The 115,343-nt window shown below is 51.6% G+C and carries 94 protein-coding genes (2 of these 94 running past the window's edge); 37 read left to right on the top strand and 57 right to left on the bottom strand.

Annotated features, from left to right (window positions below; translation table 11 throughout):
• Positions 1-366, top strand: the 3' end of a protein-coding gene (locus BSPA111_RS16170) for a protein bax (protein ID WP_183272179.1). It extends 468 nt beyond the left edge of the window; 366 of the gene's 834 nt are visible here — the last part of the coding sequence; the start codon falls outside the window, past its left edge; it ends in the stop codon at positions 364-366.
• A 70-nt stretch (positions 367-436) separates the two neighbouring features.
• Here BSPA111_RS16170 and xylR read toward each other — a convergent pair whose 3' ends face one another.
• The 4 genes from xylR to xylF form a co-directional block, all read right to left on the bottom strand.
• Entirely contained in the window at positions 437-1,615 is a 1,179-nt protein-coding gene (gene xylR / locus BSPA111_RS16165) for a D-xylose utilization transcriptional activator XylR (RefSeq protein ID WP_183272178.1), read from the bottom strand.
• A gap of 167 nt (positions 1,616-1,782) precedes the next feature.
• The gene (gene xylH / locus BSPA111_RS16160; protein ID WP_183272177.1) at positions 1,783-2,964 is read right to left on the bottom strand and encodes a xylose ABC transporter permease XylH; all 1,182 of its coding nucleotides are present in this window, start codon (positions 2,962-2,964) and stop codon (positions 1,783-1,785) included.
• Positions 2,942-4,483, bottom strand: a complete 1,542-nt coding sequence (locus BSPA111_RS16155) for a xylose ABC transporter ATP-binding protein (protein WP_183272176.1) — start codon at positions 4,481-4,483, stop codon at positions 2,942-2,944. The genes xylH and BSPA111_RS16155 overlap by 23 nt, the downstream gene beginning before the upstream one ends.
• A gap of 61 nt (positions 4,484-4,544) precedes the next feature.
• Entirely contained in the window at positions 4,545-5,537 is a 993-nt protein-coding gene (gene xylF, locus BSPA111_RS16150; RefSeq protein WP_183272362.1) for a D-xylose ABC transporter substrate-binding protein, read from the bottom strand.
• Between the two features lie 376 nt (positions 5,538-5,913).
• Here xylF and xylA point away from each other — a divergent pair, with 376 nt between their 5' ends.
• Both xylA and xylB read left to right on the top strand, forming a co-directional pair.
• Positions 5,914-7,236, top strand: a complete 1,323-nt coding sequence (xylA, locus tag BSPA111_RS16145; RefSeq protein WP_183272175.1) for a xylose isomerase — start codon at positions 5,914-5,916, stop codon at positions 7,234-7,236.
• Between the two features lie 70 nt (positions 7,237-7,306).
• Positions 7,307-8,761: a xylulokinase gene (gene xylB / locus BSPA111_RS16140; RefSeq protein WP_183272174.1), complete on the top strand. Its 1,455-nt coding sequence runs from the start codon at positions 7,307-7,309 to the stop codon at positions 8,759-8,761.
• 55 nt (positions 8,762-8,816) lie between these two features.
• On the opposite strand, the gene gntU is transcribed toward xylB, so the two are convergent.
• From gntU to BSPA111_RS16115, 5 genes are all read right to left on the bottom strand, one after another.
• Positions 8,817-10,157 (bottom strand): gluconate transporter, encoded by a 1,341-nt coding sequence (gene gntU, locus BSPA111_RS16135; protein WP_183272173.1) that lies wholly within the window; start codon positions 10,155-10,157, stop codon positions 8,817-8,819.
• Complete coding sequence (gene gntK / locus BSPA111_RS16130) at positions 10,157-10,687, bottom strand: gluconokinase (RefSeq protein WP_183272172.1); 531 nt, start codon at positions 10,685-10,687, stop codon at positions 10,157-10,159. Before gntK ends, gntU begins: the two co-directional genes overlap by 1 nt.
• A 184-nt stretch (positions 10,688-10,871) precedes the next feature.
• The gene (gntR, locus tag BSPA111_RS16125; protein WP_183272171.1) at positions 10,872-11,867 is read right to left on the bottom strand and encodes a gluconate operon transcriptional repressor GntR; all 996 of its coding nucleotides are present in this window, start codon (positions 11,865-11,867) and stop codon (positions 10,872-10,874) included.
• A gap of 94 nt (positions 11,868-11,961) precedes the next feature.
• The gene (locus BSPA111_RS16120; RefSeq protein WP_183272170.1) at positions 11,962-12,657 is read right to left on the bottom strand and encodes a pirin family protein; all 696 of its coding nucleotides are present in this window, start codon (positions 12,655-12,657) and stop codon (positions 11,962-11,964) included.
• Positions 12,658-12,780: 123 nt separating this feature from the next.
• On the bottom strand, positions 12,781-13,818 hold the full coding sequence (locus BSPA111_RS16115; protein WP_183272169.1) for an oxidoreductase: 1,038 nt from the start codon (positions 13,816-13,818) through the stop codon (positions 12,781-12,783).
• A gap of 441 nt (positions 13,819-14,259) precedes the next feature.
• Between BSPA111_RS16115 and yhhY the strand changes: the two genes are divergently transcribed.
• Entirely contained in the window at positions 14,260-14,763 is a 504-nt protein-coding gene (gene yhhY / locus BSPA111_RS16110) for an N-acetyltransferase (protein ID WP_183272168.1), read from the top strand.
• Positions 14,764-14,798: 35 nt separating this feature from the next.
• Here the strand turns inward: yhhY and msrA are convergent, their stop codons facing one another.
• The 3 genes from msrA to ggt all read right to left on the bottom strand — a co-directional run bounded on the left by msrA (position 14,799) and on the right by ggt (position 18,014).
• Complete coding sequence (msrA, locus tag BSPA111_RS16105) at positions 14,799-15,515, bottom strand: peptide-methionine (S)-S-oxide reductase MsrA (protein ID WP_183272167.1); 717 nt, start codon at positions 15,513-15,515, stop codon at positions 14,799-14,801.
• A gap of 29 nt (positions 15,516-15,544) precedes the next feature.
• Positions 15,545-16,054 carry a peptide-methionine (R)-S-oxide reductase MsrB gene (gene msrB, locus BSPA111_RS16100; protein WP_183272166.1) on the bottom strand — a complete coding sequence of 170 codons (510 nt, stop codon included), beginning with the start codon at positions 16,052-16,054 and terminating at the stop codon, positions 15,545-15,547.
• Positions 16,055-16,274: 220 nt separating this feature from the next.
• Complete coding sequence (gene ggt, locus BSPA111_RS16095; protein ID WP_183272165.1) at positions 16,275-18,014, bottom strand: gamma-glutamyltransferase; 1,740 nt, start codon at positions 18,012-18,014, stop codon at positions 16,275-16,277.
• 128 nt (positions 18,015-18,142) lie between these two features.
• Between ggt and BSPA111_RS16090 the strand changes: the two genes are divergently transcribed.
• Positions 18,143-18,601 carry a DUF2756 family protein gene (locus tag BSPA111_RS16090; protein WP_183272164.1) on the top strand — a complete coding sequence of 153 codons (459 nt, stop codon included), beginning with the start codon at positions 18,143-18,145 and terminating at the stop codon, positions 18,599-18,601.
• Between the two features lie 96 nt (positions 18,602-18,697).
• On the opposite strand, the gene ugpQ is transcribed toward BSPA111_RS16090, so the two are convergent.
• From ugpQ to BSPA111_RS16055, 7 genes are all read right to left on the bottom strand, one after another.
• Positions 18,698-19,438, bottom strand: a complete 741-nt coding sequence (gene ugpQ, locus BSPA111_RS16085) for a glycerophosphodiester phosphodiesterase (RefSeq protein ID WP_183272163.1) — start codon at positions 19,436-19,438, stop codon at positions 18,698-18,700.
• On the bottom strand, positions 19,435-20,505 hold the full coding sequence (locus BSPA111_RS16080; protein ID WP_183272162.1) for a sn-glycerol-3-phosphate import ATP-binding protein UgpC: 1,071 nt from the start codon (positions 20,503-20,505) through the stop codon (positions 19,435-19,437). The genes ugpQ and BSPA111_RS16080 overlap by 4 nt, the downstream gene beginning before the upstream one ends.
• A 10-nt stretch (positions 20,506-20,515) precedes the next feature.
• On the bottom strand, positions 20,516-21,361 hold the full coding sequence (ugpE, locus tag BSPA111_RS16075; protein ID WP_183272161.1) for a sn-glycerol-3-phosphate ABC transporter permease UgpE: 846 nt from the start codon (positions 21,359-21,361) through the stop codon (positions 20,516-20,518).
• Positions 21,358-22,245, bottom strand: a complete 888-nt coding sequence (ugpA, locus tag BSPA111_RS16070; protein WP_183272160.1) for a sn-glycerol-3-phosphate ABC transporter permease UgpA — start codon at positions 22,243-22,245, stop codon at positions 21,358-21,360. Before ugpA ends, ugpE begins: the two co-directional genes overlap by 4 nt.
• A gap of 188 nt (positions 22,246-22,433) precedes the next feature.
• On the bottom strand, positions 22,434-23,753 hold the full coding sequence (gene ugpB / locus BSPA111_RS16065) for a sn-glycerol-3-phosphate ABC transporter substrate-binding protein UgpB (protein ID WP_183272159.1): 1,320 nt from the start codon (positions 23,751-23,753) through the stop codon (positions 22,434-22,436).
• A gap of 211 nt (positions 23,754-23,964) precedes the next feature.
• The gene (locus BSPA111_RS16060) at positions 23,965-25,650 is read right to left on the bottom strand and encodes an NAD-dependent malic enzyme (RefSeq protein WP_183272158.1); all 1,686 of its coding nucleotides are present in this window, start codon (positions 25,648-25,650) and stop codon (positions 23,965-23,967) included.
• A gap of 57 nt (positions 25,651-25,707) precedes the next feature.
• A complete protein-coding gene (locus tag BSPA111_RS16055; RefSeq protein WP_183272157.1) occupies positions 25,708-26,655 on the bottom strand; it encodes an AEC family transporter in 948 nt (315 codons plus the stop codon).
• Between the two features lie 417 nt (positions 26,656-27,072).
• Between BSPA111_RS16055 and BSPA111_RS16050 the strand changes: the two genes are divergently transcribed.
• Positions 27,073-28,407 (top strand): 2-hydroxycarboxylate transporter family protein, encoded by a 1,335-nt coding sequence (locus tag BSPA111_RS16050; RefSeq protein ID WP_183272156.1) that lies wholly within the window; start codon positions 27,073-27,075, stop codon positions 28,405-28,407.
• Positions 28,408-28,508: 101 nt separating this feature from the next.
• Here BSPA111_RS16050 and BSPA111_RS16045 read toward each other — a convergent pair whose 3' ends face one another.
• Positions 28,509-29,429, bottom strand: coding sequence for an N-acetylmuramic acid 6-phosphate etherase (locus tag BSPA111_RS16045; protein WP_183272155.1), 921 nt, complete (start codon positions 29,427-29,429; stop codon positions 28,509-28,511).
• Positions 29,430-29,603: 174 nt separating this feature from the next.
• Between BSPA111_RS16045 and BSPA111_RS16040 the strand changes: the two genes are divergently transcribed.
• Both BSPA111_RS16040 and dcuR read left to right on the top strand, forming a co-directional pair.
• Positions 29,604-31,205: a sensor histidine kinase gene (locus BSPA111_RS16040; RefSeq protein ID WP_183272154.1), complete on the top strand. Its 1,602-nt coding sequence runs from the start codon at positions 29,604-29,606 to the stop codon at positions 31,203-31,205.
• Positions 31,202-31,921, top strand: coding sequence for a two-component system response regulator DcuR (gene dcuR / locus BSPA111_RS16035; RefSeq protein WP_183272153.1), 720 nt, complete (start codon positions 31,202-31,204; stop codon positions 31,919-31,921). The genes BSPA111_RS16040 and dcuR overlap by 4 nt, the downstream gene beginning before the upstream one ends.
• Here dcuR and BSPA111_RS16030 read toward each other — a convergent pair.
• Positions 31,902-32,855 (bottom strand): FAD:protein FMN transferase, encoded by a 954-nt coding sequence (locus BSPA111_RS16030; protein WP_183272152.1) that lies wholly within the window; start codon positions 32,853-32,855, stop codon positions 31,902-31,904. The two genes, dcuR and BSPA111_RS16030, sit on opposite strands and share 20 nt — an antisense overlap.
• A gap of 95 nt (positions 32,856-32,950) precedes the next feature.
• A complete protein-coding gene (locus BSPA111_RS16025) occupies positions 32,951-35,728 on the bottom strand; it encodes a flavocytochrome c (protein ID WP_183272151.1) in 2,778 nt (925 codons plus the stop codon).
• Positions 35,729-36,365: 637 nt separating this feature from the next.
• Between BSPA111_RS16025 and BSPA111_RS16020 the strand changes: the two genes are divergently transcribed.
• Both BSPA111_RS16020 and fumA read left to right on the top strand, forming a co-directional pair.
• Positions 36,366-37,877 carry an anion permease gene (locus BSPA111_RS16020; RefSeq protein ID WP_183272150.1) on the top strand — a complete coding sequence of 504 codons (1,512 nt, stop codon included), beginning with the start codon at positions 36,366-36,368 and terminating at the stop codon, positions 37,875-37,877.
• 57 nt (positions 37,878-37,934) lie between these two features.
• Positions 37,935-39,587 carry a class I fumarate hydratase FumA gene (gene fumA, locus BSPA111_RS16015; protein ID WP_183272149.1) on the top strand — a complete coding sequence of 551 codons (1,653 nt, stop codon included), beginning with the start codon at positions 37,935-37,937 and terminating at the stop codon, positions 39,585-39,587.
• Positions 39,588-39,643: 56 nt separating this feature from the next.
• Here the strand turns inward: fumA and livF are convergent, their stop codons facing one another.
• From livF to livK, 5 genes are all read right to left on the bottom strand, one after another.
• Positions 39,644-40,357: a high-affinity branched-chain amino acid ABC transporter ATP-binding protein LivF gene (livF, locus tag BSPA111_RS16010; protein ID WP_183272361.1), complete on the bottom strand. Its 714-nt coding sequence runs from the start codon at positions 40,355-40,357 to the stop codon at positions 39,644-39,646.
• Between the two features lie 17 nt (positions 40,358-40,374).
• Positions 40,375-41,142 carry a high-affinity branched-chain amino acid ABC transporter ATP-binding protein LivG gene (gene livG / locus BSPA111_RS16005; RefSeq protein ID WP_183272148.1) on the bottom strand — a complete coding sequence of 256 codons (768 nt, stop codon included), beginning with the start codon at positions 41,140-41,142 and terminating at the stop codon, positions 40,375-40,377.
• Positions 41,139-42,425, bottom strand: a complete 1,287-nt coding sequence (locus BSPA111_RS16000; protein WP_183272147.1) for a high-affinity branched-chain amino acid ABC transporter permease LivM — start codon at positions 42,423-42,425, stop codon at positions 41,139-41,141. The genes livG and BSPA111_RS16000 overlap by 4 nt, the downstream gene beginning before the upstream one ends.
• A complete protein-coding gene (livH, locus tag BSPA111_RS15995; RefSeq protein WP_183272146.1) occupies positions 42,422-43,348 on the bottom strand; it encodes a high-affinity branched-chain amino acid ABC transporter permease LivH in 927 nt (308 codons plus the stop codon). The genes BSPA111_RS16000 and livH overlap by 4 nt, the downstream gene beginning before the upstream one ends.
• A 67-nt stretch (positions 43,349-43,415) precedes the next feature.
• Positions 43,416-44,525 (bottom strand): high-affinity branched-chain amino acid ABC transporter substrate-binding protein LivK, encoded by a 1,110-nt coding sequence (gene livK / locus BSPA111_RS15990; protein ID WP_183272145.1) that lies wholly within the window; start codon positions 44,523-44,525, stop codon positions 43,416-43,418.
• A gap of 419 nt (positions 44,526-44,944) precedes the next feature.
• On the opposite strand from livK, the gene panM reads away from it, so the two are divergent.
• Positions 44,945-45,325, top strand: a complete 381-nt coding sequence (panM, locus tag BSPA111_RS15985; RefSeq protein ID WP_183272144.1) for an aspartate 1-decarboxylase autocleavage activator PanM — start codon at positions 44,945-44,947, stop codon at positions 45,323-45,325.
• Between the two features lie 196 nt (positions 45,326-45,521).
• Here panM and BSPA111_RS15980 read toward each other — a convergent pair whose 3' ends face one another.
• Complete coding sequence (locus BSPA111_RS15980) at positions 45,522-46,625, bottom strand: branched-chain amino acid ABC transporter substrate-binding protein (RefSeq protein ID WP_183272143.1); 1,104 nt, start codon at positions 46,623-46,625, stop codon at positions 45,522-45,524.
• Between the two features lie 38 nt (positions 46,626-46,663).
• Between BSPA111_RS15980 and BSPA111_RS15975 the strand changes: the two genes are divergently transcribed.
• Positions 46,664-46,840 (top strand): hypothetical protein, encoded by a 177-nt coding sequence (locus BSPA111_RS15975; protein WP_183272142.1) that lies wholly within the window; start codon positions 46,664-46,666, stop codon positions 46,838-46,840.
• A 9-nt stretch (positions 46,841-46,849) separates the two neighbouring features.
• Here the strand turns inward: BSPA111_RS15975 and rpoH are convergent, their stop codons facing one another.
• The 4 genes from rpoH to ftsY form a co-directional block, all read right to left on the bottom strand.
• Complete coding sequence (gene rpoH / locus BSPA111_RS15970) at positions 46,850-47,704, bottom strand: RNA polymerase sigma factor RpoH (RefSeq protein ID WP_183272141.1); 855 nt, start codon at positions 47,702-47,704, stop codon at positions 46,850-46,852.
• Positions 47,705-47,961: 257 nt separating this feature from the next.
• Positions 47,962-49,017 carry a permease-like cell division protein FtsX gene (gene ftsX / locus BSPA111_RS15965; RefSeq protein WP_183272140.1) on the bottom strand — a complete coding sequence of 352 codons (1,056 nt, stop codon included), beginning with the start codon at positions 49,015-49,017 and terminating at the stop codon, positions 47,962-47,964.
• Positions 49,010-49,678, bottom strand: a complete 669-nt coding sequence (gene ftsE / locus BSPA111_RS15960) for a cell division ATP-binding protein FtsE (protein WP_016538586.1) — start codon at positions 49,676-49,678, stop codon at positions 49,010-49,012. Before ftsE ends, ftsX begins: the two co-directional genes overlap by 8 nt.
• A gap of 2 nt (positions 49,679-49,680) precedes the next feature.
• Positions 49,681-51,312: a signal recognition particle-docking protein FtsY gene (gene ftsY, locus BSPA111_RS15955; protein ID WP_183272139.1), complete on the bottom strand. Its 1,632-nt coding sequence runs from the start codon at positions 51,310-51,312 to the stop codon at positions 49,681-49,683.
• Positions 51,313-51,471: 159 nt separating this feature from the next.
• On the opposite strand from ftsY, the gene rsmD reads away from it, so the two are divergent.
• Together rsmD and BSPA111_RS15945 are read left to right on the top strand one after the other, a co-directional pair.
• Positions 51,472-52,047, top strand: coding sequence for a 16S rRNA (guanine(966)-N(2))-methyltransferase (gene rsmD, locus BSPA111_RS15950; protein ID WP_183272138.1), 576 nt, complete (start codon positions 51,472-51,474; stop codon positions 52,045-52,047).
• Between the two features lie 11 nt (positions 52,048-52,058).
• Positions 52,059-52,328: a DUF1145 family protein gene (locus BSPA111_RS15945; RefSeq protein ID WP_183272137.1), complete on the top strand. Its 270-nt coding sequence runs from the start codon at positions 52,059-52,061 to the stop codon at positions 52,326-52,328.
• 144 nt (positions 52,329-52,472) lie between these two features.
• Here BSPA111_RS15945 and BSPA111_RS15940 read toward each other — a convergent pair whose 3' ends face one another.
• Positions 52,473-52,829: a DUF2500 domain-containing protein gene (locus tag BSPA111_RS15940; protein WP_183272136.1), complete on the bottom strand. Its 357-nt coding sequence runs from the start codon at positions 52,827-52,829 to the stop codon at positions 52,473-52,475.
• Positions 52,830-52,960: 131 nt separating this feature from the next.
• On the opposite strand from BSPA111_RS15940, the gene BSPA111_RS15935 reads away from it, so the two are divergent.
• Positions 52,961-53,587 (top strand): lysoplasmalogenase, encoded by a 627-nt coding sequence (locus BSPA111_RS15935; RefSeq protein ID WP_183272135.1) that lies wholly within the window; start codon positions 52,961-52,963, stop codon positions 53,585-53,587.
• A 114-nt stretch (positions 53,588-53,701) separates the two neighbouring features.
• Positions 53,702-55,903, top strand: coding sequence for a Zn(II)/Cd(II)/Pb(II) translocating P-type ATPase ZntA (gene zntA / locus BSPA111_RS15930; protein WP_183272134.1), 2,202 nt, complete (start codon positions 53,702-53,704; stop codon positions 55,901-55,903).
• Positions 55,904-55,953: 50 nt separating this feature from the next.
• Here the strand turns inward: zntA and BSPA111_RS15925 are convergent, their stop codons facing one another.
• The 4 genes from BSPA111_RS15925 to tusA all read right to left on the bottom strand — a co-directional run bounded on the left by BSPA111_RS15925 (position 55,954) and on the right by tusA (position 59,226).
• Positions 55,954-57,240 carry a TRAP transporter large permease gene (locus BSPA111_RS15925; RefSeq protein ID WP_183272133.1) on the bottom strand — a complete coding sequence of 429 codons (1,287 nt, stop codon included), beginning with the start codon at positions 57,238-57,240 and terminating at the stop codon, positions 55,954-55,956.
• A gap of 14 nt (positions 57,241-57,254) precedes the next feature.
• Positions 57,255-57,764: a TRAP transporter small permease gene (locus tag BSPA111_RS15920; RefSeq protein ID WP_183272132.1), complete on the bottom strand. Its 510-nt coding sequence runs from the start codon at positions 57,762-57,764 to the stop codon at positions 57,255-57,257.
• Positions 57,765-57,798: 34 nt separating this feature from the next.
• Complete coding sequence (locus BSPA111_RS15915) at positions 57,799-58,782, bottom strand: TRAP transporter substrate-binding protein (RefSeq protein ID WP_183272131.1); 984 nt, start codon at positions 58,780-58,782, stop codon at positions 57,799-57,801.
• 198 nt (positions 58,783-58,980) lie between these two features.
• Entirely contained in the window at positions 58,981-59,226 is a 246-nt protein-coding gene (gene tusA / locus BSPA111_RS15910) for a sulfurtransferase TusA (protein ID WP_183272130.1), read from the bottom strand.
• 193 nt (positions 59,227-59,419) lie between these two features.
• On the opposite strand from tusA, the gene BSPA111_RS15905 reads away from it, so the two are divergent.
• Entirely contained in the window at positions 59,420-60,085 is a 666-nt protein-coding gene (locus BSPA111_RS15905) for a 7-cyano-7-deazaguanine/7-aminomethyl-7-deazaguanine transporter (protein WP_183272129.1), read from the top strand.
• A gap of 72 nt (positions 60,086-60,157) precedes the next feature.
• Entirely contained in the window at positions 60,158-60,712 is a 555-nt protein-coding gene (locus BSPA111_RS15900; protein WP_183272128.1) for a DcrB family lipoprotein, read from the top strand.
• Here BSPA111_RS15900 and BSPA111_RS15895 read toward each other — a convergent pair whose 3' ends face one another.
• Positions 60,713-61,936 carry an MFS transporter gene (locus BSPA111_RS15895; RefSeq protein WP_183272127.1) on the bottom strand — a complete coding sequence of 408 codons (1,224 nt, stop codon included), beginning with the start codon at positions 61,934-61,936 and terminating at the stop codon, positions 60,713-60,715.
• A gap of 142 nt (positions 61,937-62,078) precedes the next feature.
• Here BSPA111_RS15895 and BSPA111_RS15890 point away from each other — a divergent pair, with 142 nt between their 5' ends.
• A complete protein-coding gene (locus tag BSPA111_RS15890; protein WP_183272126.1) occupies positions 62,079-63,128 on the top strand; it encodes an AI-2E family transporter in 1,050 nt (349 codons plus the stop codon).
• A 66-nt stretch (positions 63,129-63,194) separates the two neighbouring features.
• Positions 63,195-64,598 carry a Xaa-Pro peptidase family protein gene (locus tag BSPA111_RS15885; protein ID WP_183272125.1) on the top strand — a complete coding sequence of 468 codons (1,404 nt, stop codon included), beginning with the start codon at positions 63,195-63,197 and terminating at the stop codon, positions 64,596-64,598.
• On the opposite strand, the gene BSPA111_RS15880 is transcribed toward BSPA111_RS15885, so the two are convergent.
• The gene (locus tag BSPA111_RS15880) at positions 64,585-65,820 is read right to left on the bottom strand and encodes an MFS transporter (protein WP_373925640.1); all 1,236 of its coding nucleotides are present in this window, start codon (positions 65,818-65,820) and stop codon (positions 64,585-64,587) included. The two genes, BSPA111_RS15885 and BSPA111_RS15880, sit on opposite strands and share 14 nt — an antisense overlap.
• A gap of 341 nt (positions 65,821-66,161) precedes the next feature.
• Between BSPA111_RS15880 and symE the strand changes: the two genes are divergently transcribed.
• The gene (gene symE, locus BSPA111_RS15875; protein WP_183272123.1) at positions 66,162-66,524 is read left to right on the top strand and encodes an endoribonuclease SymE; all 363 of its coding nucleotides are present in this window, start codon (positions 66,162-66,164) and stop codon (positions 66,522-66,524) included.
• A gap of 229 nt (positions 66,525-66,753) precedes the next feature.
• Here symE and BSPA111_RS15870 read toward each other — a convergent pair whose 3' ends face one another.
• From BSPA111_RS15870 to BSPA111_RS15855, 4 genes are all read right to left on the bottom strand, one after another.
• The gene (locus tag BSPA111_RS15870) at positions 66,754-67,338 is read right to left on the bottom strand and encodes an Ail/Lom family outer membrane beta-barrel protein (RefSeq protein WP_255459295.1); all 585 of its coding nucleotides are present in this window, start codon (positions 67,336-67,338) and stop codon (positions 66,754-66,756) included.
• A gap of 328 nt (positions 67,339-67,666) precedes the next feature.
• Positions 67,667-77,506 carry a hemagglutinin repeat-containing protein gene (locus BSPA111_RS15865; RefSeq protein WP_183272122.1) on the bottom strand — a complete coding sequence of 3,280 codons (9,840 nt, stop codon included), beginning with the start codon at positions 77,504-77,506 and terminating at the stop codon, positions 67,667-67,669.
• Complete coding sequence (locus tag BSPA111_RS15860) at positions 77,503-78,048, bottom strand: toxin-activating lysine-acyltransferase (protein ID WP_183272121.1); 546 nt, start codon at positions 78,046-78,048, stop codon at positions 77,503-77,505. Before BSPA111_RS15860 ends, BSPA111_RS15865 begins: the two co-directional genes overlap by 4 nt.
• 1 nt (position 78,049) lies before the next feature.
• Complete coding sequence (locus tag BSPA111_RS15855) at positions 78,050-79,690, bottom strand: ShlB/FhaC/HecB family hemolysin secretion/activation protein (RefSeq protein WP_373925639.1); 1,641 nt, start codon at positions 79,688-79,690, stop codon at positions 78,050-78,052.
• Positions 79,691-80,335: 645 nt separating this feature from the next.
• Between BSPA111_RS15855 and BSPA111_RS15850 the strand changes: the two genes are divergently transcribed.
• The 3 genes from BSPA111_RS15850 to nagA are packed head-to-tail and all read left to right on the top strand — an operon-like array spanning position 80,336 to position 84,468.
• Positions 80,336-81,898, top strand: a complete 1,563-nt coding sequence (locus BSPA111_RS15850; RefSeq protein WP_183272119.1) for a PTS transporter subunit EIIC — start codon at positions 80,336-80,338, stop codon at positions 81,896-81,898.
• 2 nt (positions 81,899-81,900) lie between these two features.
• Positions 81,901-83,250 (top strand): adenylosuccinate lyase family protein, encoded by a 1,350-nt coding sequence (locus tag BSPA111_RS15845; RefSeq protein ID WP_183272118.1) that lies wholly within the window; start codon positions 81,901-81,903, stop codon positions 83,248-83,250.
• 3 nt (positions 83,251-83,253) lie between these two features.
• On the top strand, positions 83,254-84,468 hold the full coding sequence (gene nagA / locus BSPA111_RS15840) for an N-acetylglucosamine-6-phosphate deacetylase (protein ID WP_183272117.1): 1,215 nt from the start codon (positions 83,254-83,256) through the stop codon (positions 84,466-84,468).
• Here nagA and BSPA111_RS15835 read toward each other — a convergent pair.
• Together BSPA111_RS15835 and BSPA111_RS15830 are read right to left on the bottom strand one after the other, a co-directional pair.
• Positions 84,461-86,035 (bottom strand): helix-turn-helix domain-containing protein, encoded by a 1,575-nt coding sequence (locus BSPA111_RS15835; RefSeq protein WP_255459294.1) that lies wholly within the window; start codon positions 86,033-86,035, stop codon positions 84,461-84,463. The two genes, nagA and BSPA111_RS15835, sit on opposite strands and share 8 nt — an antisense overlap.
• Positions 86,036-86,164: 129 nt before the next feature.
• The gene (locus BSPA111_RS15830) at positions 86,165-87,361 is read right to left on the bottom strand and encodes an NAD(P)/FAD-dependent oxidoreductase (RefSeq protein WP_183272115.1); all 1,197 of its coding nucleotides are present in this window, start codon (positions 87,359-87,361) and stop codon (positions 86,165-86,167) included.
• A 229-nt stretch (positions 87,362-87,590) separates the two neighbouring features.
• On the opposite strand from BSPA111_RS15830, the gene pitA reads away from it, so the two are divergent.
• Entirely contained in the window at positions 87,591-89,093 is a 1,503-nt protein-coding gene (pitA, locus tag BSPA111_RS15825; RefSeq protein WP_183272114.1) for an inorganic phosphate transporter PitA, read from the top strand.
• A gap of 74 nt (positions 89,094-89,167) precedes the next feature.
• On the opposite strand, the gene uspB is transcribed toward pitA, so the two are convergent.
• Positions 89,168-89,503, bottom strand: coding sequence for a universal stress protein UspB (gene uspB / locus BSPA111_RS15820; RefSeq protein ID WP_183272359.1), 336 nt, complete (start codon positions 89,501-89,503; stop codon positions 89,168-89,170).
• A 364-nt stretch (positions 89,504-89,867) separates the two neighbouring features.
• Here uspB and uspA point away from each other — a divergent pair, with 364 nt between their 5' ends.
• Positions 89,868-90,305, top strand: coding sequence for a universal stress protein UspA (gene uspA, locus BSPA111_RS15815; RefSeq protein WP_183272113.1), 438 nt, complete (start codon positions 89,868-89,870; stop codon positions 90,303-90,305).
• 142 nt (positions 90,306-90,447) lie between these two features.
• On the opposite strand, the gene rsmJ is transcribed toward uspA, so the two are convergent.
• Together rsmJ and prlC are read right to left on the bottom strand one after the other, a co-directional pair.
• On the bottom strand, positions 90,448-91,200 hold the full coding sequence (gene rsmJ / locus BSPA111_RS15810) for a 16S rRNA (guanine(1516)-N(2))-methyltransferase RsmJ (protein WP_183272112.1): 753 nt from the start codon (positions 91,198-91,200) through the stop codon (positions 90,448-90,450).
• A gap of 8 nt (positions 91,201-91,208) precedes the next feature.
• Positions 91,209-93,251 carry an oligopeptidase A gene (prlC, locus tag BSPA111_RS15805; protein WP_183272111.1) on the bottom strand — a complete coding sequence of 681 codons (2,043 nt, stop codon included), beginning with the start codon at positions 93,249-93,251 and terminating at the stop codon, positions 91,209-91,211.
• Positions 93,252-93,378: 127 nt separating this feature from the next.
• Between prlC and BSPA111_RS15800 the strand changes: the two genes are divergently transcribed.
• The 4 genes from BSPA111_RS15800 to BSPA111_RS15785 all read left to right on the top strand — a co-directional run bounded on the left by BSPA111_RS15800 (position 93,379) and on the right by BSPA111_RS15785 (position 96,749).
• A complete protein-coding gene (locus tag BSPA111_RS15800; protein WP_183272358.1) occupies positions 93,379-94,221 on the top strand; it encodes a 23S rRNA (adenine(2030)-N(6))-methyltransferase RlmJ in 843 nt (280 codons plus the stop codon).
• An 82-nt stretch (positions 94,222-94,303) separates the two neighbouring features.
• Complete coding sequence (gene gorA / locus BSPA111_RS15795) at positions 94,304-95,656, top strand: glutathione-disulfide reductase (RefSeq protein ID WP_183272110.1); 1,353 nt, start codon at positions 94,304-94,306, stop codon at positions 95,654-95,656.
• A 425-nt stretch (positions 95,657-96,081) separates the two neighbouring features.
• Positions 96,082-96,336: a hypothetical protein gene (locus tag BSPA111_RS15790; RefSeq protein WP_183272109.1), complete on the top strand. Its 255-nt coding sequence runs from the start codon at positions 96,082-96,084 to the stop codon at positions 96,334-96,336.
• 80 nt (positions 96,337-96,416) lie between these two features.
• Positions 96,417-96,749 (top strand): glycine zipper family protein, encoded by a 333-nt coding sequence (locus BSPA111_RS15785; protein ID WP_183272108.1) that lies wholly within the window; start codon positions 96,417-96,419, stop codon positions 96,747-96,749.
• Between the two features lie 122 nt (positions 96,750-96,871).
• On the opposite strand, the gene BSPA111_RS15780 is transcribed toward BSPA111_RS15785, so the two are convergent.
• Both BSPA111_RS15780 and BSPA111_RS15775 read right to left on the bottom strand, forming a co-directional pair.
• The gene (locus BSPA111_RS15780) at positions 96,872-98,488 is read right to left on the bottom strand and encodes an STY4199 family HEPN domain-containing protein (protein WP_183272107.1); all 1,617 of its coding nucleotides are present in this window, start codon (positions 98,486-98,488) and stop codon (positions 96,872-96,874) included.
• A gap of 102 nt (positions 98,489-98,590) precedes the next feature.
• On the bottom strand, positions 98,591-100,009 hold the full coding sequence (locus BSPA111_RS15775; RefSeq protein WP_183272106.1) for a PLP-dependent aminotransferase family protein: 1,419 nt from the start codon (positions 100,007-100,009) through the stop codon (positions 98,591-98,593).
• A 176-nt stretch (positions 100,010-100,185) separates the two neighbouring features.
• Between BSPA111_RS15775 and BSPA111_RS15770 the strand changes: the two genes are divergently transcribed.
• From BSPA111_RS15770 to BSPA111_RS15760, 3 genes are all read left to right on the top strand, one after another.
• Positions 100,186-100,359 carry a DUF1127 domain-containing protein gene (locus BSPA111_RS15770; RefSeq protein WP_183272105.1) on the top strand — a complete coding sequence of 58 codons (174 nt, stop codon included), beginning with the start codon at positions 100,186-100,188 and terminating at the stop codon, positions 100,357-100,359.
• Between the two features lie 96 nt (positions 100,360-100,455).
• Positions 100,456-100,785, top strand: a complete 330-nt coding sequence (locus tag BSPA111_RS15765) for a DHCW motif cupin fold protein (RefSeq protein ID WP_183272104.1) — start codon at positions 100,456-100,458, stop codon at positions 100,783-100,785.
• Between the two features lie 5 nt (positions 100,786-100,790).
• On the top strand, positions 100,791-101,318 hold the full coding sequence (locus BSPA111_RS15760; protein ID WP_183272103.1) for a GNAT family N-acetyltransferase: 528 nt from the start codon (positions 100,791-100,793) through the stop codon (positions 101,316-101,318).
• Positions 101,319-101,361: 43 nt separating this feature from the next.
• Here BSPA111_RS15760 and BSPA111_RS15755 read toward each other — a convergent pair whose 3' ends face one another.
• Complete coding sequence (locus BSPA111_RS15755) at positions 101,362-101,607, bottom strand: DUF1471 domain-containing protein (protein WP_183272102.1); 246 nt, start codon at positions 101,605-101,607, stop codon at positions 101,362-101,364.
• 176 nt (positions 101,608-101,783) lie between these two features.
• Complete coding sequence (locus BSPA111_RS15750; protein WP_183272101.1) at positions 101,784-102,542, bottom strand: SDR family NAD(P)-dependent oxidoreductase; 759 nt, start codon at positions 102,540-102,542, stop codon at positions 101,784-101,786.
• 119 nt (positions 102,543-102,661) lie between these two features.
• Between BSPA111_RS15750 and BSPA111_RS15745 the strand changes: the two genes are divergently transcribed.
• The 3 genes from BSPA111_RS15745 to BSPA111_RS15735 all read left to right on the top strand — a co-directional run bounded on the left by BSPA111_RS15745 (position 102,662) and on the right by BSPA111_RS15735 (position 106,281).
• Entirely contained in the window at positions 102,662-103,561 is a 900-nt protein-coding gene (locus BSPA111_RS15745) for a LysR family transcriptional regulator (RefSeq protein ID WP_183272100.1), read from the top strand.
• Between the two features lie 54 nt (positions 103,562-103,615).
• Positions 103,616-104,626 carry an inner membrane protein YhjD gene (gene yhjD, locus BSPA111_RS15740; protein WP_183272099.1) on the top strand — a complete coding sequence of 337 codons (1,011 nt, stop codon included), beginning with the start codon at positions 103,616-103,618 and terminating at the stop codon, positions 104,624-104,626.
• Positions 104,627-104,955: 329 nt separating this feature from the next.
• Positions 104,956-106,281 carry an MFS transporter gene (locus BSPA111_RS15735; protein ID WP_183272098.1) on the top strand — a complete coding sequence of 442 codons (1,326 nt, stop codon included), beginning with the start codon at positions 104,956-104,958 and terminating at the stop codon, positions 106,279-106,281.
• A 129-nt stretch (positions 106,282-106,410) separates the two neighbouring features.
• On the opposite strand, the gene BSPA111_RS15730 is transcribed toward BSPA111_RS15735, so the two are convergent.
• Both BSPA111_RS15730 and pdeH read right to left on the bottom strand, forming a co-directional pair.
• Positions 106,411-108,477 (bottom strand): AsmA family protein, encoded by a 2,067-nt coding sequence (locus BSPA111_RS15730; protein ID WP_183272097.1) that lies wholly within the window; start codon positions 108,475-108,477, stop codon positions 106,411-106,413.
• Positions 108,478-108,542: 65 nt separating this feature from the next.
• On the bottom strand, positions 108,543-109,316 hold the full coding sequence (gene pdeH / locus BSPA111_RS15725; protein ID WP_183272357.1) for a cyclic-guanylate-specific phosphodiesterase: 774 nt from the start codon (positions 109,314-109,316) through the stop codon (positions 108,543-108,545).
• A 232-nt stretch (positions 109,317-109,548) separates the two neighbouring features.
• Between pdeH and BSPA111_RS15720 the strand changes: the two genes are divergently transcribed.
• Positions 109,549-110,481 (top strand): sugar kinase, encoded by a 933-nt coding sequence (locus tag BSPA111_RS15720; RefSeq protein WP_183272096.1) that lies wholly within the window; start codon positions 109,549-109,551, stop codon positions 110,479-110,481.
• 162 nt (positions 110,482-110,643) lie between these two features.
• Here the strand turns inward: BSPA111_RS15720 and BSPA111_RS15715 are convergent, their stop codons facing one another.
• From BSPA111_RS15715 to hmsP, 3 genes are all read right to left on the bottom strand, one after another.
• Positions 110,644-112,128, bottom strand: a complete 1,485-nt coding sequence (locus tag BSPA111_RS15715; RefSeq protein ID WP_183272095.1) for a pitrilysin family protein — start codon at positions 112,126-112,128, stop codon at positions 110,644-110,646.
• A gap of 216 nt (positions 112,129-112,344) precedes the next feature.
• Positions 112,345-113,631 (bottom strand): dicarboxylate/amino acid:cation symporter, encoded by a 1,287-nt coding sequence (locus BSPA111_RS15710; RefSeq protein ID WP_183272094.1) that lies wholly within the window; start codon positions 113,629-113,631, stop codon positions 112,345-112,347.
• Between the two features lie 163 nt (positions 113,632-113,794).
• On the bottom strand, positions 113,795-115,343 hold the 3' portion of the coding sequence (hmsP, locus tag BSPA111_RS15705) for a biofilm formation regulator HmsP (protein WP_183272093.1). Its footprint extends 446 nt past the window's final position; 1,549 of the gene's 1,995 nt are visible here — the last part of the coding sequence; its start codon lies off the right edge, out of view — the gene reads right to left on this strand; the stop codon is at positions 113,795-113,797.

The following is a 115,343-nucleotide window of genomic DNA, read 5'->3' as shown; positions in this document are numbered from 1 at the left end:
ATGGTGGCAACGATGGCCGCAGCCGAAAGTGGCTGGGGTACGTCTAAACTCGCACGTAGCAATAACAACTTGTTTGGTATGAAGTGCAGTAAGCGCCATTGCAACAGCGAGCCTGGCAAAGTTAAAGGCTATTTGCATTACGATTCAGTTAAAGAAGGCGTTAACTCTTACGTAACAAATTTGAATACGCACCCGGCCTATAAATCTTTCCGTAAATCACGCGCTCAATTGCGTAAAGCGGATCAAGAAGTAACGGCCAGCAACATGATTCATAAGCTGAAAGGGTATTCCACAAAGGGTAACAGCTATAACAACTACCTATTTGCGATGTACCAGACCAATCAGCGTTTTATGACACCGAACTAATTAATTAAAATAAATTGTTAATAATAAGTAATAATTCACGCCTTCATATCGAAGGCGTTTTTTTTAATATCTACACTAATATTTCGCTGTAACGCTCGCGGTGTTCTTTCGGGGTCGCGTCATACTCTTTCTTGAATACAGAATAGAAATATTGCAGCGAGGGATAACCGCACATCTGCGATATTTCATTGATCGACAAAGAGGTAGAGACCAGCAGGCTACGCGCTTTTTCAAGTTTTTCGGCGTGAATCATCGCGTGAATAGTCTCCCCCACTTCCTCTTTAAAACGCTTCTCCAGGTTGGAACGTGAGATCCCAACCGCATCCAGCACCTGTTCAACTTTTATCCCTTTGCAGGCGTGATTGCGGATGTAATGCATAGCCTGAATCACAGCCGGGTCGTGCAAAGAGCGGTAATCCGTTGAGCGGCGTTCGACGACGCGCACTGGCGGAACCAGAACCCGTTGCAAGGCGAGCGGCTCGTTATCCAGCAGGCGATGTAATAATTTGGCGGCCTGATACCCCATTTGCCGGGTGCCCTGCGCCACTGATGAAAGTGCCACTCGCGACAAATAGCGCGTCAGTTCTTCGTTATCAATGCCAATCACACATAACTTTTCCGGCACCGGAATATGCAAATGCTCGCAGACTTGCAGCAGATGGCGCGCACGCGCATCTGTCACCGCAATAATCCCGGTCTGTGGAGGCAGCGTTTGCACCCAATCAGCCAAACGATTTTGCGCGTGCTGCCAGTTTTCTGGCGCGGTTTCTATCCCCTGATAAACCACACCACGATATTTTTCTTTCGCCACCAGTTGGTTAAAAGCATATTCGCGCTCCATCGCCCAACGCTTTCCGCTAGAATTAGGTAAACCATAGAAAGCGAAACGCTGAACACCCTTTTCTTTGAGATGCAAAAACGCACTTTCCACTAACGCGCGGTTATCCGTCGCAATGTAATGCACTGGCGGATAGTGTTCAGGTAAGTGGTAAGAACCCCCGACGCCGACAATGGGCACGTCGGCCCCCTCTAATAAACGCTGGATTTCTGCATCATCGAAATCGGCAATCACGCCATCGCCTAACCACTCCTTGATGTTATCGATACGAGCGCGGAAATCTTCTTCGATAAAAATGTCCCACTTAGTTTGAGACGCCTGCAAATATTCGCCAACCCCTTCCACTACCTGGCGGTCGTAGGCTTTATTGGCATTGAATAACAACGTAATGCGATGACGCTTCTCAAACATACTTGTTTCCCTGATAACAAAACCTTAGATGCCATACACTATACCCAATGGATTTCAAGTTGCAGGAAGGCGGCAAGAGAATGAGACCCGACGAGCTTACTAAAGTAAGTGATTCGGGCGATTGAACGTAGCCAACACACCTGCAACTTGAAAGACGACGGGTATTCTTACGCTCTGCGTTTGGTAGCCGAATCCATCCAAACCGCCAGCAGCAAAATCGCACCTTTGACGATGTACTGCCAGAACGTGGGAACGTCCATCATGCTCATTCCGTTATCCAGAGAAGCCATGATAAATGCCCCCATCACGGCGCCCGCAACACTCCCTACACCGCCCGCAAGACTCGTACCACCAATCACACATGCCGCGATGGCATCAAGTTCAGCAATGTTCCCGGCTGACGGGGAGCCAGCCCCCAAACGTGAGCTTAGAATCAACCCGGCAATCGCAACCATAAGTCCATTGATGGCAAAGACCGCCAATTTGGTGCGCTCTACATTAATACCAGACAGTCGCGCCGCTTCGATATTGCCGCCAATCGCATAAATACGCCGGCCAAATGCGGTGCGGGTCGCCATAAACATTCCCGCCAACAGTAGTAACGTCAGCAGCAGTACCGGTGTTGGCACACCGCGATAATCATTAAGTAGCCAGATTGCGCCTAACACGATCACCACAGTCACTGCCTGACGCCCTACAACGCCTGTTGATGCAGGTGTTGCCAGCCCTAGCGCCTGACGGCGGATACGCATTCGCCATTGCCAGGCGACAAAAATGACGAGCCCTAATGTGCCGATACCAAAGCCAATACCTTCCGGGAGATAACTTTGTCCGATTTGCGACATATCGGCGCTGGTTGGCGAAACGGTGGTGCCGTTAGTAATACCAATCAGTACGCCACGAAACGCCAGCATTCCGGCGAGTGTGACGATAAATGAAGGGACTTTGCGATAGGCCACCCACCACCCATTCCATGCCCCCAGAACCAGGCCCAGAGCCAGTGTCACAACAATAGTCAGCGGCAGTGGCCACCCTAGCCAGACATCGAAAATCGCTGCCACACCGCCCAACAAGCCCATCATCGAGCCAACGGAAAGGTCAATTTCTGCCGAGATAATGACGAACACCATCCCTACCGCCAGGATCCCCGTGATCGCCGTCTGGCGTAGCAGGTTAGATACGTTCCTGGCACTGAGGTAAGCGCCTTCGGTAGTCCAGGTGAAGAAGAGCATGATCACCACAATCGCGGCAATCATGACAAAAACCTGGAGGTTAAGCGCCCGCAACCCCGCTAATGGTGAAGCCGTAGGTGCCGTGAGTTTCAGTTCAGACGGATTGGTTTTCGACATGCTTTTCACTCCTCAGTGCGGCTTCCATGACTTGCTCCTGGGTCAAATTGTTATTCACCAGGTCAGCTTTAATGCGCCCTTCATGCATCACCAACACTCGGTCGCTCAGACCCAGTACTTCTGGTAATTCTGATGAGATAACGATGACCGCAATGCCTTGTTGCACCAGTTGGTTGATAAGTTTGTAGATTTCATATTTCGCGCCGATATCAATGCCACGCGTGGGTTCATCCAAAATCAGGATGCGGGGATTGAGCAACAGACAACGCGCCAGAATCGCTTTTTGCTGATTGCCCCCGCTCAGGCGGCCAATAGATAACTCGGGCGATGACGTTTTCACTTTTAGCCGCTGAATAGATTGCAGGATGCAGTTAAGTTCTGCGGCATCATCAAGGTGAGTTAACGTCCCAGAAAACTGGCTTAACGCGGCAAGCGTGATGTTGTGCCCTACGGCCATAATCGGCACGATGCCATCTTTTTTTCGGTCTTCAGGCACCATCGCAATACCATGCGCAATGGCTTGCTGGCAGCTACCAATAGTGACCTGTTTGTTATCGATGAAAATACGCCCTTCAGATTTACCCGGCCAGACGCCAAATAAGCACTGCACCGCTTCGGTACGCCCCGCACCAACGAGTCCGGCAATGCCCAGAATTTCGCCTTTATGCAGTGAAAACGAAATGTCGTTCACCCGTTTAATTTGCCGGTTTACCGGATGCCAGGCGGTAAGATGCTCAACACGCAGAATTTCATCGCCAGTCTGGTGCGGCTCATTGGGGTAAAGCGCCGTAAGCTCGCGCCCAACCATCATGGTGATAATGTCTTCTTCACGAAGCAGTGTCGCATCACGGGTGCCGATGTGTTGGCCGTCGCGGATGACGCAGATGGTGTCGGAAATCGCTTTAACTTCATTGAGTTTATGGGAGATATAAACACAGGCGATGCCATGCGCTTGCAGGTCACGAATAATCCCCAACAGCACTGCCGTTTCTTGTTCGGTTAACGAGGCGGTGGGTTCATCCAGAATAAGTAAACGCACCTGTTTATTCAGTGCCTTGGCAATTTCTACCAGCTGTTGTTGCCCCAGCCCAAGCGACCCCACGCGCGTATCCGGAGAAATATTTAAGCTCACCTGCGCGAGCAATTTTTGGCATCGGAGCGTCATGCTGTCGTAGTCCAACACTCCGCGGCGTGATATTTCTGCGCCGAGGAAAATATTCTCAAGCACAGTTAAATGCTTAACCAACGCCAGCTCCTGGTGAATTATCGCAATACCTTTGCGCTCAGTATCACGGATATGGCTCGCCTGAAGCTTTTCTCCAGCAAACCAAATTTCACCCTCGTAACTGCCGAATGGATAAATGCCGCACAGTACTTTCATCAGCGTAGATTTGCCGGAGCCGTTCTCGCCACAAAGCGACATCACTTCACCGGAATCCACTGACAGACTGACACTATCAACCGCCTTCACGACGCCGAAGGTTTTGGTGATATTTTTCATTTCCAGTAAACAAGGCATAGCCACTCCTTTACCTGTTTTAAGGGTGGGTATCGCCCGTGACAAAGCACGGGCGCAGGGGCTATAGCTCGTTCTTTTTGTGGAAACCGTCAGCCACAACGGTGCTGTCTATATTGGCTTTGTCGACTTCGATGGGTGTCAGAAGGCGTGAAGGGACATCTTTAACGCCGTTATTGAGAGTGGCATCGGAAGCGGGTTGCTTTCCTTCGCCTAATTCCACAGCAATTTCAGCGGCTGTATTCGCAAGCTTGGTGATGGGCTTATAAACCGTCATGGTTTGCGTACCGGCAATGATACGTTTCACACCGGCTAAATCCGCGTCCTGGCCGGAAATCGCCACTTTGCCCGCCAGCCCCTGGGCGCTTAACGCCTGGATTGCCCCACCTGCCGTTGCATCGTTTGACGCAACGACGGCATCAATTTTATTGTTATTAGCCGTCAGCGCATTCTCCATAATTTTCAATGCGTTCTCAGGCAACCATCCATCTGCCCATTGGTCGCCGACAACTTTTATTTTCCCGCTGTCAATATAGGGCTTTAATACTTTCATCTGCCCTTCGCGGAATAACTTGGCATTATTATCAACCGGCGACCCGCCCATCAAAAAATAATTTCCAGAAGGGACTTTATTAACAATGCTTTGCGCCTGAAGTTCACCGACTTTTTCATTATCAAAGGAAATATAATAATCAATGTCTGCATTATTAATCATGCGATCATAAGCTAATACTTTTATCCCCTCTCTTTTGGCTTCCGCGATGACGTTACTCAACACCTGGCCGTTGTAAGGAATAATGACCAACACATCTACGCCACGGTTGATCATGTTTTCTATTTGCGACATTTGCGTTTCTTCGTTGCCATTAGCCGACTGAACAAAGACTTTCGCCCCCAACGATTCGGCTTTTTTAACAAAAATATCGCGGTCTTTCTGCCAGCGCTCGAGGCGTAAATCATCGATGGCCATGCCGATCTTCACTTCTTTTGCGATGCTGCAGGTGCTGGTTAGAACGAGTGAGGCACACAACGTTAGTAAGAGGTTCTTAATCTTCATTCTCATTTTTTATACCTGTATAGGGTTGGAATAAATCGGATTAAAAATTATTAACATCTGTTGACCGACTGGAATTGTTGTCTGTGAATGCGAATCCAGCAATTATAGATTTTTATCTTCTCATTATGTTTTTTGGTTTAATTGTTAATTTATGATGGCGATCGGGTTTTAATTTAACAAAACCACCCCTTGCATTATTTATTGGAATATCCCTCGAAATGTTTCATTCATTATTTTAAGCTTTTTTGCGAGACAGCGCACATTTGAGCATTCTCTTAATCGCAGTGTGAAATAACGTAATTGAGCAAGTTCCAGGGAAAATACAGGATGGTTACAGAATCGCTTACTTGCCGTCCCCATGATTACGGAGTCAATTATGCAAACCTATTTCGACCAGCTTGAACGTGTACGTTTTGAAGGCCCTAAAACCGCTAACCCGCTGGCATTTCGCCACTACAATCCAGATGAAATCGTGCTGGGTAAACGTATGGAAGAACACCTGCGCTTTGCTGCTTGTTACTGGCATAACTTCTGCTGGAATGGTGCTGATATGTTTGGCGCTGGTTCTTTCGAACGTCCGTGGCAACGCGCAGGTGACGCATTAGGTCTTGCAAAACTAAAAGCGGACGTAGCCTTCGAATTCTTCCACAAACTGAATGTTCCGTATTACTGCTTCCATGATGTGGACGTCTCACCAGAAGGGGCATCACTGAAAGAGTACTTGAACAATTTCGCAGAAATGACCGAAGTGCTGGCACAAAAACAGCAGGAAAGCGGCGTGAAATTGCTGTGGGGTACGGCCAACTGCTTTACCAATCCTCGTTATGGTGCAGGCGCGGCTACCAGCCCGGACCCGGAAGTCTTCTCCTGGGCCGCAACACAAGTCGTTACCGCGATGAATGCGACTCATCAATTGGGCGGCGAAAACTATGTGCTGTGGGGCGGGCGTGAAGGCTACGAATCACTGCTCAATACCGATTTACGTCAGGAGCGTGAGCAAATTGGCCGCTTCTTACAGATGGTGGTTGAGCATAAACACAAAATTGGTTTCCGTGGCACATTGCTCATCGAACCTAAACCACAAGAGCCAACCAAACATCAATACGATTACGATGTTGCGACGGTCTACGGCTTCCTGAAACAGTTCGGTCTGGAAAAAGAGATCAAAGTTAACATTGAAGCGAACCATGCAACTCTTGCTGGCCACTCTTTCCATCATGAAATCGCCAGCGCAATTGCGTTGGGCATCTTCGGCTCCGTCGATGCTAACCGTGGCGACCCGCAACTGGGTTGGGATACAGACCAGTTCCCGAACAGCGTGGAAGAAAACTCACTGGTGATGTACGAAATTCTGAAAGCAGGTGGTTTCACCACGGGTGGCCTGAACTTTGACGCCAAAGTACGTCGTCAAAGCACCGATAAGTACGACCTGTTCTATGGCCATATTGGCGCGATGGATGTCATGGCGCTGTCGCTAAAAATTGCCGCTCGCATGATTGAAGATGGCGAACTGGATAAGCGCGTTGCGAAACGTTACGCCGGTTGGAATGGTGAACTGGGTCAGCAAATTCTGAAAGGCCAAATGTCACTTTCACAGATTGCACAGTACGCTGAACAGCATAACCTGAATCCGCAGCATCAGAGCGGTCGCCAGGAATTGCTGGAAAACCTGGTGAATCACTATCTGTTCGACAAGTAAGTTTACTGTTCGATTATTCACGACTTCCCGCGCTACGGTTTACGTAGCGCGGTCATAAGGAACAGCCACTATGTACATCGGAATTGATCTCGGAACATCGGGTGTTAAAGCGATTTTGCTTGGAGAGCAAGGCGAGGTTTTGGCTTCACAGACTGAAACGCTGACGGTATCACGTCCGCATCCGTTATGGTCGGAGCAAGATCCGGATCACTGGTGGCAAGCAACAGACCGGGCAATGAAAGCCCTCGGCGAGCAGCACTCTCTTAAAGATGTGAAAGCGCTGGGGATTGCTGGGCAAATGCACGGTGCAACACTGCTCGATAACCAGCAGAACGTACTGCGCCCGGCGATTTTATGGAACGACGGCCGCTGTGGAGAAGAGTGCGCTTTGTTGGAAGCAAGCGTGCCCAACTCACGCGAAATAACGGGCAACCTCATGATGCCGGGATTCACCGCGCCCAAACTACTTTGGGTGAAACACCATGAGCCTGATGTTTTCGCGAAAATAGATAAAGTCCTGTTACCGAAGGATTATCTGCGACTGCGTATGACGGGTGTTTTTGCCAGCGATATGTCAGATGCCGCAGGTACTATGTGGCTGGATGTCGCGAAGCGAGACTGGAGCGACAGCATGCTCGATGCATGTCAGTTGAGCCGCAAGCACATGCCAGATTTATTCGAAGGCTGTGAAATTACCGGCACGTTGAAAGCTGACGTCGCTCAGGCGTGGAATATGCCTGCTGTGCAAGTCGTTGCTGGCGGTGGCGATAATGCTGCGGGTGCCGTCGGTGTCGGCATGATGGATATTGGGCAAGCGATGTTATCGCTCGGCACTTCAGGCGTTTACTTCGCGGTCAGTGATGGTTTTCGCAGTAAACCAGAAAGTGCCGTTCACAGCTTCTGCCATGCTTTACCCCATCGCTGGCATCTCATGTCGGTGATGCTTAGCGCCGCATCGTGTCTCGATTGGGCTGCTCAATTAACGGGTCTGGGTAATGTTCCGGCATTGCTGGCTGCCGCTGAAAGCGCGAATCAAGATGCAGGAGATATCTGGTTCCTGCCGTATCTGTCTGGCGAGCGCACTCCGCACAACAATCCACAGGCAAAAGGGGTTTTCTTCGGCCTGACTCACCAGCATGGGCCCGCAGAACTGGCTCGCGCCGTGCTTGAGGGCGTGGGTTATGCATTAGCCGATGGGATGGATGTCGTGCATTCCTGCGGAGTCACGCCGCAAAGTGTCACACTGATTGGCGGCGGCGCACGTAGCCCGTACTGGCGGCAAATGCTGGCAGATATCAGTGGGCAAACGCTGGATTATCGTACGGGAGGGGATGTAGGCCCAGCTCTTGGTGCGGCTCGCCTGGCGCAAATCGCGATGTCGCCGGATAAACCGCTGCAAGCGTTGTTACCGCAGTTATCGCTTGAGCAACAACACAAACCAGACATGGCGCGGCATGAGCACTATAAAACGCGTCGTAAAGTGTTTAACCAGATTTATCAGCAGTTGTTGCCACTGATGTCGTGAAGGGAGTTGGGCTTTGAATAGCTCGCTCTGGCGAATCGGCAGAGCGAGCTACCTGTTAGGACAATAAAGTGAAGGCAATCATCCCGACAACCGCACCAGTGGTGCCGAGAATAGTTTCCATCATGGTCCAGGTTTTCAGGGTTTGCCCTTCGGTGGCGCCGGTAAACTTACCGAAAAGCCAGAAACCGGCGTCATTGACGTGACTCACAACGATAGAACCGCCTGCGATACAAATCGACAATGCTGCCATTTGCGCACCGCTATAGTTGAGCTGTTCAATAACAGGCATCACCAGGCCAACTGCGGTCAAACAGGCAACGGTTGCAGAACCCTGGATGATACGCACCGCGGCCGCCAGCACGAAGCAGGTCAACGCAATCGGCAAACCCAGGCCTGTCAGCGCTTCGCCCAATGCCGGGCCTACGCCTGAATCCACCAGCACTTGTTTGAATACGCCACCCGCACCGATAACCAGCAGGATGATGCCCGCCGGTTGCAGCGCGTGGCCACAGATCTCCATAACCTTCTCTTTCGCCATACCCTGGCGATACGCCAGACCGTAAATCGCCACCAGGCAGGCAACCAGAATCGCGGTGAACGGGTGGCCGATAAACTCAAGCCATTCGTACAACGTGGAGCCCTGCTCGACGAAACGCGCAGCGATGGTTTTCATACCAACCAACACCAGCGGCAGCAGGATCAGCGAAAGACTGAAACCGAACGATGGTAGTTTGCCTTCGCCCAGGTGCGGCTCGGTGATGTCGTCAGGAATGTGCAGCTCGACGTATTTGCTGATGAAGTTACCAAATAGCGGCCCCGCAATGATCATGCTCGGGATCGCAGCACACAGGCCCAGCAGGATCATCCAGCCAAAATCGGCGTGCATCTGAGAGGCCAGCAGCATTGGCGCAGGCCCAGGCAGCAGAAATGCCGCCGCCGCTGCAACGCCTGCAAACAGAGGAATAACCAGTTTAACGAGGTTGGTGCCGGTGTGGCGCGCCATAGAAAAGGCCACGCTAATAAGCAGCACAATAGCGACTTCGAAGAACAGCGGCAGCGCACAAATCAGGCCTGCCAGGCCAATCGCATAGTGAGCGCGACTGTGGCCGAAAGACTTCAGCATTTTGACCGCAATCTGGTCTACCGCGCCGGTTTCATGAAGGATCTTACCAAACATCGCGCCGAGCGCGACCACGATAGCCAGAAAGCCAAGCGTTCCGCCCATCCCTTTTTCCATGGTTGCCGCGATTTTATCGAGCGGCATCCCGGAAAATATCCCTGCACCAATGGAAACCACCATCAAAGCAACGAAGGCGTGCATCCGCGCCTTCATCACTAAAAATAACAGCAGTAAAACTGAACCTACTGCTGTTAAAACAAGCGTTAATGTACTCACTACACCCGGCCTTTATTAATCACATCAATAGTGCTGGCCACGACACCTTCAAGAGGTTGGTCGATATCCACCACCATCACATCAGTTTCATCAGACTGAGGTTCTTGCAACGTTTCAAACTGAGTCACCAGCATCTGCGTTTTGAAGAAGTGACCTTTACGCGCTTTCAGGCGGTTTTCAATCACCTCGAAATCGCCTTTCATGTAGATGAAGGAGAGATTTGGATTACCGTCGCGTAATTGGTCGCGATAGACTTTTTTCAGCGCAGAGCAAACTATCAGGGAGACTTTGTTGGTGCGCTGCATGGCGAAAGCCGCATCGTTTAATGCTTGCAGCCACGGCTTGCGATCTTCATCGTTGAGTGGCTCACCAGACGCCATTTTCATGATGTTGCAACGTGGATGCAGGAAGTCACCGTCAAGGAATGCCGCGTTGAGTTGGTGTGCAACTTCACTAGCAACAGCAGATTTACCGCTGCCAGAGACGCCCATCAGGACGTAAATGTGGTGGTCATGGTTGGTAGTACTCATAGCGTAGCTCCGACTGGCGCAGTAGATTGTTACGGGTAACTGTTATCGGTAACATTGTCAGGAGAGCATTCGCAATAAGCAATAACCATTCACTTAAAAAGTGAATAAGTGTGAACTAAATCAAAAAATATGGCGTAAATAATCTGAGTTGCAGCCGATGTGCCTGCAACTTGACGACGCGGCGTTAAATTGAGCCACCAGGCGACAACGTAAAGCCTAAATCTAACATCTGCGGCGTGACCGTTTCGCCACGAATTCTCGCCAGCAATCGCTCAGCACCAATGCGCCCCATACGTTCACGCGGTGTTAACACGCTGGCAAGACGCGGTTCCATGACCTGGCCAATATCGTGACCGTGGAAACCAGCAATCGCCATATCTTTTGGAATACTCAGACCCTGGCGTTGGCATTCAAATGCCGCGCCGATGGCTAAGTCATCGTTAGTACAGAAGATACTGTCGAGCTGCGGATATTCACGACGCGCCTGGCGGAACAATTCGATACCGGTGGAATATGAAGAAGATTGTTCGACCATCACACTGTATGGCACAAGCCCTGCGTCATGCATTGCTTGCTCGTACCCTTTTTTCTTGATGACGGTACGCTCATCCAGACGAGCGCCGAGATAAGCGACGTGGTGGTGACCGCGAGCAATAATCGCCGCTGTCATCTGGCGTGCCGCTTCGAAGTTATCAAACCCAACGGCGATATCGAGACAAGGGGAAATGCTGTCCATCAATTCCACGACCGGAATACCCGCCACTTCGATCATTTTCAAAGTGCGCGGAGTATGCGTACGTTCAGTGAGGATCAGCCCGTCGATATTCCAGGAAAGCATCGACTCCAGACGCTCTTCTTCTAACTCCGGTTTATAACCGTAGTGCGCGAGCATGGTCTGATAACCGTAAGCATCAATAACGTTTTCAATACCCCGCAGCACTTCAGCAAAAACCTGGTTGGTCAGCGAGGGCAATAACACGCCGATTGCGCGGCTTGTTGAGTTTGAAAGGATGTCAGGTGCGCGGTTTGGAATGTAGCCAAGTTCATCAAGGGCTGCGGCAATTTTCACCTGTAACGCGGCTGAAACCTGATCAGGGTTACGTAAAAAGCGACTGACCGTCATTTTGGTTATTCCAACGCGGTCTGCAACGTCCTGTAATACCGGTCTTTTCTTTTTCATTGTCCTGCTGTGCGGGTTGGCTATCGACAACGAAGTTTAGCACGGACAAGGCACATCCTTCCCCTTAAAAGGAGAAGGATGTGACGGGTAACGATTAGACTGGCGGCAAATCAAACAACAGAATTTCGCTTTCGCTGTTTGCATGAACAGATATGGCTTGTTCATCCCACACAGCAATGGCATCGCTGGTTTTCGCCTGAGTGCCATTGATAGACACATCGCCTTTCACGACCTGAATCCAGATGCGGCGATCTGCCGGAATCTGATAAACAGACTGTTCGTCTTTTGCCAGAGCCCAACGGGACAATTCCATATCCTGGTTCACTTTCAACGAACCGTCACGCGCATCGGGTGACAGCACCAGTTGGCGACCTTGTGGCGCATCAAAACGGCGCTGATCGTAACGCGGCGTGATGCCTGTTTTTTCCGGCATGATCCAGATTTGGTACAAACGCAGACGCTCGGTTTTACTTGGGTTGTACTCGGAATGAGTAATCCCGGTACCAGCGCTCATAATCTGGAATTCGCCCGCTGGAACTTTTTCTTCGTTACCCATGCTGTCCCGATGCGCCACCGCACCTTCCAGCACATAGGTCAGGATTTCCATGTCTTTGTGTGGGTGAGTACCAAAACCTTCACCCGCTTCCACCACGTCTTCGTTAATCACACGTAACGCCGAGAAACCCATGAAATTGGCATCGTAATAGTTGGCAAATGAGAAGGTATGCCAGCTGTCTAACCAACCATGATTCGCGTGACCACGTTCTTCAGCTTTTCTTAAGTAGATCATCTTCATTTCTCCGCAATTCGTTTGATGGGCTAAGTGTGGACCCGAATCGGAAATGATCATAGTGGGTGAAAATTGACGCCTCTGTTCAAAAAAAGTGAACGAGTACGAGGCGTCTGATGAGGGCTATGCGAGGGTCACGACAGAAGGAGAAGGCTGTTCAAAGCCGCGTTCGAGGATCTCAAGATTGGTCAATGCTTCAATTTCTCTGACGTAATTAGGTTCCCCATGAACAATGGTTTCATACAGCGCGTCGTACACACGCCCGTAGTCACCCTGCTCCGGTTTTATCTCTTCGCGCACGGTTTCGCCCGCGTCATTGACATATTCCAGCACACCGACGCTGCTGTCTGCCGCAAAACCCGGTTCGCCCGGCATGATATACGCCTTCAGGCTGGTTTCTTGTTGGTCGATACCGTATTTCACGTACGAGCCTTTGGTGCCGTGAACCTGGAATTTCGGGTAATCGATTTTCACCAGATGGCTCGTTTTCACGATGGCTTTCATGTCGCCATAGAAAAGCTGTGCTTCAAAGGTATCGTCTGGATTGGCTTTGTTGCGCACGCTACGAATGTCATAGGCGACTTTATCCGGGCGACCGAATAGAGAGATGATTTGGTCCATGGTATGCACGCCAAGGCCATAAAATGCACCGTCCGCAGGCTGGCCTGGGTTGGTTGGGGCTTCCGGGCGATACATATCAAAGTGGCTTTCGATTTCGACAATCTCACCCAACTTGCCGCTTTCGATGGCTTTTTTCATCGTCAGGAAGCAGGAGTCAAAACGGCGATTCTGATACGGCGTAACGGTCAGCCCTTTGGATTTAGCCAGTTCATACAGCTGTTTAGCTTCGGCAAGTGTCGGGGTAAAGGGTTTTTCCACCAACACGTTTTTACCCGCTTCCAGCGCACGTTTTGCGTATTCGAAATGGCTATCCTGATGTGTACAAACCACCACCAGCTTGACCTGCGGGTCGTTCAATATGTCATCGAGCTGGCTGGTGAAATGAATGTGGCTGTATTGCGGTTGCTGCTCGATTTCCGGTTTTTCGTGACGTCGGAAAATGTGCGCGACGTGGATTTTATCTTTACGAACCAGAACGTAAGGGAGGTGATAGCGGGTGGTGCTTTTGCCAAAACCTATAAAAGCGCAGTGTAGGGTCATTGCTTCATCCTTTTGACTTTGAATTGCAATTACCCTACTCGATTCAGTGGCGGATGGCTTGATTTTTTGGTGGATGCCAGGGGCCTATATTCCCATTTTAGCCAAAGTAGTTGGAGCTGTAGCAAGGCGGCAAAGGAACGAATCCCAATGAGCTTACTTATGTAAGTGATTTGGGTGAGAGAGTGCAGCCAAAGCAGCTACAGCTTCAAATACGAAGGATAAAAAAAAGCCAGCGCAAGGCTGGCTAAAGTAATACTGGAAGCAATGTGAGCAATGTCGTGCTTTCAGGTTGTCTCCGTAGGGGTCTCCCCTGAACGCATGGCAATAATAATCATTATCATTCGCACTTGTCTACTGTTTTTTAGAAAAACATAGCAGTTGACGAAAACTAAAAAGTCAATAATGTTGAAAGGGTTACCTAACCATTTGAGGAGAAAAGGAATGAGCGAGGTCGTAGTGCGTCACGCGGAAATCAACGATGCGCAAGCATTGCAGCAAATTTATGCCCAACCGGCGCTGTACCGCGACACACTGCATATTCCTCATCCAGCGCTTGCACTTTTCACCGAGCGTGTGACCGAACTAAAACCCGGTAGTCGCAACCTTGTGGCGTGCATAGACGAAAAAGTTGTAGGGCAACTGATGCTAACAGTGGAACAAAACCCACGCCGCAGCCATGTGGCAACTTTTGGCATAGGCGTAGACAGCAATTATCAGGGAAGAGGCGTGGCGACAGCATTACTGGCCGCAATGACAGACCTGTGCGATAACTGGCTACGCATCGAACGTATTGAGCTGACGGTGTTTGTTGATAACAAACCCGGCGTTGCGGTTTACCGCAAATTCGGGTTTGAGATTGAAGGCACCGGCAAAAACTATGCACTACGCGACGGGCAGTATGTGGATGCCTATTTTATGGCGCGGTTTAAGCCAGCTGCGAAGTAACAGCATCAGGGGAGATCACCTCCCCTGATTGTTATTTATTTTTTTACCAGTACCGCCTGACTGCTGTAGTTTTTCGGGAAATACTGCTGCAAGTCTTTAATTTTCGGTAAATCGTTAATCACAATGTACGGGTAATCAGGATTATCGTTTAAGAAGTTTTGATGGTAAGCCTCCGCCGGATAGAAATGCCCGTTACTTTCTACTTTCGTCACGACAGGTTTGTCGTAACTGTGGCTGCCATTCAGTTGGGCGATATACGCTTTTGCCACTTCAGCCTGCTCTGAATTCAACGGAAATACGGCAGAACGATACTGAGTGCCCGTATCCGGACCTTGCCTGTTTAACTCGGTTGGGTTGTGCCCCACCGAAAAGAAGATATGCAGCAGTTCACCATAAGTGACCTGCGTCGGGTCGTAGGTGACCTGCACGGTTTCCGCGTGTCCCGTATCGCCGCCGCTCACTTGTTCATAACTCGCGGTCTTAGCATCACCACCGGCATAACCCGATACCGCATTAGTCACACCTTTAACGTGCTGGAAGACCCCCTGGATTCCCCAGAAGCAGCCGCCAGAAAATAGCGCGGTTTCACTGTGCACCGTGCCTGGCGCTTCGTCACGAACAGGCGCAGGGATAACCACTGCGGACTCCGCCCCACCCCACGACCAGGCATTGGTCTGAAAGACAAAGGCAGATGCCACGATCAGGCCTGCAATCAGGCTGTAATGACGAACGCTTTTTCGAGTCGTTTTCAAAGGAAGCTCACTTATCGTTTATATCTGGCTCAAGTCGCTTTCGGGGTGAATGTCATCGCAAGGCCATTCATGCAGTAACGCAGGCCTGTGGGTTTCGGTCCGTCGTCGAATACATGCCCGAGATGTCCGCCGCAGCGGCGGCAGTGCACTTCGTCGCGTACCATGCCAAACGTTGTATCCCGGCTAGTGAGTGCAGCATTAGGTAGCGGCTGCCAGAAACTCGGCCAGCCGGTATAGCTGTTGAATTTCGTCTCTGACGAAAATAGCGGGAGCTTGCAGCCCGCGCAGGCAAATTCCCCAGGACGATGTTCGTCATTCAACGGACTGGAATAAGGAGGTTCAGTCCCAGCTTCACGCAAAATATAATATTGCGCGTCGCTCAACCGCAGATGCCATTGTTCGTCGCTCAGGGTGACTTCGAATTTTTCGGCTTGTGCCTGAGCAATCGCTTTACGGGGAAACAGTGATGGCAGTAGCCCCATTAGCGCCACACCAGAAACTATGCCGCTACCCAGCAGGAAATTACGTCTGTTGATCATTATTGTTTTACCTCTGCCCGCTTTTGGTAAAACCAGACTACAAAACAACAGGTCACCGAATCCTCTCGGAAAGTTAACTTTTTTGTTACAACCAGGAAGGGCATTGAGCGCCCTCACCCCGACGCTCTCCCACAGGAGAGGGAGAAAACCGGCTAGGGTGAGGGGAAAACCAGTCAGTCCCCTCTCCCTTGAGGGAGAGGGTTAGGGTGAGGGGAAAAACTCAATAACCTGCGGTCAGATCATCCACAGAACGAGGGTCGGAAGCACCATACAGCGTGCCATCTGGCCCCACCATAATGCTCTGCGTACTGCCCATCGCTTCTTTCACTTCGACTTTCTGCCCTTTTTCTTTCAGAAGTTTGAGCGTATCCGGGCTAAAGCCTTTTTCGACTCTCAATTCATCAGGTAACCATTGATGATGGAAGCGCGGCGCATTGGTCGCTTCGGCGACGTTCATTCCATAATCGATCGTGTTCATCACCATTTGCAGCACAGTTGTAATGATTCGACTGCCGCCAGGGCTACCCGTTACCAGCCAGGTTTTCCCGTCTTTCACCACGATAGTTGGCGACATTGACGACAGTGGGCGTTTATGTGGCCCAACGGCGTTGGCATCACCACCCACCAGCCCGTAAACGTTCGGTACGCCAGGTTTAGCGGAGAAGTCATCCATTTGGTTGTTCATCAGGATGCCGGTATTTCCCGCCACGATGCCAGTACCGAACACGGTATTCAGGGTGTAAGTCACCGCCACGGCATTCCCGTCTTTATCCACCACCGAGAAATGCGTGGTCTGGTTGCTTTCATACGGCGCGAGTTTACCCGGCTTAATGTCACTCGACGGGCGAGCTTTATTAATGTCTATCTGTTCAGCCAGCGATTTGGCGTAGGCTTTGTTGGTCAGCGCCTGCCACGGCACTTTGACAAAGTCAGGGTCACCGAGATATTCCGAGCGATCGGCATAGGCATATTTTTCCGCTTCAGCCGTTAGCTGCATGGCATCGGCACTGCCAAAACCATATTTACCGAGATCGAAGTTTTCCAGAATATTGAGAATTTCCACAATGTGGATACCGCCTGAAGACGGTGGTGGCATGGAGAAAATCTCGTAACCACGGTAATCACCGCTAATTGGCGTACGCTCAACCGCTTTGTAATTCTGTAGATCAACCTTGCTAATCAGGCCGCCGTTTTTTGCCATTTCTTCGGCAATCTGGTCAGCAATCGCCCCTTTATAGAATGCATCAGGGCCGTTTTCAGCAATCATTTCGAGGCTTTTGGCGAGGTTGGTCTGCACCAGTTTGTCGCCCTTTTGCAGGGGTTCACCGTCTGCTTTCCAGAAAATAGCCTTGCTGTTGGGGTGATTAGGGATAACTTCCGCGCCGTAGACCTTCAGATCTTCGGCCAGCGCATCGTTCACGGTAAAACCGTCCTGCGCCAGCTTGATCGCTGGTTGGATAACCTTGTTCAGCGGCAGCGTGCCATATTTTTCCAGCGCCATGGAGAAGCCCGCCACGGTGCCCGGTGTGCCAGACGCAAGGTGAGAAGTCAGGGATTTTTTGCTGTCAGCGTTGCCCTGGGCATCAAGGAACATATCGCGCGAGGCTTTTTCTGGTGCCATTTCGCGGAAATCAATGGCCGTCGTTTTACCGTCTTTAGTACGCAACATCATGAAACCGCCACCGCCGATATTCCCCGCCTGCGGATGGGTAACCGCCAGCGCAAAACCGACCGCAACGGCCGCATCGACGGCATTCCCACCTTGTTTCAGAATATCGACTCCGACCTGCGTAGCCAGCGAGTCTTGTGAGGCAACCATTCCATTTTGTGCTTGCACCGGATGATGGACATCCGCTTCCACACCGTAGGATACAGGCGCAGGTGCCGCACCAACGGATAAGCACAGGCCGATTACCAGAGCCGGAATCGCCATCCAGCGTATTGTTTTCCACTGCTTCATCGTTATTTTCTCCATGATTTTCAGGGGTCAATCCCCTAAATAGCCTGGTTCATAAATCCGAAATAATCTTCGTAACCATGGAAAACGATTAAACTTAGTAGATCCCCCAAATGGAGGAAGTGACGATCATGAAAAAAATAATACTACTGGCGGCATTGCTGCCATTGACCTGTTTGGCACAGCCGATTAATACCCTGAATAATCCAAATCAGCCGGATTATCGGAATCCAAGTCAGCAACGGATGCAGCAGCAAATGCAAACACAGCAGACTCAGCAAAAAGGGATGTTAAATCAGCAGTTACAAACACAAACGCGTGTACAGCAACAGCATCTTGAAGCGCAGATAAATAACAATTCGCAGCAGGAAGTTTTTAAGGTAAAAAAAAATTTCCCTAATGAGCTCGATGTTGGGACTCAGCAGGTTTTGCCTAATAACAATGGTGGAATGTTAAGTGGTGGTAGTGGTAGCACAAGCGGCAGTCAGGATCACATGCTGCAACCGAAAACCAATGGCAGCATGTTGAACCCGCACGCTAATTCGGTGCCGCTTCAGCCGAGTATTCCGTTGAAAACGATTGGACCGTGAAAATATTCCCCTCACCCTAACCCTCTCCCCACAGGGGCGAGGGGACTGCCTTTTCTCCCTCTCCTGTGGGAGAGGGTTGGGGTGAGGGCAAGCGGATTACAGATTAAAACCGGGGCCGATTTGGTCGATACGGTCGGTACAGATGGTATCCACTCCCCAGCGCAGCAGCGTTGCTGCTCGTTGGGGAACATTCACGGTATAAACCAGAATATGTAATCCCGCCGCTTTGAGCTCTTGCACGCGCGCTTCATCCAGCAATTTATGATTCAAGTGAATGGAAACACAGCCCAGACGGTTCGTCAGCTCACGCCAGTCATCACGCCAGTCATCGAGCAATAATCCACGCGGTAATTGTGGAACGGCAAGCTGTGCCGCTTCCAGCGCTTCGATAGAAAACGACGATAACAACGGTGCCGTTTGCCCCTGCCATAATTCAAGGGCTGCCAGCGCAATAGCCTTTCCTGTTTCTGCGTCGGTGCCGGTAGTCGGTTTGATTTCAATGTTTGCCATCATCGCGTGTTGTTTACAACGCGCCGCGACTTGCGAAAGCAGGGGTAATGGCTCACCGGCAAACTCACCGCTAAACCAACCTCCGGCGTCGACGTTCAGCAATTTATCCCACGGTAAATCGCCCGCAACTCCCCAGCCGTTACTGGTGCGCTCCAGAGTGTCGTCATGCAGCAGGAAAATTTGCCCATCTTGTGAAAGCTTGGCGTCGAACTCAATCATGGTGTGGCCGTAACGCGCACCGACATCAATCGCCGCCAGAGTATTTTCCGGTGCCAGTTTGCCACCGCCGCGATGCGCAGCGATTTTTGGGTAAGGCCAGTGACTCATAAACGTTGTCCATTTTCTTTATCAAAGAAATGCAGATGATTTTCAGGCAGATGCAGCCACAATGTGCTGCCAGGTTGGGGACGATTTTGATGCGCCAGGCGCACCACCATTTTTTGCTCGCCCCAACGCCCATGCACCAGATTATCTGCACCCAGCATCTCTAGCGTGTCCACCATAAACGGCACACCGCCTGCGGCTTGTGAGCTTAGCGCAATATGTTCCGGCCGGATACCCAGCGTCACCGCCCGGCCCTGATACGAATTTTGCGTACTTCCCAAAGGTAATGCCATCCCGCCTGCAAGCTCAAAACGCGTGCCGTCAGCGCTGATACTCCCTTCAAGCAAGTTCATGGCTGGCGAGCCGATAAAGCTCGCCACAAAACGAGTGGCCGGACGTTCGTAAACTTCTACAGGTGTACCGATTTGCTCAGCGACACCTTTGTTCATCACCATCACACGCTGCGCCAGCGTCATTGCTTCTACCTGATCGTGGGTGACGTACAAGCTGGTCGTTTTCAGGCGGCGATGTAATTGCTGTAATTCGAGGCGCATTTGTACGCGAAGCTTGGCATCGAGGTTTGATAACGGTTCATCGAACAAGAACACCGCCGGGTCACGCACGATGGCGCGCCCCATTGCCACACGCTGGCGTTGGCCACCGGAAAGCTCGCGTGGGCGACGTTTGAGTAAACCATCAAGCTCCAGAATACGTGCCGCTTCCACCACTTTCTGCTGAATATGCGCTTTGCCCATACCGCGGATTTTCAGCCCCCACGCCATGTTTTCTTCCACGCTCATGTGCGGATAAAGTGCGTAGTTCTGAAATACCATCGCGATGCCGCGCTCTTTCGGTTCCATTTCAGTGACACGCTGCCTGTCAATCCAGATATCGCCACTGGTGACGCGTTCAAGCCCGGCCACCATACGCAGCAATGTAGATTTACCGCAGCCAGAAGGCCCGACCATCACGATAAACTCACCGTCTGCAACATCCAGCGTCAGCGGTTGAATCACCTGGGTTTTGTTGTCCCAACTCTTGCTTACTGCCTGTAATTTTAATCCTGCCATGGGTTATTTCTCACTTCTCACTGTCGACCAGGCCACGCACGAACGCGCGTTGCATGGCTAAAACGATAATTACCGGGGGAATCAGAGTCAGTAACATGGCTGCCATCACCTGGTTCCACTGAGTCGTGCCCTCACCGGAAGACATCATGCCTTTGATACCCGCCACGGCGGTGCCAAGGTTGACGTCGCTGATAATCAGCAACGGCCACAGATACTGGTTCCAGCCGTAGATAAAGGTGATGACGAATAGCGCCGCCAGATTGGTTTTAGACAGCGGCAGCACGATGTCGCGGAAAAAGCGCATAGGTGATGCGCCGTCGATACGTGCGGCTTCCATCAATTCGTCGGGAAGCGTCATGAAGAACTGGCGGAACAAGAAGGTCGCGGTTGCCGACGCCATTAACGGCAACGTCAGGCCGGTGTAGCTATCAAGCATGTTGAGATTTGCGATAACCTCAACCGTCGGGAAAATACGCACCTCAACTGGCAGCATCAGGGTGATAAATATCATCCAGAAGAACAGGTTACGCAGCGGAAAACGAAACCAGACAATGGCAAAGGCAGACAGCATGGAGACGGTGATTTTGCCAACGGTAATCACCAACGCCATCACAAAGCTATTGAGCAACATCAGACCAAACGGCGCGCTGTTCGCCCCCACGCCATGCACCCAAATCCAGGTCATATTTTCCAGCAGATGCGAGCCTGGGATCAGCGTCATTGGCGTCTGAAATACAGCTTTGTTATCCAGCGTAGCCGCGACAAACGCGACATACAGCGGGAACAAAATCACGATGATGCCCAGAATGAGCATGGTGTGGCTGAAGATTGTCAGCCCACGGCGATTCTCAATCATTGGTAGCGCACCTTACGTTCCACAAACCGGAACTGAATGACCGTCAGGATGATGACCAGGAACATCAGCACCACGGATTGCGCCGCTGATGCCGAGAGATCGAGCCCGGCAAAACCTTCGCGATAAATTTTGTAGATAAGCGTGGTGGTCGCCTGAACCGGGCCACCGCCTGTTGCGGCGTCGATAACCGGAAAAGTATCGAAAAAGGCGTAGACCAGATTGACCACCAGCAGGAAGAAACTCACCGGCGCAATGAGCGGTAGCGACAGCTTGAAGAAACGGCGCACAGGCCCGGCTCCGTCGATAGACGCGGCTTCGATTAATGAACGCGGAATGGACTGAAGGGCGGCGAAGAAGAACAGGAAGTTGTAGCTGATTTGCTTCCACACCGAGGCGAATACGACAAGGAACATCGCCTGGCCGCTGTTTTGCGCATGGTTCCAGTGATACCCAAACTGTTCCAGTACGTGGGTTATCAGCCCGCGACCAGGGTTAAACAGAAAGATCCACAACACGGCGGCAATCGCCGGTGCCACCGCATAAGGCAGCAGCATTAACGTTTGATAAATACGGCTACCGCGCACCACATAATCCGTGAGGGCGGCGAAAAAGAGCGACACCAGCAGACCGCTACCCGCTACTAATCCACTGAAAATTAAGGTGGTGTAGAAAGAGTCGAGGTAGTAGCTGTCGTGGAAAAGCTGTTTGAAGTTATCCAGACCCACAAAGGTGCTCGAAAGACCAAACGGATCGACATTTTGCAGCGAATACCACAGTGCTTCGCCCGCAGGCCAAATGAAGAAAATAATGGTGATAATCAGTTGCGGAAGTACTAGCGCATAGGGGAGCCAGCCGGAACGGAATACGGGTCGAGAAGATGACATAGTGTTGCTCTTAATATGTGGCATTGGTCGCCCTCACCCCGGCCCTCTCCCCCAGGAGAGGGGGAAAACCGGACAGTCCCCTCTCCCTCACCTGAAGGAGAAGCCGGACAGTCCCCTCTCCCTCGCCTGAAGGAGAAGTCGGACAGTCCCCTCTCCCTCAGGGAGAGGGTTAGGGTGAGGGTTGTGTACTAAGACTTAGTCGACTGCTCAAAGCGGCGCAGCAACTGATTGCCACGCTCAACCGCTGAATCCAGAGCCTGCTGTGGGGTCTTTTTACCCGTCCACACCGATTCCAGCTCCTCATCCACAATGGTACGAATCTGCGGCATGTTACCCAGACGCAAACCTTTGGTGAATGGCAACGGTGGCTTGTTCAGCATCTGGCGCGTTGCAATATCCGCACCCGGGTTTTTCTCGTAGAAACCTTGCTCGCGCGTCAGGTCATACGCCGCTTTCGTGATTGGCAGATAACCGGTTTTCTGGTGCCATTCCGCAGCGATTTCTGGCTGGGTAAGGAACTGCATAAACTCAGCAACGCCTTTGTAGGTCGCAGCGTCTTTACCCTGCATCACCCACAGACTTGCCCCACCAATGATGGCGTTTTGCGGTGCATTCGGGATGGAGGAATCGTAAGGCATCATGCCCACGCCGTAGTTGAACTTAGCGTACTGACGGATATCAGCCAGCGAGCCAGAAGAGGCGGTCGTGATCGCGCAATCCCCGTTGTAGAACTTCTCGGTGGATTCGTCTTTGCGACCAAAATAGCTGAAATCACCTTTCTTATTCAGCTCTTCCAGCAGGGCGATGTGTTTCACCTGCTCAGGTTTGTTGAACTCCAGAACCGCATCGGTGCCATCGAAGCCGTTGTTTTTCGTGGCAACCGGCAGGCCGTTCCAGGCGCTGAAGTTTTCAATCTGAATCCAACCCTGCCAGCCGCTTGCGTAGCCGCATTTCATGCCCGCTGCTTTAAGTTTGGCGGTGTACTCAGCCAAATCCTGCCAGGTTTTTGGTGGCTGATCCGGGTTCAACCCGGCTTTCTTAAAGGCGTCTTTGTTGTAATACAGAACCGGTGTGGAGCTGTTAAACGGCTGGGAGAGCAAATGCCCGGTTTTTGAATCGGTGTAGTAACCGGAAACCGTCGGGACAAACTGGGATTCGTCGAATTTAATGCCTGCATCACTGAAGACTTCATACACCGGCTTGATCGCTTTCGAGGCCATCATCGTCGCCGTACCCACTTCATAAACTTGCAGAATTGCCGGGGCGTTACCCGAGCGGAAAGCCGCAATCCCTGCAGCCAGGTTTTGTTCGTAGTTGCCCTTATAAACCGGGACAATTTTGTAGTCAGGATGTGTCTGGTTAAAGCGTTGTGCTAAAGAATCCACTTCTTTACCCAGTTCACCTTCCATCGAATGCCAGAAAGGAATCGAAGTGGCGGCGATGGCATTGCTGCTAAGTATGCATCCCAGCGCAAGGTAAAGTGCTGTACGTCGTAACGATGCAGTCATGTCTTATCTCTCTAGTTATGGGGCATTTAAGCTGCGCGAAAACACGCGTTTTTGTTCGCACCAAAACATGACATGCGCGTATGACAGAAAAATAACTGTTGGGTTACGGAATTGTTACGCAGACATGAAGGGAAATTGACAATGGAGAGGGAATAAAACGGTTTTGCACTGACCGCCTTCATGATGAAGGCGGTATTTTATTTATTAACAATCAAAGTGAAGCGCGTTTGTAGGATGTGTAATTGGCTTTCCAGTATGTTTTTTCGATGCTATTGAGCAATTCCTCTTCACTCATCATCGGTGCCACACCTTCTTGCTGCGCCATGCGAGCGACCTCAAGCGCAATTGCCATGGAAATCTCTTCAATACTTTCGACTGGAGGCAGTAACCCGCCCTTTCCGGTGTTGGCCAGTGGTGAATGCGCCGCCAGCGTCTTACTGGCCACGGACAGCATGCCATCGGTGACCCGAGAGGCTTTTACAGCCAGTATCCCAAGCCCTAATCCTGGGAAGATATAGGCATTGTTACACTGCGCAATTTCATGCTCTTGCCCCAGACAGGAAACCGGTGCAAACGGGCTGCCCGTCGCAACCAACGCTTGTCCCTGTGTCCACTCGAGAAGATCCTTGGGCTGAGCTTCAGCACGGGAGGTCGGGTTGGAGAGCGGCATAATGATGGGACGTGGGCAATGCTGATGCATTTCCTTGACGATCTCTTCGCTAAATAAGCCAGGCTGCCCGGATACGCCAATCATCACCGTCGGATGGGCATTACGCACCACATCTTTCAGTGAGATATTGGCCGTCTCTACATCCCAGTGGCTAATCGCGTCCCTTGCCGTAACCAGTTTCTGTTGGAAATCGAGAAGATTAGGCATCTCGTCGGTCAGCAGACCAAAACGGTCAACCATAAAGATATTATTGCGCGCCTGGCTTTCAGACAGACCATCCTCCATCATCAGCGTGATAATTTTCTCAGCAATACCACACCCTGCCGAACCACCGCCCAGGAAGACCACACGTTGATCGCGCAGGCGTCCTCCCGCCGTTTTAACCGCAGCAATAAGCGTTCCGGCAGTCACCGCTGCGGTTCCCTGAATATCATCATTAAAGCAGCACAACGTGTCGCGGTAGCGGTTGAGCAATTTGGTAGCATTTTTCTGGGCAAAATCTTCAAATTGCAGCAGTACATTTGGCCAACGGTTCTTCACCGCTTCAACAAACATGTCCATGAACTCAATGTACTGATCGTCAGTGATGCGCGGATGGCGCCATCCCATATACAGCGGATCGTCCAGATGGCGGGTATTGTTGGTGCCAACATCCAGCATGATCGGTAATGTCGAAGCAGGATGAATACCGCCACACGCGGTATATAAAGAGAGTTTGCCGATTGGAATGCCCATCCCTCCCACGCCCTGATCACCCAGACCCAGGATGCGTTCACCATCGGTGACGACAATGACGCGAATGTCGTTACGGGAGAAACTTTGTAGCATTTCATCAATATTATGGCGGTTTGGCCAGGAGATGAATAATCCTCTACCACGGCGATAAATATCAGAGAAATGCTCGCAGGCCTCTCCTACCGTTGGCGTGTAGATAATCGGCAGAGTGTCTTTCATATGCGTGCGCAGCAGATTATAAAATAGCGTCTCGTTAGTATCTTGAATATTTCTCAAATAGATATGACGAGAAATGTCTTTCTTAAACTGGCAAAATTGATCCCAGGCACGTTCGGTCTGTTCCTGAATAGTTTCAACTTTATGGGGCAGTAAACCATGAAGATTAAAAGCCTGACGCTCGTTATCGGTAAAAGCAAGGCCTTTATTTAATAATGGATTCTCGAGCAACAGGGAACCATTATAGGGTGTATACAGTGTTTCTTTAACTAACATTTACCTGCTCCTGAATATTTATTTTTAAATGTAAATTAAATTGCTACCTGGCGATAATTAAGAAATCAAATAAATCATTATTCCTTCGGTGAAAACACCGATGGCGGTACCAATCAAAATTGATGACGAGGCAGTTTCAATATAAGCATCACTACGCAGTGCAAACATTCCCGCGGCGATAGCTGAAGGAGTGGCGCCAATGATAATCACCTGCTGCATTAAGGTATGACTCAAGCCAAAAGCCAGACCAGCAACGGCCATCAACCCAGGCTGAATGAGATTTTTAATACTAATATTCGTAAATGTCTGAACATTGAGTGCTGGGCGCTCGCCATAAAATAAAAGGCCCAGTGCGAACAGAGAAAGACCGCCTGCAATTTTACCTACCATTTCTATTGGTGCGCTAAGCAGATGCGGCAATTGCACGCCAGCCAGGCTCAGTAACACGCCAGAGATGGGGATCCAGACAATCGGGTTTTTTATCGCTTTGATAAGATTTTGCAGAACAAGCTGAACCGGGTGGATATCGTCGAGGCTATTTTCACCCTTTTTATCCCCCATACGAATCAGGATAATCGTAAGCGGTATCATAAATACGCTGGTGATTAAGTTCCCTATCAGTACACCTAAAAAGCCTTCTGGCCCGATTAATACGGCCAACACCGGGGCACCAAAATACGCCATATCAGGGAAAGCACAGACCAGCGACTGAACCGCACTGGTCTTGATATCATGGCGGAAAACGAACCGTGAGATGAGCAGCGTGATGAACCAGGTGCCCATCAAACCAATCATCAGAACCGCCATAAATGAAAAGTTCTGTATTTTTTCAGGGTCAGTATTTAATGCGCCGATAAAAAGATGAAACGGCAGAGCAAAACGGATAACAACCGTAGCTAAAACTGAGGCATCCTCGCGGCGAGTGTAGCCTAACTTCCCACTTAACCATCCGAGTAACATGATAAATACCAATGGGAACAGAGATTGTAATAGTAGTGATGGCATGGAATCTCCAGAGTGCATAATGAAACAAGTAGGGCACAATCTATTTGTCCGGGTAATTTAACGATCCCCTTTTGATAGTAGGGTGATTGAAATCACACTTGCTCTTGTTTAAATACTTTCATGGCAGCTACTTTACTTACAAATATAAATGTCGCATTGTGCTTGCCCTACTACCGCCCTCATTCAGTAACTTTACTTACAAAAATAAGAATTAAATTATTTAAATAGAACATTCCACCAGCATCACAAAACCATCAAAATAAAAATATCAAGGGCTATTTAATTACCATACCGTATGTTAGTTTCTCAGCGAAATCGTTGCATAGTGATTTAATTGTTACGTCACTTTTATTTTTTATTACTCTATTATTTTGCCCTCCCCTACTTTATTTATTAATATAAAATCAGGTAACAAAAATGGAAAATAACCCACTAAATCATCCCATTGAAAAGCCCGCCTCAGGTGGGCAACCGCTGCGACTTCTGGGTAATATGGAAGTCGGCTCCGTACCAATATTGTTGTTCGTTGTTATTGCCACCATTGTTGCCGTTTCAGGTGCCTCCGGGTTGCTTCCCAAAAATATGATTGGCGGCCTGGCTATTATCATGACCCTGGGTTTTTCATTTGCAAAAATAGGTCGCATGATCCCCGTTCTTAAAGACATTGGCGGCCCGGCAATATTGTGTCTGATGGTGCCTTCCGTGTTGGTCTATTACGGTCTGTTTGAAGAACAAACAATGGCTACCGTGCACCTGCTGATGAAAGAAGCGAACCTGCTTTATTTTGTTATTGCGTGTTTAGTGGTGGGTAGCATTTTAGGTATGAACCGGACGATCCTCATCCAGGGCATGATCCGCATGTTTGTGCCACTTGTCGTGGGAACCGGTACGGCGGTGTTAACCGGTCTGCTGGTCGGTTCAATGTTCGGCTACAGCATCTACCATACATTCTTCTTTATCATCGTACCTATTATCGGTGGGGGCATTGGTGAAGGGATTCTGCCACTTTCACTCGCCTATTCCGCAATACTGGGGCAAACCCCGGATGTGTATGTCGCGCAACTGGCGCCTGCCGCAGTGGTAGGTAATATCTTCGCGATTATTTGCGCAGGTGTTCTGGCCCGTATTGGCAGCCGTCGCCCGTCGCTAACCGGTAATGGGATGTTGATCCGCAGCCGCGAAGACAACAGTTTGTTTGCGCAGACTCAGGGCTCTCAGCAAACTGATTTTCACCTGATGGGGGCCGGGTTATTGATGATTTGCGCCTTTTTCATCGTCGGCGGCTTGTTTGAGAAACTGGTACACATTCCAGGGCCGGTGTTGATGATCCTGGCAGCTGTCTTCTGTAAATATGCAAAATTGATCCCGTCAGCGATGGAGATGGGTGCACATAGCTGCTACAAATTTGTCTCGGCAGCGTTAGTTTGGCCGTTGATGATTGGGCTTGGAATGCTGTATGTGCCGCTGGAAAGCGTCGTCTCTGTCTTTTCCGTAGGCTATGTCGTGGTGTGCGGTTCGGTGGTCATCACCATGTCATTGAGCGGCTTTTTCATTGCCTCTCGCCTGAATATGTACCCGATTGAAGCGGCCATCGTTACGTGCTGTCACAGTGGTTTGGGCGGTACAGGTGATGTGGCGATATTGTCGGCATCAAATCGTATGTCGCTGATGCCTTTCGCGCAAATTGCGACCCGTATTGGCGGGGCATCGACCGTCATCGCCGCAACATTGCTGCTGGGATGGATCATGTAATCCCCCCTTCTTGACCCTGCCCATCAGGCATAAAAAAACGGTGAAGGCATCAACATGCTTTCACCGTTTTATCATCCATGACTCGGCATTTTTAGCTGATGTCACGACGCTTTTTGGACAGACCGACGCTTAGCTTCCTCAAGGGAAATCCGCAGGTGTTCACTGTTTTCAGCCAGCACATCCCGCGCATTCCAGACGTCCAGCCCGGTCAACAACATCAGAATCGCCGTTCGACAGTCATGATTGCAGCTTCCCAGCGTCTCCTTCGCTTGTGCGCGAGAACAGTGCGTCGCTTCCATCACAATGGCTATCTGCCGCTCCGCCCAACGGGTGCTGGATGCGTTAATATCGACCCGCAAATTGCCATAAACTCGGCCGGTGCGAATCGCCAACCCCGTCGAGAGCATCGTGAGGATCTGCCGCTGAGCCAGCCGCGCCTTGGGATTAGCAAATCCCACTACCACTTCCGGTCCGGTATCTGGTGCAATGACGATATCCGCCAGTTGTGCCACTTCACTCCCGGCATCCTGGGTGATAACCGCCACTGGCGCGTCAAGCGACCTCGCGTAACGGAGCGCACCCCATACCCATGGCGTTTTACCGCTGACCGACAGGCCAAGCAGCATATCATTTTGGTTAAAATGAATGGCCTGCAAGTCGTTGATACCACGGTCGTAATCGCCTGCGGCAGCCTCCAACTCCTGTAACATTGCTTCTGGGCCACCCGCAATCAACCCAATAAGCCCATGATGTGTATCAGGGGCAAACTCACATGCCACCTGCATCGCCGCGCGCCCTGAGGCACCTGCACCGACGATAACGACACGCCCACCCCGGCTGAAAGTCGCCACCGCATGATCGACTAAACGGGTGACCGTCGGTAAACAGGTGGCTATCGCATTAGTGATTTCGCGGTCGTCTTTAAGGATTGTTGCCAGCATATCCTCTGTTGTGAGTTTATCGATATTTTCCGTACCGCTATTACGTCGTCCCATCATTGAACCGGTTGGCTTACTGCTCATAAAAAACCTCCATTTAAAGCGTCCGCACATACTATAGGGATATTTATCTGCCAGTCCTGCGAGTAGGGTCACGCTTCCCCGCCTCTGAAGGCCGTTTTGCTTGATTTGCACGGCTTTAAGTACCCATCCCCATCTGCGATAATCTGCACTTCACCGTTACTCTTCTGGACCGACATGACCGTTTTATCACCCTCCCGTAAGCGCCCGATGAAACTCAGCACAACGGTGACGCTTATGATTTGCAGTGTGCTTGGCACTGTATTGTTGTTGGTGTTCTCTCTGTGGTTTTCACAAATCAGCAATGCGACACGTGACGGTCTGAAAGATACGGCATTGGCCGTCGCGCGAACGCTCGCCGATACACCGGAGGTCAAACGCGGTCTGACATTGCCACCCAGCTGCAATATCGTTCAACCTCTGGCGCTTGCTGCAATGAAGCGCAACCATTTGCTTTTCGCCGTCGTGACCGACATGAACGGGATTCGCCACTCGCATCCCAATAGCCAGCTCATTGGGCTGCATTACATCGGTAATGACATTAACCCCACGCTGAAAGGCAAAGAAAATGTCGCGATAAACAACGGCGCACTGGGGCCTGCATTGCGTGTCTATACGCCCGTCTATAATGACCAGCGCCAGCAGATTGGTGTCGTCGCCGTCGGTGTTCCACTGAGCAAAGTGGACGAACAACTCGCGCGTAGCCGCAGGAACGTCTTATTCACCGTTCTGTTCAGCGCACTGGTGTGTACGCTCGGCACACTGAGTCTGGTGCGCGTATTGAAACGTGCACTGCTGGGACATGAGCCCCATGATCTTTCAGCCAAGCTCAAGCAACGCCAGGCGATGCTGCATTCGTTAAAAGAAGGGGTAATGGCCGTGGATGAACACGGTCAGGTGACGCTGGTTAACCCGGCAGCCAGAAAAATGCTGCAATCCTCTCCCGACGATGAGGTTGATGAAGGGCCGCTGCTGGCAGAGCTTCAGGAAGTGTTAGAGCATGACAAACCCATTTATGACCGCGAGCTTACCTGCAACGGATTGCTGCTTATCAGCAATACCGTTCCCATTCATCATCAAGGAACCATCGTCGGTGCGATAAGTACGTTCCGCGACAAAACGGAAGTCAGTCAGTTACTTCAACGTCTTGATGGCATGGTGAATTATGTTGATGCCCTACGTACCACGTCTCATGAATTCATGAACAAACTGCACGTTATCCTCGGCCTGTTGAACATGAAGAGTTACGACAAGCTTGAAGAATACGTGCTGCAAACTGCCCATAATTACCAGACGGATATCGGCGCGATTCAGCATCAAATCAAAGCACCGGTCGTGGCGGGTTTTCTTCTGGGAAAAATACATCGCGCCAAAGAGCTGGGCTTCACCCTGACGCTGGCAGAAGAGAGCCTGGTGCCTGATAGCGTGAATGAGAAACAGGTAACGGCGCTGGTGACGGCGCTCGGTAATCTGATTGAAAATGCACTGGATGCGATGAGCGAACAGCCAGAAGGCGAAGTCACTGTGCTGCTGCATTACCAGAACGGTTGGCTAAGTGGCGAAGTGAGCGATGACGGCCCGGGGATTGCGCAGGCCAACATTGAGGCTGTCTTCGCGAAAGGTTTTTCAACTAAAGGTGAAAACCGTGGTGTCGGGCTGTTCCTTACCCGCCAACAATTAAACACATTGGGCGGCAGTATTTCTGTCGAATCTGAACCCGGAGTGTATACCCAATTTTTTGTTCATCTTCCCTGGGACAGTAATAGGATTCCAACATGATAAATGTATTAATTGTTGATGATGATGCCATGGTGGCCGAGCTTAACCGCATGTATGTGGCCAGAGTTCCCGGTTTCCGCTGCTGTGGCACAGCCTCAACGCTACCCCAGGCAAAAGAAATGCTCAGCGACCCTGCACTTGAGATCGATCTGGTGCTGCTGGATGTTTATATGCAACAGCACAGCGGGCTGGATCTCCTGCCGGTGATCCGTGCCACTGGCCGCGCCATCGATGTGATAATGATTACTTCCGCAGCCGATGCCACCACAGTGCAAACATCCCTGCGTTATGGCGTGGTGGACTACCTGATTAAACCGTTCCAGTTCCCTCGTTTTGAAGAGGCTCTGAACGCGTGGCGGGAGAAGCGCAAGCTGATGACCAACCAGCCGTACTATGAGCAGGTGGAAGTCGATCGCTTGCTGCATGGGGCGAGCCCGGAAAGCACCGACGACCGGCGCTTGCCAAAAGGGCTGACGGCACAAACCTTACGCACGATTTGTCAGTGGATTGATAACCATCCGGGCTCAGAGTTTTCCACCGATGAGCTTGCGGCAGCCGTCACTATCTCCCGCGTATCTTGCCGCAAATATCTGATTTGGCTGGCACAAATTAACATTCTTTATACCAGCATTCATTATGGTGCCACTGGCCGCCCGGTGTACCGCTATCGACTGGTTGCCGAACAGTACAACTTGCTTAAGCAGTACAGCCAGTAAGACGGTAGCTGTCGTCAAGTAACGAAAAGCGGAAATTACGCTGCGAAGAGAGGATAACGTCGCGATTTTTGGTCACAAAAATCGCCTCGATATCCTCATGATGGCGTAGTGCCGCACAGCCTTTCACCACGCCCAGGCCGTAAATCAGCGTTGTCCAGATATCACCATCAAGAGAGTTGGCGGAAATAATCGTCACGCTGTCCAGTTCGTTATCCAGCGGATAACCGCTGCGCGGGTCGAGGATATGATGCCAGCGCTTGCCATCCTGCTCGAAGTAACGCTCGTAAACGCCGGAGGTGACGACCGACTGGCTTGCGACCTCAATACTGCCAATAAGCGCATCGCCCGGCGCAAACGGTTTTTTTAATCCAACAGACCAGTTCCCCAACGTATGCACATTGCCGCCGAGGTTAATCAGCGCATCACTCACCCCCTGCTGGCGAAGAGAGTCACGAACTCTGTCTGCAATGTAGCCTTTGGCAATCGCGCCGAGGTCTATCTCCATCCCTGCCTGCGCAAGAAAAACGCTGCAAGTCTCATCATCCAGAATCACATCCTGCGGGCGCGTCAGCGGTAGGCGCTCAGCAATTTCCGCGGCTGACGGCACGCGGTGCCCCTGAAAGCCAATACGCCACAACTTCACCAGCGGGCCAATCGCCAGATTGAACGCGCTATCCTGCGCCATACTGGCGGCCTTCGCGCATTTAATCAGTGCATAAACTGGACGGCTGACCGTGACTGGATGTAGCCCGGCGGCATGGTTGATGCTCATCACCTGAGATTGCGCACGGTTAACCGTGAGTAAATCTTCATAACGCTTAATCAGTTGAAAGATGCGGGAGGCGAGCGCTTCATCGTGGGAATAGAGTTTGAGAAGAATGGGCGAGCCCATCAGTTCGGCGCAATAACTATAGAGACGTTCGTCGGTGGGCATAATTGTGGCTCCTCTGCTGTAGCCCCGGCTGGCAACGTGCCGCCGGGGTGTTGCCGGGTTCGCGTGACGCTAACCCGGTCTACAATCGCTGAGTATCAGGCTCTGGCGCGTTTCGCCGCTTGCCCCCCAGCCAGGGTGCCGAAAATAATAAGATCCGCAACCGCGTTCCCCCCGATACGGTTAGCACCGTGGATGCCGCCAACCACTTCCCCTGCTGCATAGGCACCAGGAATGGTTTGATTACCCGCATTCAACACTTCTGTTTTGGCATTTATCGTCACGCCGCCCATCGTATGATGAACCCCTGGCGCAATACGAATGGCGTGGAATGGCCCTTCGTTTACTGGCGCACGTAACGCGGTCGTGCGGCCAAAGTCGTCATCACACTGCTTTTCCACAAAACCGTTGTAGCGCTCAAGCGTGGCGAGGAAAGCGTGATAATCCATTCCCAGCTTCTCCGCCAGTTCCCGTGGCGAGCTCGCACTCGTCACCAGACCTTTGGCGATGTATTCATCTGAGGCTTTGTTTTTCGCCCGCACATGTTCGTCAAAGACGATGTAAGCAAAGTGTTCCGGCAACGCAATGATCGATGCCGAGACTTTATCGCGGGTTTCCATTTCGTTGAAGAACCGCTGCCCTTGCTGGCTCACAAGAATAGCGCCGCCGCCGCGAATCGATTCGGAAATCAGATACGAGGTTTGCTGTTCTACGGTTGGGTGGATTTGAATTTCGCCCATATCCACGGTGCCTGCGCCGATTCGTTCTAACAGTGCGATACCGCCGCCGGTGGCTCCTTTGTGGTTGGTGGTGACAAAACCGGTCAGGTCAGGGCGGTATTTCACGACCATTTCGCTGTTGGCGCTGAAGCCGCCGGTGGCAACCACCACACTTTTCGCCTGCACCACAATGCGTTCTTGCTCATCAGTCAGCAAGCGCACACCGCTCACTACACCGTTATTGGTCAGGATCTCGTCCACCGACGTATCCAGCATCACATCAATGCCGCGTCGGGTGATATTGCGCACCAGCCCGCTAATCAGATAGCCACCAACCGCCGATCCGTCACGTGGACGGTGGGTGCGGTCGATGCTCATACCGCCCGTGGTGGTGATATCGTTAAGCATGATGCCGCGATGCGCCAACCATTCGATGGCTTCCGGTGCATTTTCAACAAAACAATGCAGCAGTTCTGGATTGTTTTTGTTTTTCCCGCCGTTCAGAGTTTCCTGGTAGAACTTTTCTTTGCTGTCATGAATGCCTTTCACGCGCTGGAAGCGAGTTTCTGCGGCATTCATCCCGGCTGACGCTTTGATGGTGTTACCGCCGAGGGTCGGCATTTTTTCAACAATAAGGACGCTCGCCCCATCATCGTGAGCCTGAATCGCTGCCGCCAGACCCGCGCCGCCGCTGCCGACGACGATCACATCGTAGCTTTTCGGTGAGTTGTCATCACCGCCTTCTTCCGCGACTCGCGCTTTGCTCGATTTCAGCATCGCTTTCGATACCGCTTTTTTCACCGCTTCGCTCTGGCTGGTCGCGCCAGAAATCGCATCGACATGCGGCGTGTTGGCAGACAAAATGCGCTCACGGATCTCTTCAAAGCTGGTGGTAAATGCCACGCTTTGTTCCGGGCTTGAGGCCAGTTCGATGTTGGCAATGCGATCGTTTTCGAGACTCACATTGATAACCAGTTCATTCACGTCGTCCTGCACGGTTTCGACGAACACGCCCGGTTTAAATTTGGCATCGCCCATGCTCATGTCCCGGATCATCGCTTCCACCAGCGAGAAACGCCACAACGGCTCGGGAATATGCAGCGCTTCACGCTGGGTGCTGTCGATGAACAGCTCCAGCTCTTCGCCACGGGCAATGCGTGCCGTCCAGTCTGGATACGCGATACAAGCGCGGCCCACAGCGATCAGATCGTAGCCATGTTCCAACCCTTGTTCTGCATCTGCCGCATTCACCACGCCGCCGACGCCCATCACCGGCACTTGCGCCAGCGTCTCAGAACGCATCGCACAGTATTTTTCAATTAACGGAGTCGGGTCAGTGGTATCAACAATCGACGGGCGCAGCGATGCACCAACGGAGAAGTGCAAATAATCCACACCGCGAGCGGCCAGTTTTTCTAGCAGATACAGGGTGTCATCAAAGCGAATACCGGGAATTTCCAGCTCTTCGGGTGAAAAGCGATAACCGATAATAAAAGCGTCGTCGGCATACTGGCGCGCCATTTTGTGGGTGATTTCCAGGATTGCCAGCGGGAATTTCGCGCGATTGTCACGGCTGCCGCCCCATTCATCATCGCGTTGGTTAGAGTTAGGTGAATAGAATTGTTGGATCAGATAGGTATTGGCACCATGAATTTCCACGCCGTCGAAACCGGCCTGAATGGCTCGGCGTACGCCTTCACCAAATTTAGCTATCATGCCTTCGACTTCATCACCCGTCAGGGCGCGTGGAACAACAGCGCCTTCACGCGGTGCCGCCAGGGCACTCGGTGCAACAGGCGTCCGTCCGCCAATCAACTGCGGGTCCACCATCCGGCCGCCATGGTAAATCTGTAAAATCGCTTTGGACCCTTCAGCCTTGATGGCTTCTGCAATTTTTGCCAGACCGGCTATTTTTTCATTGTTATCAATGCCGATAGCGCCAGGAAACGCCAGGCCGAGATCGTCGATAAAACAACATTCAACGATGACCCCACCAATGCTGCCTGCCCGAACGCGATAATACTCCACCAGTTCGCTGCTTACCGTGCCGTCATAATAACCTGTACAGGTTGTCATCGGTGCCATTAATAAGCGGTTTTTCAGCTCAATTCCATTGGGTAGGGTAAATGGATGCAAGATACGATCGTTACTGGTCATATTGAAACTCCAGATTTTAAATATTGAAATTCAGAATAGGGTGACGGAAATATTTTTAGTTATGTTTTTTCTTTCCTTTTGTCATAGCATTAATATAACTCTTTTTTTAGTTACCAAATTAATTACGTTAGTTAAAAAACTATTTAATACCACCAATAACAACAATACCTCTTCTGTATTATTACTTTTAAAGAACACCACTATGAAAAGTAAATTATTGATAACAATTTAGATACTTTTTCCAAAGGAAAATCCATGTAATTAGCGCAATTAATTTAATTAATATCAGCGAGTTACATGAACCAACATAAAATAACTCATCACTTAGAAGCAGCATCACTTAACATTTAGAGCCATTTTAAAAAGAATAGGTCATTCACCACATCGAATAACTATTAATAAATAAAAAGTCGTCACCGCCTGTTTTTCTTGATCTCAATCAATTGCAATGCAGTATGAAGGTGCAATATATAAATAATACCAATTTTTATTTAACGCACATTTTATTGCGATAAATTGCCATGTCAGGAATAAATCAATTTAGTCATTTATAATTAAAGAAAGTTTTTAAACTAAAAAAACCAGACTGATTATTCCCTGATATCAACGTATTTTTAACTACTTGAAGATACTCAAAATGAAAGATAAACAGACAGCGATACCGCCAGCCGGCGCAGCCAGTCCGAAAGCGGGGAATAAAAAACGCCTGCTGATGATGGCGCTCCCGATAATTGTGGCCGTACTTTTACTTTTCGTTCCGGTACCAGAAGGGTTGCCTCCCTACGCCTGGCACTACTTCGCTATCTTTGTCGGGGTGATTGTCGGTTTGATCTTTGAACCCTTACCTGGCGCGGTTATCGGTATCACTGGCGTGGTCGTCATCGCCTTGTTCAGCCAATGGCTTCTATTTAGCCCTGAGCAACTGGCTGATCCGAAATTCAAGCTGGCCGGGCAATCCTTTAAATGGGCAGTGAGCGGCTTCGGCAACTCCACGGTCTGGCTGATATTCGGCGCCTTTATGTTTGCTGCGGGCTACGATAAAACCCAGTTTGGCCGTCGCCTGGCGCTGATTCTGGTGAAATATCTCGGGCGTCGCAGCCTGACACTGGGCTACGCCATTGCCTTTGCCGACCTGTTATTAGCCCCTTTCACACCGTCCAATACCGCACGTAGCGGCGGGACTATCTACCCGATTATCGCTAACCTGCCACCGCTGTATGGTTCAAAACCCAACGATCCAAGCGCGCGCCGGATAGGCTCCTATTTGATGTGGGTCGCCATTACCGCCGCCTGTATCACAAGCTCTATGTTCCTCTCGGCGCTGGCCCCGAACCTGCTGGCGCTGGCGTTGGTGAAAAGTATTGTCGGCATCACTATCTCCTGGGGCACCTGGTTCATCGCCTTCCTGCCGCTGGGTATTCTGCTGCTGCTGACCATGCCATTGCTCGCTTACTGGTTTTACCCACCAGAGGTGAAGATAAACAATGAAGTCCCGCTGTGGGCTAATCGTGAACTGGAAAAGCTGGGCAAGCTGTCGCGCAATGAAATTCTGTTGCTGGTGTTTGTTTGCTCCGCGCTGATGATGTGGATTTTCGCTGCTGACTGGATTGAGCCAGCCATGGCCGCGCTGCTGATTATCGTGCTGATGCTGTGGACAGGCGTTTTGTCGTGGACTGATATTACGGGCAATAAAGCGGCATGGAACACATTCGCCTGGTTTGCCACGCTGGTCGCCCTTGCCGATGGCCTCTCAACCACAGGTTTCATCGCCTGGCTCGGTAAAGAAGGCGGTGAATTAATGCAGGGTATTTCACCAGGTGTCGCAACCGTTGTGCTGCTGCTGGCGTTTTATCTGCTGCACTACCTTTTTGCCAGTACGACCGCGCATACCACCGCGCTTTTGCCCGCAATGCTGACCATTGCCGCGACAATCCCAGGGATGAATATGAATGTCTTCGTCCTGCTGATGGTCACTTCACTAGGTGTAATGGGCATCATCACACCTTACGGCACAGGTCCGAGCCCGATTTATTACGGCAGTGGTTATCTGCCAACCAAAGATTACTGGCGCCTTGGCAGCATTTTTGGGGCCATTTTCCTCGCCGCCCTTTTACTGATTGGTTATCCCTGGATGTCCATGATGTTCTGATTCATAACCGTCGGAGTCATTCTCCGGCGGTTTTTATCTTTATGGAGTAAGTGAGCTATGTCGAATAAACCGTTTGTCTATCAGGATCCCTTCCCGCTGGCGTCAGATGAAACCGAATACTATCTGCTCAGCCGTGAATATGTCTCCACCAGCGAGTTTGGCGGCCAGGAAGTATTGAAAATCGAACCCGAGGCGCTAACGCTGCTGGCACAGCAGGCGTTCCACGACGCAGCCTTTATGCTGCGGACTTCTCACCAGAAGCAAGTGGCCTCCATCCTCCTCGACCCACAGGCCAGCGATAACGACAAATACGTGGCACTTCAGTTCCTGCGCAATTCCGAAATTGCCGCTAAGGGGATTTTGCCGACCTGCCAGGATACGGGCACCGCGATCATCATGGGCAAAAAAGGCCACCGCGTATGGACCGATGGCGGTGATGAAGCGGCGCTGGCGCGCGGTGTCTACAACACCTATACCGAAGATAACCTGCGCTATTCGCAGAACGTCGCGCTGGATATGTATAAAGAGGTGAATACCGGCACCAACTTGCCTGCGCAAATCGATCTCTACAGTGTGGATGGCGACGAGTACAAATTCCTGTGCATGGCAAAAGGTGGCGGTTCCGCCAACAAAACCTATCTGTATCAGGAAACGAAAGCGCTCATCACTCCGGCGAAGTTGAAAAACTATCTGGTTGAGAAGATGCGTTCCCTCGGCACTGCGGCTTGCCCGCCTTACCACATCGCATTTGTTATTGGCGGGACGTCGGCGGAAGCCACGCTGAAAACCGTTAAGCTGGCTTCCACGCGTTACTACGATGGCCTGCCAACCGAAGGCAACGAACACGGCCAGGCTTTCCGCGACGTGGAACTGGAGCAACAATTGTTGCAAGAAGCCCAGAATCTCGGGCTGGGTGCCCAGTTCGGCGGCAAATACTTTGCTCACGATATTCGGGTCATCAGACTGCCGCGCCATGGTGCATCCTGCCCGGTTGGCATGGGCGTATCCTGTTCTGCCGACCGTAACATCAAAGCGAAAATCAACCGCGACGGTATCTGGATTGAGAAACTGGAAAGCAATCCTGGGCAGTATATTCCGCAAGAACTGCGCCAGCAGGGCGAAGGTCAGGTGGTTCGCATTAACCTGAACCAACCGATGAAAGAGATTCTGGCCAGCCTGTCAGCGCATCCTGTCTCGACTCGCCTTGCCCTCAGCGGAACCATCATCGTGGCGCGTGATATTGCCCACGCGAAGCTCAAAGAACTGTTAGATAACGGTGAAGCACTGCCGCAGTACGTAAAAGATCACCCGATCTACTACGCGGGCCCGGCTAAAACGCCAGACGGTTACGCTTCCGGTTCGTTAGGCCCGACAACGGCTGGCCGCATGGACTCTTATGTGGATCTGCTGCAATCGCACGGCGCGAGCATGCTCATGCTTGCAAAGGGTAACCGTAGCCAGCAGGTGACGGATGCCTGCCACAAACACGGCGGTTTTTACCTGGGCAGCATCGGTGGCCCGGCCGCAGTATTAGCGCAGCAAAGTATTAAGAGCCTGGAATGTGTGGCGTACCCGGAACTGGGGATGGAAGCTATCTGGAAAATTGAAGTGGAAGATTTCCCTGCGTTTATCCTGGTCGATGACAAAGGTAACGACTTCTACCAGCAGATCCTGTCAACACCGTGTGGCGGATGTCAGTCACGCGGCTAATCTACGCGACAAACTCAATCGCCTTCTTCGTGAAGGCGATTGAGTTATCTTAGGGATTATCCGCCGAGATAGGCGCTACGCACCGCTTCGTTAGCCAGCAACGCATCACCCGTATCTTCCAGAACGACGTGGCCGTTCTCCAGCACATAGCCTCGGTCAGCAAGCTTCAGCGCCTGGTTGGCGTTCTGCTCGACGAGGAAGATAGTCATGCCTTCACTACGCAGTTGTTCGATGGTATCGAAAATCTGCTGAATGATGATGGGCGCAAGACCCAGCGACGGCTCGTCCAGCAACAACAAGCGCGGTTGGCTCATCAACGCACGGCCAATTGCCAGCATCTGCTGCTCGCCACCTGACATGGTGCCCGCACGCTGGATACGGCGTTCAAGCAGGCGTGGGAACAGTTCGTAAACGCGTTTGATGCGTTCATGATACTGGTCACGCTCAGCAAAGAAACCGCCCATCGCGAGGTTCTCTTCCACCGTCATACGCGAAAACACACGACGCCCCTCCGGCACAATAGCCACCGCTTCACGCATGATGCGGGCTGTGTGCCAGTCGGTGATGTCTTTTCCATCAAAGGTGATTTTGCCGCTGGACGCGCGCGGGTCACCGCACAACGTGCCGAGCAGCGTGGTTTTACCCGCGCCATTCGCGCCAATCAGGGTAACAATTTCACCCTGTTTGATATGTAAACTGACTTCGTGAAGCGCCTGAATTTTTCCGTAATGGGCGCTCACCTGGTCAAATGACAACATGATATTTTCCATCTTTGTCTCGCCCATTCTTATGCTTCGCCCAAATAGGCGCGGATGACGTCAGGGTTATTACGGATTTGTTCCGGTGTGCCGTTCGCAAGCGGCGTCCCCTGGTTTACCACGTAAATCCTGTCAGAAATGCCCATCACCAGTTTCATGTCATGCTCAATTAACAGCACGGTGGTGTTGTGGTGGTTACGTAACTCCATAATCAGCTCATCGAGTTCGTGCGTTTCTTTCGGGTTAAGACCTGCGGCGGGTTCATCAAGCATCAGGATTTCTGGCTGCGTCACCATACAGCGCGCAATCTCGAGACGGCGCTGATCGCCATACGCAAGGTTGCTTGCCTGGCGGTTAGCCTGCTCAAGCAGACCAATACGCTCAAGCCAGGTCGCGGCACGGTCCAGCGCTTCGCTTTGTGAACGACGGAAAGCAGGGGTTTTCAGCAAACCTGAGAACACGCCGGTTTTCAGCTGCTGATGTTGAGCCACCAGCAAGTTTTCAATCACAGTCATTTCGCGGAACAGGCGGACGTGCTGGAAAGTACGCACCACGCCCATTCGCGCAATTTGCTGGCCCGGAAGCCCTTCAAGATGCTGGTCACGCAGCATGATGGTGCCGCCTGATGGCTTATAAAAACCGGTCAGACAGTTGAATACTGTCGTTTTACCGGCACCATTAGGGCCAATTAACGACACAATTTCTTGAGGATGCAGTTCCAGAGAAACATTGTTTACAGCGAGCAGACCGCCGAAACGCATCATCAGGCCGTTTACGGATAACAATGGCTGACTCATGCCTGCTCTCCTTTGACTTGTTCCACTTGTTCTTTCTTCAGCTTCAACTGCGGACGTGTCATTGGCAGCAAACCTTGCGGACGCCAGATCATCATCAGCACCATCAGGCCACCGAGCACCAACATGCTGTATTCGTTCAGATCACGCATCAGCTCACGCGATACCACCAGCAGAATAGCGGCGAGAATAACGGCAAACTGCGAGCCCATGCCGCCCAGCACCACAATCGCCAACACAAAGGCAGACTCGGCAAAGGTGAACGATTCCGGGCTGACAAAGCCCTGGCGTGCAGCAAACAGCGTACCGGCAAAACCGGCAAACGCGGCGCTGATGGTAAATGCAGTCAGCTTGATACGCGTTGGGTTCAGACCCAGTGAACGGCAAGCGATTTCATCTTCACGCAACGCTTCCCACGCACGACCCAGCGGCATACGCAGCAGGCGGTTAATCACAAACAGCGACAACACGACCAGCAAAAGCGCGACGAGGTACAGGAAGATAATGCGGTCACCGGGGTTATAGGCAACGTTGAAGAAGTTGCTGAAGGTATCCCACCCACCTTCACGCGCGCTGCGGCTGAACTCCAGTCCAAACAGCGTTGGCTTTGGAATCTGGCTGATACCGTTCGGCCCGCCGGTAATTTCGGTGTTATTGAGCAACAGAATACGGACGATTTCACCGAAACCGAGCGTCACAATCGCCAGATAGTCACCGCGTAAACGCAGTACCGGGAAGCCCAGCAGGAAACCTGCCGCCGCAGACACCAGACCGGCCAGCGGTAAACATGTCCAGAATCCCAGCCCGTAATAATGGTTGAGCAACGCGAAGGTGTACGCGCCGATGGCGTAGAAGCCACCGTAGCCCAGCACCAGTAAACCCGACAAACCGACTACAACGTTCAGACCGAGGCCGAGAATAATGTAGATCATCGTAAGCGTTGCGATATCTACCGTGCCGCGTGAAACCACGAATGGCCACGCCACAGCCAGTACCAACAGCGCCAGCAGGAACAGTTTCTGTTTGGGTGTTGAGCCGTCTAACGCAGGCAGCACAAACTTCGGCCCAGAAACTTTTTTCATGCCTTTCTGGAATGCAGGACGCAACAACTGGAAGACAAAGACAATCGCCGTACCAATCAGAACCCATTCCCAGCGCACAGACTCAGCGCTGTTGACCACAAGCTTAGTGCCGTCCAGGCTCAGTTGTACGCCCATAAAGACGCCAGCCAGAACGAAGAAGATAGCCGCCGAAAGGAGTGCTAAAACAACATGCATCGGTTTCATACTTTTTCGACCTCCGGACGGCCCAGGATACCGGTAGGCATCACCAGCAGGACGACAATCAGCAGCGCAAAGGAAACCACATCTTTATATTCAGTGCTCAGATACGCAGAGGTCAGCGCTTCCGCAACACCTAAGATCAGGCCGCCAATCATCGCACCTGGAATACTGCCGATACCGCCAAGTACCGCTGCGGTGAAGGCTTTCATACCGGCCATAAATCCGATATACGGGTTAATGACGCCGTAGAACTGGCCGAGCAGCACACCAGCCACAGCCGCCATTGCCGCACCAATCACAAAGGTCAGAGAGATAACGCGGTCAGTGTTAATACCGAGCAGACTCGCCATTTTCAAATCTTCCGCACACGCACGGCAAGCACGGCCCATACGCGAATAACGGATGAAAAGTGTCAGCGCTAACATGGCAAGGAATGTCACGATCCAAATCACCAACTGCATGGTGGTAATGGTTGCGGTGAAGCTTTCGCTGGCACCGACAACCCACTGGCCGTTAAACAGGCTTGGCAGTGCGATGTCACGCGAACCTTCAGTGAGGCTGACGTAGTTTTGCAGGAAGATGGACATACCGATGGCGGAGATCAGTGCAATCAGACGCTTAGAATTACGCACGGGTTTATACGCGACGCGCTCGATGCTCCAGCCGTAAGCACTGGCGATAACAATTGCACCAATGAAACCGGCCCCGACCAGCATCCAGCCCACATCAATGCCCATCATCATCAACGCTGCAATGATCATAAACGAGACGTAGCTGCCGATCATGTAGACCTCGCCGTGGGCGAAGTTGATCATGCCAATGATGCCGTAAACCATGGTGTAACCGATGGCTATCAGCGCGTAGGTGCTGCCCAGCGTGACGCCGTTAAACATCTGCTGAAGGAAGTAGAGGAACTGCTCAGACATACAATAACCTTTCTAATGCCTTCCGGGTTTTGCGCCCGGAAGGTGGGATGACTGAAGTGTCGTAGCCTTACTTCGTCGGTGAAGACGAACCGTCGGCATGCCACTGGAAGACACCAAATTCAAATCCCTTTAGATCGCCTTTCTCATCCCAGTTCAGCGGCCCAATGACGGTTTTCGCACCGTTAGCTTTTAAATCTTTGATTAAATCTGCAGGTTCTTCACTTCCCGTACGCTCAAGGGCTGTCGCCAGAGATTGCACCGCTGCGTAAGTGATCCACACGTACGGGCCGCTTGGATCTTTCTTCTCAGCTTTCAGCTCATCCACGATAGCTTTGTTGCTTGGGTCCTGGTCATAGCGTTTTGGCATGGTGACTAACATGCCTTCGCCTGCAGCACCTGCGATGTTGGACAAGGATGCGTTACCCACACCTTCTGGCCCCATAAACTGGGTTTTCAGGCCAACCGCACGCGCCTGGCGCAGGATCTGGCCCATTTCCGGGTAGTAACCGCCGTAGTAGACGAAGTCGATATTTTCTTTCTGCAGGCGCGCAACCAGCGTGGAGAAGTCTTTATCGCCCGCGGTGATACCGTCGAAGAAGACGATGTTCGCGCCGCCTTTTTTCAGGCCGTCTTGTACAGAACGCGCCAGACCTTCACCGTATTGCTGCTTGTCATGAATGATAGCGATGCGCTGTGGCTTAACGGTTTCAAGAATGTATTTAGACGCCGTTGGGCCCTGGGATGAATCCAGGCCAGCGGTACGCATAATCATTTTGTAGCCGCGGCTTGTCAGCTCTGGGTTAGTTGCCCCAGGCGTGATCATCAGGATGCCTTCGTCTTCATAAATATCAGACGCAGGCTGAGTTGAAGAGGAGCAAAGGTGGCCGATAACATAACGCACACCGTCGTTTACGATTTTGTTAGCAACCGCAACGGCTTGTTTTGGATCGCAAGCATCGTCGTATTCAACTGCAACAAGCTTGTCGCCTTTGATGCCGCCCTTGGCGTTGATGTCTTTGATCGCCTGGCGCGCACCGTTGAACTCCATATCGCCCCACTGCGCAACCGGCCCTGACATTGCACCAACAACGGCAACTTTAATGTCTGCCGCCGTTGCCGCGTGAGACACCGCCAAAGCAACAAACCCGGCGAGTAATGTCTTCGCGTTTACCTTCATTCTTTGAATCCCCATTTCTCGTGATTTTGTGGTTTTATTATGGTTAAAAAGCATGCTGTGCATTTTTTAACCTTTAACCATTTTTATGAGCGCCGTTAAGGGCTTAGCGTTAAAATTTACAATATTTAAGGCTAAACTCTCTATTTTTCAGGCTATTAAGCAAAGATATTATTCTGTATTTACTCATAGTTAAACAAAAAAAAGCAGCATTTTCAGCATAAAATAGCGACACAAAGAGCGGAATAAAACACTAGGTTTTAGGGTTTTATACTGACCATTTTTCAATCCACCACTTATCAAACTGGTATATGTTTGACGCAAAAATTAATCGTCTGGTATATGGCTGATAAAAGATAAAGCGTCTGACGCAAATAAATTGGTTACACTCGGGGTTTTCCCGCTTTTTGGTTAGCTCGCTTATGAAACTCACCATCATTCGTCTGTTTGAGTGTAGTGCTCAAGATGAGATCGATCTTGCAAAGATCTGGCCGGAATATTCCAGCGCTTCTCTTACCCTCAGTGATACTCACCGTATTTACGCTGCAAAATTTAACGACAGGTTGCTGGGCGCGGTTCGCGTCACACTGGCTGATTCTGAAGGCGCTTTAGATTCGCTGCGGGTGCGGGAAATTACGCGCCGCCGTGGCGTTGGACAATATTTAGTGGAAGAGGTGATTCGCAATAATCCTGACATCACCCGATGGTGGATGAGCGACGTCGGTGTGGAAGACCGCGGCGTTATGACGGCGTTTATGCAGGTGTTAGGATTTAAAGCTCAGGCGGGTGGTTGGGAGAAGTAGCCCTCACCCCGGCCCTCTCCCCCAGGAGAGGGAGAAAACACTCGATCAGTTCTCTCTCCCCAGTGGGGGAACCGGACCATCCCCTCTCCCACGAAGGAGAAAGAGAAAACCCGACCATCCCCTCTCCCACTGAGGAGAAAGAGGAAACCGGACCATCCCCTCTCCCTGAGGGAGAGGGTTAGGGTGAGGGGGAAAATTACTTAGCGTCGGTCGCTGTACCGTTCGCATGCCAGGTAAACACGCCGAATTCAAAGCCTTTCAGATCGCCTTTCTCATCCCAGCTCAATGGCCCCATTACGGTTTCAACCGAGCTGCCTTTCAGGTATTTAGCGATTTCAGCAGGATCTTCTGACTTGTTCAGACCCGCTGCCAGCGATTGCAGTGCCGCATAAGTCGTCCACACGAAAGCACCACTTGGATCTTGTTTCTTCGCTTTAATCGCATCTACAACAGGTTTGTTCGCAGGAACCTGGTCGTAGTTCTTCGGTTTGGTGACTAACATGCCTTCAGCAGATTCGCCGGCAATGTTAGACAAAGAAACGTTCGCCACACCTTCTGGCCCCATGAACTGGGTTTTCAGGCCAGCCGCGCGAGACTGACGCAGGATCTGACCCATTTCTGGGTGGTAACCACCGTAATACACGAAATCGATGTTCTCTTTCTTCAGACGCGCAACCAGCGTGGAGAAGTCTTTTTCACCTGCGGTAATCCCGTCAAAGAACACCACATTCGCGCCGCCTTTTTTCAGGTTGTCCTGAACAGACCGAGCCAGACCTTCGCCGTACTGTTGTTTGTCATGAATGACCGCGATGTTTTTCGGTTTTACATGCTCAAGAATGTATTTTGCGGCCGTTGGGCCCTGATCAGAGTCCAGACCGGTGGTACGCATTGTCAGTTTATAACCACGCGCGGTCAGCTCCGGAGCCGTTGCCGCAGGCGTAATCATCAGAATACCTTCGTCTTCGTAAATATCAGACGCAGGCTGAGTGGAAGAGGAGCACAGGTGGCCGATGACATATTTGATACCATCGTTTACCACTTTGTTGGCGACGGCTACCGCTTGTTTCGGGTCACAAGCATCGTCGTATTTGGTGATAACCAGTTTGTCGCCTTTGATACCGCCTTTGGCATTAATATCAGCAACCGCTTGTTCTGCACCGGTAAATTCCTGGTCGCCATATTGTGCAACCGGGCCAGACATCGCCCCAACTACCGCAACTTTAATGTCCTTAGCAAATGCCGCGTTGCTCATCGCAAGCGCAATACAACCAGCCAATAATGCTTTGCCCTTCATGTTCATCCTGAGAATCCCCATTCTTGTTGTGATTGGTATTTGTTGTGTTGTTTTGGCACTGTTTTATTTTTGAGGTGGAGATAACCGCGCAGGCCTTCGCCGCACTCCGTGCTAAAAACATACCCGAATTTGCGGCTTTTGGAATAACAATTTTTTCACAAGGTGAACAGGAAAGTGACAGGCATAAAAAAACCGCCCCTGAAGGCGGTTTTTTTGTCTAACTGAAGAACTTACGCTTCGATAGCCATGCGCAGTTTTTTCATGGCGTTCTTTTCAAGCTGGCGTACACGCTCAGCGGAGACGCCGTAGCGGTCGGCGAGTTCTTGCAGCGTGCTTTTGTTGTCTTCATCAAGCCAACGTGCACGGATAATATCCTGACTACGCTCATCCAGGCCCATCATCGCATCGCTGAGTTTATCAGCCGCGTGTGATTCCCAGTTGTCGTCTTCGATGCCATCGGCAAAGTTAGAAGACTTATCCTGCAAGAATAGCACTGGAGCCATTGGCGCGCTGTCTGAGTCGTCGTCATTGCCCATGTCAAACGTCATGTCCTGCGCCGCCATGCGAGATTCCATCTCACGGACATCTTTGCTGGAAACACCCAGCTCGTTGGCGACCATTTCAACTTCATCTTGGTTGAACCAACCCAGACGTTGTTTTGTTTTACGCAGGTTAAAGAACAACTTACGTTGTGCTTTTGTGGTTGCCACTTTCACAATACGCCAGTTACGCAGAACGTATTCGTGAATTTCAGCTTTGATCCAGTGCACGGCAAACGACACCAGACGGACACCCACTTCAGGGTTAAAGCGACGTACAGCCTTCATCAGGCCGATGTTACCTTCCTGAATCAAGTCAGCCTGCGGTAAGCCATAGCCCGAATAATTACGAGCGATATGAACAACAAAGCGCAGGTGAGACAGGATCAGCCTTTTCGCTGCTTCCAGATCGCCCTGGTAATGCAGCTTTTCAGCCAGCTCCTTCTCTTCCTCAGCCGTTAACATCGGCCAGGAGTTAGCGGCCCGGATATAAGATTCCAGGTTACCAACAGGGGCTAGAGCTAAATTTTGCATTTCTTTGGTCATTCAAACCCTCTCTTAGAGACTAACGTACAGGTTGCTACACCGTGCTGCACCTGACTCCACGTCAAGCGCCAAACCGTACCACTCACAGTAAACTCAGACAGTGATGCTATCCACAAGTTCACTGTAAAGCTGTGCATGTATTACACACAAAATGTGACAGAGCTATGAAACTGGGCAGGAGAAACACAAACCGAGGTGGGAGCGTATCCCCTGCTGACGGGTACTTCGTAGCAGGGGACAAGTATACCAAAAAAATTTTACTCTGGGGTAAAACGACGTAAATGTTGCACAGTTGCGATCCAGGCTGCCAACCAGCCGCTCATGGATGAAACCAGCAACAGCAGAAGACATTCGTCGAATCCTAAGCCTGTGAGATCAAACTTAGTGCCAAACACTTGTGCGACTTCAGTCACCGCAGAGGACAAACGTAATACCAAAATTTCGGACAGGATAAGCGACAGGAACGCGCCGCTAAACCCTAACAGCGCACCGCCATACAGGAACGGACGCAAGATAAATCCATCAGTGGCACCAATCAGTTTTTGCACGTTGATGGTATCGCGACGAGCAAAGATGCTCAGGCGCACGCTGTTACCAATCACCAAAAACACCGCCGCAACCATCAGAACACCAATCATTGCAGCCACGCGGCCCACAAGACCTGTCAGCGAGGCAAGACGGGCGAACCAACTGTCATCCATACGGACTTCATCGACACCGTTTATCCGCGCCACGCGATCGCGCAAAGTATTCAGATGGTCGGTAGTCTGGAAATCAAGTTTTGGATTCACCACAGCGACAGCAGGCAGCGGGTTTTCTTCCAGCATATCCAGCGCGCCACCAAAGCCCGACCAGTTGCGGAACTCGCCAAGCGCTTCGTCACGCGAGAGATAATTAACTTTATCGACGCCCTCTTCCGCCTGAATCGCGCCCACAACTTGCTGCGCGGCATTGTCATCAAGCGCTTTATCGAGATAAACCGTGATTTGTGGGGAAGGATAATACTGCGTGGCGGCCTGATTGACGTTCTTGTAAACGATGTAGCACACGCTAGGTAACGTCAGGGAGATGGCAATAACCATGACCGTCAGGAAAGTGGCTAATGGCTTGCTGCGCAAATCCTGCAAAGCACCCTGCCAGGCATAGCGGAACTGCTCATTCACGCCGCCCTTAAGAGATTTGCTTTTCGACTGAGGACCTTTGCCGCGTTTTTTCACCGAACGGCCTAAATCCCCTAACTTATTCAGCGAGTTGATTTTATCCAGCTTGTTGCTGAAGCGCTTTATGTGATTGAGCGCGCTGCGTTTATTCACCTGCCAGGCCTCCATGCAAATGGCCGTCACTTAGGGTCAACATGCGATAGTTACGGCGAGAAATCAGCCCCATATCGTGCGTCGCCATCAGAACCGTCACCCCAACGCGGTTAAATTCCTCGAACAGACGTAAAATCCCTTCCGAGAGCGCGTCATCAAGGTTACCGGTTGGTTCATCCGCCAGCAGTACCGCAGGCTTATTCACCACAGCACGTGCAATACCCACGCGCTGTTGTTCACCACCCGAGAGTTGGATTGGGAAATTCTTCGCTTTATCGAGCAGGCCGACTTTATCCAGTGCCGCGCTGACGCGGCGGCGAATATCTTCGCCGCTAGCACCCGCGATAATCAGCGGGATAGCTACGTTGTCGTACACAGTTCTGTCCATCAACAAATGGTGATCCTGGAAGATCATACCAATCTGGCGACGAAGGAACGGCACTTCGCGGCTCTTGAGGCGGCTAATGTCATGACCGCCAAAAGAGATCTTGCCGGCACTTGGCCGCTCAATACCGCAGATAAGCTTGAGCAGGGTACTTTTCCCAGCTCCTGAGTGACCGGTCAGAAAAGCCATCTCGCCTGGTTGCATATGGAAAGTCACTCCCTGCAACGCTTGCCTCCCGCCGAGATAGGCCTTACTAACGTGTTCAAAGCGAATCATGGTTAATCCTCTCGGGCAAAAAGTGCCTCAATAAAATCGCCCGCATTAAACGGACGCAAGTCCTCAATACGCTCGCCGACGCCAATGTAGCGAATCGGAATACCAAACTGATCGGCAACGGAGAAAATCACGCCGCCTTTGGCTGTACCATCCAGTTTGGTTAGCGTAATGCCTGTCAATCCAACGGCTTCATGGAACAATTTAGCCTGGCTAATCGCGTTCTGACCCGTGCTGGCATCGAGAGTGAGCATAACCTCATGCGGTGCGTCTACGTCCAGTTTTTTCATGACACGGACGATTTTCTTCAGCTCTTCCATCAGGTGCGCTTTGTTCTGCAAGCGCCCGGCGGTATCCGCCAAAAGAACATCAACGTTGCGCGCTTTCGCCGCCTGAATCGCATCGAAAATCACAGACGCGGAGTCGGCACCCGTGTGTTGAGCGACCACCGGAATGTTATTGCGCTGGCCCCAAACCTGGAGCTGCTCAACCGCTGCGGCACGGAACGTATCGCCCGCAGCCAGCATGACAGATTTGCCTTCTTGCTGGAACTGACGCGCCAGTTTGCCGATGGTCGTGGTTTTACCCACCCCGTTGACGCCCACCATTAAGATAACAAACGGGGTTTTGCCTTCAACCTTCAGCGGCTCATCGACTTTCGCCAGAATTTCGCCCATTTCTTCTTTCAGCAGGCCGTATAACGCTTCGGCGTCACGCAGCTCTTTGCGGCTCGCACCTTCTGTCAGATTGGCGATGATTTTGCGCGTTGTTTCGACACCGACATCGGCGATAAGCAACTGCTCTTCGAGCTCTTCAAACAGATCATCATCGATTTTCTTGCCGCGGAATAGACTGATAAATCCGGAACCGAGGTTCTGTTTGGTCTTTATTAAGCTGCGTTTGAGGCGCGCAAAAAAACCTTCTTTGGTGGGTTTCTCTTGTTCTTGTTGGAGCTCTTCTTCAGCCTGAATTTCTTCGGCTTCTTCTGGTTCCAGCTCGACCGGCAGGTCTTCAGCGGCAACGGCGGCAACAGGAATCGCTTCAATCAGCTCTTCTTCGACAACAACGTCTTCTACCGCAAGAATGGCAACTTCTTCAGGTTCAACAAACGTTTCAACCTCAGTTTCAACCTCAGTTTCAACCACCACAGGTTCGTGTTCTGGCTGCCACTCTTCTGCCTGCTGTTCCTGCACAATCTCAGGTGTGAGATCTTCCTGAACCGGTAATTCTTCATGCTCAACAGCAACTTGCGCCGTGACTTCTGGCTCAGGCTCTGGGGTGATTTCTGGCTCAGCCACCTGCACTTCGCTTTCAGCGAGTTTTTCAGTGACGTCGACGATCTCTTCTGCGAAGGCTTCTGGTTCTTCGTGCTTATCAAGCACAACGGGTTCAACATCAGTCAGCGTTTCTGGCTGAATTTCAGGTTGAACCTCAGTTTGGATTTCTGGCTTTGCTTCTTCTGGCTGTGCAGTTTCTTCGGTCGCTTGCGGTTGTTCAGGCTCAGTAACCTGCTCAACAGCTTCTTCTACAACCGATTGTTCTTCAGCTACTTTTTGTTCTGGTTCTTGTTCAGAAGCCTGCTCTTTCTGGCCAAAGCCTAGCCATGAAAAAAAGCCACGTTTTTTCTCTTTCGCCATTTGCGAACACACTCCTCGCTGTTAATTCATGGCACAGGCCCGATTGAGCTTGCCACGGGCACTGAAAATAATTATCAATGAATGCATTAGTCTATCACTTTCCCCGCTTTACACACACCGTTACACTAGACGGCAAGAAATTGCATCGCAGTGAGTCTCATGAAAAAACCGCAAACTACTGGCGCAGGCCAGATCCGTATAATTGGTGGCCAATGGCGCGGCCGTAAACTGCCCGTCCCTGACAGCCCAGGCCTGCGTCCAACGACGGACAGGGTGCGTGAAACTCTGTTTAACTGGCTGGCACCCATGATGGTTGACGCCACTGTGCTGGATTGTTTTGCCGGAAGCGGTGCGCTGGGGCTTGAAGCCTTATCGCGTTACGCTACCCGCGCCACGCTGCTGGAGATGGACCGCCATGTTTCACAACAGCTGCAAAAAAATCTCGCCACGCTAAAAGCGGCCAATGGAAAAGTGGTGAACACCAATACGCTCAATTTCCTGGCGCAGCCTGGCGAACCGCACACCATCGTGTTTGTTGATCCGCCATTCCGTAAAGGGTTACTGGACGAGACATTAGCGCTGTTAGAGAGCAATGGCTGGCTGGCGGATGAAGCACTGATTTATGTTGAAAGCGAAGTTGAAAACGGCATGCCCGCGGTACCAGCAAGCTGGTCGCTGCATCGTGAAAAAGTCGCAGGACAGGTCGCTTACCGTTTATTTAGTCGTGAAATTTAAGGAGCGACGACATGCTAATTAATATAGGCCGCTTGCTGATGCTGGGCGTCTGGGGATTTTTGTTATTGAATATTTTCCATCCGTTCCCGCGGCCGCTGAATATCTTTGTTAACGTCGCGCTGGTCTTCACCGTGTTGATGCACGGGATGCAATTGGCGTTGTTGAAATCGACCCAACCGAAAGACGCCCCGCCGCTGAGTCGTGCTCAACAAATTAAGATTTTCATCTTTGGTGTATTTGAATTGTTGGTGTGGCAGAAAAAACTCCGTCAGGGCAAATAAACTTAGAGCGGTGTCAGTGCCAACAGGCGTTATTGTTGCAGCCAGTTTGGACACGGACAGCGCGGAGGAACCGGAGCGTACACGTAGTACGTGAGGATTCCGAGCACTGCCCAGGTCAAAAATGGCAAATAAAATAGCCTGTTATTACTCGGGGATGAAACCAACAAAGCGCGTCCCCTTGTACTGTAAGGTTCCTTTGTCACCTACACTCACCGAGTGGTATTGCCCTGCCGTTACTCGCATTTTCAGCTCCAGGCCTCCGCTTTGTGGGCGAAACCAGATCTCATAGCGCATCGTATCTTCAACCGGAGTCACCTGGCGTTGCCGTGAGCGTCTTTCATTGGTCGGCGTTTCACGTTTTGTCGTGACCTGGACGTTTCTTTGCATCACGGGGGCCGCATCATTTTCCGCATTCTGGCGGCGCTGCTGCACAAAGCGAAACGATGCTGCAACGACGATGATCGCCACGACGGCAATGAAGAAAAGTGGCATTTTACTCATGGATTTATCTCGATTTGTCAGGCACTTTTAAGAATACCCTGCACGCTGTGGCGTTGTCATCCACCGACGCTGGCTACTAGACTGACAGTAGAGTCGTGCTTTGAGTACGATAAATTTAAAAAGGACTCGCCATGCTTTGGTCTTTTATCGCTGTATTCTTTTCCGGATGGCTATATGTAGACGCCTCCTATCGTGGTCCAACCTGGCAACGCTGGGTCTTTAAACCCGTCACCCTTTTGCTTTTGCTGCTGCTGGCCTGGCAAGCTCCGATGTTTAACGCGACGGGATATTTAATTGTTGCCGGCCTTCTGGCAACACTACTGGGCGACGCGCTAACGTTGCTGCCAACTCAGCGCATGCTGTACGCAATCGGGGCATTTTTCCTCTCACACCTGCTGTATACCCTCTATTTTGCCAGCCAGATGACCTTTAGTTTGTTCTGGCCTTTGCCGCTGGTTTTGTTAATTGTCGGGGCATTATTGGTGGCGGTCATTTGGACGCGTCTCGACACGTTCCGCTGGCCGATTTTGACGTTTATCGGTATGACGCTAGTGATGGTGTGGCTCGCGGGTGAGCTGTATTTCTACTTGCCAACACGCCCAAGCTTCTCGGCCTTTGTCGGCGCGACACTGCTGCTGTTGGGTAATATTGTTTGGTTAGGTAGCCATTATCGCCACCGCTTTACCGGTGACAGCGCCATCGCTGCTGCCTGTTACTTTGCGGGCCACTTTATGATTGTCCGCGCGTTATATATCTGATTACGTTTATCAGATGAGGGAAGTGACACCCACCAAAACTTCCCTCTTGACTCTGGAGTCAACTCCAGAGAGTAACATGGGTAATGAGAACATTATCATTACCCAGGAGGGCACATGCTCAACTCCCCAAAACCACCGCAATTTGCTAAGGCAAAATTAAGTCCATTACCTGCGCAAACGTCCTCCTGCTGTAACAATGACGCCTGCACTGCAGAACCAGAAATTGAAACCGTCCCTGATACCGGCGAGCGCTATAGCTGGCTGGTTGATGGTATGGATTGCGCCGCCTGTGCCCGCAAAGTTGAAAATGCGGTAAAACAATTGGCTGATGTCCAGCGCGTCCAGGTGCTTTTCGCCACGCAAAAACTCATGGTTACTGCCGGGAGTGATATTCGCCCGCAAGTTGAAAAAGCCGTTAAAGCCGCTGGCTACAACCTGAGAAACAGCACCGCCCCTGCCCCGAAAACATCCAGCCTGAAGGAAAACTTACCGCTCATTTTGCTGATAGTCATGATGGCGCTGAGCTGGGGTCTTGAGCAATTTAACCATCCATTTGGCAACATGGCGTTTATCGCCACCACGCTGGTTGGCCTGTGGCCGATAGCCCGCCAGGCGGTGCGCCTGATGCGCAGCGGTAACTGGTTTGCCATCGAAACCTTAATGAGCGTCGCGGCCATTGGCGCACTGTTCATCGGCGCGACGGCAGAAGCAGCGATGGTACTGTTGCTGTTCTTAATTGGCGAACGTCTGGAATCTTACGCCGCCAGCCGCGCACGCCGTGGCGTGAGCGCATTAATGGCGCTAAAACCCGAAATCGCCACCCGTATTCGCAACGGTGAACGAGAAACTGTCGCTCTTGGCGATTTACGCCCGGGCGACGTTATCGAAGTGGCTGCCGGTGGGCGTTTGCCTGCAGATGGTCGACTGTTATCACCCTTTGCCAGTTTTGATGAAAGCGCACTAACCGGAGAGTCCATTCCGGTCGAACGCCAACAAGATGAAAAAGTGCCTGCGGGTAGCACCAGTGTCGACAGGCTGGTGCAGCTAGAAGTTATTTCCGAACCAGGCGACAGCGCAATTGACCGCATCCTGCGTTTAATTGAAGAAGCGGATGAGCGCCGTGCGCCGATAGAGCGCTTTATCGACCGTTTCAGTCGGATATACACACCCATCATTATGGGGATTGCGCTACTCGCAGCGGTTATTCCTCCACTGTTTTTCGGGCAGAGCTGGGATGAGTGGATTTACAAAGGGTTGGCGTTGTTACTGATTGGTTGCCCATGTGCGCTGGTGATCTCTACCCCGGCGGCGATTACCTCCGGACTTGCAGCCGCCGCTCGACGCGGTGCATTAATCAAAGGCGGGGCGGCACTCGAACGACTGGGTAAAATTCAGCATATTGCTTTCGATAAAACCGGCACGTTGACCGCAGGTAAACCGCAGGTCACAACCATTAAAGTGCAGGGTGAACTGAGCGAAAACGCGCTATTGGCCCTCGCAGCTGCCGTAGAACTGGGCTCCTCACACCCGTTAGCGCAAGCCATTGTGCGTGAAGCACAAAGCCGCGAGCTGACATTGCCGACCGCCAGCGCACACAGGGCGTTAGCAGGGATCGGGGTCGAAGCAACAATTAACGGCGAAACGCTGTTACTGAGCGCGCCGGGTAAACTCGCGGAAAACGTTCTCGACGCCACGTGGCACCAGCGCATTACCCAGCTTGAGGCTGAAGGTCAAACGGTCATTACCGTGGTGCAGCAAAATCGCTTACTCGGCGTAATTGCACTACGCGATACCCTGCGCCGCGACGCCAAACAGGCAGTCGCTGACCTGCAAAAAATCGGGGTTCAGAGCGTGATGTTAACCGGCGATAACCCGCGAGCGGCGGCGGCAATCGCGCAAGAATTGGGGATGGATTACCGCGCCAGTCTGCTGCCAGCCGATAAAGTCAGCGCAGTCAATGAACTCAACGCCCGTTCATCGCTTGCGATGGTGGGTGATGGCATCAACGATGCACCAGCCATGAAAGCAGCAACCATCGGTATCGCCATGGGTAGCGGCACGGATGTCGCACTCGAAACCGCAGATGCGGCCCTTACGCACAACCGTCTGACCGAACTGGCCAGAATGATTAATCTGGCCCGGGCAACGCATAATAATATTCGCCAGAACATCACTATCGCGTTAGGGCTGAAAGGGATTTTCCTGATCACCACATTGCTGGGCATTACGGGGTTATGGCTTGCCGTGTTGGCCGATTCTGGTGCGACGGCGCTGGTTACAGCGAATGCGCTGCGCCTGCTGCGTAAGAAGTCATAAAAAAAAGCCGGGTGACGTGACACGCTCACCCGACCTTAGCTATGAAGGAATTAATTCATTCCTAACGCATGTGGCAGCCACAACGAAACTGCCGGGATGTAGGTCACCAACCCCAGCACCACCAGTAATATGCCGTAAAACGGCAGCATAGCGCGTACCACCACTTCGATTTTCTGTTTACTCACGGCGCTGGCAACAAAGAGCACCGACCCCACGGGCGGTGTGATCAACCCAATGCCAAGGTTCACCATCATTATCATGCCGAAATGAACCGGGTCGATACCCAACGAATTGGTCACTGGCAATAATACGGGTGTGAGGATCAGGATAATCGGTGCCATATCCATCAACGTGCCAATCAGCAGCAACATGATGTTGATATACATCAGAATCACATACTTATTGTCAGACAGCGACGTGAAGAAGTCCGTGATACGCGAAGGCAACTGCATGTAAGTCATGACTGCGCCGAACGCCGAGGCAAAACCAATCAGAATCATTACGATAGAAACGGTTTTTACCGTGCGGAACATCAGCTTTGGCAATTCGCTCCACTTGTAGTCACGATAGATAAACATGGTCACGAAAAACGCCCAAACGCAGGCCACTGCCGCCGACTCTGTCGCGGTAAAGACCCCAGACAGAATCCCACCGAGAATAATGACGACTGTCATCAACCCCCACAGTGCGTCGAACAAAATTTTCACGGCTTGTTTAAAGGGGATGCGTTCGCCTTTCGGGTAACCACGTTTATGGGCAAAGCCCAGGCACATCACCATCAGGCAAAAACCAAGCAACAATCCCGGCAACACTCCGGCGATAAACAGCGTGGCAATAGACACCGTGCCTCCTGCCGCCAGTGAGTAAATCACCGAGTTGTGACTGGGCGGGATCAAAATCGCCTGCACCGATCCACTGGCCGTTACGGCCGCTGCATATTCGCGCGGATAACCCTTTTTCTCCATTTCTGGGATCATCACGCTACCGATGGAAGCGGTATCCGCCACCGACGATCCTGAAATCGCCCCGAAGAACGTGGAGGCAACGATATTCACCAACGACAACCCTCCGCGAATAAACCCCACGAAGATATAAGCAAAGTTGACCAGGCGACGGGCAATACCCCCTTCTGCCATTATCGCCCCAGCCAGAATGAAGAACGGGATCGCCAGCAGGGTAAATTTGTTTACCCCGCTGGTGATTTGAATCATGATCGCTTCCAGCGGCAAATCTATCCATAACGCACCCACAATGGCGCTTAGCCCAACGGCAAAGGCTACAGGCATTCCCACCGCAAGTAGTACCGCAAGTGTTGCTAATAAAATAAATGCGTCCATGTTATCCCCTGGTTTTAACCGTGATTACCCAGCAACACGATTGGGCGGTTCTCTTGAGTGCCAAACAGCAAGCGCTCGACAACAAACAGAATCAGTACAATTGCGCCTACGGGCAGCGGAAGGTAGGTTTGGCCAGAAGTGAGGAGTGGGAATTCTGCAACAGGTTGCTCCCACAAATCGGCGCACAGGTAGAAGCTGTAATAGAAAATGACCAACGAAATGATCAGCATCAGCACATCGACAATGCGCGCACAAACCGTCTGCCATGAGAGCGGCAAGCGGTCTGTCAGCATATTCACGGCAATGTGCGAACCCGCGCGATAACTCACCGCCGCGCCGATAAACGTGAAGGTCACCATGCAGATTATCGCCACCGGTTCCGGCCAGGACTCACCACGGTTCAGGACATAGCGCGAGAAAATCCCAATCGGAATAATAATGGTCATGACAAGCAGAGACAGTCCGGCAACAATCATCGCCAGCAAATAAACTTTATCCATCAAATCTGAGTAGCGTTGGGACATAAGATGCCCTCCACGAAAGCGTTAGCGACAAAAGTTATTGAACATCGGCGATGGCTTTCATCAGATCCTGATGCTTATCACCGTATTCCTTACGAACCGGCTCTGTCGCTTTTACAAACCATGCTTTATCGATTTCGTGGAACTGAACCCCACCCGCTTTCATTTTTTCCAGTGCCTGTTTGTTGTAGGCATTCCACAGTTCACGCTGTTCCATTTGCGTTTCACGCGCCAGTTTGAGGATTTTTTGCTGCTGATCAGGCGTTAATTTGTCCCACTTCACTTTGGAATAAAGCAGCATTTCAGGGGTGATAAAGTGACCGCTCAGAGTGTAGTTTTTGGCAACGGGCATGTAGTTGTGGGCAATAAATGTTGGCGGGTTGTTTTCTGCGCCATCGATAACACCAGTTTGCATCCCGCTATACACTTCACTCACGCCCATAGCCACTGAGTTCGCCCCCATGTCTTTGAGTGTTGCCAGTGCGACAGGGCTGCCCTGGACGCGGATTTTCATACCTTTAAGATCTTCCGGTTTCACAACAGGATTTTTAGTAATCAGGTTACGTGTGCCGGAGTCCATCCAGCCAAGGAACACCAGCCGGGATTTCGGGTTATTCGTCAGCTTGTCGCCAATTTGTTGACCCAGGTCGCCATCGATCACTTTATGCATATGATCTTCATCGCGGAACACATACGGGAGGGTAAAGACTTCAACATCCGGAAGAATGGCAGCAACGGGAGCCATCGACACACGGATCATATCAATCGCCCCCATCTGCGCTTGCTCAATCAACTGTTTTTCATCCCCAAGCACACCGCTAGGGAAAACTTTGATCTCCATGTCCCCATTGGTTTCTTGCTTAAGTTTTTCACCCATATGCTGAACCGCGACCACATTTGGATAACCTTCTGGATGGACGTCGGCAGCTTTTATCACTTGTGCCAACACAGAGGGTGCAAACAGAACTGACGCGGTAGACAAACATAAACCAGCAAAAGCAGGCAGAAAGGTCTTCTTCATTGTGTCGCTCCAGCAGAGGTAGAATTTTAAGGGAAGAAATAAAACAATGTTTTAATTAATCGATTAAAAATTAGACTACGTGGAGAAAAGCATGGGTGAAGCGCTTCACAAAAAGTGACAAAAAATGAAATTGAGGTTCAGCGGAGATGCAAAGAGGGTTCAGAAGCCCAAAGCGGGGAGCAAAGGGCTATCGCGCAGCTACTGGCCTTTACGCAGCAGATATTGGTAAGGCAATGATTCTACTTGTTTAGCAAGCAGCTCATGCTCCATGAAAATGCAAAAGCCGGGGATATCACGCGTCGTTGCGGGGTCGTCGGCAATGACCAGCAAAGTTTCACCAGCCTGCATATTGCGGACAGTTTTGCGAACCATCATTACAGGTTCCGGGCAGCGCAGGCCCATGGCATCTAGCGTGTGGTCAGGATTGGCGAACAAATCGGTCATGAGCGGTCTCACATTTAACAAACCGCGATAGTTTACCCCCGGCAAATAATCGCGCAAGTGACGTGAACGATTGCGCTAAAATTAACCGTTGCAAAGCGGGGTTAAAGCAGTATCATCCCCGGCTTCCAGCGTTTCCGCTGGGGAAAAATTTCGACTGGGTTCCCTCACCCCATTACACTAAAAAGGCTACAAAATGATGCAGTTCAACTCTATTCAGCGCACTAAAGCGCTGTTCTGGCTATCGCTATTCCATTTGCTGGTGATCACTTCCAGTAACTATCTGGTGCAATTACCGGTTTCGGTATTGGGTTTCCATACCACCTGGGGCGCGTTTAGTTTTCCTTTTATCTTCCTCGCGACTGACCTGACGGTACGTATCTTTGGCGCACCTTTGGCACGACGGATTATTTTCGCCGTGATGCTGCCTGCACTTATCATTTCCTACGGTATTTCTGCGCTCTTTTATATGGGCACCTGGCAAGGGTTTGAAGCGTTAACGCACTTCAACCTGTTTGTCGCCCGTATCGCTGTCGCCAGCTTTATGGCTTATGCGCTTGGGCAGATTCTGGATGTACACGTGTTTAACCGCCTGCGTCAGAGCCGCTACTGGTGGCTTGCACCAACGGCATCTACATTTTTAGGCAACATAAGCGACACGCTGTCCTTCTTCTTCATCGCCTTCTGGCGCAGCCCGGACGTGTTTATGGCACAGCATTGGGTCGAAATCGCTATCGTTGATTACTGCTTTAAAGTATTAATCAGTATCGTATTCTTCCTGCCGATGTATGGTGTATTGTTGAATATGTTGTTGAAACGGCTCGCAGAAAAATCTGAAAATTCGGCGTTGCAACCGGGTTGACCGTGGTTGAATTATCTTGTGATAAGATGCTGAGATAGGCCGCAAAGGCTGGCTAACGTAAAGGAAGAAGTCATGGGTAACCTGGTAAAATATGTCGGTATCGGCCTGCTGGTATTGGGCCTGGCCGCTTGCGATAACAACGACAGCAAAACGGCAACGACGAATGAAGCGGCAGCAGCAGCTAGCGGCCAGCCGGTGAATCTGTTGGATGGGAAAATCAGCTTTACACTTCCTGCCGAGATGACCGACCAGAGCGGTAAACTGGGCACTCAGGCAAATAACATGCACGTCTATTCTGATGCATCCGGTCAGAAAGCAGTGATTGTGATTATTGGCGATAACACACCAGATGATCTGGCTGCGCTGACAAAACGCCTTGAAGATCAGCAGCGTGCCCGTGATCCACAGTTGCAAGTCGTGACCAACAAATCCATCGAGATCAAAGGCCACACCCTGCAACAGTTAGACAGCATTATTTCAGCAAAAGGCCAGACCGCTTACTCATCCGTTATTCTGGGTAAGGTCGATAACCAGCTGTTAACCATGCAGATCACGCTGCCTGCTGATAATCAGCAACTGGCGCAGACTGCCGCTGAAAACATCATTAATACCATCACCATCAAGTAATTATTGTTTGGACGATGACATGGCCTCCGGTTGCTCAATCGGGGGCCGTTTTTTTAGCTTCCACGCCATAAGCAATGCGATAAAGACCAGTGCCGCAGCAGCCAGATAAATCATCGACACCCCCGCGTAAGCCATCATAAATCCAGCCAGTGGCCCGGTAATCCCCAGCGATAAATCCATAAACACGGTGTAAGTTGCCAGCGCACTGCCCTGATTTTGTTGCGGAACCCTTTTTACTGCCACCACACCCAGCGCCGGGAACACTAGCGAGAAGCCCGCCCCGGTCAGAAATGTACCTGTTTTTGCCATCCATGGATCGACAGCAAAACCGACCAGCAGTAACCCGATTATCTCGACCGAGAAACAAATCATCGCCACATTCAGACCGCCGAACCGATTAATTCCGTTTGGGAAAAGTAAGCGAGTCCCCACAAACGCGCAGCTAAACAGGGTGAGCGCGAAGGCCGCACCATTCCATCCTTTGGCCTCATAAAACAGCGTGATAAAGGTTGCGATAACGCCAAAACCTGCCGATGCCAGCGCTAATGCCATACCGTATGGCCAGACGCGCCCGAGCACCGCACGAAACGGCAGCGGCTTGCTTTTGCTGGCTTTAACCGCAGGACGAGGAAGTGCCAGCAGCACCGCCACCAGCGCGACCGTCATAACCATTCCGGCTAGCAACTCAAGCCCGCCAAAATGGTAGATCAGCACTCCCAGCGGCGCGCCCATCGCCATCGCACCGTAAGTGACAATGCCATTCCAGGAGATCACTCGCCCAATATGCAGCGACCCCACCACGCCGACGCCCCAAAGCGTTGAACCTGTGCCTGCAAAACTTTGCCCTATCCCCAGAATCACGCGCCCAAGACAGAGCAACACCAGGCTCACGAGCGGCCATGCGCTGCCAAATGCCGCCAGCATGTAGCTCGCGCCACTCAGGAAACAGCCGCACAAGCCGAAGATGACGATTTTTTTCGGGCCCAGAATATCCGCGTAACGCCCGGCATGTGGGCGGCTCAGCAAAGTGGCGAAATACTGAAGACTTATCACCAACCCGGCCCAAAACGCGCTGTATCCCATCACGTCGTGAACGTAACCGGGTAGCACCGCGAGCGGCAGGCCAATCGTCATGTAGCTGGCAAAATTGAACATCACTACAGAGACAATCTGCAGATTAAGACGGAAACTGCTTACTGCGGGGGCGGGCGTGAGGTCAGGCATGATCATTCACTTTAAAAACAGCGTTCCCCAGTATACCCACTTCAGGTTTCACATTTCAGCCACAGACTTTCAGACTCGCCCTGCGCGTGAGAAATAAACGAGGCGCTACACTAAAAGGATCTCTCGCATACAGGATCTCTCCATGCCCTCTCCAGAACCCGATAAAACTGGGCTACACATTCTGCTAAAACTGGCCGCACTGGTGATTATTTTCGCCGGGATTCATGCGGCGGCAGACATCATCGTCCAGCTCTTGCTGGCACTTTTCTTCGCCATTGTGCTTAACCCGCTGGTCACCTGGTTTATTCGTCGGGGAGTGAACAGGCCATTGGCAATATCCATTGTCGTATTTGCAATGTTAGTTGTACTGACGATGCTGGTTGGCGTGCTGGCTGCATCGATGAGCGAGTTCATCGACTTGTTGCCTAAATACAGCAAGATGCTGACGCAGAAGGTATCCGATCTCGAAAAGATGCTGCCATTTATGCATCTGAGATTATCGCCAGAGCGCATGTTACAGCGCATGGATTCAGAGAAAGTGATGTCTTATGCCACGACGCTGATGACCGGCCTTTCTGGCGCGATGGCCAGCATTCTGCTTCTGGTGATGACCGTCGTGTTCATGTTGTTCGAGGTGCGCCACGTTCCGTATAAACTGCGCTTCGCCCTGTCCAATCCGAAAATTCATATCGCCAGCTTGCACCGTGCACTCAAAGGAGTGACGCATTACCTGGCGCTAAAAACGCTCATTAGCCTGTGGACAGGCCTGATTATCTGGCTGGGGCTGGAGTTATTAGGCGTGCAATTTTCGCTGATGTGGGGCGTGCTGGGTTTCTTGCTGAATTACATCCCCAACATTGGTTCGGTGATTTCCGCGATACCGCCAATGGTTCAGGCATTTTTGTTTAACGGAACGTACGAAATGGTTCTGGTGGGCGCACTGTTCCTTGCAGTGCATATGGTGCTGGGGAATATTGTCGAGCCGCGCATGATGGGTCGCGGCCTCGGGATGTCGACCTTCGTGGTGTTCTTGTCGTTGCTGTTTTGGGGTTGGCTACTCGGCCCGGTTGGGATGTTACTTTCAGTCCCTCTCACCAGCGTGTGTAAAATTCTGATGGAAACCACACACGGCGGCAACAAGCTGGCGGTTTTACTTGGCCCTGGGCGTCCCAAAAGTCGATTGCCGGGATAGGCTCAATATTTGCCTGGTGGTAAGTTAAGGTTCATTCCGGGAAAAATAAAAAGGAGTTACAGACCCATGCCGCAAACACATTCGCCGATTATGCTCGCCCCCATCAAACAACCGGACATTTACCCGGGTATCCCAGGCGTTGTATTAAATGACCAGACGATTCAGGAACGCCTGCACAAAATTTTGCAGGGTATGGCGCGGCAAAATCTGGATGCGTTAATCGTCTACGCCGACAAAGAACATGGCGGGAATTTTGAATATCTGACGGGATTCATCCCGCGCTTTGAAGAAGGTTTACTGGTGCTGCATAAAAGCGGCGAAGCGGTTCTGGTTCTTGGCAATGAAAATCTCAAACTCGCACAGCACTCCAGAGTTCCGGCAAAAGTGGTACACGCGCCGTGGTTTTCACTGCCCAACCAGCCGATGGACACCACGTTTTCACTGAGTGAAGTGTTGCAACAAGCTGGGCTTCACCAGCAACAACGTGTCGGCATCGCAGGCTGGAAACTTTTCACCGGCGCCCACAGTAACAACACACCGATGTTTGATATTCCCACCTTTATTTTCCAGGCGATTCAGGCCGCACTTTCGTCTTCTTCATGCGAGCTTCTCAACGCCACGAGTCTGTTTATTTCGCCACGCGATGGTGCGCGTACTATTAATAACGCCAATGAAATCGCGCATTACGAATACGGTGCAAACCTGGCCTCGAGTGCGATGCTGACTGCACTGAATGCGGTTGAGTTGGGCAAAACGGAAAAAACCATTGCCGCGCTGCTGGCCGCCGAAGGCCAACCCAATAACGTCGTCACTATCGCCGCGACGGGGGATCGTTTTGAGAATGCCAATTTGTATCCCTCGGATAAACAGATCCAGAAAGGCGATAAATTTTCATTAACCGTCAGCTACAAGGGCGGTTTAACCAGCCGGGCTGCGTATGTCGTCAACCACGCCGATGAACTACCGGCTGAGGTTCAGGACTATCTTGATGTGGTCGCCATTCCCTACTATCGCGCCGTTGTGAGCTGGCTTGAGCATATGCGCGTCGGTGTGAAAGGCCACGAAGTGTATGAACTGATTGAGGGTGTATTGCCAAAAGCCGAATACCACTGGCACCTGAACCCTGGCCATTTGGTCGCCGATGAAGAGTGGCTCTGTTCACCTGTTTATCCATCATCGGACATTCCTTTATCCAGCGGAATGCTGCTGCAAATCGACATCATCCCGTCGCGTAAGGGCTACGCGGGAGCGAGTATTGAAGATACCATTGCGCTTGCCGATGAGCCTCTGCGCCTGCAAATCGCCACGCAGTATCCAGAGCTTTGGCAGCGCATTCAAAACCGCCGGGCCTACATTCGGGATGTATTACATCTCCACCTTCACGACGATGTGTTGCCGTTATCCAACACGGTGGGATATTTACGGCCCTGGCTGCTCAACAAGGCCTCGGCTTTGGTCAGGTCTCTTTGATGTGTACCGAATTGTCGAGCCGCCTGATAGCAGGCACAAAACTTGCGGCAACCGTCGCAATCACGACAACAACGGCTGAGACTAATAAGACGCGGGTGTTTCCGTAGTGCATCGCCAGTGGGCCTGCGGCAAGCTCGCCAACAGGAATAGCCACGAAAGACCCCAACGCATCATAGGCATACACGCGCGCGAGTTTTTCCGGCGGGATATGGGTTTGCAGAGATTGCGCCCATACCACGCCGAACAACCCAAAACCTACGCCTGCGATTAAGAACGTGGCCATCAGAGCGGGCGTCGATGGAATGAGCGCCAAAACAGTAATCGGCCCTGCGCAAAACACCACCAGCATGGTGCCGATTAATAAATCGCGCCGGGGCCGCCAGCGAAGTGCAATAAACGAACCTGCGATAAGGCCAACGCTTTGTGCAGCGATGGCCATTCCCCAGCCCGCCCGGCCAAATGTGGAATCCGCCACGACCGGGCCGAGCACCATCATCACACCGCTAAATGCCGCATTAACGAGGGTAAATTGCACGACGATTGCCCAGACCCAAGTGCGCGAAATGAACTCCGCCCAACCCTCTTTTAAATCCTGAAAAATATTAGATTTTGATTCCAGTGGTTGCGCAAAGCTTGTGCGAATCATCAGGTATAGAGGTGCTGATGCGGCAAATCCTAAGGCATCCACTGCCAATCCCCAACCAGGCCCAGTCACGCTAGTGAGAACACCGCCCAGTGATGCACCAATCACCGTCCCGCCGTAAATACCCAACTGAATGAAGGCATTGGCTTCCCGTAGGCAGTGAACGGGCACAGTTTGTGGAACCATAGCTTGCGAAGCGGGCAGCGAGGTGCCCGCAGCCGCACCATTTATAGCGCCCAGCACCGCGAGCAGAATGATCGTGGCAGAGCCATCCAGCACTAAAAAAGCAACAATCGCCTGAGAGATTGCCGCGATAACGGATGAATAGAGGAGAACTTTGCTTCGGGAATAGCGATCGGCAAGCACTCCGCCAATCAGCAAAAAAGCCACGTTGAAAATAGAACGCGCTGCGATAACGATGCCCAAATCGGCGGCGGTGCCACCCATGTCGAGCACAGCAAAAGCCAGAGCAATGGGCGCAATACCATTTCCCAGCACCGTCAGCAGACGGGCAAAAAACAAATGACGAAACGGAGCATAGTGAAATGCCCGCCGGGATGCCGAGGGCGCCACATCCATATTCACAAAGTTATCTCCGTATTTATTGTCATTGGCCGTCCAGTGTGGAGTGAGAGCAAGCAACACCTCATATTATTTTATTTATCACCGAGTCTTTGATACAGAATTTTAATATTTATAAATAAAACTTACCGTGGATAAACTTAATATTTCTATACATAAATTCTGAACAAATATATTTCATTGTGAGCATGAGTATTTTTATCTGGATTACTGTTTATGCATCCAGTATTGTTTATCAAGATTTTGTCAGTATTAGCGAAATAAAAGAAATAACGCGGGATTGAAGTGCTCGAACACCTCAACCCCGCTCACCAAAACTAACTATCACGGAGTTAATCATGGCTGAGCAGGATTCTAAGTCAGAAGTTGTCACAACAGAAGTCCCTGAATTAAAAAACCGTCGTTATACGGTCGGTTACATTCGAGACTGGAAGACGCATTCCGCTTTTACATCCATTACGCTGAAAGGAAACTGGCTGGATGATGCGGGATTTAAAACCGGTACACCGCTTAAAGTGCGCGTAATGCCCGGTTGTCTGGTACTCACCGCCGAAGACCCCTTACCGCCACCTCCGGCAGAACCGGAGATCATGCAGACACTGCGTCAAGTCTGTAAGCTTTCAGGACGCAAGCAAAAGCAGATCCTGGAGTTTATAGGGGTGATCACGGCTAAAAATACAGCAGCCAGGAAGTGGAGTTGACGGACTGAGTGACAGATAAAGAAATCCCGGCAACCAGACCGGGGTTTATATAGTAAATTTTCGGCCACATTAAAAGAGATCAAAAATACCTCCACCGCATCAAAATTAAAGATGCGATGGAGTTTAAATTTAGATTTTTAAAGAGCGTAAAATAGTGTAATTCGGGATAAATTAATCGCTGATTAAATAGCATCGACGGTAAAACAACACACCCGCCTTCTATCTAAAATCAGAAGCGATAACCGACACCGATGTTAAAGCCATTAACTGCATGATCATTAGCACCATCATCCAGTTTTGAACCTTCATAACCCACATCAATAACAAAGTTAGGCAGTGGGTTTATCTGTACGCCCGCACCATAAACCAGAGAAGTGGAATCATGATTCCCTCCATCGACATTCCCCATGTCGACTAAACCACGGGTACCTTCGTAGTTTTTCCAGTTATAGTTGTAATCAACTTTATTATAACTGGCACCCAGCAGAGCATAGACACTGACTAATTCGTTAAAACGCCAGGCCGGGCCTGCTGCCAGTGAGTAATATTTTACGTTCGCATGAAGATCAATTTTATCACGCTCAACGTAATAAGAACTGCTCTCGGAACCCGTCATAAAAGTAAATGAAGTGATAATACTCAGTGGAGAATTCCACTCATAACGGTATTTTAAATTCACACCGTTAGTGGTACCAAAATCTTCAACGTGAGCTTGAGCGTAGCCTGCGGTAATAGAACTTTCTGCCTGTACAGCAGCAGAAGCACCCAGTGCAGACAGAAGAACAGCGGTTAAAACAGTGTATTTCATTGACATAAATCATCCTTAATATTATTAAACATTTTTTAGTTCTTGCAAAGAGAAGTCTCTCCACTGCATAAATTACAGCTTGAATAAAACCTTAAAAGTCACCGAATATTATTCTTTCTATTCTGAATGAACTGAGCAAGCAATATAATGAAACTTATAAACACCCCGAACGAGCAGCCAAGAAGAACATTCTCGAAAAAATCTTTTACCCCAAAAATAAAAACACCATTTTTCATTAAAAAAAACAATGAAACTGCTACATTTAAACCTAGGAAAAGCAGTGACAGCACTAATGAATAAGCGAAAATCAAAAATAAAAAATACTTCATCAGTTTCATTTCCAGCCTCCATCAAAAATAACATTACCGATATCGCCAGCTTTTTTATTGGTATATTCTGCCGACGCTGAACCAGTTATATCACCAACGACTGTAGGCCATGGCGAACGAGAGGCCGGTGCTGATATTGATGGCATATACGGATTAAACTTCTCATTGAACCCATTAGACCAAGGATTAAGTGCCTTATTTGCATACGGCAATATTATTTCGGTTGCTTTGTATCCTACATAAGATCCAGCAAATCCACCCACCATTGGTAGCCATGGCGATTGCCCGTCAATAACACTGGATATTCCAGCGCCAGCAGTATTCCACGCGACGGTCCCTTTCAGACCCATATCACTTGTAACACCACCAACAACTACAGCGGACCCAAAACTGGCCCAGCTAAATTCTTTTGTAGGATCCTTATAGATGTTGTACCCCTGCATGCCAGCATTTGCCGTACCTGCGGCCCCAGCTGCAATTCCGCGATTGACTAGAGTTGAGCTACCTGCCCATTCAGCGATACCAGGAGATACAGCCCTACCCAGGACTGGTATAGCCAGGGAAATGGTCGCTATAGCCGCTTTAGGCAAATTATTCCCCATCTGCAACTCATCGTAATTATCAATGATCGGGGTGAGTTGGTTAATGCTGTATTGCGCCAGCTTCTGACAGGCTGCGTCACAACCGGGTGATTGCATCAATTTGATCAGATCGTCCTGTTGTTGAGTCAGATAATCTTTTGTGATTGATGTTTTCATCGCCTTTTCTTGCTGAGCTGCATCAGCCTTACTGGCAACATCCACCAGTCTTTGACGCTCTGCATCCGTCGAGGCTGATTTATATTTTTCAAGCCATGAGGTGGTTTGGTCAGCGCTCAGATAGTTATTCTCGAGCGAGTTCTTCCCGGCCTGTGCGCCTGCAACTGCATCGGAAGTACTGTCGCCAGCCAGTCCGCCTGCAAGCCCCGCCGCCAGTGTGCCCAACGCAGACAAGGTTTGCTTCTGCTCTTCCGTCAGATCTTTCGGATCGACACCCGGATACATCTCGCCGGCAATATATCGCGCCATCAGTTCACCACTGACCGCACCCGAGGCACCTGCCAGCGCACTATTCCCACTAGCCTCTGCGGCAATGGCGCCCCAGATGGCGTGCGCCATCGCATTCGCTTCCATATTCACAGAGCCATCGGCATTCATGGTCTGGTCGTGAATCAGATCGGCAATATACGGGTTCATGCCTCCTGCAAGTGCCTTGCCGATATCACCGCCTAACAGCCCCTGAACCACGGAAGTTGCCGCCTGTAACCCCTGCTGAATACTGCCACCCGTACCATACTTCGAACTGTTAAACGCCTCGTTATACGCGTTCTGATACAGCTGACCGTCGATATCACTATCCGTGACTGTTTTACCCGGATGCTCCTTCTGCCACTGTGCTTTCGCTGCGTCCCGCTGTTCCGGTGTGACGGTTTTCATCTTCTCGTTGGCGGCGTTCGTCGCTTCTATCTTCCCCTGCGTCCGCACGATATCTGCCGCCTGACTGCCTATCTCCCCTATCGCCTGGATTTCCTGCAACCGGCGCTGCTCTTTTTCCTTGTCAAATATCGTGTCCAGCCCCGGATTGGCGTTCGCCACATCACGGCTCAGGTCGTCGACATTCTGTGTCTGTTTGTCTTTATCGCGGATGGTTATGGTTCCACCGCTTATCGCCGACGAGGTGGTCGAGTCTGCGCTGCCTTCTCCGTTCGCACCCACCAGCAGGCCGTTCGCCATGTTGCCCAGGAACTGGTCGCCGTAACTGCCACCGCTGCTGATGCCCACACTCTGGTGCTCCACGCTGTATTCCGCGTGGTTGTCGATATTGCTGAAGCCTAATGTTCCGGTGTCGAGCAGGTTGTTCTCCGGCCCCGACGTGCTGCTGATCACCGCGCCGTTAAGCTGGGTGTGTTCACCTACCGTGATATCAAAGCCACCTTTTCCGGCGTAGATACCCGTCTGCTCCTGCACCGCCTCGTAGTTGCTGTGCATTTTGTCCTGGCTCAGATTCACTGACCCGGACCCGCCGCCCATGCTCACACTGCCGCCCGCGCTGGCGTTCTGCTGCTTCGAGTCGTACTGGTCAGAGTCCTTTTCACTGGTCAGCGTCAGGTTACGGCCCACGTCCATCGTCACTTTATCGCCGCTGATTTGTGCCCCCGTCAGCGTGGTGTCGCGTCCGCTGATAACGGTGAGATGGTTACCGGCATCTATCGTGGTTTCGGTATGCGTGGTGCCGTTGCCGGTTTCGCTACCTTTACCCTTGTTGACGCTGGCGTTCACCGAGATACCGTTGCTGCCGCCGCCAAAGTTAATCCCCACACCTACCGAGCCACCGTGGCTCTCGTTTTTACCGTCGAGCTGATGGGTGTTTTCGGCTGAAATCAGGTTCACATCGCGTGCCGCATCTAGTGTGATGTCGTTTCCGGCGCGTATCTGGCTGCCGGTGACGTTGATATCGCTGTCCGTCGCTTTAATGCTGAGGTTGTTCCCCGCCTGGATCGTGCTGCCCTGACTGTCGTGGTTGGTCTGCGTCTGTTCAGATTTCGACGACTGGCTGCCGTAAGAGAGGTTGACGCCAATCATGGCAGCAGGATCACCGCCCTGGGCCTGGTTCAGCTCCGCGCCCTGATATGCCTGCACACCGCTGAGCACCGACTTCATGCCGTCGAGTGCCGCCATGCGGCCATTGCTGTCTTTTTCCTGGTTGGCGGTGTTCGCGCTGGTCACCGCCTGGTTAATCGCGCTGCCCACCGTGCCGGAGAGCGCCAGTGTCAGCCCGCTGCTGCTCTGCTCGACAGTGTGTTTTGAGCTGGTTTCATTGTCTGCCGCCAGGATATCGACCTGTTTACCCTGCAGGGCAATGTTGTTCCCTGCCAGCACGTCCGAGCCTTTGATGGTCAGGCCGTTGCCCGCCACCATATTCACATCACCGTTAATGCTGCCCACCGTACTGCCTGCGCTGGTCAGTGATGTCCCGGTGTCGGTGGTTTTCACATCGGTGGTGCCGTAGCTGATGCCGATACCGCCGGTGCCGCTTAAGCCCGATTTTTTCTCCTGATGCTGATGCATCTCGTCGTGCTGTTCCGTCGCCGTGGTGACGGTGAGGTTATTCCCGGCAATCAGGTTGACATCCTGGCTGCCCGCCACCTGGCTTCCCTGAATAAACAGGTCGTGTCCGGCTGAAAGCGTCACGCCCTCGCCGTCCAGCTGGCTGCCCACCGCCAGTTGGTTACTCTCACTGTTATGGTCAACCGTGGTGGTTTTCGAGGTCATACTGCTACTGCCCGTCTGCTTCGTATACTGCTCGAAGCTGTCGGACGACGTACCGTTGACGATATTCAGGTCGTTACCCGCCTGGATGGTCAGTTGCTGGTTCGCCGAGACGTTGCCCGCGGTGATATTCACATCATTGCCCGCGCCCATCGAGACGTTACCGCCGCCCTGAATGACCGTACCGGTATCACCGCTCTGCGAGCGCTTCAGCCAGTCGTCGCTGCCCCAGCTCAGATTGTCATGGCTACCGGTTTGCACCGTGTTCAGGTTCAGGTTGTTACCCGCGATAATCGTGGTCTGACTGTCTGCGCCACCGTTGCTGACCAGCGCCGCCGTCAGGTTCACATCACGCCCGGCCTGAACGCCCAGGAAGCCGCCGTCGTTGGTTACCGACAGGCTGCCGATGCGGTCAATGCTGGTGCGGCCAAAGTTGCCGTCGGTGCTGACGGCACTGCGCGTGGTGGTGGTGACGTTGATGTCGCGCCCGGCGATGGCCAGCAGGCTGTCGCCCCCTTTAATGGTGCCACCGATATTGTTGATGTCGGTACGCGCCTGGAGTGCCACATCGTTGCCGCTGATGATGCCGCCGAGGTTGTTGATGTTGTTCGCCAGTATCTGCGTGCTGTCCTTGCTGTTGATACGCCCGCTGTTGGTCAGGTCGCCGCTCAAATTGAGATTGACGTTGCGCCCGGCAAGCAGCGCGCCGCTGCCGTCAAGGTCGCCCGCTTTCACCTTCGCATACACCTGCGGCACCAGTACCTGCTGGGTGCTGCCGTCAGGTAACTGCACGGTCTGGCTTACCATCCAGACGATATCGGATGTCAGTGCACTCATCTGCTCCGGCGTCAGCTCCACGCCCGGTTTCAGGCCCCACTTCTGCCCAAAAGCGATGCCGTTATTCATCAGCATTTTGTACTGCTCTTCGTCACTTTGCGTGTCGCCGATGTAACGCTGCCCGGTCAGTGCCACCACCTGTTCGCGGATCAGGCGCTGCTCGTAGAAACCATCGCCAAGACGCTTCTGGATATTGTTCGGGTCGGTGATAAACGCCTGCATCATGTAATCGGAGCTGAGCCACTGCTTCTGGTTGGTGAAGCGCGGGTCGGTTTCAACTAAGTAAGGGCTGTTACTCTCGGGATGCGATTTGAACAGGCTGTTGTCCGGGATACGGGTGTTCGGCCCGACCATGCGCACCACCTGGCTGTCGCCCGGCAGGTTCACTTCGAAGGTTTTGCCAGGCGACAGACTCATGGACGGGCCGCCGTTGATGCCGGGAATGGTCACCGAGCCGACCGGACCTGTAGTCATCGCGCCCGCGCCGTTTGGCCCGGCAATGTCACTGAGACTGAGGCTGCCGCCACCCTGAATAGTACCGGTGACTGAGGTATCCTGCCGCGCATCTATCGTCAGGCCACTGCCGCCTGCCTGGCTGTGGTCTGCCACCGTGCTGGCGTTGAGGCTGATCTCCTGGATGATGGCCGGAGGCGTATAGTCCGAGGTTTTCACGCTCGGGGAGTCGCCGCCTTTGCTTTGCTTACGTTTGTAGCGCGTGGCGGTACCGTCATCGGTGATGGTGCGCTCGCCTGCCACTTCCACGTTATTCAGGTTCGTGGCGTTGATGTTGAGGTTGCCGCCCGCGACAATCTGGCTCTTGTCGTTAAGCACATCCCCGGCATTAATCGTCAGCGAACCGCCCGCAATAATCTGGCCGGGGTCACTTTCCAGTACGCGGTCTTCGGTGATGGTGCGGGTGTAGTCATAGTGGGTGAACTTGTCGCCAGCGGTGTTGTGACAGAGAACTCCTTCGATACAGATTATCCAGGTCTCATCCTTGTAGATGCTGATGTCGTAGTCGTTATCGTTATAAAGCTGACTGCCGAGACGGTCGACGTTGTACTCGGAAATATGCTCCTGAGACACCACCACATTTTCGGTGGTGAAGTGGTCATTGACGTTGTTGAGCGTGGCAACGTTCAACGTCATATTGCCTGCGGATTCAATGGTCGCACTGTGGTTATTCACGGTGACGGCCTGTCCGGTGGCCAGCCAGTTCTCATCAAGATGGCCACCGAGGTACATATTCCCGTCGCTGTAAATCAGGGCGTGGTCGCGGTTATTGAGTATGCCGACGCCAAGATCCAGTTGCTGACGGGCAGCAATGGTCGCCGCCATACCGCCTTCAGCGATGTTGTTGAGCGTGCGGGCGTCAATCGACAGCCAGTCGCCGTAGATACGTCCGGTGCCAATGTTGTTCAGCGTCTGCGCGCTCAGATGGGTGTTGTAACCATCCAGCAGGCCACGGTTAGTGAGCGTACCGCTGACGTTGACATCCAGCGTGCCCGCGCTCAGTTCCCCGTCCACGGTGTTATTGAGTGACGCGGCGTTAAACGTGAAAGTATCACCCGCCTGCATCAGATTCTGGTTGGTGACACTGCCGGTGGTGGTGAAGTCCAGATTGCCGTTTGCCTGAATCGTTCCCACGTTGGTGAAATCGCTGGCAAGCCCGATGTGCATATCGCCCAGAGAAAGCAGTTTGCCATCCCCCGTCAGGCTGGTGCTGTCGAGAGTCAGGCCATTGCCCGCTTCAATATCACCCTGGCGGTTAATCACCTCTCCGGCCCGGATTTTCGCCAGATCCATCGCCGTGATCAGGCCGTTGCTGTTATTAAACAGCCCGGTGAGATTCAGGCCGACTGTGTTATTTGCCAGCACATCACCGTTCAGGTTATTGAGCGTGTCGGCGGTCATCAGAATGTCGCCGCCCTGAATACCCAGCGACTGGTCGTCGCTGTGGGTGTCCTGGTTTATCACCTGCGCGGCATTCATCAGCACCTGCTGTGCGCTCTGAATCAGCCCCGCCGTGTTGTCGATAATCGCATTCGTGGCGTTGAGCGCCATATCGCCCAGCGCCTGCAGGGCGCCGTGCTGGTTGTTAATGCCGGTGGTGTTTAGCGTCAGGTCACTTTTTCCGGCAATTTGCCCGTTGCGGTTATCAAGGTTGCCACTGGTGAGGGTGAAATCTCCGCCGCTGGTCAGCAGCCCCTGCTGGTTGTTCACCTCACCGGTGTTCATGGCCAAGCTGTTCTGTGCGCTGATTAAGCCGTCGAGGTTGTTCAGGTTAAAGCCGTGCGTGTTCCAGTTTAAATCCGCGCCCGACTGGATAGCGCCGCCGTGGTTACTGAGTGCGTCAGTTGATGCCGTCAGCCCCTGCAAAGCCACCAGCAAACCCGCGTCGTTGTTCACCTCTGCGGTGTTCAGCGCAAGTTGCTGATTGCTGATAATCGTGCCGATCCCGTTATTCAGCGTACCGCTGTTAAGCGTCATGTTGCCCTGGCTGGTGATACCGCCAGACTCGCCGCTATTCGTGTTGCTAAGCAACGCACCGTGGGTATCAAGCAGCAGGTCACCGCCGCTTTGCACCGCGCCGCCGTTATCGTTCAGCAACGTGCTACCGCTGTAAGTCAGCGACCCCACGCCTGCCAGCAGACCGGCGGTGTTATCCCAGCTTCCGGTGGCAAGCCGCGCATTGCCCGCGCTGTAAACCACACCGGACTGGTTGTTCACATTACCGGAGGTAATCTGTAAATCATTGCCGCTTGAGATCGTGCCGTTTTCGGTATTGCTGAGTGCTGCACCATGGGTGTCGAGCGCCAAATTGCCGCCACTTTGGATCAGACCGCCGTTGTCATTCCTTAACTCACTGCCGCTGTAATTGAGCAAACCGACACCCGCCAGTTGCCCTGCGGTATTGTCCCAGCTCCCAGTGGTGAGCGAGGCATTTGAGCCGCTGTACACCGTGCCAGACTGGTTGTTCACATTACCTGCCGTGAGCCGTAAATCGCCCTGGCTGACAATATTGCCCTCCAGGGTGTTGCTCAGTTGTGCGCCATGGGTGTCCAGGTCCAGTGCGCCACCGCTCTGGATCAGACCGCCGTTATCGTTAAGGAGTTCGCCGCCGCTGAAGTTCAGCCCGCTGACACCAACCATCTGCCCGGCGATATTGTTCCAACGCCCCGTGGTGAGCTGAACATGGTTGGCGCTGTATACGGTGCCGGACTGGTTATTCACCTCACCAGCTGAGATCTGCACATCACCGCCACCGACAATGCCACCTGACGCGCCGCTGTTGGTGTTGCTGAGCGCGGCCCCATGAGTATCCAGCGTCAAATTGCCGCCGCTTTGTATCACGCCGCCGTTATCGTTGAGCAGCGTCTGGCCGCCCCAGGTGAGAGCATTCACCGAGGCCATCTGCCCTGCGGTGTTGTTCCAGCTCCCAGTGGAAAGCCAGGCGTTGCCGCCGCTGTAGACCGTGCCGTGCTGGTTTTGGACATTGCCGCTGTTAAGCCATAAATCGCCCAGACTGACAATGCCGCCCTGGTCGCCGCTGTTCTGGTTAATCAGCGTGCCGCCGTGGGTATCGAGCGTGAAGGTGCTGCCGCTTTGCATTAATCCGGCGCTGTTATCCAGCCCGCGGCTACTGACATTGAGAGCACCACTGGCGGCGATAAATCCGCTGCGGTTATCGACGTCTCCGGTGCTGGTGAGCGCGAACGTATTGCCCGCGGAAAGCAATTGCCCCTGGTGGTTGTTCACACTGCCTGCCGTGAGAGTGAAATCTCCGCTCGAGGCCATGTTGCCCTGGCTGTTATCCAGCCCGCCGCTGACGTTTACCGCCATGTTGCCCAGCCCGGTCTGCGTCATTGTGCCGGCGTGGTGCGACAGGCTGTCGGCTGCCACCGTAATGCTGTCAGCCTGAGTGATTGCACTGTCCAGCACCAGATTTTTACCCTGCAAATCCAGTGCACCATTGGAAGCGAGCGTGCCGCCGGTGGCATCCATCTGCGCGGCATTCAGGGTTAATTTTCCGCGTCCTGCATGGATAACCGTGCCCTGCTGGTTGGTCAGTTTTGCGGTGCTGAGCGTGAGGTTGTTACCGTTGCTGGCAATCGTGCCACCGTTGTTATTGATGGCGATGTTCTGGGTAAGCGAAAGATCCTGTTCACCGAGTTGATTAATGACGCCACTCTGGTTAGAGAGCGTGCTGCCACCAAGTAGCAAGCGGTCAGCTTCCAGCTTGCCACCGTCGTTGTTCAACAGGCCGTTGGTATTCAGTGTGAGAGTTTGCGCCGCCGCGATATTGCCCTGGGCGGTGCTGAGATTGCCGCTTGTCGCGGTCGCGTTAATGTCACGCGCCCAGGTCTGGCTCTGACTTAAATCGACATCAGCGCCTTGCGCATTGAGGGTCGTTGCGGCGAGGTTCTGCCCGTGAGCACTCAGCTGGCCGGTGGTGGAGAGCGTCAGGTTGCCGCTGCTGCCCAGTTTACCGTCGCTGTTCAAACCGGCGGCCAACACGGCTGAAGTGGTGCTATTGAGGCTGCCCGCGGAAATGTTTGTCTCGTGCGCGGCGGCAATCGTGCCACTATTAATGATGTCTGCCGGAGTGCGTAGCGTGGTGTTACCGGCAGCGTACTGCGTGCCGCTGTTCTGAATGCCACTGGACGCGCTCACCGCTAAATCCTGAGCACTGCTCACCGCACCGCTGTTTTCGATGCGCCCGTCCGCGGTGATCGTCACACTGCCAGCGGAAGCACCAATCGTGCCCGCATTGCGTACGCCAACACCGCTTTCAGTGCCGATAAGGCGGATTTTGCCTGCGTACATACCACCGAGCTGCGATACATCTACCGCCAGTTGTGGGCGAGTGCTGGCATCCGACGCGGTCTTGCTGATGTTCTCATGGACAGCGTCCACCACATTGCTGCCAGCAGTGACCTTCAGGTCGTTCGCCCAGATCCCGGCGTTCACTTTTACCGCACGGGCAATGATATCGGTGCTGTCCTGGGAGGTGCTGTCCATGCCGCGCCCCTGGATAACAATTTCCCCCTGCCGCACGTCGTAGCCGGTGATTTGACCGTTGGTGAGCTGCGGGTTGCCCGTGGTCAGCGTGGTGCGGTTGGCGTTGATAAAACCACAGCCATCGCAACTGATACCCGCCGGGTTGGCGATAATGATTTGTGCCTTTTTACCCGCGACTTCCAGCACCCCGTTAAGCTGGCTGGGATTGCGCGAGTTCACCTCGTTAAGGATGATTTTTGCTTCGCTTTTTGCCAGCCACGGGTTGCCGTTAACCATGCCGCCCAGTTGCGTTTGTGTGGCATTGTGCGAGTTATTGAGGATCGCGCCCTGGCCATCGACATCGAACTGGCTGTATTTGTTATGGGAAACGCCGTTGCCGTTGGGTGACTGAATATTCACCTGCGGCGTGCCGTTGGCGCTGTTAATAATCGTCGGCTGCTGATTTCCAGGTGCGGCGCCGTCTGCAACGATCCCCGCCTGCACGGAAACACTTACGCAGCCCAGCGCCAGTAACAGGCTGAAGTTAAGGCGGGACAGAGAGCTGACACGCTGTGAAAGCGTATGCCCGACACCGGAGGACGGGCCGGACGAGGCGCGCCCTGATGCTGCAATATCAGCCACCACCATCAACATGCCACGTGCTTTGTTAAAGACAATGCGATAAAGGTTCTTGTTCATGGTAGCGTCCTTGCCGGGAATTCATTTATTGAAACAGTCAGAGGGTGTGCGGTGCGCCAGTCTTCAGCCTGTTGCTGGCTGACTTTCGCGCCGCGAAAATTTTTGACGCATTTGCCGTGCGTCACGCCACGGTGCCAGAGCGCGCGCATGCAGTGCTCCGGAAACAGGTACTCCGTCACCAGGCGTTTCATGGCGGAGGTATGCCCGAAAGGGGCGACCCAGTCGCGCAGCCACAGACGCGGGCCGCTGAACCAGTCACGTTCCTGCGTCATGATTCCAGGCGCTTCCAGATAACGCCGCTCGGCGTCTTCGTCCATCCACATCCAGCTCAGGAAAAAAACCGGTTTGCCGTTTTCGCAGGCCAGCAGATACTGCTGCTTTTCGATAATCGGCAGCAGTATGGCAGGCAGTGTTTCCAGTGCCAGTTCGCGATGGAATTCTGAATGCATCCACAGCCAGAGCGCGGCACCCAGTACTTCAGCTGAGCTGGCTTCCCCACCGAGCACACCCGGTGCAATCACATCAAATCCGTTAATGCGCATCTCAGTACTGCCAGTTCAGGTTGAAGCCGAGCGTGACCGGATCGGTCGTAAAACCGTCGGGTTTAGAAAGCGGGATACCCACAAACGTGTCGTAACTGGCACCCCACAGACCACCGCGCAGACCCACCGCGCCGCCCGCCAGATGGTTACCGAGGTTGTACTCGCTGCCGTGGCCGCCGATTTCACCGTAGTCGACGCCGAGATAAAGCTGGTGATTCGGAACTGGAGTCTGCCAGGCGAGTTCATTGCGCACCGTCCAGCCGCGGTCGGCGCTCAGCGTGCGTTCGCCATCGAAACCGCGTACCGTCCAGCGCCCGCCAATAGAGAACTGATCCTGCGGCGTAAGTGGGGTGTTGCTCATCTGGCGCAGGTACTGCACGTTGTAACGGAAGTTCTGCGCGGCCAGTACAAAAGGCGCATCAAGCTGGGCATTAAGTTGGATGATTTTGCTCAGTGCCGTCGCCTCACCGTAATACTCTTCGGAGGCAGGAATGGCGCCAAACCAGCACGTGCCGCGTTGGTAGCTGATACCGGCATCAAGTGTGGCGGCATCAATATAATGACGATGTTGTAAACCGATTTTCCAGGCGGCAGTCTGACGACGCTGTACGTCAACTTCGGTGCCGTTGACGAAGTTTTTTGAATCGCGGGCAATCACATCGTAAGTGAAAGAGGTCTTCTGGCTGGCGTTGCGGTGCAGCACACGGCTTAACTGCCAGTCGATATTATTGCTTTCACCGCTGTAGCGAATATCACCATTTAAACCGGCCACCGTCTGATAATAACTGTTGTTACTGGCCGTCAGGCTGGTTGCCCAATAGCCGAATGGCAGGGAGTACTGTCCGGTGTAGTTGTGGGTACCTTTGCCTTCCGGCGCATGCAGTGAGCTGCCAGCGGAAAGATAAAGTGTGTCGCTCAGACTCAGCAGGTTATCGCCGTAAACGGTCACCCCGCCCTGATAGCGCCCGGTGCTGCGCGAGCCGGAGTCATCAAGCGATGCCCCCACACGCCACATTTTGCTTTGCTGCCAGCTCAGGGCGATATCACTTTCGCCCGGTTTTTCACCCGGCACGATTTCCATGCTGGCTTGTACCGTCGGCACGCGCTGTAAGTTTTCCAACCCCTGTTCTATATCGCGCAAATCCAGCAGGTTGCCTTCATGCGCCGGGAATGCGGTGAAACGAGTGACGTAATGGCCGCTTTGCGGGGTAAGAACCACATGGCGAATGTTGCCCGGCACGAGGGCAAGCATGAGGGAGCCTTTCGTCAAATCCTGTTGGGGAGCCACCACGCGGGAGGTGACATATCCGCTGTCGATCAGGCGATTTTGCAGGGCGCTCATCAGCAGGTTAATACCGCCGGAACCTAAGCACTGCCCATTGGCCTGGTTGGCGATCTTTTGCAACGGTAACCAGTGCGGAAGTGAACGGCGGTTTTGCAGTTCAACGGTATTTATTGGGAAACACGGGGTTTCTTTCGGAAACTGTAACCTGCCAGAAGAAGACGACGGCGCAGAAAGCCGCACATCAGGAGTTTCGGGGGCTAAAGCGGCTTCACGCGCACGCTGGTTTTCCTGCTGACGTATTAATTCCTGGTCTCCCGGGGCGGAATAACCGCTTGCTGATAGCAATAAACATCCCAACGCAAAGAATAACGTTGTAAAAGAAATACGCACATTAACTTCCTGTTAAATAATTAATCAGCGAGAGTGAGTTTTTAAAACGACTTACAGCAAAAAATCAAAATAACCCGTGAACTTATTTCTAAATATTACCACAGTGTTTCAGATAATATATGAATGCAAACTCCTAAAAATGAGCAGACGTGATTGACAGCAAAAAAATCATGGGGTCAGTTTTAAAAAAATAACCTTTACGGTTTTTATATATTTAAAAAACAAAATAAATTCATATAGTTACTCAACAAAACCAAGTAATATAAATCAAAAACATCAAGGAATTAGATTTGTAATAACAGTCGTTAAATATGCTTTATATTCACAAGATGAATATAAAGACCGAGATATATTTAGTAAAATATCACACGATGACTATCAACGTTTTCCCACGAATACTTTTCATCGTCAGCGTCCCGTCATCATTTTGAACCTGGCGTATATTCGGGAATATATGACCCGTTATATAGGGACTGGAGTGGGCACCGATGGATTTCTGCTCCACCAATGTTAGGGGCAAATCTTGCGCCTGAATCAGCCCAGTTTTTGGCCTTGCTCGCTCATGCCGATAACGTGTCTTATGTATCGAAGACAACACTTCAGGATGAGTCTATGAACGCTAATTTTAAGAATGAAATACAAACGTTCGGACGGTCGTTGCTATTACCTATTGCTGTGCTGGCACCTGTCGGCATGGTTATGGGCATTTGTAGCGCGCTGGGCCAGAACTATATGATTGAAAAGTTACCTTTTTTAGGTAACGCCATTTTTAAAGACTTGCTCTCATCGCTTGGTTTAATCAGCAGCGTGGTATTCCAAAATATCCCTCTGCTTTTTGCGATGGGTGTCGCTTATGGCATGTCTAAAAAAGAAAAAGGTATCGCCGTTTTTGCCTCTGTTGTGGCCTACCTCACGCTGTTGATTTCAATGCACGTGCACTTAAAACTGGCAGGCCAGCTTGCGAAAGGAGATTTATCGCTGGTTGGGCAAGGCATGGTGCTGGGGATCCAGACGTTGAAGATCGAGGCTCTTGGCGGCATCATCGCCGGCCTCCTGGCGGCAAAAGTGACGGATAAATATTACCGTTTACAGTTACCGCTGGCCTTTGCCTTTTTCAGCGGTAAAAAATCCGTCGCCATTTTATCCATTGCTTTTACCATCCCTGTCGGCCTGGCCATTCCCTTCATCTGGGATCTGTTTACCGCCGGAATGAACAGCCTTTCGACGGTCATGATGGCGCCGGATATTGGTGCCGGGATCTATATGACGCTCAATCGTCTGTTAATCCCCTTCGGTTTACACCATGTTTTAAGCTCTACCGTTCGCTTTACCGCAGCCGGTGGGACCTACTTAATTGATGGGCAAACTTATGTCGGTATCCTGCCGGCAATGAATAAAATCCTGTTTGAGTTAGGACCAAACCATCCAGCGTGGAAAGAATATATGCCAACGCTGACCAGCTATCTTGCGTCTTCGCAAATGCTGACAACCTTGTTCCGTGTTCCTGCTATCGGTCTGGCGATGTACCACATGGCCTACATGAAGAACAGAAAGTTCGCCAAAGGCATGATCCTGACGGTGGTATTAACTGCGGTGCTCGGAAATGTCACCGAACCACTGGAATTCTCCTTCCTGTTTATTGCGCCGAAGCTGTTTATTGTTTACGCCGTGCTGTGTGGTCTGCTGACTATCCCACTACAGATGCTTGATGTTTCCGTGGGCTATATTCGTGGCACTATTTTTGACTTTGGCATCTTTGGTCTGATGTATGAACACACTCAGTGGCTCAACCTCATTCTGCTGGGCATCGTTAACTTTGTGGTGTTCTACTTTGTCTTCCGTTTCGCCATTCGCAAGTTCGACATTAAAACGCCGGGCCGCGAAAGTGACATGGGCGACAGCACCCTCTTGAACAATAAAGAGTACGACAAAGTCGCCGCTCTGGTCGTGGAAGGTCTTGGTGGCAAAAGCAATATTAAACGCGTCGAGAACTGCGTATCACGTTTGCGTATCGATCTTGCCGACCAAAAGAAACTGGATATGGCGATTCTGAAAGAAGCGGGAGCGCTGGGAACCTTTATTCCGTCCAGTAACCATATTCATGTTGTTTTTGGCCCTCATGTTGAGTTCGTCCGCAACGCGGTGGACGATGCCATGGCCAAACAGGAGAAATAACCATGCGCGCACTTTATGATTCAAAAAGTAAAACCATTGATGACAAAGGAATGAAAGCCTTGTTTACCCACGAAGCCCGGGTTCAGTCCTGGCTTGATGTGGAGGCTGCGCTGGCGACGGCACAGGCTAAGGTCGGCATTATTCCTGCTTCAGCGGCAAAAAATATCGCCGAAAACTGTCAGCTTGACCGTATTGACCTGGCAGAAGTCGAGCGCCTGCTGCGGGAAATCGGGCACGGATTTGTACCGGTGATTAAAGTGCTGGTCAAAGCGTGCGATGAAGAAAGCGGCAAATATGTGCACTACGGGGTGACGACTCAAAACATCCAACAAACCGCGCATCTCCTGTTGGTGAAACAGTTCCACCAGCAGCTGATGAGCTTTGTGGATGCCACGCTTGAGAACCTGGCAAACCTTGCCCTGCAACACAAAGACACCCTGATGGCGGGACGCACCCACGGAAAACATGCCCTGCCAATTACCTACGGTTACAAGGTGTCGGTATGGATTTACGAGCTTCTGGGTGCCGTTGAACGGATGCAAGAAGCGGAAAAACGCGTCTTTACCGTGATGATGGGAGGTGCAGTGGGCGCCTTCCACGCCACCGGAGAACCGGGGCGGCAGGTGCAGGATCTGGTCGCAGAAGCGCTGGATATGCACCCAATGCGCGTGCCTTCCCGCAATGCACGAGTCTATCGCGCCGAATACATCAGCAATTTGTGCCTGCTTGCCACCACCTTCCACAAAATTGCCGAAGAGGTTTATCAGACATCCAGCGAGGAGTTTGGTGAAGTGTCAGAAGCCTTTGCCAAAGGTACTGTCGGCAGCAGCACGATGCCGCAAAAAGTGAACCCGAAACTGGCGAAGGGAATTATAGCGAACGCCCAGCGACTGTATGCCGTGATGACATCGTCATTGTACGTCTGTCCGCGTCCGTTTGAGGCCGACAGTTCTGCCTATTTCATCTTTGATGCCAACCTACAAGAAAGCATTGAATTGATGGCAGAAATCGTTCTTCGCGCTGAAGAACTGACCCGCACTCTGATCGTCGATAAATCGCGTATGCAGCAAAACGTGATGCTGACGCACGGTCTGATCAACAGCGAAAAAATCATGATGAGCCTGGTTGAACGGTTAGGGAAAGATCCGGCGCATGAACTGGTCTACACCATGGCGATGCGCAGTACTCATGAAGGGTTGGATTACGGCAGTGTGCTGCGCAACGAGCCGGTGATTCGCGACAACTTCACTGATGACGAAATCCGTGAGTTGCTTGATCCGGCTGCCTATACCGGCCTTTGCGCGGTGTTGGCAGAGGAACTGGCTCACACCGTTTTTGCCAGAAAGGAGTGATAAATGAGTGACGTCACGGCCCTAAAATCAACGCATATTGTGACACCAGATGGCATTCGTGCCGGGTATTTGCTCATTGAAAACGGCACTATCCTCGGCATTGAAGATAGCTGGTCCGGCCCGGCCACGGATTATGGCAGCAGTTACCTGATGCCCGGATTTGTCGATATTCATGTGCATGGCTGGGGGCGCGGCTCGTTCGCCTATAAAGGCGATCATGCCTCGCTGGTCAACATGAGCCGCGATTTAGTCAGTAGTGGTGTCACATCTTATCTGGCGACTTCCGGCACCATGCCTGACGATTTTCTGAAATCATCTTTAGCCGCCGCCGCTGAGTATCTCGAAGCGGCGAAGCCATCGGATGGCGCAGAGGTCATCGGTGTGCATATGGAAGGGCCGTGGATCAACCCTAAGCATCTGGGAATGCAGCGGGCTGATTGCCTGCAGTCCCCGTCGATTGAGGGTTTTGAGCAGTTTAACGCGCAGGCAAGAGGACATATACGCCTGGTCACACTGGCACCGGAACTGGAAGGCTCTCTGCCCTTTATCCGCTATTTACACGGTAAAGGGATTACGGTTTCTGCCGGACATACCGATGCCACCTTTGATCAGATTACCGCCGCCATTGACGCCGGTTTGAAACACTTCACCCATGCTTTCAGCGCCATGCGCGGTTTCCATCACCGTGAGTTGGGTGTCGTGGGCGCGTTGATGTATTACCCGGACGTGTACGCAGAAGTGGCAAAACAAAGTGGAATCACCATTAAACCCCAGGCCTTTGACATCCTCTATCGCCTGAAAGGGGATCGCCGGCTGGTGCTCATGAGTGATTGCATGGGCTATGCCGATTTTCCAGAGGGTTACGAATTTCATCACTATTTACGCCAGGAAACGTTTCGCATTCGTCATGGGAAACTGGAAATCACCGCGAAGAATGGCGAGTGCCAACAGGTCTCTCCGGATGACTGGCCGGTGGTGTCCGGGCTGGAAATGAATTTCCTGGATTCCGTGAAAAATATCGTCGGACGTCTGGAAAAAGGCCTGGAATCGGTGGCGCAAATTGCCTGCCATAACCCAGCGGTGCTTGCGGGAGTGGCATCAAAGAAAGGCAGTCTGGCTGCGGGGAAAGACGCGGATATTCTCTGTCTTGATCAAGCGTTAAATCTGACTCATGTGTGGTGTCGCGGCGTCCACCAACCGTTACCCGATGTCAGATAAAGATCTCAGGATAGCGAGCTTCAAGATACTGCCGTAGCTCGCTGTCCGCCAGGTTCTTGCTCTCTTCAATAAATGTTTCAATGGCGATTTTTTTCTTCGCCCGTGAAAGACCCATCTGACGCAATGTGGAGATATCTTCTTGTGTCAGATGAAAACTCACTTTGACGTAATCGTACTGGTAGTAACGCAGATAACTGGAAATCTTATTGGTAAAGGTTAATAGCAAATCGAACGGGATATCCTGCAACTGATGTATTTCATTGATGTTCACGCTTGCCACAATATCAATATGAAACCATGACTTAAGCACTTCTTTAAAATAGCCGACTTTGCTTTCTGATGAGTTAGTGACGATCACCACCCTTTTTTTCACTTCATCATGAAGGCGATTCTGTAACTCGTATTTCTTCAGGATCAGCACCAGTGTCGCAATATGCACTGGGGAAAAATTCACCGCCCAGGCTTGCTCAATTTCTCGCACTTCCACACAGACCCCCTGATACAGCGCCGGATAGTGCTCACGTACATGGTGCAGTTTTTTATCCTCAAACCACAGACTGAATTTGTTCTGCACGATGGCGGTATAAATAAACTGATAGACCTCACCGAACCAGGCCTGCTGGTTATTAATTGTCGCCTGAAGAAAAGGGGCGATCGCCTGACTAAAGCGCTGCACCTTGTCGATCAACGGAACGTCATACAAGGTGAATGGCCGCCAGGTGAATGACAGCGAGGAGAGCAGCAAATCGAGAAAACGGTTTTCCGCAGGTGAGGCAAGGAGACTGAAATCCATCGCCGTGACGAAATCCAGTGCATGGGTGTCGGTAATGCAATGTCCGCGCCCGGTACGCTGCAGGGCGATGCTCATATACACCAGAAAGTATTTCTTACCGTTATAGCCCAACGTCAGGCGCGGAGCGATGCGTTGACAGTAAATGTCCGCGGCTTCACGAATTTCCCTCTCGCACTGCTGCAAAAACTGACAGGCGATCGAGCGATTAATGGGTTCGTTGGCGGAATGCTGCACCAGTTGGTTGTCCTCACCAATTTCGACCGTTTTCAGAATGGTGAGACAAATGGCGATACGCAATGAAATTTCATCCCCCTGAAGCCGGGAGCCTTGTCGGTGAACACTTTGCACCGCAAGTTTATTCGCCTGCAGAAACGTCATCAGCGCCTGATTGTCATTTTTCAGGGTGCCGGGGCTGACGTGGAATTTCTGGTAATAATCACTTTTATTGACGATGTTCTGCAAACACAGCGCCACGGTTAAATCGCGCACCCGCTCTTCCGGGCTCGTGAGATAACGATTGAAGTGAATGTTTTCGAGAAATGACACGTACTCACGATAGCCCATTGCGGTGACAATCGATTGATTTTCAATATGCAAATGAAACGCGGGATCAAGCTGCTCGTTGATTTCTTTCATCGTGCGTTTCAGTGTAGAGAGTGTTTTACCGAATTGTTGTACGGCATCCTCTACATAAACCGGGCTATGTTCCTGAAGGTATTTCAGAAAGGATAAATCAAAACTGTTCATCAAAAACTCTGACAGGAAACGCCGCACGACGCTATGTTTTCATCATCCTGCCATCGTACATTAGCCGCGAAATTAAAACCGTGACCGACGCCGTTAAGTCATGGCACGGTTTATAGTCAACGCCAGTTCCGAGCGAGTTTTAACGACAAAATTGAGTCACTCTCCACCCACCAAATCTTGCGCACAAGCCCACGCAGAGCTCCACGCCCACTGGAAGTTATATCCACCTAACCAACCGCTAACGTCCATCACTTCGCCGATGAAATACAGGCCAGGTACGTTACGCGCTTCCATAGTGCGTGAACTGAGTTCGTTGGTGTCTACTCCGCCAAGCGTCACTTCTGCGGTGCGATAACCTTCTGTACCGTTAGGTTGCACACGCCAGTCTTGCAGCGTTGCCAGCAGCTCATTTTGTTGGCGGGAGTTCAGTTGCTTCAGCGTCACATCCGGTATCTGTCCTAGCTGTTGCAGGCATTCCACCAGGCGTTTTGGTAACACGATTGCCAGCGTATTTTTCAGGCTTTGATTAGGGTGAGCATTGCGCTGTTCGTTGAGAAGCTCATCCAGATCGGTATCGGGAAGTAAGTTAACGCTGACAAACTCACCCGGCTGCCAGTAGCTGGAAAGTTGCAATACCGCAGGGCCAGAAAGGCCACGATGAGTAAACAGCAAACTTTCGCGGAAGCTGACACCGTTTTGTGCCGTAATAACCGAAGGTACAGAAACGCCGGAAAGCACCTGCAACTGTTCGAGTAGCGGTTTATGTAGCGTAAAAGGCACCAGTCCAGCGCGGGTCGGTAAAACTTTCAGCCCAAACTGCTCGGCAATTTTGTAACCGAACGGTGTCGCGCCAAGACCAGGCATTGAAAGGCCACCCGTCGCGATGACTAATTTTGCCGCTTGTACGCTGTCGCCATTTAATTGGATGGTATAGCCATTTTCATCACGTTCGATGCCTAACACTTCGCTGCGCAAGCGTGTGGTGACTTGCCCTTTTTCACATTCGGCAACCAGCATATCGACAATTTGTTGTGCCGAATCATCACAGAAAAGTTGACCAAGCGTCTTCTCATGCCACGCAATACCATGCTTACCGACCATGTCGATAAAATCCCATTGGGTATAACGCGCAAGTGCAGATTTGCAAAAATGTGGGTTTTGGCTGAGATACGCGGCAGGCTCGATATAAAGGTTAGTAAAGTTGCAACGCCCGCCACCGGACATCAAGATCTTCCGGCCCGGTTTTTTACCGTTATCGATAAGTAACACACGACTGCCTGCTTGCCCTGCCATCGCTGCACAGAACATTCCTGCGGCACCCGCACCAATAATAACAGTATCAAACTTTTCCACGACCGGCTCCTGACTATACTCAATGCAAGGAAGTGTAAAGATAGGCGCATGGCCGCACCAGCTAAATGCGCACCAGCAATCGCAGGTGATTGAAAATAAATATGTAAATCTTTTCAATGTTTGATGAAGGACAGACAAACATCAAGAAAAGTCCATATTTCTGTTGGCGCATTACGGAGTTGTCTTACATAATGCGCCGCGTTCATGTCCTCACAATGGCGTAACGTCTATGGAATTTCTGTTTACCGGCCTGGATCTACATACCGGGCTCTTGTTATTACTTGCCCTGGCATTTGTTCTCTTCTACGAAGCGATCAATGGCTTTCATGACACTGCGAATGCAGTGGCAACCGTTATTTATACACGTGCAATGCGATCGCAACTCGCGGTGGCAATGGCGGCGTTATTTAACTTTCTCGGCGTTCTGCTCGGTGGATTGAGCGTGGCGTATGCGATTGTGCATATGTTACCAACCGATCTGCTGTTGAACGTAGGGTCCGCTCATGGTCTCGCCATGGTGTTCTCTATGTTGCTGGCCGCTATCATCTGGAACCTCGGCACCTGGTATTTTGGTCTGCCGGCCTCCAGCTCCCATACGCTTATCGGTGCCATCATTGGTATTGGTTTGACGAACGCATTGATGACCGGCACCTCGGTTGTTGATGCGCTGAATATCCCGAAAGTGATTGGGATTTTCATGTCGTTGATCCTTTCCCCAATCGTGGGTCTGGTGGTTGCGGGCGGGTTAATCTTTTTGCTACGTCGCTACTGGAGCGGCACCAAGAAGCGCCGCCGTATCCACCTCACACCTGCTGAACGTGAAAAACAAGACGGCAAGAAAAAACCGCCATTCTGGACGCGTATCGCCCTGATTATCTCCGCTATTGGCGTGAGCTTCTCTCATGGTGCTAACGACGGTCAGAAAGGCATTGGTTTGATCATGCTGGTGCTGATTGGTGTAGCTCCTGCGGGCTTCGTGGTGAATATGAATGCTTCCGGTTACGACATTGCTCGTACTCGCGATGCCATCACCCACCTTGAGCAATACTACGCACAGCACAGCGATGCGATTAAGCACGTCATCGATCTCAATCCGGCTATCCCAACTCCTGAAGAAGTGAAGGGCCAGGATAAGCCTGCTGAGTTCCATTGCGATGCTAGCCGCGCCATTATTGCGGTACAGCGTGCAAAAGAGCTGCTGGGCAATCTCGACAGCTACGACAAGTTGAGCATTGAGCAGCGTAGCCAGATGCGCCGTCTGTTGCTTTGCATCTCTGATACATCAGAAAAAGTAGCCAAGCTGCCGGAAACCAAACCGGAAGATAAGCGCTTCCTGAAAGAGCTGAAAACTGACTTGCTGTATACCATCGAGTACGCACCAATCTGGATTATCATGGCGGTCGCTCTGGCGCTAGGCATCGGTACCATGATCGGCTGGCGTCGTGTGGCGACAACTATCGGTGAGAAGATTGGTAAGAAAGGCATGACCTATGCGCAGGGGATGTCCGCGCAGGTGACCGCCGCCGTCTCCATTGGTATTGCGAGCTACACCGGTATGCCGGTTTCCACGACTCACGTACTGTCTTCTTCCGTAGCGGGGACGATGGTGGTTGATGGTGGTGGTTTGCAGCGTAAGACAGTTACCAATATCCTGATGGCGTGGGTGTTTACTCTGCCAGTATCGATTTTGCTGTCTGGTTGCCTGTACTGGATTTCACTGCACTTCATTTAAACATGATGCGGTGATCGCAAGACGACAAAAAGCGGGTCAGGAAACTGGCCCGCTTTTTTTATGCGCCGAAATTGCTAATGCCAAATCATCAAACCAATAAGGCTTATCACCACCAGTCCACACAACGCGCTGGTCAAAATAAACTGACGGCGTAGACGTTCGCAGCGGCGAATAAACTCATCGTCATGATGGTCAAGATAACGCTGCGCGTAGATATAGCTCACCAGGCGAATCTGTTTACTGGGTTGTCCGTGAGAGGTAAAGAAGCCTCCCCCATCGACATACTGATACAGCAGCGGATCGCACCCGCGCAGTACCACCAGTAACGCGCGCAAAGATGAGTAATAACGCGCCATATTCACAACACAAACTACACAAAGCGCCCAAAAAAGCGCGACGGTGCTGATCATCATAATTACCCCCCGGTGAAGCCCCAGTACATCACTCCAGGGCAACCTCTCACCCCGAAAACCAGAAAGACCGTTCAGCGAGCCCAAAAAACCGATCCAGTTCACATTACTATTCCGGAACGGCTTATTTAATAGTGTAGGAGATCCGTTAATTTTTTCGCCACATCGTTAACCTTTATCAAGGCGATAAAAGCCATTTAAGGCTTAAATGTATACAGCGGTGGCACATTGACGATATCTATCATTCGCTATAGGGTAGAAATATCATCTACAATTTAGGTCCTTACAAGCGGGTAACACCGATGAAGTGCATCGTGCTATCCGACCAGGCTGGTCATCGACAACTTATGGAAGGAGTAAAATTATGGCTTACAAACACATTTTGATCGCGGTAGACCTCTCCCCGGAGAGCAAAGTACTGGTGGAAAAAGCGGTTTCTATGGCTCGTCCATACAACGCGAAGGTTTCCCTGATTCATGTCGATGTAAATTACTCCGATCTCTATACCGGATTGATCGATGTAAATCTGGGCGATATGCAGAAACGCATTTCTGAAGAAACTCACAACGCGCTGAGCGAACTGTCTAGCGGCGCGGGCTATCCGATTACTGAAACCCTGAGCGGTAGCGGTGATCTTGGCCAGGTTTTGGTGGATGCGATTAAGAAATACGATATGGATTTAGTCGTCTGCGGCCATCACCAGGACTTCTGGAGCAAACTGATGTCCTCTGCTCGTCAGCTGATCAACACCGTTCACGTTGATATGTTGATTGTTCCATTGCGTGACGAAGACGAAGATTAACGTTTAGCCGCACCAGGTCGCCCTCACCCTAACCCTCTCCCCCAGGAGAGGGAATTATCGGTTTCTCCCTCTCCATCAGGGAGAGGGTGCAGACCGGTTTTCTCCTTCTCCCAGGGGAGAAGGCCGGGATGAGGGGAATGGTTTATTCAGCCGTACCCGGATAAATATCAAAACGATGGCCTTTGGTCACCACCGCGTTATGCGTTTCCACCCCGGCCAGTGGCGGTGCGTAATCCGGACGCTTCACTACCACGCGTTTTATTGCAAGCTTCTGAGCAGGCGCAAGCAAACCATCTGCATCTTCGTCCGGCCCAACCAGCGACTGGAACACACGCATCTCCTTCTTCACCAGCGCGCTTTTCTGCTTATGCGGGAACATTGGGTCGAGATAGACCACTTCCGGACGCGGGGTAATATCGCTTAATGCCGTCAGGCTCGAGGCGTGGATCAGTTGCAAACGCTCTTGCAACCAGCAGCCGATTTCGGCGTCCTGATAGCCACGACGCAAACCATCATCCAGCAACGCGGCAACCACCGGATTACGCTCTAACATTCGCACCCGGCACCCCACAGAGGCCAACACAAACGCATCGCGTCCCAATCCCGCCGTCGCATCCACCACATTGGGCAGATACCCGCTCTTAATGCCCACCGCTTTTGCTACTGCCTCGCCGCGCCCACCGCCAAACTTGCGGCGATGCGCCATGGCTCCTGAGACAAAATCGACAAAAATGCCACCCAGTTTTGGCTCATCGCGTTTACGCAGCTCAAGGTGTTCCGGTGTTAAGACCAGCGCCATCAGAGACTCGTCATCGTGCTCAAGTCCCCAGCGTTCAATCAAAATAGATAAGGCGCCGGAATCGGCGCCTGTTTCAGTTATCAGGCAGATTTTCACAGAGTAAATCAGCCTTTAATGCCGTAATGGGCCAGCATGGCATCCAGCTGTGGCTCACGGCCACGGAAGCGTTTGAACAGCTCCATTGGCTCTTCAGAACCACCACGGGTCAGAATGTTATCGAGGAAAGACTGCCCGGTTTCGCGGTTGAAAATACCTTCATTTTCAAAGCGCGAGAACGCATCCGCTGCCAGCACATCAGCCCACAGATAGCTGTAATAACCCGCAGCATAACCGCCAGCAAAGATATGGCTGAACGCATGTGGGAAACGGCCCCACGTCGGCGATGGCACCACAGCAACCAGTTTCTTGATTTCATACAGAGTTTCCAGCACCTTCGCGCCCTGCTCTGGATTAAATTCAGCGTGCAGACGGAAGTCGAACAGGCCGAACTCAAGCTGGCGCAGGATAAACAGCGCGGCCTGGTAGTTCTTCGCCGCCAGCATTTTATCCAGCAGCTCTTTTGGCAATGGCTCGCCCGTCTCAAAATGGCCAGAGATAAACGCCAACGCTTCCGGCTCCCAGCACCAGTTTTCCATAAACTGGCTCGGCAGCTCGACGGCATCCCACGGCACACCGTTGATGCCTGAAACACCCGCCGTTTCGACTTTGGTCAGCATATGGTGCAAACCGTGGCCAAACTCATGGAACAGGGTGATCACTTCGTCATGGGTAAACAGCGCAGGTTTGCCATTGACCGGACGATTAAAGTTACAGGTCAGGTAAGCGACCGGCTTTTGCAGTGAGCCATCAGCTTTACGCATCTGGCCCACGCAGTCGTCCATCCACGCCCCGCCGCGTTTGTTTTCACGGGCATACAGGTCGAGATAGAAGCTACCGCGCAGTTCACCTTTTTCGTCATAAAGCTCAAAGAAACGCACATCAGAATGCCAGACGTCGATATCTTTACGCTCTTTCGCGGTGATGCCATAAATGCGTTTCACCACTTCGAACAAACCATTTACCGCACGGTCTTCCGGGAAGTACGGACGCAGTTGCTCGTCGCTGATGCTGTATAAATGCTGCTTCTGTTTTTCGCTGTAATAGGTGATATCCCAAGGTTCCAGCGCATCAATATTGAACTCTTTTTTCGTAAACTCGCGCAGTTGTGCCAGTTCAGCTTCACCCTGCGGACGGGCGCGTTTAGCCAGATCGGTCAGGAACTCCAACACTTGCTGTGGGTTTTCTGCCATTTTGGTGGCGAGTGATTTTTCCGCGTAGTTACCAAAGCCCAGCAATTCTGCCAGTTCGTGACGCAGCGCGAGGATTTCTTCCATCACCGGCGTGTTATCCCACTTACCTGCGTTCGGCCCTTGATCGGAGGCGCGAGTCGCATAGGCGCGGTACATTTCTTCACGCAGTTCGCGATTGTCACAATAAGTGAGGACCGGCAAATAGCTTGGGATATCCAACGTCAGCAACCAGCCGTCCAGCTCTTTCGCTTCGGCTTGAGCACGTGCGGCCGCCATTGCGCTCTCCGGCATCCCAGAAAGTTCGGCATCGTCGGTGATAAGCTTCGTCCAGCCCTGAGTCGCATCCAGCACGTTGTTGCTGTAGGTCGAACCTAACTCAGACAAACGCGCAGCAATTTCGCCATAACGCTTTTGTTTTTCTTCCGGTAAACCGATACCTGAAAGCTCGAAATCACGCAGTGCGTTATCCACCGCCTTCTTCTCAGCTACGCTCAGGTCGGCGTAATACGCGCCATCACGTAAATTACGGTACGCCTGATAAAGACCTTCGTGTTGACCTACCCACGTGCTGTATTCAGACAGCAGCGGCAGCGTCTGCTCGTAAGCTTCGCGCAGTTCCGGGCTGTTCTGTACGGAATTCAAATGACTCACTGGCGAGAAAATACGCCCCAGGCGATCGTCCACTTCCGCCAGCGGCTGACAAAGATTATCCCAGTTATAAGGCGCACCCTGTGCGACCACGCTTTCGACTTTCGCACGGCAATCATCCAGTGCTTGCTGCACTGCAGGGACAATATGTTCAGGTTTGAGAGCGGAAAACGGCGGCAGATCGAAAGGCGTTAACAATGGATTGGTCATAAGCGCGGTTCCTGATTTTGGGTATAGCTTTTAACATGAGGCTTAGTGTAGTTAATTTCAATGCCGGGCGGCGAGCATAACGCGGTATACTGAGTACATTATTTTGTCTTTGGAAACCCTGCAATCCATGCTCAGTTATCGTCACAGCTTTCACGCCGGCAACCATGCCGACGTACTGAAACATACCGTTCAATCCTTAATCATTGAATCGTTGAAAGAAAAAGATAAACCTTTTCTTTACCTCGACACGCATGCGGGAGCTGGCCGATACAAACTGAGCAGCGAACACGCCGAGCGCACTGGTGAATACCTGGAAGGTATCGGCCGTATCTGGCAACACGATGATCTGCCGGCTGAACTTGAGCCGTACATCAGTGCGGTAAAACACTTTAACCAGAGCGGCCAACTGCGTTACTACCCAGGTTCACCGCTGATTGCACGCCAGCTTCTGCGTGAACAAGACAGCCTGCAACTCACCGAGCTGCACCCGTCTGATTTCCCGCTGCTGCGTTCTGAATTCCAGAAAGACAGCCGCGCCCGCGTTGAACGTGCTGACGGTTATACCCAGTTGAAGTCAAAACTGCCGCCGGTTTCCCGTCGTGGCCTGATTCTTATCGACCCACCGTATGAGATTAAAACCGACTACCAGGCCGTCGTCACTGGCATCAGCGAAGGTTATAAACGTTTTGCTACAGGCACTTACGCGCTGTGGTATCCGGTTGTTATGCGCCAGCAAATCAAACGTATGCTGCGCGAGCTGGAAGAAACCGGTATTCGCCGTATTCTGCAAATCGAATTAGCCGTTCTCCCGGACAGTGACCGCCGCGGCATGACCGCCTCTGGCATGATTGTTATCAACCCACCGTGGAAACTTGAGCAGCAAATGGCTAATGTACTGCCGTGGTTGCATAAAACGCTGGTGCCTTCTGGCAACGGCTCGACCACGCTAAGCTGGGTTGTGCCTGAGTAAACCAGCTATCAGAGCAATCGGTGGAACCATTTTCTCGGCGCGCTACAATCGCGAATATTTTTCGACTCATTAGGGAAACATCATGACCAAACATTATGACTACCTCGCCATTGGCGGCGGCAGCGGCGGTATTGCCTCCATTAACCGTGCGGCAATGTATGGGAAGAAATGCGCACTCATTGAGGCGAAAGAGCTGGGTGGCACCTGCGTAAACGTGGGTTGTGTGCCGAAAAAAGTAATGTGGCATGCGGCGCAAATCGCAGAGGCTATTCATCAGTACGGCCCGGACTACGGCTTTGACACCACGGTGAATAAATTCGACTGGGACAAACTGATCGCCAGCCGTACCGCCTATATCGACCGCATTCATACGTCTTACGACAACGTTCTGGGCAAAAACAACGTTGACGTGATTCGTGGCTTTGCCAAATTTGTCGATGCGCACACTGTGGAAGTTAACGGTGAAACCATCACCGCTGACCACATTCTGATTGCGACCGGCGGCCGTCCAAGCCACCCGTCAATTCCAGGTGCTGAATACGGTATTGATTCCGACGGTTTCTTCGAACTCCCTGCTCTGCCAAAACGCATTGCCGTCGTGGGCGCAGGTTATATCGCCGTTGAAATCGCAGGCGTGGTTAACGCGTTGGGTTCTGAAACTCATCTGTTTGTGCGCCAACACGCACCGCTGCGTACTTTTGATCCGCTGATTGTCGAAACGCTGCTGGAAGTGATTAACACCGAAGGCCCGACGCTGCACACGCATGCCGTGCCAAAAGCCGTTGAGAAGAATGCCGATGGTAGCCTGACGCTGCACCTGGAAGATGGCCGTTCGCAGACCGTAGATTGCCTGATTTGGGCGATTGGACGCCAACCAGCAACGGACAGCTTCAATTTGGCGGTTACCGGTGTGAAAACCAACGCCAAAGGCTACATTGAAGTTGATAAATTCCAGAACACCAGCGTGCCTGGCATTTATGCCGTGGGCGATAACACCGGTGCGGTAGAACTGACGCCCGTTGCCGTTGCCGCAGGCCGTCGCCTGTCTGAGCGTCTGTTCAACAACAAGCCAGACGAGCATCTGGATTTCAACAACGTCCCAACCGTGGTCTTCAGCCATCCGCCAATCGGCACTGTTGGCTTAACAGAGCCACAAGCGCGTGAGCAGTACGGCGACGATAACGTGAAGGTGTATAAATCTTCCTTCACCGCGATGTATACCGCAGTCACCTCTCACCGCCAGCCGTGCCGCATGAAACTGGTATGTGCAGGTCCGGACGAGAAAATTGTCGGTATCCACGGAATTGGTTATGGGATGGATGAAATGCTGCAAGGTTTTGCGGTGGCGCTGAAAATGGGCGCAACCAAGAAAGACTTCGATAATACCGTCGCCATTCACCCGACCGGTTCGGAAGAATTCGTTACCATGCGCTAATCCGCGCCTCCGTCCTCCAATGGAGGGAAATAAATCAACAGGCTGTGGATCTTAAGATCCGCAGCCTTTTTATTTACTGCGCGAACCCGCGCTGCAGAATACAGCTCAAATAATCAAAACGCTAACTCATTAATACTTATGTGAATGTGCAATAGAGTCTATAAAAGTGCAAAGGAATACAGATTTCAAATTATTTAGTTACATTTAGACGTAATTTGCGAACTTATACTCTTTAGCCTGATGCTGTATGAAATATTATTTATTCAGATTGTTTTTCACTTATTCCCTAAATAATTCAAGTTTCAGGAAGGCGGCAACGCAGTGAATCCCCAGGAGCTTACATAAGTAAGTGACTGGGGTGAGCGAGGAAAGCCAACGCACATGCAACTTGAAGTATGAAGGGAATATATTCTAGGAATTATCTCATGAACAAGACCTCTACTCTGATTGGTATACTGACTGGCGTGTTGCTGGTATCCACAATGTCTACTGCAAATGCGACGATACAAGGCCAGCAACGCCGCGAAGCTCGGGATACTCGCCAGGATACCAGAGATACTGCACGTCATGAAAAACGCGAATGCATCGTCAGCAATGATAAAAGTAATCATGATTGCCGACAGGATAAACGCCAAACTAAACAAGATGGTCGCCAGAAAGCACGCGATATTAAATATTAATACTGGCAGCATCCCAAACTGAGCAGAATAAAATTGGAGCGCACGTTTTTGCGTATTTATATGTCCAGGAGGGCAATTTAGTGAAAAAATACATTCCCGGTTTATTGATCTTATCTTTCGCATTTTCAGGCAACGTATTGGCGCTTGATAAAACATCAGGTGGCGCAATTGCCGGAGCCGCAATTGGTGCCGCGACAGGTAAAACTGTGAAAAGCACCGTGGGTGGAGCTGTCGTTGGTGGTGGCACCGGTGCAATGTTTAAGAGCGGAGACACAGGTAAAGCCGCTCGTAAAGGGGGCGCCATTGGTGCCGCAGTGGGTGGCGTTGCAGCAGCAGCTACCGGCAACAACGTGTTAAAAGGCGCGGCTGTTGGTGCTGGCGGCGGTGCCTTGATTGGCGAAGCGACTCACTGATCCCTTTAAGCAACACTCTGAATAGAAAAAAGCCTGAAATCTGCGGATCCCAGGCTTTTTTTATATCTGAATATGGAAGATAAAAAAGACGTCTTCGCGAATCCAGGCAGCGATCGCTCTTTTTACCGCATCGCGTCATAAATCGCTTTCTGAATCTCCACCGCACGTTTTTCGTCAGTGTCAGTCGAGTCAGAACTGCGTTGCTGTTGCGCCTGAAGCCGTAATTTTGCGCGTTCTAAATCTTCTTTCTGTCGATCAATAATCTCTGGTGTGCTGCAAAAAGTTTGCAGAAATTGTTTGCGTAGAGAAGTGAGACTTTGCCCGTCGTTCATCGCCTGGCTGACGGTTCTGACCATACGCCGACACGGACGCTCTTCATCCATTTGCGACCGGTATTGCAGCAACGTATTGAGAGCGTCGCGATAATCTCCTGCCAGCGCAGATTCGGTGTAATACACTTTCCAGTTCATACCGCCCTGCATAAACAGACGCACCACCGTGGAGTCGCCACGCTCAATGGCTGAGCGTAAATTTCCCTCTTCCCAGGTAATACCAATATTCGCCAGCTTTTCACGCGCACTTTGGCTAAACGGGAGTGAATCAACCACCGTCACTTTTGCAGGGCCACTGTTTGCCTGCGCGGGCTTTTGAGTGATACCACTCAGGAAATTCATACCGAATATCGCCGCGCTAATCAGCGCCACACCCGCCACGCACCACATCAACATGCGTAGCGTTTCACCGGTGTCCTGCTTTTTTTTGGTATGACGCAAGTCAGGGTGATCAATGGTGTCACGCACTTCGTCCGAATCACGACCCGCCTGATGATATTTTTTCTGAGAAAGTTCAATAAATTCCTGTACCTGAGCGTCATCAGCAGCCATGAATGCCGCCGGGTTGACTGTCGTTCGCCCTTCATCCCAGGCACGCTGGATAGCCGCACTGCTTTCCTGGTAATAGCTATCCAACAACGCGAGTTGCACCGAGGTAAGCGGCGGTTGTTGAATAAGGTTATTGCGAATTTCGCGCACGTCGTCGAGGAAGGTTTGTAGCGTTTTGCGTTGATCAATAAACAGATTCAGCTGCGGCGAGCTGTGGAATATTTCGGCATAGTGGTTCGCAAACTCCTTTTTATCGACCACCATCAAAGCGAGTTCGCCAAATCGCATACCGCTTAAAACATCACCCTGCTCGCCATGCTTTAACCAACGGCGCACACAGTCGGCACCAAACTGTTTTTTCAGCTTATTCACCAGGTGCGACTGACTGGGATAATTTTTCGTAATCATCGCCTTCAGCATTAACTCCAGCGCCCGCATCTGGCGTGCAGCCTTTTGCTGTTCTGCCTCGCTGTTCTTATCGATCTCAGTCGAATAACCCAACAGTGGCTGTCTTAAGCGCACCAGTTCGAGATAACTGACAAAACGCAGTGCAGAAATAAGCTGGTTATGGCTGATTTCCTGGCCACTTTCATAATGCGGCACCAGTTGCTGTAAATGCCGCAACAGCAGAGTGAACTGTGAAATCTCGGCGTCATTGAGGTTTAACCGCTTTGCAACTGCCATCCAACTGCCGAGTGCCAGGCGAGCCTGCTCCAGTTGCTGAAAAAACCATTGAGGATCTTTGCCTTCTGAGGCTGTGATGGTGAGCAGTGGCAGGATTTGTAATGACGCCTGGCGGCAAACACTCAGGCAAGTCTCAAACTTTTCCCGCATCAGCAACTGTGAAGCGCTGGTCATGGTTATCCTTTATTGGGCACGAATGTCTGGGTAGAAAAACGCAATTACACAACAGACTAACGCAAGTGCTGCATGCCCAATGGCGATAAAAGAGAGCAAAATCTACGCGTTCTCCAGCGCCTTATTTAATGCATCCCCCGTTTTACGCAATGCGGCTTCGGTTGCGGCATCACACGGCGATGCGTAATTCAGGCGCAGACAGTTGCGATACTTCCCTGACGCAGAAAGCAGCGAGCCCGCCGCAATATGGATATGCTCTTCGCGCAGCGCACAGCAAATCGGCACGATATCTATATTTTCCGGCAGCTCAACCCACATCATAAAGCCGCCCTGTGGACGACTGACGCAGATACCGCACGGAAAATAGTGTCGAACATGACAGGTAAAATCTTCGAGATTACGCTGGTAAAGTTGGCGCATACGACGCAGATGGCGATGGTAGTTACCGTTCCGAATAAACTCCGCCACAGCGAGTTGTGAGAAGGTCGAGGTACTGCCAGTGACGATGTATTTCATGTGCAAAGCGCGATCAAGATAGCGACCCGGCACAATCCAGCCGACTCGCAAACCTGGCGCCAGCGTTTTAGAAAAAGAGCTACACAGCAGCACGCGACCATCAACATCCATTGATTTAATCGTCATTGGGCGGGGATATTCATAAGCCAGCTCGCCGTAAACATCATCCTCAATGATTGCAATATCAAAACGTTGCGCGAGCGTCAGCACCGCTTTCTTACGTGCATCCGGCATAATAAACCCCAGAGGGTTATTGCAGTTTGGCACCAGAATCACCGCTTTAATCGGCCACTGCTCCAGCGCTAATTCCAATGCTTCCACGCTGATTCCTGTTACAGAATCTGTCGGTATTTCAACAACTTTAATGCCAAATGCCCGCAGCATCTGCATGGTGCCATGAAACGACGGCGACTCCACCGCCACAATGTCACCCGCTTCACACACCGCGCGAATTGCAATCGACAGGGCTTCGTGGCAACCAGTGGTTATCAGAATATCGTCGGCGGTTGCCACGCAGCCGCTATCCAGCATCAGACGGGAGATTTGCTCACGCAGCGAACGCATACCGTGAATGCTGTCATAGCCGAGCAATTCGGATTGTTGATACTGCGCGATGCGGCTCAGTTCACGCCATAAAGGTTTGATGGTCGGTTGTGTCACATCCGGGACGCCGCTGCCCAGAGCGATAATATCGCCCTCTTCACGGGTAACAAGTTGCTCAAGCACCGCATCCCATTGCGTGACCTCGACCGGCCGCTGTACCGGGCGGGTCAGTTGCGGAACCGGGGGTTGCGCTTTGCGTTGCGTGACGAAATACCCGGAACGGGGCTGCGGTGAAATCAGCTGTTTGTCTTCAAGAAGATGATAAGCCTGCTGCACGGTGCTGATGCTCACGCCATGCTCATTACTCAGGCTGCGTACCGAAGGCAGGCGTTCACCACTGCGATACAACCCTTGTTCAATACGTTCTGCCAGCAATGTGGCGAGATGTTGGTAGCGCGTCATGCTGTATCCTCTTAAGCAACCATACAGACAGAAAAACCAGTACAGAGTGGTGACATATTCGCCATTCAGATCATGTTTTAGCGCTTCTGTATGTTAAATAAAAGTAATATTTGAATCTGTCGGCTATCTGTATGGCGGCGCATGATGTACCTCGAACTCACAAGAGGAGCAACATCATGGGCTTTGAAGAAAACCGTTCTCACAAACCGTTTTATGGCTTTGTGATGATTTACCGCTATTTCCGGCAACGCTGGTTAGAACACCAGACAGCGCGCGTTCTACAAGGACTTAGTAAGGAACAATTACGCGACATTGGACTGACTACGGATGATTTATCACGCTGGAATTAACCTCATATAACGGCGCAATTTTCTGGCGCCGTTATTTTTTTGCTGATATCACTTAAAGGGCAAACACCTCCGGCAAAAAAATAATAAGGTTCAACCATGCGAATAACTGATTTGCCTTTTAACACGACCGACTGGTCAACCGTTCAAGTAACCGAACATCCGGGCGTAACCGGAAAAGCACTTTGGCGCACGCAGCAGTTTGGGGAAATACGGGTTCGAATGGTGGAATACACGGCGGGGTATCTTGCCGATCACTGGTGTCAAAAAGGTCATGTACTCTTTTGTCTTGCGGGCGAGCTGCAAACAGAACTCGAAGATGGCCGCACTTTCACTTTAAAACCAGGCATGAGCTACCAGGTTGCCGATGGCGCCGAACCTCACCGTTCATCGACCCACCGCGGCGCAACGCTGTTTATTGTGGACTGATAATCATGTTGCATCTCTCCACACCACGACTGAACTTAACGCAAATTAGCGAGCAGGATTGGCCGAGCTTTTTGCAGCTGCAACAAGATCCTGTCGTTATGCGTTACGTCTCCGATGACCGCAAAGAAGCGGAAATCCGCCAAATATTTAATTCACGCCTGGTGCGCTGGGAATTGCACAGCCGCCATTGGTTATGCCTTGCGATGCGCGATAAACATAACGGGATGCTGATTGGCTTCACCGGATTTGTACGCGGTGAGGATGACATAGCGGAAGTCGGCTTTATCCTCGATTCGACTTTTCACGGGCAAGGTTATGGTTATGAATCGCTTCATACCCTTTGTCGTTTTGCCTTTGAAAAATGCGCCATGCGAAAACTGACCGCCACAGTGACGGTGGGGAATATCGGTTCGAAGAGAGTGCTGGAAAAAGTGGGTTTTCAGCCAGAAGGAATACTGCGAGAAAATTACTTCCTCGGCGGTGTCTGGCAAGACGACTGGATTTTTGGCTTGTTACGCAGCGAGTTCAGATAAAACACGGGCCGCACATTCGCGGCGGCCCATACAGCGTGAATGCTTAGTTATACATCTCAGCGACACCAAACACTTTGTTATCACCGCCAGCAGAGATAATGCGGATAGATTTCGCGCCAGCCTGTTCAGCTTTTGCTTGTAATTGCGCCTGTAGGCTATCGATGTTTGACGCGCCACTTACGGAAACTGTACCGATTTTTTGGCTTTCAACTGCCTGAGTGGTTGCAGCGAAAGATGAGAATGAAGCGGCAAGAGTCATAACTACGGCAAAATATTTGATGCTTTTCATGGTGATTATCCTTGAGGTTTGTTTAGGTGAGAAAGCGTGTTTGCTTTCGATGTGATAAGAATAGCGCTGCACCTCAAGGGGTGATAGTGGAATGATTCGCTCAAATTATTCAATATTTTTGACAAATATTTAACACACGAAGGTGAAGGTCGTTTCACCTTCGCAAGCACACCCACTTACAAGAACATTCCACCTGAAACTTCAATACGCTGCGCATTCATCCAGCCGCTTTCATCGCTGAGCAGAACCGCAATCGCGTTGCCGATATCATCAGGTTGCCCAACGCGTCCCAACGCGGTTTGTGCGGCGATAGCGCTCGCCACCTGCTCATTGTCACGTACAACACCGCCGCCAAAATCTGTCGCAATCGCGCCCGGAGCGATGATATTGACCGAGATCCCTCTCGCCCCCAGTTCTTTTGCCTGATAGCGCGTCAGCACTTCCATCGCCCCTTTCATCGCGGCGTATGCCGCTTTTCCTGGCAAAGCGAAACGCGTCAGGCCAGTCGATACATTCAAAATGCGTCCACCATCTTTAATCAGCGGCAGCAGGTGCTGGGTGAGGAAGAAAGGTCCTTTCAAATGGATGTTCATTAATTCATCAAATTGCGCTTCTGTTGTTTTTTCGAACAGCGCATCGAGCCCCGTACCCGCATTGTTTAATAAATAATCAAACGACTCGCGATGCCACACGTCACGCAGTTGTTGCTTCACTTCTGTAGCAAAAGCCGGGAAGGTTGCGCTATCGGCGACATTCAATTGAATTGCCACCGCTTTCACGCCTGTTAGCTCAATTTCGCGCACCACATCCTGCGCTTCTTGCTGCTTGCTGTTGTAGGTCAAAATAATATTCACTCCGCGTCCAGCCAGCTTCAGCGCCGCGTTTTTACCTAATCCACGGCTGCCGCCGGTCACTAATGCGATTGTTTGACTCATGATTTGCCCCTTCGATGACGGTTCGGTGATTGAGGTAAAGCTTATTAGCTGCTACAAAATCAATAAAGAGTGCCAATAACGCATCACTGTTTCTCTACCAACAACAATGTGAGAAAAAAGTGGATAAAATACATGCAATGCAACTATTCATTAGAGTGGCTGAACTTGAGAGTTTTTCTCGCGCAGCCGACACTCTGGGCCTTCCTAAAGGTAGCGTATCGCGCCAGATTCAGGCGCTAGAAGCCATGCTTGGAACAAGGTTATTACACCGCACGACGCGACGCGTGCAGTTGACACAAGATGGCATGGTTTATTACGAGCGTTGTCGCGATCTATTAGCCAATCTTGATGAACTGGACGGGCTATTCCTGCATGACCCCAGCAGCGTCAGTGGGCGATTACGTGTAGATATGCCTGTAGGTGTGGCTAAAAATCTGGTGATCCCCAAACTCCCCGCCTTCTTGCAGCAATATCCTGGCATTGAGCTGGAATTAAGCAGCAGCGATCACATGGTGGATGTGGTGCGCGAAGGGTTCGATTGCGTGGTACGCGTCGGGCAACTCAAAGATTCAGGCCTGGTTGCCAGACCATTAGGGAAACTCACCTTAATTAACTGTGCCAGCCCAGATTATCTGGCGCGCTTTGGCTATCCGGAAAGCTTGGACGATCTGGCTTCTCACGCCGTGGTGCATTACGCGCTAAACCTCGGCAGCCGCCCGCAGGGGTTTGAAGTTTGGATCGATAAAAATACGCGTTGGATAAAAACCGGTGGCGTTATCACGGTGAATAGTACCGAAACCTATCAAGCCGCGTGCCTGGCTGGGCTTGGGATTATTCAGGTGCCACGCATTGGCGTAAGAGACTTACTCAAGAGTAAAAAACTGGTGGAGATCCTGCCGCAATACCGCGCCCAACCGATGCCTGTTTCACTGCTTTATCCGCATCGACGTAATCTCTCCCGCCGCGTTCATTTGTTTATGGAATGGCTGACGGGATTAGTGAAAGGGTATGTCGATTAGCATTCAGGCTATAATTTCTTTAAGATCTTGCAGATGCAGAGGAAAAATCACCTGATGACCATGCCGGAAAGCAAAGAAAGTCGCCCTACCGATACGCCCGACGATGAACCGATCATCAAAATCAAAACCAGTAATCAGACCGTCAATAAAACAATCGATAGTGTGAACAGCACTGTCGGGCGTGTCGAACGTAATCCTGTTGTTGCTCACCTGATACGCGCAGCGGAACGGTTTAACGACCGCATGGGTAATCAATTTGGTGCAGCAATCACCTACTTTTCATTCCTGTCGCTGATCCCGATTTTGATGGTGGCGTTTGCCGCCGCAGGTTACATCCTCGCGTCACATCCCACGCTGCTTGAGAGCATCTTTGAAAAGATCCTCGTCAATGTCAGTGAGCCAACGCTTGCCGCGACGCTGAAAAACACCATCAATACGGCGGTGCAACAGCGTACAACCGTGGGTCTGGTGGGTCTGCTCATTGCGCTTTATTCCGGCATTAACTGGATGGGAAATTTGCGCGAAGCGGTGCGTGCTCAGTCGCGGGAAAAGTGGGAGCGGACACCGCAGGACCAGGAAAAATTCTGGACGAAGTATCTGCGTGATTTGGTGTCACTGATTGGCTTGCTGGTTGCGCTTGTTGTGACGTTATCCATCACCTCGGTTGCCGGTTCCGCCCAGACATTCCTGATTAACCTTTTGCATCTGGGCGGTATCGAATGGTTAAAACCGGTCTGGCACCTGGTCGGGCTGACGATATCCATTTTTGCTAACTACTTGCTTTTCTTCTGGATTTTCTGGCGTCTGCCACGCCACCGCCCGCGTAGAAAGGCGCTTATTCGCGGCACATTCATTGCGGCAGTGGGTTTTGAAGTGATCAAAATCATCATGACCTACAGCTTGCCAGCCCTCGTAAAATCACCTTCTGGCGCGGCGTTTGGTTCCGTTTTAGGATTGATGGCGTTTTTCTATTTCTTCGCCCGCCTGACGCTTTTTTGTGCCGCGTGGATTGCTACCGCACAATACAAAGATGACCCGAGAATGCCGGGTAAAACGCATAATTGACCCGCTTGCTATTCCCCTTCTCCCTGGGGAGAAGGTTGGGATGAGGGGATTCGACGCTACCCCCCTCACCCTGGCCCTCTCCCCCAGGAGAGGGAACAAATGACCAGACAGCACATAAATCCAACCTGTAACTTTTATTTAACCTAAAAGCAGTTTTATCCACTAAATATTAATTTATGTGAAGCATTACATAGACACTTATTTTCTGGACTGAAAATTATCCTCTTTTTGCTCGTTAATCGAACAGTGCGGTGAACAAACCTGCGTTGAAATGCGCCTTTTGCTGTGCGTAATATGGCCTTTCGTTCGATATAAAATAAGAAAAAACTATGCAAGCCACCATCGCTACTCCAGTCAATACTGAAACTGACGCCACGCCCGTTAACTCACGCGGAAAAGTGGTCGTTGCCTCGCTTGTCGGCACCGCCATCGAATTCTTCGATTTCTATATTTATGCCACTGCGGCCGTCATTGTTTTCCCGCATATCTTCTTCCCGCAAGGTGACCCGACAGCGGCGACACTCCAGTCGCTAGCCACGTTCGCCATTGCCTTTGTGGCACGTCCAATTGGTTCCGCACTGTTCGGCCATTTTGGTGACCGAGTCGGTCGCAAAGTGACCCTCGTGGCATCACTTCTGACAATGGGTGTTTCAACGGTGTTGATTGGCCTGTTGCCGAGCTACGAAACCATCGGCGTATTAGCGCCAATGCTGCTGGCACTGGCACGCTTCGGGCAAGGTTTGGGTCTGGGTGGTGAATGGGGCGGCGCAGCATTGCTGGCGACCGAGAATGCGCCACCACGTAAACGCGCGTTGTACGGTTCATTCCCGCAACTGGGAGCGCCAATCGGCTTCTTCTTTGCCAATGGCACCTTCCTGCTGCTTTCCTGGCTGCTGACAGACGAGCAATTCATGTCATGGGGCTGGCGCGTACCGTTTATTCTGTCCGCTGTTCTGGTGATAATCGGCCTGTATGTGCGTGTTTCTCTGCATGAAACACCGGTGTTCGCCAAAATCGCTAAGGCAGGTAAACAGGTAAAAGTTCCGCTCGGCACGCTGCTGAGCAAGCACCTGAAAGCAACGATCATCGGCACGTTTATCATGCTGGCAACTTACACGCTGTTTTACATCATGACGGTCTATTCAATGACCTTCAGCACCGCCAAAGTGCCGGTGGGTCTGGGCTTCTCCCGCAACGATGTGTTGTGGATGCTGATGATGGCGGTGATTGGTTTTGGTGTGATGGTGCCAATTGCAGGTTTACTGGCTGATAAGTTTGGCCGCCGTAAATGCATGATTGTTATCACCAGTTTGATGATTGTGTTTGCGTTAGCCGTCTTCCAGCCGTTATTGGGTTCGGGTAACCCGACGCTGGTGATGGCATTCCTGCTGATTGGCCTGAGCCTGATGGGTTTAACCTTCGGCCCAATGGGTGCGTTGCTGCCAGAGTTGTTCCCAACGGAAGTGCGTTATACCGGGGCGTCATTCTCGTATAACGTGGCGTCGATTCTGGGCGCATCTGTTGCGCCGTATATCGCAACCTGGTTGCAGGCGAATTACGGTCTGTTCTATGTCGGTGTGTATCTGGCGGCGATGTCAGCGATTACGCTGGTTGCACTGCTGGTGTCTAAAGAGACACGTCATTTGTCACTGTAGTATTCGTTTTTTCCCCTCACCCTAACCCTCTCCCAAAGGAGAGGGGATGGTCCGGTTTACTGCCTCACCAGAGACGCTTTTCTCCCTCTCCTGGGGGAGAGGGCTGGGGTGAGGGCGTCCAGGCTCAAATCACTTCTTCATCTGCCCCAAAATATTCTGGCACTGGTTCTGCCCACCTTCTGAAGGCGAAATCAGCGCCAGCAACGCAGCAGCGGGCGTAACCAATGTCGCAAGCGCTGCGGCCACCGCGCCACGGGCAATCAGTGGACCGGGTTTCACGCCAGCATCTGGGTTTTTAAACGTACCCCGCACATAAAGCGGCGAGCGCAGAGTAAGAACGCGCACCCCTTTGCTTTCTGGATTGATGGTTAAATCGAGTCGTTCGCTGGCGAAGTTGGTGGTGCCGGTGACGTTAATCAGCGAATTTTCTGTATCAAAGGCAAAAATACGCGGTGAGGCGACCCCATCGCGTAAATCCAGATTCGCTGCCGCGCAGTTTATCCGCACTTCGTCATCGCCAAAGATTTGCCCGACAAGGTAATTCCCCACATTCAGGCCGACGATCTCCATCAGGTTGCGGCTAATTAACCCATCGTGCATCAGCAGTTTCAGGTTGCCATCGCTGCTCCCCAACAACTCGGCGATAGAGTTACCCCGGCCACGCAAATCCGCATCGCCGTTCAGTTCACCGAGTGTTTTTTGCATTGATTCCACTTTTGGCATCAGCTGTTTAAGCTGTAAACGCCGCGCCTGAATATCTGCGGTTCCCTGCATCGGTTTTTTTTCGCCTTCGAGGTGGATGTTAGCGCTGATGCTGCCGCCCGCCATGCCAAATTTCAGCGGCTGGAGGCGCAAGTCAGCATTCTTGAGAATCACATGCGTAGTAAGGTTGCTGAGGGGCAGCGTCCCGCTGTGTTCGATACGGCCACCTTTAAAACGCACGTCAGCATCCATCACATCCCATTTGTCAGTTTCGAAACGGTCGTATGGCAGAACTTTGCCGCTCGGCTGGACAGTTTTCTCGCCTTTGGCTTGCTCGGCTCGTTTGCTTTGCTGAGCGCCTTTGCCGGAATCCACGCCGATTAATGGCCCCAAATCCGCCAGCCGGAGCTGTTTAGACTCAAGTTCGCCTTCCAGTTTCGGGCGCGGTTTACCTTGAGAATACGTCAGAGAACCATAAATATCGCTCTCACCGATTCGCCCGTTAAAGTTCTGATAACGGAAGACCGACCCTTTTTCCGTGTCGATTTTTGCCAGCAAATGTCCGTCAGTTTCAAAAGGCGGCGAATCTGGCAATAACACGCCGGTAAGATCGTAGAGATTACCCAACGAATCACCGGAGAATTTCAGTTGCAGATCGACGCCACCCATTTTCATGGGGTCGTTGATGGTGCCAATAAATGCCACGCGTGAATTCCCTGAATGCACATCGGCCTGCACCGGGAAAGCCGTTTCCCCTTCGCTGCGCAGTGCCAGCATGCCGCCAATTTTGCCGCTGCCTTCAATCGGTTCCCCGTTGTAACGCCCGCGAACTTTCAGACCAAAGACATAGTCTCCGGCTTTTGCGGCATCTTTGCCTTTCGGTTTGTTTCCTTCAACCTCGCTAAACGGTAACGGTTTGCCGAGTGGGTCGACGAGGATTTCCATCTCTGCTTTGGTGAGTTTGTCGTTAATCGCAATTCGGCCTTTATCGAACAGAATATTGTCCATTCTGAAGGACCAGGATGAAGGCGGCTGATTGGGATCTTTTGGCTTGTCACTGGCAAAGTTAAACGTCCAGTTATTGTTTTTTTCCGTCAGGCGAATAATGCGCACATCGGGCTGAACAAGCTTTATCCAGGGGATATAAACGGTTTTGGTGAGCAGTGCGAGTGGAGCAAGCGTGGCGTCAACGCGTGGCAGATGGACCATGGTGACTTCAGGAATATCGGGGGGATTACCGAGCATAATATCTTCGGCATGAACATGCGGCCACGGCACCCAACTGCGCCAGCCGGTCTCTTCTTTATTACGTTCCCATACCACGCCTAAATCGCCACGAATGGCGAAGGGTCGATTCAGCTCCGTCGAGACTTTTTGGTTGATGGTCGGTTTGAGCCGATTCCAGTCAAACGTCGCAATCACAATGATTGCCACCACAACCAACAACAATAAACCCCCGACGATACCGCTGGCGACTTTTCCAGTTTTAGTCATGCCTTTTACCTTCTCCTGATGTGGCTCGCATTCACTAAAGATAGTTGAGCGTGACCGATGCGGCATCAGGAGAGGCGAGTTAGCACACTCTCTAACTGTTCAAATGGGAAGGGACGGGAGAGAAAATAGCCTTGCGCCGCGAATGCAGGAGAGTTTTGGACATCGCGCCATTCATCTTCAGTTTCCACGCCTTCAACGATGACACCTTTGCAATAGCGGTTCATCAATTGCAGCAACATAGTGAATAAATTGCGGCCCTCTTCGCTGGTGCGCAGCATGATAAACAGGTCACGCGCGACTTTGATGTAGTCGTAGTGCACCTCACTTAAGGCCGAAAAGTTGGCGACTCCCGTACCGAAATCATCCAGCCACAGTGGGCCAAATTCGTTCATTCCCGCAAGCGTCACCGCTTGTGGTTGGGTAATGTGTTCCACCAGTTCGAAACGCACCCACGGCATTTTGTTTATCAGCGCCAGGATCGGCTGATGATGTTTCATGGCCACAAGCGTAGGACCATCGACATTCACAGAGGCTAAGATGTCATAGCCGATGAAGATGGATTCCCAACTGCGCAGTAAGTTAAGTTGCTCTTCGATGACCATCAATCGCGTACGACGGGTGACAGATGAAAAGTAGCGATCGGGCGGAATACGAACGTCCGGTTCATCCTCGTGCGTGACCACCGTCAGTAGCTCTATCGCCATCAATCGACCATCGATTTTGTAGATCGGCTGGAAGGTGTACTGCCGCTGGCACTGCAACCAGAATCGCCGTTCCTGCAAACTTTCGACACTCGCCTCAAGCGTATTAAGCCGGTGAGTGATCTGCTTAAACTTCATCATGTGGGTCCTGTTTACTTTGATAACTCGCATGGCTCATCGACAAGTTATCGGCGTAGCGCATGAGAACTTTATGTTCGCTTTCAGTACAACCTCAATGAAAGAGAGTTCGTTCACATTGACAAGAATCTGCCTTAGCTCAAAGTTTTTCGAAACATCGTTTTAAATCGTTTGACTCGTTTTTAACCGACCAGCAAACTAGCGGCAATTTCATTAATTCAGGTTTACTGCTATGCCAACGCGCAAAATCGCCGTCATCGGTGAATGTATGATTGAACTGTCGCAAAAAGGTGCGGAAGTTAGCCGCGGCTTTGGTGGCGACACCCTAAACACGTCTGTTTATATCGCTCGTCAGGTCAATGCTGATGCGCTTGAAGTCCACTACGTTACGGCGCTGGGTGAAGATAACTTCAGCCAACAAATGCTGGATGCCTGGCAGCAAGAAAACGTCCATACCGAACTGACACAGCGCCTGGAACACCGTTTACCGGGTCTGTATTACATCGAAACTGACGCGACTGGCGAGCGCACCTTCTACTACTGGCGCAACGAAGCCGCAGCCCGCTTCTGGCTGGAAAGCGATCAAGCGCAAGCAATCTGTGCAGAGCTGGCTCAGTTCGACTACGTCTATCTGAGCGGAATTAGCCTGGCGATTCTCAACGCTGCTAGCCGTGAAAAGCTGATGGCGCTGCTGGCTCAATGCCGCGCTAACGGTTGCAAAGTCATCTTCGATAACAACTATCGTCCGCGCCTGTGGGCAAGTCGTGAAGAGACGCAACAGGTTTACCAGCAAATGCTGGCATGCACTGATATCGCGTTCCTGACGCTGGATGACGAAGACTTGCTATGGGGCGAGAAGCCGGTTGAAGAGGTGGTTCACCGTACTCAAGCTGCGGGCGTGCGTGAAGTGGTTATCAAACGTGGTGCAGATTCTTGCCTGGTGGCGATTCAGGGTGAATCGACGTTAGAAGTGCCTGCGGTTAAATTACCGAAAGAAAAAGTGATCGATACTACTGCGGCGGGTGACTCTTTCAGCGCGGGTTATCTGGCGGTGCGTTTGACTGGCGGAAGTGCGGAAGAAGCGGCAAAACGTGGACATTTGACTGCGAGCACCGTGATTCAGTACCGCGGCGCGATTATCCCGAAAGAAGCGATGCCTGGCTAAAACAATCCTCACCCCGACCCTCTCCTTGAAGGAGAGGGGGAAAAACGCCCCCTGTTTTGAGTGCGAAAACCGCACTATCCCCCCGATATTCTCCCACCGGATGAGGGAGAATGCCGCACTATCCCCTCTCCTGGGGGAGAGGGTTAGGGTGAGGGCGTCCGGTTACTGCGCCGGAGGAACATCCGCCCCATCCTGCTTAGGCTCATCCGTTAGCGGCAGCGTTTTACTCGGCACCATCACCTTATCCCACGTCGCTTGCAGATCCTTCATATTGAACTCAGGTTCGCCTTTGGGCTGCAACAGCACCAGCGCCATTTCTTGCGATAACTGCTGACGTAAATCCTGATTCAGCGAACTCAGTGTCAGGCTGTTCAGGAAATCCCCACGCAGCTTCTGATACTGTTCCGGCGCGATATCAACCACCTGGTTTTGCAACGAGCGCATACGCTGGCTAATCAGCACATCGGTATCGGTACGAGCGTAAGTGGCAAACAGTTTGGCAAGTTCCGCTTTTTTCTGCGCAACTAACCCATCAAACTCTGCCTGCGATAGCCCTTTATCACGAACATTAACCAGCTCTTTGCCCACGTTCGCTAAATTCGCATTCAGCTTATCGTTTGGTGACTCAAGGTTAATGCCACACTGCGCACGCTGATACAGCACACGGCAATCGAAGCTCAGGTTGAGGTCTTTAATGTTCTGCTTGCTGAGGTTTTGCTGCACATGCCAGAACAGCGCCTCACGTGCGAGGTCAGCACGCCAGTAACGCAGCAATGCAGACGATTCACGAATTGGCTGCCATGAGTTATCCCACATTAAAGAGAGACGATCCTGGCTCACGCTGTCGGTCATCAAACTCACAGGCACGCGCTTGAGCGGAGAAAGGGTCGCAACCGGTGCGGGCGTTTCACGTTTGCCTGTAAGAGTGCCAAACGTTTTGTTGATTTGATCGGCAACACTTCGGCTATCAACGTTACCTACCACAATCAACGTCATCGCATCCGGGGTGTACCATTTCTTGTAGAACTCGCTCAGTTGTTCGATATCAACCGGCTGCTTGAGATCTTCTGCCGGGTCATGGCCCAACAGCGTGGAACCTTGCAAGCGATAGCGCCACCAGTTGTCTTTGGTGTCCATCGGCCAGGTTGCCACCATATCCTGAGTTTGCAGCGCAACGTTCACCGTATCCTGGGTTACTGACGTTTTACCGGTGCTTTCTGAAAGATAAACCAGCGCTTCTTTGAGCAAATCATTGCGGTTATTAGGCAGGCTAAGATTAAACAGCGTGAAGTCATACGAAACTACCGCTGGAGGCAGAGGACGCTGCGGGTCCACACTTTGCTGCCATAGTGAGCGTACCTGCAAGGGTTGCAAGCTACCGCTTTGTGTAAGTGCCAGGCGTGGTAAGAAGTGGCTAAAGCCGCTCTGCTGGGTGGTCTCAGTCAATGAGCCAGTGTTGACCAACAGACGAATCTCAATACGATCGCTTGGGCGCTGAGGTGTGGCCAGGACTTGCCATTGAAAACCATTGGCCAGCGTACCTTGCTGCCAGGCTGGGTCGGGCTGTAGTGCTTCTGCCTGCACATTACTGGCGGCGGCGACCAACAGCAATCCGCCAGCTAAGAGTCGAATTTTGGTGCCCTGCATGTTAACCCCTGGAAAACAATCCTGATTAAAAAGTGTAATGGTGGCAAAAGATTATGAAAAAAAGCCACCGCGGTGACATTTCACCACTCCGTTTGACCGCGTCGAAGCGGAAACGTCACTTTTAAAATGAAAAAAAACGCCAAAGAATTTGGCTCAAGGGTCAATTATGCGCAGTAGCCCACAGCGAGGGCAAGTCGCCGTGGGCAATTGAGGGTTTTAAGAAGAGACTTCGCTCACTTTTTTCGCGGAATTTGGATTATTGAGAGTTTCTGTCAGTTGTTTCTCATCCAACTGTTTCACCCACTTCGCCACAACCACTGTCGCCACACCATTACCGACCAGGTTAGTTAGCGCACGTGCTTCAGACATAAAGCGGTCGATACCGAGAATCAACGCCAGACCCGCAACCGGTAAATGCCCCACCGCTGAAATCGTTGCCGCCAGTACGATGAAACCACTTCCCGTCACACCCGCCGCGCCTTTTGAGGAGAGGAGCAACACCACCAGCAGCGTGATTTGGTGGAAAATATCCATATGGCTGTTGGTGGCCTGCGCGATAAACACCGCTGCCATGGTGAGATAAATCGAGGTGCCATCGAGGTTAAACGAATACCCGGTCGGGATAACCAGCCCGACAACCGATTTACGGCAACCGAGTTTCTCCATTTTATCGAGCATTCTTGGCAGCGCGGATTCAGACGAGGACGTGCCCAGCACGATCAGCAGCTCTTCTTTGATATAGCGGATAAATTTAAAGATGCTGAAACCCGTCATACGGGCAATGGAGCCCAACACCACCACCACAAACAGAATACAGGTGATATAGAAGCAGATAATCAACTGGCCAAGCTGAACCAACGACCCGACGCCATATTTACCGATAGTAAACGCCATGGCACCGAAAGCACCGATTGGCGCAAGGCGCATGATCATATTGATGGTGCCGAAAATAACCTGCGAGAAGCTTTCAATGACGTTGAAAATCAGTTGGCCTTTATGGCCCAGACGGTGCAGCGCAAAACCAAACAGCACCGCAAACAGCAGCACTTGCAGGATATTGCCGCTGGCGAACGCGCCAATTACGCTACCCGGAATGACATCCAGTAAGAATGCGACCACGCCTTGTTGCTGTGCCTGTTCGGTGTACATTGCCACAGCTTTAGCATCAAGCGTTGCCGGGTCAACGTTCATGCCAGCCCCTGGCTGCAACAGGTTTACGACGAGCAAACCAATAATCAGCGCGATGGTGCTGACGACTTCGAAGTAAAGCAGTGCCACAGCACCTGTACGGCCCACCGCTTTCATGCTTTCCATGCCCGCAATGCCCGTCACGACTGTGCAGAAGATAACCGGCGCGATAATCATTTTAATCAGTTTAACGAACGCGTCGCCGAGCGGTTTCATCTGCGCGCCTAGTTCCGGGTAAAAATGACCCAGCAGGATACCGATGGCGATCGCCGTGAGGACCTGGAAGTAGAGGCTTTTAAAAAGAGAGAGTTTCATAGGGTGTCCTTGAGAGGTAGAGATTCCGCAAACCTTCCGATCTGCGGCACCAAAAATAACACCCACAAAAACACTCAAAAGTGACACAGCGCTGATTTGTAGACAAAATTGTTAAATAATTGAGCTGACTCGCGCCAGCCCAATAACATTTGCAACAACTAGTTTACTGATCTGCGGCGGATAAGTACTTTGAATCAAACTCTTTAAGAGTCAGTGCCCTGGAGAAAAGATAACCTTGAGCAAGGGTCACACCTTCGTTTAATAGCCAGTCGCACTGCGCCTGATTTTCAATTCCTTCAGCCACCAGTTTCAGGCCCAACGTATTCGCCATACCGATGATAACCCCCGCCATCGTGTTGTCTTCCGGCAGGCCATCGACAAAGCTCTTATCGAGTTTCAACACATCCACCGGCAGCGATTTCAGGTGATGTAAATGGCGCAGGCTGGCATAACCCATACCAAAATCATCCAGCGCAATTCGCACCCCAGCTTTGCGTAACGGACGCAAAATACTGACCGCTTTTTTCGGATCATCAATGTTATGACTTTCCGTGACTTCCAGAATTAACATTCCTGGCTGGATGCGATAACGCGCCATCAATTCCAGCAGCGACGCGCCCATTTGTTCGTGTAGTAATTGATGTGCCGAGATATTCACACAGAGCGGCATAGTGATGCCCTGGGTTTGCCATCCAGCCAGCACACGGCAAGACTCTTCAAGGATCCAGTTGCCAATGGTGAACATCAAACCGCAATCTTCGATACGCTCAATCAAGCCTTCCGGCAGCGCCCAGCTCCCATCTGGCTGCTGCATACGCAGCAACACTTCCGCACCGACCACTTCCCGGGTACGCATGTTGACCTGCGGTTGCAACCAAATCGCGAACTGATGGTTGTCTAACGCTGCCATTAGATCGTGTTCCTGGGTCAAATGGCGCTGCGCAATTTCCATCTGTTCAGGGTCAAAGAACTGAATCTGATTTTTGCCATGGCGACGGGCAGAAAACGCTGCGGAAACCGCACGGCGATATAGCTGTTCTGCCGTCAAACCGCCGTGATACATCGCAATACCGATACTTGCTGTCGGCTTGAGAGAAATAGAGTGAATGGTCAGCTTTTCGTTGAATACCGCATTGATTTGCTTCGCCAGGGCCATTGCTTGCCATGCATCCTGAACACCATGCGCAATAATGCCGAAGTCGTACCCGCTAAGTTGTGCCAACACCATCTTAGGTGGCAGAACCCCTTTTATTTTCTCGACCAGCGTCAGCAGCAGCATTTCACGCTGCTCCTCGTTCAGCACACCGGCGCTATCCTGCAAGGTTTCACTGGCAATCACGATCAGCGCATTTTTGTTCTCGCTGGCTGTCAGCTGTTCGAGCAATGCCAGTAGCAGCGCTTTATTGGGCAACTCGGTCAGGGTGTTTCGGGTGCTCATCGCGCTCGTTTCTTCATGTAAGCGCTGCGACATTTGTTGATTACGGTTATAGCTGCGCACCAGCATACCTATCTCATCATCGTGGTGAAGATGAGGCAGGCTGAGTTGATGGCTCGCCGCTTCGTGCGGGCTTAGACTATCGAGTTCACGGGCGATTTTACGCACCGGGTGAACAATTAAACGGTTTATCGACCAGCTAATCGCAACAGACAAAATCAGCGCCAGCAGCAGATATGTCGTCAGTAAGGTCGAAATTGTACTGATGATGAATTTG

Origin of the sequence: Buttiauxella sp. A111, from assembly GCF_014189855.1 — a bacterium.
In the GTDB taxonomy this organism is placed as follows: Bacteria; Pseudomonadota; Gammaproteobacteria; order Enterobacterales; family Enterobacteriaceae; genus Buttiauxella; species Buttiauxella selenatireducens.
Note: the sequence above shows the minus strand (reverse complement) of the source record. Positions and strands in the feature narration are given on the sequence as shown.

What these genes read in the sequence shown, in the direction of transcription:
- xylH (WP_183272177.1), bottom strand. Translation starts at nt 2,964, where the DNA reads ATGTCGAAAACCAATCCGTCTGAACTGAAACTCACGGCACCTACGGCT.
- BSPA111_RS16000 (WP_183272147.1), bottom strand. Translation starts at nt 42,425, where the DNA reads ATGAAACCGATGCATGTTGTTTTAGCACTCCTTTCGGCGGCTATCTTC.
- BSPA111_RS15800 (WP_183272358.1), top strand. Translation starts at nt 93,379, where the DNA reads ATGCTCAGTTATCGTCACAGCTTTCACGCCGGCAACCATGCCGACGTA.
- BSPA111_RS15790 (WP_183272109.1), top strand. Translation starts at nt 96,082, where the DNA reads ATGAACAAGACCTCTACTCTGATTGGTATACTGACTGGCGTGTTGCTG.
- BSPA111_RS16050 (WP_183272156.1), top strand. Translation starts at nt 27,073, where the DNA reads ATGGAAAATAACCCACTAAATCATCCCATTGAAAAGCCCGCCTCAGGT.
- BSPA111_RS15850 (WP_183272119.1), top strand. Translation starts at nt 80,336, where the DNA reads ATGAACGCTAATTTTAAGAATGAAATACAAACGTTCGGACGGTCGTTG.
- ftsE (WP_016538586.1), bottom strand. Translation starts at nt 49,678, where the DNA reads ATGATTCGCTTTGAACACGTTAGTAAGGCCTATCTCGGCGGGAGGCAA.
- symE (WP_183272123.1), top strand. Translation starts at nt 66,162, where the DNA reads ATGGCTGAGCAGGATTCTAAGTCAGAAGTTGTCACAACAGAAGTCCCT.
- BSPA111_RS16155 (WP_183272176.1), bottom strand. Translation starts at nt 4,483, where the DNA reads ATGCCTTGTTTACTGGAAATGAAAAATATCACCAAAACCTTCGGCGTC.
- BSPA111_RS15710 (WP_183272094.1), bottom strand. Translation starts at nt 113,631, where the DNA reads ATGAAACTCTCTCTTTTTAAAAGCCTCTACTTCCAGGTCCTCACGGCG.
- BSPA111_RS15880 (WP_373925640.1), bottom strand. Translation starts at nt 65,820, where the DNA reads ATGGATGTGGCGCCCTCGGCATCCCGGCGGGCATTTCACTATGCTCCG.
- BSPA111_RS15770 (WP_183272105.1), top strand. Translation starts at nt 100,186, where the DNA reads ATGGGCTTTGAAGAAAACCGTTCTCACAAACCGTTTTATGGCTTTGTG.
- panM (WP_183272144.1), top strand. Translation starts at nt 44,945, where the DNA reads ATGAAACTCACCATCATTCGTCTGTTTGAGTGTAGTGCTCAAGATGAG.
- dcuR (WP_183272153.1), top strand. Translation starts at nt 31,202, where the DNA reads ATGATAAATGTATTAATTGTTGATGATGATGCCATGGTGGCCGAGCTT.
- yhhY (WP_183272168.1), top strand. Translation starts at nt 14,260, where the DNA reads ATGAGCGAGGTCGTAGTGCGTCACGCGGAAATCAACGATGCGCAAGCA.
- uspB (WP_183272359.1), bottom strand. Translation starts at nt 89,503, where the DNA reads ATGATCAGCACCGTCGCGCTTTTTTGGGCGCTTTGTGTAGTTTGTGTT.
- BSPA111_RS15765 (WP_183272104.1), top strand. Translation starts at nt 100,456, where the DNA reads ATGCGAATAACTGATTTGCCTTTTAACACGACCGACTGGTCAACCGTT.
- ugpQ (WP_183272163.1), bottom strand. Translation starts at nt 19,438, where the DNA reads ATGAGTCACTGGCCTTACCCAAAAATCGCTGCGCATCGCGGCGGTGGC.
- rsmD (WP_183272138.1), top strand. Translation starts at nt 51,472, where the DNA reads ATGAAAAAACCGCAAACTACTGGCGCAGGCCAGATCCGTATAATTGGT.
- ftsY (WP_183272139.1), bottom strand. Translation starts at nt 51,312, where the DNA reads ATGGCGAAAGAGAAAAAACGTGGCTTTTTTTCATGGCTAGGCTTTGGC.
- BSPA111_RS15750 (WP_183272101.1), bottom strand. Translation starts at nt 102,542, where the DNA reads ATGAGTCAAACAATCGCATTAGTGACCGGCGGCAGCCGTGGATTAGGT.
- xylF (WP_183272362.1), bottom strand. Translation starts at nt 5,537, where the DNA reads ATGAAGATTAAGAACCTCTTACTAACGTTGTGTGCCTCACTCGTTCTA.
- prlC (WP_183272111.1), bottom strand. Translation starts at nt 93,251, where the DNA reads ATGACCAATCCATTGTTAACGCCTTTCGATCTGCCGCCGTTTTCCGCT.
- livK (WP_183272145.1), bottom strand. Translation starts at nt 44,525, where the DNA reads ATGAAGGTAAACGCGAAGACATTACTCGCCGGGTTTGTTGCTTTGGCG.
- livF (WP_183272361.1), bottom strand. Translation starts at nt 40,357, where the DNA reads ATGGAAAATATCATGTTGTCATTTGACCAGGTGAGCGCCCATTACGGA.
- BSPA111_RS15730 (WP_183272097.1), bottom strand. Translation starts at nt 108,477, where the DNA reads ATGACTAAAACTGGAAAAGTCGCCAGCGGTATCGTCGGGGGTTTATTG.
- BSPA111_RS15845 (WP_183272118.1), top strand. Translation starts at nt 81,901, where the DNA reads ATGCGCGCACTTTATGATTCAAAAAGTAAAACCATTGATGACAAAGGA.
- xylA (WP_183272175.1), top strand. Translation starts at nt 5,914, where the DNA reads ATGCAAACCTATTTCGACCAGCTTGAACGTGTACGTTTTGAAGGCCCT.
- BSPA111_RS15900 (WP_183272128.1), top strand. Translation starts at nt 60,158, where the DNA reads ATGGGTAACCTGGTAAAATATGTCGGTATCGGCCTGCTGGTATTGGGC.
- BSPA111_RS16045 (WP_183272155.1), bottom strand. Translation starts at nt 29,429, where the DNA reads ATGAGCAGTAAGCCAACCGGTTCAATGATGGGACGACGTAATAGCGGT.
- ugpA (WP_183272160.1), bottom strand. Translation starts at nt 22,245, where the DNA reads ATGTCATCTTCTCGACCCGTATTCCGTTCCGGCTGGCTCCCCTATGCG.
- yhjD (WP_183272099.1), top strand. Translation starts at nt 103,616, where the DNA reads ATGACCATGCCGGAAAGCAAAGAAAGTCGCCCTACCGATACGCCCGAC.
- BSPA111_RS15920 (WP_183272132.1), bottom strand. Translation starts at nt 57,764, where the DNA reads ATGTCCCAACGCTACTCAGATTTGATGGATAAAGTTTATTTGCTGGCG.
- BSPA111_RS15895 (WP_183272127.1), bottom strand. Translation starts at nt 61,936, where the DNA reads ATGCCTGACCTCACGCCCGCCCCCGCAGTAAGCAGTTTCCGTCTTAAT.
- BSPA111_RS16055 (WP_183272157.1), bottom strand. Translation starts at nt 26,655, where the DNA reads ATGCCATCACTACTATTACAATCTCTGTTCCCATTGGTATTTATCATG.
- ggt (WP_183272165.1), bottom strand. Translation starts at nt 18,014, where the DNA reads ATGAAGCAGTGGAAAACAATACGCTGGATGGCGATTCCGGCTCTGGTA.
- BSPA111_RS16030 (WP_183272152.1), bottom strand. Translation starts at nt 32,855, where the DNA reads ATGCCCACCGACGAACGTCTCTATAGTTATTGCGCCGAACTGATGGGC.
- BSPA111_RS15925 (WP_183272133.1), bottom strand. Translation starts at nt 57,240, where the DNA reads ATGGACGCATTTATTTTATTAGCAACACTTGCGGTACTACTTGCGGTG.
- xylB (WP_183272174.1), top strand. Translation starts at nt 7,307, where the DNA reads ATGTACATCGGAATTGATCTCGGAACATCGGGTGTTAAAGCGATTTTG.
- BSPA111_RS15780 (WP_183272107.1), bottom strand. Translation starts at nt 98,488, where the DNA reads ATGACCAGCGCTTCACAGTTGCTGATGCGGGAAAAGTTTGAGACTTGC.
- BSPA111_RS16020 (WP_183272150.1), top strand. Translation starts at nt 36,366, where the DNA reads ATGAAAGATAAACAGACAGCGATACCGCCAGCCGGCGCAGCCAGTCCG.
- BSPA111_RS15755 (WP_183272102.1), bottom strand. Translation starts at nt 101,607, where the DNA reads ATGAAAAGCATCAAATATTTTGCCGTAGTTATGACTCTTGCCGCTTCA.
- BSPA111_RS15720 (WP_183272096.1), top strand. Translation starts at nt 109,549, where the DNA reads ATGCCAACGCGCAAAATCGCCGTCATCGGTGAATGTATGATTGAACTG.
- gntK (WP_183272172.1), bottom strand. Translation starts at nt 10,687, where the DNA reads ATGAGTACTACCAACCATGACCACCACATTTACGTCCTGATGGGCGTC.
- uspA (WP_183272113.1), top strand. Translation starts at nt 89,868, where the DNA reads ATGGCTTACAAACACATTTTGATCGCGGTAGACCTCTCCCCGGAGAGC.
- BSPA111_RS15915 (WP_183272131.1), bottom strand. Translation starts at nt 58,782, where the DNA reads ATGAAGAAGACCTTTCTGCCTGCTTTTGCTGGTTTATGTTTGTCTACC.
- BSPA111_RS16090 (WP_183272164.1), top strand. Translation starts at nt 18,143, where the DNA reads ATGAAAAAAATAATACTACTGGCGGCATTGCTGCCATTGACCTGTTTG.
- BSPA111_RS15715 (WP_183272095.1), bottom strand. Translation starts at nt 112,128, where the DNA reads ATGCAGGGCACCAAAATTCGACTCTTAGCTGGCGGATTGCTGTTGGTC.
- BSPA111_RS16115 (WP_183272169.1), bottom strand. Translation starts at nt 13,818, where the DNA reads ATGACCCTACACTGCGCTTTTATAGGTTTTGGCAAAAGCACCACCCGC.
- BSPA111_RS16120 (WP_183272170.1), bottom strand. Translation starts at nt 12,657, where the DNA reads ATGATCTACTTAAGAAAAGCTGAAGAACGTGGTCACGCGAATCATGGT.
- BSPA111_RS15890 (WP_183272126.1), top strand. Translation starts at nt 62,079, where the DNA reads ATGCCCTCTCCAGAACCCGATAAAACTGGGCTACACATTCTGCTAAAA.
- livH (WP_183272146.1), bottom strand. Translation starts at nt 43,348, where the DNA reads ATGTCTGAGCAGTTCCTCTACTTCCTTCAGCAGATGTTTAACGGCGTC.
- BSPA111_RS15860 (WP_183272121.1), bottom strand. Translation starts at nt 78,048, where the DNA reads ATGCGCATTAACGGATTTGATGTGATTGCACCGGGTGTGCTCGGTGGG.
- BSPA111_RS15885 (WP_183272125.1), top strand. Translation starts at nt 63,195, where the DNA reads ATGCCGCAAACACATTCGCCGATTATGCTCGCCCCCATCAAACAACCG.
- tusA (WP_183272130.1), bottom strand. Translation starts at nt 59,226, where the DNA reads ATGACCGATTTGTTCGCCAATCCTGACCACACGCTAGATGCCATGGGC.
- ugpE (WP_183272161.1), bottom strand. Translation starts at nt 21,361, where the DNA reads ATGATTGAGAATCGCCGTGGGCTGACAATCTTCAGCCACACCATGCTC.
- BSPA111_RS15940 (WP_183272136.1), bottom strand. Translation starts at nt 52,829, where the DNA reads ATGAGTAAAATGCCACTTTTCTTCATTGCCGTCGTGGCGATCATCGTC.
- livG (WP_183272148.1), bottom strand. Translation starts at nt 41,142, where the DNA reads ATGAGTCAGCCATTGTTATCCGTAAACGGCCTGATGATGCGTTTCGGC.
- gorA (WP_183272110.1), top strand. Translation starts at nt 94,304, where the DNA reads ATGACCAAACATTATGACTACCTCGCCATTGGCGGCGGCAGCGGCGGT.
- pdeH (WP_183272357.1), bottom strand. Translation starts at nt 109,316, where the DNA reads ATGAAGTTTAAGCAGATCACTCACCGGCTTAATACGCTTGAGGCGAGT.
- BSPA111_RS15945 (WP_183272137.1), top strand. Translation starts at nt 52,059, where the DNA reads ATGCTAATTAATATAGGCCGCTTGCTGATGCTGGGCGTCTGGGGATTT.
- BSPA111_RS15735 (WP_183272098.1), top strand. Translation starts at nt 104,956, where the DNA reads ATGCAAGCCACCATCGCTACTCCAGTCAATACTGAAACTGACGCCACG.
- rpoH (WP_183272141.1), bottom strand. Translation starts at nt 47,704, where the DNA reads ATGACCAAAGAAATGCAAAATTTAGCTCTAGCCCCTGTTGGTAACCTG.
- gntR (WP_183272171.1), bottom strand. Translation starts at nt 11,867, where the DNA reads ATGAAAAAGAAAAGACCGGTATTACAGGACGTTGCAGACCGCGTTGGA.
- BSPA111_RS15865 (WP_183272122.1), bottom strand. Translation starts at nt 77,506, where the DNA reads ATGAACAAGAACCTTTATCGCATTGTCTTTAACAAAGCACGTGGCATG.
- msrB (WP_183272166.1), bottom strand. Translation starts at nt 16,054, where the DNA reads ATGATCAACAGACGTAATTTCCTGCTGGGTAGCGGCATAGTTTCTGGT.
- BSPA111_RS16080 (WP_183272162.1), bottom strand. Translation starts at nt 20,505, where the DNA reads ATGGCAGGATTAAAATTACAGGCAGTAAGCAAGAGTTGGGACAACAAA.
- nagA (WP_183272117.1), top strand. Translation starts at nt 83,254, where the DNA reads ATGAGTGACGTCACGGCCCTAAAATCAACGCATATTGTGACACCAGAT.
- xylR (WP_183272178.1), bottom strand. Translation starts at nt 1,615, where the DNA reads ATGTTTGAGAAGCGTCATCGCATTACGTTGTTATTCAATGCCAATAAA.
- BSPA111_RS15905 (WP_183272129.1), top strand. Translation starts at nt 59,420, where the DNA reads ATGATGCAGTTCAACTCTATTCAGCGCACTAAAGCGCTGTTCTGGCTA.
- BSPA111_RS15870 (WP_255459295.1), bottom strand. Translation starts at nt 67,338, where the DNA reads ATGTCAATGAAATACACTGTTTTAACCGCTGTTCTTCTGTCTGCACTG.
- pitA (WP_183272114.1), top strand. Translation starts at nt 87,591, where the DNA reads ATGGAATTTCTGTTTACCGGCCTGGATCTACATACCGGGCTCTTGTTA.
- BSPA111_RS15980 (WP_183272143.1), bottom strand. Translation starts at nt 46,625, where the DNA reads ATGAACATGAAGGGCAAAGCATTATTGGCTGGTTGTATTGCGCTTGCG.
- fumA (WP_183272149.1), top strand. Translation starts at nt 37,935, where the DNA reads ATGTCGAATAAACCGTTTGTCTATCAGGATCCCTTCCCGCTGGCGTCA.
- BSPA111_RS15760 (WP_183272103.1), top strand. Translation starts at nt 100,791, where the DNA reads ATGTTGCATCTCTCCACACCACGACTGAACTTAACGCAAATTAGCGAG.
- BSPA111_RS16060 (WP_183272158.1), bottom strand. Translation starts at nt 25,650, where the DNA reads ATGTTAGTTAAAGAAACACTGTATACACCCTATAATGGTTCCCTGTTG.
- BSPA111_RS15935 (WP_183272135.1), top strand. Translation starts at nt 52,961, where the DNA reads ATGCTTTGGTCTTTTATCGCTGTATTCTTTTCCGGATGGCTATATGTA.
- BSPA111_RS16025 (WP_183272151.1), bottom strand. Translation starts at nt 35,728, where the DNA reads ATGACCAGTAACGATCGTATCTTGCATCCATTTACCCTACCCAATGGA.
- BSPA111_RS15775 (WP_183272106.1), bottom strand. Translation starts at nt 100,009, where the DNA reads ATGACGCGCTACCAACATCTCGCCACATTGCTGGCAGAACGTATTGAA.
- ugpB (WP_183272159.1), bottom strand. Translation starts at nt 23,753, where the DNA reads ATGACTGCATCGTTACGACGTACAGCACTTTACCTTGCGCTGGGATGC.
- BSPA111_RS16040 (WP_183272154.1), top strand. Translation starts at nt 29,604, where the DNA reads ATGACCGTTTTATCACCCTCCCGTAAGCGCCCGATGAAACTCAGCACA.
- zntA (WP_183272134.1), top strand. Translation starts at nt 53,702, where the DNA reads ATGCTCAACTCCCCAAAACCACCGCAATTTGCTAAGGCAAAATTAAGT.